This window comes from Streptomyces sp. NPDC110618 (genome assembly GCF_055657065.1).
This window is the reverse complement of sequence record NZ_JBVKBN010000019.1, coordinates 1-111482: the sequence shown is the minus strand read 5'-3', so window position 1 is coordinate 111482 and position 111482 is coordinate 1. Positions and strand designations below refer to the sequence as shown.

108 protein-coding genes, 1 rRNA gene, 1 pseudogene and 1 riboswitch (1 of these 111 running past the window's edge) are annotated in these 111482 nt (G+C 71.9%); of the genes and pseudogenes, 49 read left to right on the top strand and 61 right to left on the bottom strand.

Going from position 1 to position 111482, the window contains the following annotated elements; translation table 11 throughout:
- From ACZ7L7_RS28450 to mug, 4 genes are all read left to right on the top strand, one after another.
- On the top strand, positions 1-921 hold the 3' portion of the coding sequence (locus ACZ7L7_RS28450; protein WP_285514990.1) for a hemolysin family protein. The gene continues 93 nt to the left of window position 1, outside the view; the window shows 921 of its 1014 coding nt (coding positions 94-1014); its start codon lies off the left edge, out of view; its stop codon occupies positions 919-921.
- Positions 922-1068: 147 nt separating this feature from the next.
- The gene (locus tag ACZ7L7_RS28445) at positions 1069-1845 is read left to right on the top strand and encodes an SGNH/GDSL hydrolase family protein (RefSeq protein WP_285514991.1); all 777 of its coding nucleotides are present in this window, start codon (positions 1069-1071) and stop codon (positions 1843-1845) included.
- A gap of 734 nt (positions 1846-2579) precedes the next feature.
- A complete protein-coding gene (gene purB, locus ACZ7L7_RS28440; protein WP_453604186.1) occupies positions 2580-4022 on the top strand; it encodes an adenylosuccinate lyase in 1443 nt (480 codons plus the stop codon).
- Complete coding sequence (gene mug, locus ACZ7L7_RS28435; protein ID WP_472077600.1) at positions 4019-4558, top strand: G/U mismatch-specific DNA glycosylase; 540 nt, start codon at positions 4019-4021, stop codon at positions 4556-4558. Before purB ends, mug begins: the two co-directional genes overlap by 4 nt.
- Here the strand turns inward: mug and ACZ7L7_RS28430 are convergent.
- Genes ACZ7L7_RS28430 through ACZ7L7_RS28420 form a run of 3 tightly spaced genes read right to left on the bottom strand, consistent with a single transcriptional unit; the run spans position 4536 to position 6636 of the window.
- Positions 4536-4922 (bottom strand): hypothetical protein, encoded by a 387-nt coding sequence (locus ACZ7L7_RS28430; protein ID WP_285514993.1) that lies wholly within the window; start codon positions 4920-4922, stop codon positions 4536-4538. The two genes, mug and ACZ7L7_RS28430, sit on opposite strands and share 23 nt — an antisense overlap.
- 57 nt (positions 4923-4979) lie before the next feature.
- Positions 4980-5699: an ABC transporter permease gene (locus tag ACZ7L7_RS28425; RefSeq protein WP_453604188.1), complete on the bottom strand. Its 720-nt coding sequence runs from the start codon at positions 5697-5699 to the stop codon at positions 4980-4982.
- A gap of 1 nt (position 5700) precedes the next feature.
- Positions 5701-6636: an ABC transporter ATP-binding protein gene (locus ACZ7L7_RS28420; RefSeq protein WP_453604190.1), complete on the bottom strand. Its 936-nt coding sequence runs from the start codon at positions 6634-6636 to the stop codon at positions 5701-5703.
- Between the two features lie 108 nt (positions 6637-6744).
- On the opposite strand from ACZ7L7_RS28420, the gene ACZ7L7_RS28415 reads away from it, so the two are divergent.
- From ACZ7L7_RS28415 to ACZ7L7_RS28405, 3 genes are all read left to right on the top strand, one after another.
- Positions 6745-7902 carry a sensor histidine kinase gene (locus ACZ7L7_RS28415; RefSeq protein WP_285514996.1) on the top strand — a complete coding sequence of 386 codons (1158 nt, stop codon included), beginning with the start codon at positions 6745-6747 and terminating at the stop codon, positions 7900-7902.
- Between the two features lie 14 nt (positions 7903-7916).
- Positions 7917-8579 (top strand): response regulator transcription factor, encoded by a 663-nt coding sequence (locus ACZ7L7_RS28410; protein WP_285514997.1) that lies wholly within the window; start codon positions 7917-7919, stop codon positions 8577-8579.
- Positions 8580-8679: 100 nt separating this feature from the next.
- Positions 8680-9837: an ROK family transcriptional regulator gene (locus ACZ7L7_RS28405; protein WP_453604194.1), complete on the top strand. Its 1158-nt coding sequence runs from the start codon at positions 8680-8682 to the stop codon at positions 9835-9837.
- 96 nt (positions 9838-9933) lie between these two features.
- Here ACZ7L7_RS28405 and ACZ7L7_RS28400 read toward each other — a convergent pair whose 3' ends face one another.
- Together ACZ7L7_RS28400 and ACZ7L7_RS28395 are read right to left on the bottom strand one after the other, a co-directional pair.
- The gene (locus ACZ7L7_RS28400) at positions 9934-10701 is read right to left on the bottom strand and encodes a GntR family transcriptional regulator (protein WP_285514999.1); all 768 of its coding nucleotides are present in this window, start codon (positions 10699-10701) and stop codon (positions 9934-9936) included.
- A 234-nt stretch (positions 10702-10935) separates the two neighbouring features.
- Complete coding sequence (locus ACZ7L7_RS28395; protein ID WP_285515000.1) at positions 10936-11820, bottom strand: RNA polymerase sigma-70 factor; 885 nt, start codon at positions 11818-11820, stop codon at positions 10936-10938.
- A 203-nt stretch (positions 11821-12023) separates the two neighbouring features.
- Between ACZ7L7_RS28395 and ACZ7L7_RS28390 the strand changes: the two genes are divergently transcribed.
- Complete coding sequence (locus ACZ7L7_RS28390) at positions 12024-12857, top strand: alpha/beta fold hydrolase (protein ID WP_285515001.1); 834 nt, start codon at positions 12024-12026, stop codon at positions 12855-12857.
- Positions 12858-12933: 76 nt separating this feature from the next.
- Here the strand turns inward: ACZ7L7_RS28390 and ACZ7L7_RS28385 are convergent, their stop codons facing one another.
- Positions 12934-13890: a DMT family transporter gene (locus ACZ7L7_RS28385; RefSeq protein ID WP_285515002.1), complete on the bottom strand. Its 957-nt coding sequence runs from the start codon at positions 13888-13890 to the stop codon at positions 12934-12936.
- Positions 13891-13937: 47 nt separating this feature from the next.
- Between ACZ7L7_RS28385 and pdxR the strand changes: the two genes are divergently transcribed.
- The 4 genes from pdxR (at position 13938) to ACZ7L7_RS28365 (ending at position 21129) form a co-directional block, all read left to right on the top strand.
- Entirely contained in the window at positions 13938-15389 is a 1452-nt protein-coding gene (pdxR, locus tag ACZ7L7_RS28380) for a MocR-like pyridoxine biosynthesis transcription factor PdxR (RefSeq protein WP_471431848.1), read from the top strand.
- A 215-nt stretch (positions 15390-15604) separates the two neighbouring features.
- A complete protein-coding gene (locus ACZ7L7_RS28375) occupies positions 15605-17017 on the top strand; it encodes an SWIM zinc finger family protein (RefSeq protein WP_453603860.1) in 1413 nt (470 codons plus the stop codon).
- Positions 17014-19623, top strand: coding sequence for a DUF7824 domain-containing protein (locus ACZ7L7_RS28370; protein ID WP_472077590.1), 2610 nt, complete (start codon positions 17014-17016; stop codon positions 19621-19623). Before ACZ7L7_RS28375 ends, ACZ7L7_RS28370 begins: the two co-directional genes overlap by 4 nt.
- 111 nt (positions 19624-19734) lie before the next feature.
- Positions 19735-21129 (top strand): GNAT family N-acetyltransferase, encoded by a 1395-nt coding sequence (locus tag ACZ7L7_RS28365; protein WP_453603864.1) that lies wholly within the window; start codon positions 19735-19737, stop codon positions 21127-21129.
- Between the two features lie 24 nt (positions 21130-21153).
- Here the strand turns inward: ACZ7L7_RS28365 and ACZ7L7_RS28360 are convergent, their stop codons facing one another.
- Positions 21154-22110, bottom strand: a complete 957-nt coding sequence (locus ACZ7L7_RS28360) for a glycoside hydrolase family 6 protein (RefSeq protein ID WP_472077589.1) — start codon at positions 22108-22110, stop codon at positions 21154-21156.
- A gap of 191 nt (positions 22111-22301) precedes the next feature.
- Complete coding sequence (locus tag ACZ7L7_RS28355; RefSeq protein WP_472077588.1) at positions 22302-24521, bottom strand: glycoside hydrolase family 9 protein; 2220 nt, start codon at positions 24519-24521, stop codon at positions 22302-22304.
- 307 nt (positions 24522-24828) lie between these two features.
- On the opposite strand from ACZ7L7_RS28355, the gene ACZ7L7_RS28350 reads away from it, so the two are divergent.
- From ACZ7L7_RS28350 to ACZ7L7_RS28325, 6 genes are all read left to right on the top strand, one after another.
- Positions 24829-26109, top strand: a complete 1281-nt coding sequence (locus ACZ7L7_RS28350) for an ABC transporter substrate-binding protein (RefSeq protein ID WP_453603869.1) — start codon at positions 24829-24831, stop codon at positions 26107-26109.
- A 122-nt stretch (positions 26110-26231) separates the two neighbouring features.
- The gene (locus ACZ7L7_RS28345) at positions 26232-27197 is read left to right on the top strand and encodes a carbohydrate ABC transporter permease (RefSeq protein ID WP_285515010.1); all 966 of its coding nucleotides are present in this window, start codon (positions 26232-26234) and stop codon (positions 27195-27197) included.
- A 2-nt stretch (positions 27198-27199) separates the two neighbouring features.
- The gene (locus tag ACZ7L7_RS28340; protein WP_471592828.1) at positions 27200-28024 is read left to right on the top strand and encodes a carbohydrate ABC transporter permease; all 825 of its coding nucleotides are present in this window, start codon (positions 27200-27202) and stop codon (positions 28022-28024) included.
- Positions 28021-29385, top strand: a complete 1365-nt coding sequence (locus tag ACZ7L7_RS28335) for a GH1 family beta-glucosidase (RefSeq protein WP_285515012.1) — start codon at positions 28021-28023, stop codon at positions 29383-29385. Before ACZ7L7_RS28340 ends, ACZ7L7_RS28335 begins: the two co-directional genes overlap by 4 nt.
- 94 nt (positions 29386-29479) lie before the next feature.
- Positions 29480-30481, top strand: a complete 1002-nt coding sequence (locus tag ACZ7L7_RS28330) for a LacI family DNA-binding transcriptional regulator (RefSeq protein ID WP_471431861.1) — start codon at positions 29480-29482, stop codon at positions 30479-30481.
- Positions 30482-30877: 396 nt separating this feature from the next.
- Positions 30878-32794, top strand: a complete 1917-nt coding sequence (locus ACZ7L7_RS28325; RefSeq protein WP_285515014.1) for a DUF2264 domain-containing protein — start codon at positions 30878-30880, stop codon at positions 32792-32794.
- Here ACZ7L7_RS28325 and ACZ7L7_RS28320 read toward each other — a convergent pair.
- Positions 32791-33975, bottom strand: a complete 1185-nt coding sequence (locus ACZ7L7_RS28320; protein WP_285515015.1) for a trans-sulfuration enzyme family protein — start codon at positions 33973-33975, stop codon at positions 32791-32793. The two genes, ACZ7L7_RS28325 and ACZ7L7_RS28320, sit on opposite strands and share 4 nt — an antisense overlap.
- 60 nt (positions 33976-34035) lie before the next feature.
- Here ACZ7L7_RS28320 and ACZ7L7_RS28315 point away from each other — a divergent pair, with 60 nt between their 5' ends.
- Both ACZ7L7_RS28315 and ACZ7L7_RS28310 read left to right on the top strand, forming a co-directional pair.
- Positions 34036-34527: an Lrp/AsnC family transcriptional regulator gene (locus tag ACZ7L7_RS28315; protein WP_285515016.1), complete on the top strand. Its 492-nt coding sequence runs from the start codon at positions 34036-34038 to the stop codon at positions 34525-34527.
- Between the two features lie 32 nt (positions 34528-34559).
- The gene (locus ACZ7L7_RS28310) at positions 34560-36248 is read left to right on the top strand and encodes a DUF885 domain-containing protein (RefSeq protein WP_285515017.1); all 1689 of its coding nucleotides are present in this window, start codon (positions 34560-34562) and stop codon (positions 36246-36248) included.
- A gap of 24 nt (positions 36249-36272) precedes the next feature.
- On the opposite strand, the pseudogene ACZ7L7_RS28305 reads toward ACZ7L7_RS28310, so the two are convergent.
- Positions 36273-36416, bottom strand: a pseudogene (locus ACZ7L7_RS28305) (SDR family oxidoreductase); the annotation flags it as partial.
- 173 nt (positions 36417-36589) lie between these two features.
- The gene (locus ACZ7L7_RS28300) at positions 36590-37066 is read right to left on the bottom strand and encodes a rhodanese-like domain-containing protein (RefSeq protein WP_472077587.1); all 477 of its coding nucleotides are present in this window, start codon (positions 37064-37066) and stop codon (positions 36590-36592) included.
- A 127-nt stretch (positions 37067-37193) separates the two neighbouring features.
- Between ACZ7L7_RS28300 and ACZ7L7_RS28295 the strand changes: the two genes are divergently transcribed.
- Positions 37194-37649 (top strand): Lrp/AsnC family transcriptional regulator, encoded by a 456-nt coding sequence (locus tag ACZ7L7_RS28295; RefSeq protein ID WP_285515020.1) that lies wholly within the window; start codon positions 37194-37196, stop codon positions 37647-37649.
- A 118-nt stretch (positions 37650-37767) separates the two neighbouring features.
- Here the strand turns inward: ACZ7L7_RS28295 and ACZ7L7_RS28290 are convergent, their stop codons facing one another.
- The 5 genes from ACZ7L7_RS28290 to ACZ7L7_RS28270 form a co-directional block, all read right to left on the bottom strand.
- Positions 37768-40761: an AAA family ATPase gene (locus ACZ7L7_RS28290; RefSeq protein WP_472077586.1), complete on the bottom strand. Its 2994-nt coding sequence runs from the start codon at positions 40759-40761 to the stop codon at positions 37768-37770.
- Positions 40758-41921, bottom strand: coding sequence for an exonuclease SbcCD subunit D (locus ACZ7L7_RS28285; RefSeq protein ID WP_472077585.1), 1164 nt, complete (start codon positions 41919-41921; stop codon positions 40758-40760). Before ACZ7L7_RS28285 ends, ACZ7L7_RS28290 begins: the two co-directional genes overlap by 4 nt.
- Positions 41922-42043: 122 nt before the next feature.
- Positions 42044-42670 (bottom strand): YigZ family protein, encoded by a 627-nt coding sequence (locus ACZ7L7_RS28280; RefSeq protein WP_472077584.1) that lies wholly within the window; start codon positions 42668-42670, stop codon positions 42044-42046.
- A gap of 24 nt (positions 42671-42694) precedes the next feature.
- Complete coding sequence (locus ACZ7L7_RS28275; protein ID WP_285515024.1) at positions 42695-43237, bottom strand: SixA phosphatase family protein; 543 nt, start codon at positions 43235-43237, stop codon at positions 42695-42697.
- Entirely contained in the window at positions 43234-43950 is a 717-nt protein-coding gene (locus tag ACZ7L7_RS28270) for a hypothetical protein (protein ID WP_471431871.1), read from the bottom strand. Before ACZ7L7_RS28270 ends, ACZ7L7_RS28275 begins: the two co-directional genes overlap by 4 nt.
- 141 nt (positions 43951-44091) lie before the next feature.
- On the opposite strand from ACZ7L7_RS28270, the gene ACZ7L7_RS28265 reads away from it, so the two are divergent.
- Both ACZ7L7_RS28265 and ACZ7L7_RS28260 read left to right on the top strand, forming a co-directional pair.
- Complete coding sequence (locus ACZ7L7_RS28265; protein ID WP_471431872.1) at positions 44092-44499, top strand: CoA-binding protein; 408 nt, start codon at positions 44092-44094, stop codon at positions 44497-44499.
- A 58-nt stretch (positions 44500-44557) separates the two neighbouring features.
- Positions 44558-45772, top strand: a complete 1215-nt coding sequence (locus ACZ7L7_RS28260; protein ID WP_472077583.1) for a 4-hydroxybenzoate 3-monooxygenase — start codon at positions 44558-44560, stop codon at positions 45770-45772.
- Between the two features lie 65 nt (positions 45773-45837).
- On the opposite strand, the gene ACZ7L7_RS28255 is transcribed toward ACZ7L7_RS28260, so the two are convergent.
- Positions 45838-46197, bottom strand: coding sequence for an ArsR/SmtB family transcription factor (locus ACZ7L7_RS28255; protein ID WP_285515028.1), 360 nt, complete (start codon positions 46195-46197; stop codon positions 45838-45840).
- Between the two features lie 63 nt (positions 46198-46260).
- Here ACZ7L7_RS28255 and ACZ7L7_RS28250 point away from each other — a divergent pair, with 63 nt between their 5' ends.
- On the top strand, positions 46261-47271 hold the full coding sequence (locus ACZ7L7_RS28250; RefSeq protein ID WP_285515029.1) for a cation diffusion facilitator family transporter: 1011 nt from the start codon (positions 46261-46263) through the stop codon (positions 47269-47271).
- 380 nt (positions 47272-47651) lie between these two features.
- Here the strand turns inward: ACZ7L7_RS28250 and ACZ7L7_RS28245 are convergent, their stop codons facing one another.
- The 3 genes from ACZ7L7_RS28245 to ACZ7L7_RS28235 form a co-directional block, all read right to left on the bottom strand.
- On the bottom strand, positions 47652-48209 hold the full coding sequence (locus ACZ7L7_RS28245; RefSeq protein ID WP_285515030.1) for a YbaK/EbsC family protein: 558 nt from the start codon (positions 48207-48209) through the stop codon (positions 47652-47654).
- 31 nt (positions 48210-48240) lie between these two features.
- Positions 48241-48813, bottom strand: a complete 573-nt coding sequence (locus ACZ7L7_RS28240) for a helix-turn-helix domain-containing protein (RefSeq protein ID WP_285515031.1) — start codon at positions 48811-48813, stop codon at positions 48241-48243.
- A 107-nt stretch (positions 48814-48920) separates the two neighbouring features.
- Complete coding sequence (locus ACZ7L7_RS28235; RefSeq protein ID WP_285515032.1) at positions 48921-49685, bottom strand: acyltransferase; 765 nt, start codon at positions 49683-49685, stop codon at positions 48921-48923.
- Between the two features lie 108 nt (positions 49686-49793).
- Here ACZ7L7_RS28235 and ACZ7L7_RS28230 point away from each other — a divergent pair, with 108 nt between their 5' ends.
- Positions 49794-50309 (top strand): gamma carbonic anhydrase family protein, encoded by a 516-nt coding sequence (locus ACZ7L7_RS28230; protein WP_453603898.1) that lies wholly within the window; start codon positions 49794-49796, stop codon positions 50307-50309.
- 24 nt (positions 50310-50333) lie between these two features.
- Here ACZ7L7_RS28230 and ACZ7L7_RS28225 read toward each other — a convergent pair whose 3' ends face one another.
- The 3 genes from ACZ7L7_RS28225 to ACZ7L7_RS28215 form a co-directional block, all read right to left on the bottom strand.
- Entirely contained in the window at positions 50334-50984 is a 651-nt protein-coding gene (locus ACZ7L7_RS28225) for a DedA family protein (RefSeq protein ID WP_285515033.1), read from the bottom strand.
- Positions 50985-51085: 101 nt separating this feature from the next.
- Positions 51086-52696 (bottom strand): RICIN domain-containing protein, encoded by a 1611-nt coding sequence (locus tag ACZ7L7_RS28220; RefSeq protein ID WP_472077582.1) that lies wholly within the window; start codon positions 52694-52696, stop codon positions 51086-51088.
- 418 nt (positions 52697-53114) lie between these two features.
- Positions 53115-53552 carry a DUF4442 domain-containing protein gene (locus tag ACZ7L7_RS28215; protein ID WP_285433493.1) on the bottom strand — a complete coding sequence of 146 codons (438 nt, stop codon included), beginning with the start codon at positions 53550-53552 and terminating at the stop codon, positions 53115-53117.
- A gap of 136 nt (positions 53553-53688) precedes the next feature.
- Here ACZ7L7_RS28215 and ACZ7L7_RS28210 point away from each other — a divergent pair, with 136 nt between their 5' ends.
- Positions 53689-54705: a DUF8017 domain-containing protein gene (locus ACZ7L7_RS28210; protein ID WP_453603902.1), complete on the top strand. Its 1017-nt coding sequence runs from the start codon at positions 53689-53691 to the stop codon at positions 54703-54705.
- A gap of 73 nt (positions 54706-54778) precedes the next feature.
- A complete protein-coding gene (locus tag ACZ7L7_RS28205; protein ID WP_453603904.1) occupies positions 54779-56053 on the top strand; it encodes an MFS transporter in 1275 nt (424 codons plus the stop codon).
- A 9-nt stretch (positions 56054-56062) separates the two neighbouring features.
- Here ACZ7L7_RS28205 and ACZ7L7_RS28200 read toward each other — a convergent pair whose 3' ends face one another.
- The 3 genes from ACZ7L7_RS28200 to ACZ7L7_RS28190 form a co-directional block, all read right to left on the bottom strand.
- Positions 56063-56902 carry a spermidine synthase gene (locus tag ACZ7L7_RS28200; RefSeq protein ID WP_285515037.1) on the bottom strand — a complete coding sequence of 280 codons (840 nt, stop codon included), beginning with the start codon at positions 56900-56902 and terminating at the stop codon, positions 56063-56065.
- Positions 56903-57136: 234 nt separating this feature from the next.
- On the bottom strand, positions 57137-58306 hold the full coding sequence (tuf, locus tag ACZ7L7_RS28195) for an elongation factor Tu (RefSeq protein ID WP_093724024.1): 1170 nt from the start codon (positions 58304-58306) through the stop codon (positions 57137-57139).
- A gap of 251 nt (positions 58307-58557) precedes the next feature.
- A complete protein-coding gene (locus tag ACZ7L7_RS28190; protein WP_285515038.1) occupies positions 58558-59280 on the bottom strand; it encodes a DNA alkylation repair protein in 723 nt (240 codons plus the stop codon).
- A 49-nt stretch (positions 59281-59329) separates the two neighbouring features.
- On the opposite strand from ACZ7L7_RS28190, the gene ACZ7L7_RS28185 reads away from it, so the two are divergent.
- Complete coding sequence (locus tag ACZ7L7_RS28185; RefSeq protein ID WP_471592818.1) at positions 59330-60097, top strand: TVP38/TMEM64 family protein; 768 nt, start codon at positions 59330-59332, stop codon at positions 60095-60097.
- Between the two features lie 4 nt (positions 60098-60101).
- Here the strand turns inward: ACZ7L7_RS28185 and ACZ7L7_RS28180 are convergent, their stop codons facing one another.
- A complete protein-coding gene (locus ACZ7L7_RS28180) occupies positions 60102-61271 on the bottom strand; it encodes a thiolase family protein (protein ID WP_285515040.1) in 1170 nt (389 codons plus the stop codon).
- 149 nt (positions 61272-61420) lie between these two features.
- Between ACZ7L7_RS28180 and ACZ7L7_RS28175 the strand changes: the two genes are divergently transcribed.
- The gene (locus ACZ7L7_RS28175; RefSeq protein ID WP_285515041.1) at positions 61421-61891 is read left to right on the top strand and encodes a winged helix-turn-helix transcriptional regulator; all 471 of its coding nucleotides are present in this window, start codon (positions 61421-61423) and stop codon (positions 61889-61891) included.
- A gap of 42 nt (positions 61892-61933) precedes the next feature.
- Here ACZ7L7_RS28175 and ACZ7L7_RS28170 read toward each other — a convergent pair whose 3' ends face one another.
- The gene (locus ACZ7L7_RS28170; protein ID WP_472077581.1) at positions 61934-62728 is read right to left on the bottom strand and encodes an alpha/beta fold hydrolase; all 795 of its coding nucleotides are present in this window, start codon (positions 62726-62728) and stop codon (positions 61934-61936) included.
- Positions 62729-62894: 166 nt separating this feature from the next.
- Here ACZ7L7_RS28170 and ACZ7L7_RS28165 point away from each other — a divergent pair, with 166 nt between their 5' ends.
- The 4 genes from ACZ7L7_RS28165 (at position 62895) to lnt (ending at position 66225) form a co-directional block, all read left to right on the top strand.
- A complete protein-coding gene (locus ACZ7L7_RS28165; RefSeq protein WP_285515043.1) occupies positions 62895-63770 on the top strand; it encodes an undecaprenyl-diphosphate phosphatase in 876 nt (291 codons plus the stop codon).
- 90 nt (positions 63771-63860) lie between these two features.
- Positions 63861-64040: a hypothetical protein gene (locus ACZ7L7_RS28160; protein ID WP_093724032.1), complete on the top strand. Its 180-nt coding sequence runs from the start codon at positions 63861-63863 to the stop codon at positions 64038-64040.
- Between the two features lie 60 nt (positions 64041-64100).
- Positions 64101-64571: a nuclear transport factor 2 family protein gene (locus ACZ7L7_RS28155; protein WP_285515044.1), complete on the top strand. Its 471-nt coding sequence runs from the start codon at positions 64101-64103 to the stop codon at positions 64569-64571.
- A gap of 79 nt (positions 64572-64650) precedes the next feature.
- Complete coding sequence (gene lnt / locus ACZ7L7_RS28150) at positions 64651-66225, top strand: apolipoprotein N-acyltransferase (protein ID WP_285515045.1); 1575 nt, start codon at positions 64651-64653, stop codon at positions 66223-66225.
- Here lnt and ACZ7L7_RS28145 read toward each other — a convergent pair.
- Positions 66149-67054: a Gfo/Idh/MocA family protein gene (locus tag ACZ7L7_RS28145; protein WP_472077580.1), complete on the bottom strand. Its 906-nt coding sequence runs from the start codon at positions 67052-67054 to the stop codon at positions 66149-66151. The genes lnt and ACZ7L7_RS28145 overlap by 77 nt on opposite strands.
- Positions 67055-67063: 9 nt before the next feature.
- On the bottom strand, positions 67064-68248 hold the full coding sequence (locus ACZ7L7_RS28140) for an FAD-dependent monooxygenase (protein WP_471431887.1): 1185 nt from the start codon (positions 68246-68248) through the stop codon (positions 67064-67066).
- A 77-nt stretch (positions 68249-68325) separates the two neighbouring features.
- Here ACZ7L7_RS28140 and ACZ7L7_RS28135 point away from each other — a divergent pair, with 77 nt between their 5' ends.
- The 3 genes from ACZ7L7_RS28135 (at position 68326) to ACZ7L7_RS28125 (ending at position 70065) form a co-directional block, all read left to right on the top strand.
- A complete protein-coding gene (locus ACZ7L7_RS28135) occupies positions 68326-68919 on the top strand; it encodes a TetR/AcrR family transcriptional regulator (protein WP_472077579.1) in 594 nt (197 codons plus the stop codon).
- A 41-nt stretch (positions 68920-68960) separates the two neighbouring features.
- A complete protein-coding gene (locus ACZ7L7_RS28130; protein ID WP_285515049.1) occupies positions 68961-69470 on the top strand; it encodes a DinB family protein in 510 nt (169 codons plus the stop codon).
- Between the two features lie 112 nt (positions 69471-69582).
- Positions 69583-70065 (top strand): hypothetical protein, encoded by a 483-nt coding sequence (locus tag ACZ7L7_RS28125; RefSeq protein ID WP_285515050.1) that lies wholly within the window; start codon positions 69583-69585, stop codon positions 70063-70065.
- A gap of 72 nt (positions 70066-70137) precedes the next feature.
- Here ACZ7L7_RS28125 and ACZ7L7_RS28120 read toward each other — a convergent pair whose 3' ends face one another.
- The 5 genes from ACZ7L7_RS28120 to fabG form a co-directional block, all read right to left on the bottom strand.
- Positions 70138-70650, bottom strand: coding sequence for a hypothetical protein (locus ACZ7L7_RS28120; RefSeq protein ID WP_093724706.1), 513 nt, complete (start codon positions 70648-70650; stop codon positions 70138-70140).
- A 102-nt stretch (positions 70651-70752) separates the two neighbouring features.
- On the bottom strand, positions 70753-71436 hold the full coding sequence (ung, locus tag ACZ7L7_RS28115) for a uracil-DNA glycosylase (protein ID WP_093724688.1): 684 nt from the start codon (positions 71434-71436) through the stop codon (positions 70753-70755).
- A gap of 123 nt (positions 71437-71559) precedes the next feature.
- Entirely contained in the window at positions 71560-73143 is a 1584-nt protein-coding gene (locus ACZ7L7_RS28110) for an ABC transporter substrate-binding protein (protein ID WP_472077578.1), read from the bottom strand.
- A gap of 222 nt (positions 73144-73365) precedes the next feature.
- Positions 73366-74124, bottom strand: coding sequence for an SDR family oxidoreductase (locus ACZ7L7_RS28105; protein ID WP_285515054.1), 759 nt, complete (start codon positions 74122-74124; stop codon positions 73366-73368).
- A gap of 12 nt (positions 74125-74136) precedes the next feature.
- Positions 74137-74898, bottom strand: coding sequence for a 3-oxoacyl-ACP reductase FabG (fabG, locus tag ACZ7L7_RS28100; protein WP_471431892.1), 762 nt, complete (start codon positions 74896-74898; stop codon positions 74137-74139).
- Positions 74899-75169: 271 nt separating this feature from the next.
- Between fabG and ACZ7L7_RS28095 the strand changes: the two genes are divergently transcribed.
- The gene (locus ACZ7L7_RS28095) at positions 75170-75556 is read left to right on the top strand and encodes an excalibur calcium-binding protein (protein WP_471431893.1); all 387 of its coding nucleotides are present in this window, start codon (positions 75170-75172) and stop codon (positions 75554-75556) included.
- 202 nt (positions 75557-75758) lie between these two features.
- Here the strand turns inward: ACZ7L7_RS28095 and ACZ7L7_RS28090 are convergent, their stop codons facing one another.
- Together ACZ7L7_RS28090 and ACZ7L7_RS28085 are read right to left on the bottom strand one after the other, a co-directional pair.
- Positions 75759-76175, bottom strand: a complete 417-nt coding sequence (locus ACZ7L7_RS28090) for a DUF3037 domain-containing protein (protein WP_285515057.1) — start codon at positions 76173-76175, stop codon at positions 75759-75761.
- Positions 76172-76927, bottom strand: coding sequence for a HipA family kinase (locus ACZ7L7_RS28085; protein WP_453603928.1), 756 nt, complete (start codon positions 76925-76927; stop codon positions 76172-76174). Before ACZ7L7_RS28085 ends, ACZ7L7_RS28090 begins: the two co-directional genes overlap by 4 nt.
- Before the next feature lie 89 nt (positions 76928-77016).
- On the opposite strand from ACZ7L7_RS28085, the gene ACZ7L7_RS28080 reads away from it, so the two are divergent.
- Entirely contained in the window at positions 77017-77499 is a 483-nt protein-coding gene (locus tag ACZ7L7_RS28080; RefSeq protein ID WP_472077577.1) for a Rieske (2Fe-2S) protein, read from the top strand.
- Here the strand turns inward: ACZ7L7_RS28080 and ACZ7L7_RS28075 are convergent.
- Positions 77486-78136, bottom strand: a complete 651-nt coding sequence (locus tag ACZ7L7_RS28075; protein WP_285515060.1) for a cysteine hydrolase family protein — start codon at positions 78134-78136, stop codon at positions 77486-77488. The two genes, ACZ7L7_RS28080 and ACZ7L7_RS28075, sit on opposite strands and share 14 nt — an antisense overlap.
- 149 nt (positions 78137-78285) lie before the next feature.
- Here ACZ7L7_RS28075 and ACZ7L7_RS28070 point away from each other — a divergent pair, with 149 nt between their 5' ends.
- On the top strand, positions 78286-78759 hold the full coding sequence (locus ACZ7L7_RS28070; RefSeq protein WP_285515061.1) for a pyridoxamine 5'-phosphate oxidase family protein: 474 nt from the start codon (positions 78286-78288) through the stop codon (positions 78757-78759).
- Here the strand turns inward: ACZ7L7_RS28070 and ACZ7L7_RS28065 are convergent.
- Complete coding sequence (locus tag ACZ7L7_RS28065; protein ID WP_285515062.1) at positions 78731-79696, bottom strand: LysR family transcriptional regulator; 966 nt, start codon at positions 79694-79696, stop codon at positions 78731-78733. The genes ACZ7L7_RS28070 and ACZ7L7_RS28065 overlap by 29 nt on opposite strands.
- A 74-nt stretch (positions 79697-79770) precedes the next feature.
- On the opposite strand from ACZ7L7_RS28065, the gene ACZ7L7_RS28060 reads away from it, so the two are divergent.
- Entirely contained in the window at positions 79771-80718 is a 948-nt protein-coding gene (locus ACZ7L7_RS28060; protein WP_285515063.1) for a DMT family transporter, read from the top strand.
- Positions 80719-80724: 6 nt separating this feature from the next.
- On the opposite strand, the gene ACZ7L7_RS28055 is transcribed toward ACZ7L7_RS28060, so the two are convergent.
- Positions 80725-82053, bottom strand: coding sequence for an aminotransferase class I/II-fold pyridoxal phosphate-dependent enzyme (locus ACZ7L7_RS28055; RefSeq protein ID WP_472077576.1), 1329 nt, complete (start codon positions 82051-82053; stop codon positions 80725-80727).
- Positions 82054-82101: 48 nt separating this feature from the next.
- On the opposite strand from ACZ7L7_RS28055, the gene ACZ7L7_RS28050 reads away from it, so the two are divergent.
- Positions 82102-82779: a pyridoxamine 5'-phosphate oxidase family protein gene (locus ACZ7L7_RS28050; RefSeq protein WP_472077575.1), complete on the top strand. Its 678-nt coding sequence runs from the start codon at positions 82102-82104 to the stop codon at positions 82777-82779.
- Here the strand turns inward: ACZ7L7_RS28050 and ACZ7L7_RS28045 are convergent.
- Both ACZ7L7_RS28045 and ACZ7L7_RS28040 read right to left on the bottom strand, forming a co-directional pair.
- Entirely contained in the window at positions 82767-83771 is a 1005-nt protein-coding gene (locus ACZ7L7_RS28045) for an EamA family transporter (RefSeq protein ID WP_285515066.1), read from the bottom strand. The two genes, ACZ7L7_RS28050 and ACZ7L7_RS28045, sit on opposite strands and share 13 nt — an antisense overlap.
- A 72-nt stretch (positions 83772-83843) precedes the next feature.
- Positions 83844-84389, bottom strand: a complete 546-nt coding sequence (locus ACZ7L7_RS28040) for a Clp protease N-terminal domain-containing protein (RefSeq protein WP_471431898.1) — start codon at positions 84387-84389, stop codon at positions 83844-83846.
- A 198-nt stretch (positions 84390-84587) separates the two neighbouring features.
- On the opposite strand from ACZ7L7_RS28040, the gene ACZ7L7_RS28035 reads away from it, so the two are divergent.
- Together ACZ7L7_RS28035 and ACZ7L7_RS28030 are read left to right on the top strand one after the other, a co-directional pair.
- The gene (locus ACZ7L7_RS28035; RefSeq protein ID WP_285515068.1) at positions 84588-84776 is read left to right on the top strand and encodes a hypothetical protein; all 189 of its coding nucleotides are present in this window, start codon (positions 84588-84590) and stop codon (positions 84774-84776) included.
- A gap of 113 nt (positions 84777-84889) precedes the next feature.
- A complete protein-coding gene (locus ACZ7L7_RS28030; protein ID WP_285515069.1) occupies positions 84890-85318 on the top strand; it encodes a type II toxin-antitoxin system Rv0910 family toxin in 429 nt (142 codons plus the stop codon).
- Positions 85319-85370: 52 nt separating this feature from the next.
- Here ACZ7L7_RS28030 and ACZ7L7_RS28025 read toward each other — a convergent pair whose 3' ends face one another.
- Complete coding sequence (locus tag ACZ7L7_RS28025) at positions 85371-86003, bottom strand: PadR family transcriptional regulator (RefSeq protein WP_285515070.1); 633 nt, start codon at positions 86001-86003, stop codon at positions 85371-85373.
- A 101-nt stretch (positions 86004-86104) separates the two neighbouring features.
- On the opposite strand from ACZ7L7_RS28025, the gene ACZ7L7_RS28020 reads away from it, so the two are divergent.
- Together ACZ7L7_RS28020 and ACZ7L7_RS28015 are read left to right on the top strand one after the other, a co-directional pair.
- Complete coding sequence (locus tag ACZ7L7_RS28020) at positions 86105-86506, top strand: hypothetical protein (protein ID WP_453603935.1); 402 nt, start codon at positions 86105-86107, stop codon at positions 86504-86506.
- Between the two features lie 68 nt (positions 86507-86574).
- Positions 86575-87402: a PhzF family phenazine biosynthesis protein gene (locus ACZ7L7_RS28015; protein ID WP_285515072.1), complete on the top strand. Its 828-nt coding sequence runs from the start codon at positions 86575-86577 to the stop codon at positions 87400-87402.
- A 10-nt stretch (positions 87403-87412) separates the two neighbouring features.
- On the opposite strand, the gene ACZ7L7_RS28010 is transcribed toward ACZ7L7_RS28015, so the two are convergent.
- On the bottom strand, positions 87413-88213 hold the full coding sequence (locus tag ACZ7L7_RS28010; protein WP_285515092.1) for a CPBP family intramembrane glutamic endopeptidase: 801 nt from the start codon (positions 88211-88213) through the stop codon (positions 87413-87415).
- Positions 88214-88324: 111 nt separating this feature from the next.
- Positions 88325-89842: a glutamate-cysteine ligase family protein gene (locus tag ACZ7L7_RS28005; protein WP_285515073.1), complete on the bottom strand. Its 1518-nt coding sequence runs from the start codon at positions 89840-89842 to the stop codon at positions 88325-88327.
- Positions 89843-90397: 555 nt separating this feature from the next.
- Between ACZ7L7_RS28005 and ACZ7L7_RS28000 the strand changes: the two genes are divergently transcribed.
- The 3 genes from ACZ7L7_RS28000 (at position 90398) to ACZ7L7_RS27990 (ending at position 92777) form a co-directional block, all read left to right on the top strand.
- A complete protein-coding gene (locus ACZ7L7_RS28000) occupies positions 90398-90982 on the top strand; it encodes a hypothetical protein (protein WP_285515074.1) in 585 nt (194 codons plus the stop codon).
- Positions 90983-91331: 349 nt separating this feature from the next.
- Positions 91332-91538 (top strand): DUF5999 family protein, encoded by a 207-nt coding sequence (locus ACZ7L7_RS27995; RefSeq protein ID WP_041820347.1) that lies wholly within the window; start codon positions 91332-91334, stop codon positions 91536-91538.
- Between the two features lie 210 nt (positions 91539-91748).
- Positions 91749-92777: a LacI family DNA-binding transcriptional regulator gene (locus ACZ7L7_RS27990; RefSeq protein ID WP_472077574.1), complete on the top strand. Its 1029-nt coding sequence runs from the start codon at positions 91749-91751 to the stop codon at positions 92775-92777.
- On the opposite strand, the gene ACZ7L7_RS27985 is transcribed toward ACZ7L7_RS27990, so the two are convergent.
- The 5 genes from ACZ7L7_RS27985 to gcvP all read right to left on the bottom strand — a co-directional run bounded on the left by ACZ7L7_RS27985 (position 92770) and on the right by gcvP (position 100237).
- On the bottom strand, positions 92770-93819 hold the full coding sequence (locus ACZ7L7_RS27985; protein WP_472077573.1) for an endo-1,4-beta-xylanase: 1050 nt from the start codon (positions 93817-93819) through the stop codon (positions 92770-92772). The genes ACZ7L7_RS27990 and ACZ7L7_RS27985 overlap by 8 nt on opposite strands.
- A 55-nt stretch (positions 93820-93874) precedes the next feature.
- The gene (locus ACZ7L7_RS27980; RefSeq protein WP_453608103.1) at positions 93875-94639 is read right to left on the bottom strand and encodes a carbohydrate ABC transporter permease; all 765 of its coding nucleotides are present in this window, start codon (positions 94637-94639) and stop codon (positions 93875-93877) included.
- Between the two features lie 68 nt (positions 94640-94707).
- The gene (locus ACZ7L7_RS27975; protein ID WP_093724246.1) at positions 94708-95706 is read right to left on the bottom strand and encodes a carbohydrate ABC transporter permease; all 999 of its coding nucleotides are present in this window, start codon (positions 95704-95706) and stop codon (positions 94708-94710) included.
- 6 nt (positions 95707-95712) lie between these two features.
- Entirely contained in the window at positions 95713-97008 is a 1296-nt protein-coding gene (locus ACZ7L7_RS27970) for an extracellular solute-binding protein (protein ID WP_471592806.1), read from the bottom strand.
- 343 nt (positions 97009-97351) lie between these two features.
- On the bottom strand, positions 97352-100237 hold the full coding sequence (gcvP, locus tag ACZ7L7_RS27965; protein ID WP_471431906.1) for an aminomethyl-transferring glycine dehydrogenase: 2886 nt from the start codon (positions 100235-100237) through the stop codon (positions 97352-97354).
- Between the two features lie 175 nt (positions 100238-100412).
- A riboswitch (glycine riboswitch) is annotated at positions 100413-100508 on the bottom strand.
- Between the two features lie 114 nt (positions 100509-100622).
- Here gcvP and ACZ7L7_RS27960 point away from each other — a divergent pair.
- The gene (locus tag ACZ7L7_RS27960; protein ID WP_285515080.1) at positions 100623-101000 is read left to right on the top strand and encodes a PRC-barrel domain-containing protein; all 378 of its coding nucleotides are present in this window, start codon (positions 100623-100625) and stop codon (positions 100998-101000) included.
- Positions 101001-101176: 176 nt separating this feature from the next.
- Here ACZ7L7_RS27960 and ACZ7L7_RS27955 read toward each other — a convergent pair whose 3' ends face one another.
- The 11 genes from ACZ7L7_RS27955 to rrf form a co-directional block, all read right to left on the bottom strand.
- Positions 101177-102553: a DNA polymerase IV gene (locus ACZ7L7_RS27955; protein ID WP_285515081.1), complete on the bottom strand. Its 1377-nt coding sequence runs from the start codon at positions 102551-102553 to the stop codon at positions 101177-101179.
- 64 nt (positions 102554-102617) lie between these two features.
- Positions 102618-103301, bottom strand: a complete 684-nt coding sequence (locus tag ACZ7L7_RS27950) for a MerR family transcriptional regulator (RefSeq protein ID WP_285515082.1) — start codon at positions 103299-103301, stop codon at positions 102618-102620.
- A gap of 246 nt (positions 103302-103547) precedes the next feature.
- On the bottom strand, positions 103548-104021 hold the full coding sequence (locus tag ACZ7L7_RS27945) for a bifunctional nuclease family protein (RefSeq protein ID WP_004002801.1): 474 nt from the start codon (positions 104019-104021) through the stop codon (positions 103548-103550).
- 84 nt (positions 104022-104105) lie between these two features.
- Positions 104106-104840: a transcriptional regulator FtsR gene (ftsR, locus tag ACZ7L7_RS27940; RefSeq protein WP_285515083.1), complete on the bottom strand. Its 735-nt coding sequence runs from the start codon at positions 104838-104840 to the stop codon at positions 104106-104108.
- A gap of 20 nt (positions 104841-104860) precedes the next feature.
- The gene (locus ACZ7L7_RS27935; RefSeq protein ID WP_285515084.1) at positions 104861-105820 is read right to left on the bottom strand and encodes an FHA domain-containing protein; all 960 of its coding nucleotides are present in this window, start codon (positions 105818-105820) and stop codon (positions 104861-104863) included.
- Positions 105821-105881: 61 nt separating this feature from the next.
- Complete coding sequence (locus tag ACZ7L7_RS27930) at positions 105882-106715, bottom strand: DUF881 domain-containing protein (RefSeq protein ID WP_285515085.1); 834 nt, start codon at positions 106713-106715, stop codon at positions 105882-105884.
- 5 nt (positions 106716-106720) lie between these two features.
- Entirely contained in the window at positions 106721-107053 is a 333-nt protein-coding gene (locus ACZ7L7_RS27925) for a small basic family protein (protein WP_003988855.1), read from the bottom strand.
- Positions 107050-107961, bottom strand: coding sequence for a DUF881 domain-containing protein (locus ACZ7L7_RS27920; RefSeq protein ID WP_285515086.1), 912 nt, complete (start codon positions 107959-107961; stop codon positions 107050-107052). The genes ACZ7L7_RS27925 and ACZ7L7_RS27920 overlap by 4 nt, the downstream gene beginning before the upstream one ends.
- A 98-nt stretch (positions 107962-108059) precedes the next feature.
- Entirely contained in the window at positions 108060-110555 is a 2496-nt protein-coding gene (locus tag ACZ7L7_RS27915) for a mannose-1-phosphate guanyltransferase (protein ID WP_285515087.1), read from the bottom strand.
- A 114-nt stretch (positions 110556-110669) separates the two neighbouring features.
- The gene (locus tag ACZ7L7_RS27910; protein WP_472077572.1) at positions 110670-111278 is read right to left on the bottom strand and encodes a CDP-alcohol phosphatidyltransferase family protein; all 609 of its coding nucleotides are present in this window, start codon (positions 111276-111278) and stop codon (positions 110670-110672) included.
- Between the two features lie 109 nt (positions 111279-111387).
- Positions 111388-111482, bottom strand: a 5S ribosomal RNA gene (gene rrf, locus ACZ7L7_RS27905); the annotation flags it as partial.

The window sequence follows — 111482 nt, the reverse complement described above, 5'->3', positions numbered from 1 at the left end:
AGCCAGATCGAGCCGTACGCCGAGCAGGGCGACCGGCGCGCCAGGATGGTGCTGTGGGGTCTGGAGCACGTCTCCGCGCTGATGGCGGCGGCCCAGCTCGGCATCACCCTGTGCACCCTGATCCTGGGTGTGGTCGCCGAGCCCGCCATCGCGCATCTGCTGGAACCGGTGTTCCACGCGGTGGGCGTGCCGCAAGGCGCGGGCCACGCCGTCTCGTTCGTGATCGCGCTGTCGCTCGCGACGTATCTGCACATGCTGCTCGGCGAGATGGTGCCGAAGAACATCGCGCTGGCCGAGCCGGTGCGCAGCGCCCTGCTGCTGGGGCCGCCGCTGGTGACGTTGTCGCGGGCGCTGCGCCCGGTGATCTTCGCGATCAACGCCTTCGCCAACGCCCTGCTGCGGCTGCTGCGCGTGGAGACCAAGGACGAGGTCTCGGCGACCTTCTCGGACGCGGAGCTGGCCCGGCTGGTGCGGGACTCCGGTGAGGCGGGGCTGATCGACGAGCGGGCCCGGGAGCGGCTGCACGACGCCCTGGAGCTGGGCCGTCGGCCGGTACGGGACGTGGTGCTCCCCCTGGAGCGGGTCGTCTACGCGCGCGTGGGCGTCACTCCGGAGGAGCTGGAGGCGCTGTCGGCCGAGTCCGGGTTCTCGCGCTTCCCGGTCGTCGACGAGGGCCGCCGGATCGTGGGCTACCTCCATGTGAAGGACGCGCTGGACGCCTCGCCGCGGGACCTGCCGTTCCGGGTGCCGGACATGCGGCCCATCGCCCGGGTACGGGAGAGCACGCCGCTGGACGACGTGCTCACCGCTATGCGGGGCAGCCGGACGCACCTGGCCGCGGTACTCGGCGCCGACGGGCGGCTGTCGGGCCTGGTGACCATGGAGGACGTACTGCGGGAACTGTTCGGGCAGCGCGCCTGAGCGGGGTATCCCTCCGGGGGCCCGCGCCTGAGCGGGTTCCCGGGGGGCCGCCGACCGAAGCGGGGCTTCCCTGGGGAGCCGCCCGAAGTGAGTCTCCCCAGGGGACCGACCGAGCGGTATGCGCCTCGGGATACCATATGCCTCGCCATGGAGACGAATCCCGCACACACCAGCCTGGTCGCCGTCGGCGACTCCTTCACCGAAGGCATGTCCGACCTGCTCCCCGACGGTTCCTACCGGGGGTGGGCCGATCTGCTCGCCGCGCGGATGGCGGCCCGCACACCGGGCTTCAGGTACGCCAACCTCGCCGTGCGCGGGAAGCTCATCGGGCAGATCGTCGAGGAGCAGGTCGAGGTGGCGGCGGCCATGCAGGCCGACGTGATCACCCTGGTCGGCGGCCTCAACGACACCCTGCGGCCCAAGTGCGACATGGGCCGGGTGCGCGGGCTGCTGGAGGAGGCCGTGGAACGCCTCGCCCCGTCCTGCAAGCAGCTCGTCCTGATGCGCAGCCCCGGCCGCCAGGGCCCGGTCCTGGAACGCTTCCGCCCGCGCATGGAGGAGCTCTTCGCCTGCGTCGACGAGCTCGCCTCGCGGCACGGCGCACTGGTCGTGGACCTCTACGGCGCCCCGTCCCTCTCCGACCCGCGCATGTGGGACGTGGACCGACTGCACCTGACCGCGGAGGGCCACCGCCGGGTCGCCGAGGCGGTCTGGCAGACCCTGGGCTACGAACCGGAGGACCCGGAGTGGCGCACCCCGATGCCGCCCTCCATGCCCCCGGGCTGGCTCACCCGCCGGGTCGAGGACGTCCGCTTCGCCCGCCGCCACCTCCTCCCCTGGATCGGCCGCCGCCTCACCGGCCGCTCCTCCGGCGACGGCCTCCCGGCGAAACGGCCGGAGCTGCTTCCGTACGAGGCGCAGTGAGCCGGGGGGCACAGGCACCCCGCCCGGCCCCGGCTGCCCCAGAAGACCCACTCCCCGCGCCCGGCGACGGCACCCCGAGCTGCTTCCGTACGAGGCCGAGCGAGCCGGAGGGCACAGGCACCGCCGGACCCGGGCACACGCGGCACGCCCCGGAAGACCCGCAAGGGCCCACGCCACGTCCGCTCGGCCGGGTCTGCCGCGCCCCCGGCATCGGCCACCCGCCGAAGCACCCCGAGGTGCTGCCGTACGAGGTGCAGGCAGCCGGGGGCCACGGCACCACCCGACCCGGCTGTCGGCACACGCGGCGCGCTCCGTAAGACCCACGCCCGGCGCCCGGCGACGGCCAGCCGCCGAAGGCGCCCCGAGCTGCTTCCGTACAACGCCCAGGGGCCGGAGGACACAGGCACCGGCGAATCCGGCTGTCGGCGCCCGCCCGGACACGCGCCGGGAGACCCACAAGGGCCCACGCCGCCTCCCCCCGGCCGGGTTCCCCGCCGTCCCGCCCGCCGCTCCCCCGGCGAGGCGCCCCGGCCTGCTGCATCGGCCGGGCGAGGGCGCGGTTCCGGCCCGCGCCTGCGCACGCCGTCGGCAGACGCCTGGGCACGCGTCGGGGGTACGGGACCGCGCGCGGCGACGTCCGTTGCCGTACGGGCCGCCGTGACCCGGGTCTCGTAGCATCCGCCGAACGGGGTCGTGGCGCCGGCCTGCACGAACCGCCAGTAGAATCCGGTCACGTGACTTCTGCGCCCGCCAAGCCCCGCATCCCGAACGTCCTCGCCGGACGCTACGCCTCCACCGAGCTCGCCACGCTCTGGTCGCCCGAGCAGAAGGTGAAGCTGGAGCGTCAGCTCTGGCTCGCCGTGCTGCGGGCCCAGAAGGACCTCGGGATCGAGGTGCCGGACCAGGCGCTCGCCGACTACGAGCGTGTCCTGGACACCGTCGACCTGGCCTCCATCGCCGAGCGCGAGAAGGTCACCCGGCACGACGTGAAGGCGCGGATCGAGGAGTTCAACGACCTCGCCGGGCACGAGCACGTGCACAAGGGCATGACCTCCCGCGACCTCACCGAGAACGTCGAACAGCTGCAGATCCGGCTCTCGCTGGAGCTGATGCGCGACCGCACGGTGGCCGTGCTGGCGCGGCTCGGCAAGCTCGCCGGTGAGTACGGCGAGCTGGTCATGGCCGGCCGCTCCCACAACGTGGCCGCGCAGGCCACCACCCTCGGCAAGCGGTTCGCGACGGCCGCCGACGAACTGCTCGTCGCCTACGGCCGCGTCGAGGAGCTGCTCGGCCGCTACCCGCTGCGCGGCATCAAGGGCCCCGTCGGCACCGCGCAGGACATGCTGGACCTGCTCGGCGGCGACGCCGGCAAGCTGGCCGAGCTGGAGCAGCGGATCGCCGGGCACCTGGGCTTCTCCCAGGCGTTCACCTCGGTCGGCCAGGTCTACCCGCGCTCCCTGGACTACGAGGTCGTCACGGCGCTGGTGCAGCTGGCCGCCGCGCCCTCCTCACTGGCCAAGACGATCCGGCTGATGGCCGGGCACGAGCTGGTCACCGAGGGCTTCAAGCCCGGCCAGGTCGGCTCCTCGGCGATGCCGCACAAGATGAACACCCGCTCCTGCGAGCGCGTCAACGGCCTGATGGTCATCCTGCGCGGCTACGCGTCGATGACCGGCGAGCTGGCGGGCGACCAGTGGAACGAGGGCGACGTGTCCTGCTCGGTGGTCCGCCGGGTGGCCCTGCCGGACGCCTTCTTCGCGCTGGACGGCCTGCTGGAGACCTTCCTGACCGTGCTCGACGAGTTCGGCGCGTTCCCGGCGGTCGTGGCCCGTGAGCTGGACCGCTACCTGCCCTTCCTGGCCACCACCAAGGTGCTGATGGGCGCGGTGCGCGCGGGCGTCGGCCGCGAGGTCGCCCACGAGGCGATCAAGGAGAACGCGGTCGCCTGCGCCCTCGCCATGCGCGAGCAGGGCGCCGAGCGCAACGAGCTGCTGGACAAGCTGGCGGCGGACGAGCGGCTGCCGTTGGACCGCGCGCAGCTCGACGCGCTGATGGCCGACAAGCTGTCCTTCACGGGCGCCGCCGCCGACCAGGTGGCCACCGTTGTCGGCCGGATCGAGGAGATCGTGAAGCAGCGCCCGGAGGCCGCGGGCTACACGCCGGGAGCGATCCTCTGACGCGTTTCACCGCCGAGGAGTTGGAGGCCGCCCGCGACCGTCTCGTACCGGACGTCGTCGCGGACGGCCTCCGCGTACTGTTCTGCGGAATCAACCCCGGTCTGATGACGGCGGCGACGGGCCACCACTTCGCCCGCCCCGGGAACCGGTTCTGGCCAGTGCTGCATCTGTCCGGTTTCACCCCGAGGCAGCTGAAGCCTTCGGAGCAGGCCGAGTTGCTGTCGTACGGGCTCGGCATCACGAATGTGGTGGCGCGGGCGACGGCGCGGGCCGACGAGCTGAGCGCCGAGGAGTACCGCGAGGGCGGGCGGCTGCTGGTCGCGAAGGTCGGCAGGCTGCGGCCCAGGTGGCTGGCGGTGGTGGGCGTGACCGCCTACCGGGCGGCCTTCGGGGACCGCAAGGCCCGGGTGGGGCCGCAGGGGCGGACGATCGGGGACACCCGGGTGTGGGTGCTGCCCAATCCCAGCGGGCTGAACGCGCATTGGACGGCGGAGGAGTACGCGCGGCTGCGGGTCACGGCGGGGCCTCCCGGGTGACGACCACGTACACCTGCGGCAGTTCCTCCGAGTCCCCGTCGATGGCCGTCAGGGTGATCCATCGGTCGTCCGCCTCCCAGGTGCGCAGGTCCGTGGCCCAGGTGCTGAGCATCGCCCACGGCTCGGGTATGTGCTCGCCGCGCGCGGCGCGCTCCACGAGCGTGGTGGTGCCCCACCGCGAGGGCTCTCCCCAGCGCTCGGTCAGCCGCTCGGCCACCGCGTCCTCGTAGGCGTAGCAGTCCTGCGCGCTCTCCCAGGCGCGCAGCCCTAAGACGGCCCGGTGGTAGGGGTCCGCGCCGGGCTCCGCCGGGACGGCCCGGGTGCGGAGCCCGTCGATCAGGGCGAGGTCCTTCGCGATGTCCATGTGATCCAGTAAACCGGTCACCACTGACAATTGGCGGGGTGTCAGCCGGACCCCGGTTCAGGCGTCCCGCCGCCGTACGCTCCACGCCCCGGCCGCCAGCGCCGCCGCGGTCCACAGCGCGCACACCCCGAGTCCGGTCCAGGGGCCGAGCGTTCCGTCGTACGTCTCGTAGAGGGCCACCTGACCTGCCTTGTCGGGCAGGAAATCGGTGACGCCGCGCGCGTCGCCGATGACGAACGAGACCACCAGCACGAACGGGATCAGCAGGGAGAGCGTGGCCACGCCACTGCGCAGCAGCGCGGTGAGTCCGGCCGCGAACAGGGTCATCAGCGTGAGGTAGAGCGCGGCGCCCAGGACACCGCGGAACTGTTCGGAGGCGGTCAGACCGCTCGCCGCGTCGCCCAGTCCGGCACGGCCCACGGCGAAGGCGGTCAGGGCCGTCACCAGGGCGATGAGCAGGGCCGGTACGGCGATCGCCGTCACCTTGGCGGCGAACCACTGTCCGCGTCGCGGCACCGCGGACAGGGACAGCCGCAGGGCGCCCCCGTGGTACTCGGCCGACACGGCCAGCGCGCCGAAGGTGATCGCCGCGATCTGGCCGGGCAGTACGCCGGAGAGGGCCGTGAACAGCGGGTCCGTGTCCGCCTCGGGGGTCTCGGCACCGGAGAGGGCGGAGAAGGCGGTGGTGGCGGCGAAGAGGGCGAGCAGTGTCCCGTACAGGGAGCGCAGGGTGCGGATCTTCAGCCACTCGGCGTGGAGGGCGGGGGCGAACGCCATGTCAGGCCTCCTGCGGCTGCGGCGTGGTCGGGTGGGCGGTGAACTCGGTCTCGTCGGCGGTCAGATCGAGGTAGGCCTGCTCCAAGGTGGCCTCCTCGGCGGCCAGTTCGAGGACGGTAACGCCCGCGGCGGACAGCAGCCGTCCGATGTCCTCCACGCGTGCGTGGGGCACGCTCCAGTGGCCCTCGGGTTCCCGTACGGCGGTGTGGCCGTGCTCGGCGAGCAGGGCGCCGAGGTCGTGGGAGTCGCCGGTGCGGACGCGGACGCGGGGCTGCACGCGCGCGTGGATGAACTCCCGCATCGGGGTGTCGGCGAGGAGCCGGCCCCGGCCGAGGACCACGAGGTGGTCGGCGAAGGAGGCGGTCTCGTTCATGAGGTGGCTGGAGACCAGCACCGTGCGCCCTTCCCCGGCGAGCCGGCGGAGCAACTGGCGGATCCAGACGATGCCTTCGGGGTCCAGGCCGTTGGAGGGCTCGTCAAGCATGATCACCTCGGGGTCGCCGAGCAGCGCGGCGGCGATGCCGAGCCGCTGGCGCATGCCCAGGGAGTACGTCCTCACCCGGCGCCGGGCGACCGAGGTGAGCCCGGTCTCCGCCAGCACGTCCGCCACGCGGTCGTCCGGGATGCGGTGGGTGACGGCGAGGACGCGCAGGTGGTCGCGGCCGGTGCGGGAGCCGTGGGCGGCCTGGGCGTCGAGCAGGGCGCCCACGCGGCGCAGCGGGTCGCGGAGTTCGGCGTAGGGGCGGCCGCCGACGGTGGCGGTGCCGGAGGTCGGCCGGTCCAGGCCGAGGACGAGCCGCATGGTGGTGGACTTCCCGGCGCCGTTGGGGCCGAGGAAGCCGGTGACGCGGCCGGGGAGCACGGAGAAGGTGAGCCGGTCCACGGCCCGGCGGGTGCCGTACTCCTTGGTGAGGGCTTGGACTTCGATGCTGGTCATGGCCTCAGCGTCGCGGCGGGCGCGGTGCTCGCACCTCCCCCGCGCGTGGAGATCGTCTCCCCCGCGCGGGGGAGGTCGGCTGTCGGTGGCGGCTGGCACGATGACGCAATGGGCCGCCTCCTGAGCCCCCTGCTGCGGGGCACGACGTACACCCGCGTGCTGCATCTGTGGGTGCCCATGCTGATGGTCAGCGTGTGGATGTTCATCGACCCGTCCACGCCGTGGGTGCCGGCGCTGGCGCTGCTCCCGGTCGGTCTGATCCCGGCCGTGCGCACGGGCGAGGGCGTGCAGGCCCGGCTGATGCTGATGCCCGCCGACGAGGAGTCGGTCGTCTCGGTGAACCGCGCCGGCACCTGGCGGGACCGGCTGCGCACCGTGCTGTGGCTGGAGACGCGGATGGCGCTCGGCGCGGTGACCATGGGCGCCACGGTCTGGCTGCTCATCCTCTCCTTCGAGCTGGGGCAGCTCGCGCTCGGCGGCAGCCCCGGCGACACCCCGTTCCTGGAGGACCTGCGACCGCACTGGTCCTACGCCCTGCTGACGCCGTTTCCGCTCGTCGTGCTGTACGGCGCCCTGGTCGGCCTGGGTGAGCTGGTCACCGCCGCCGCCCGCCGCCTGCTCGGCCCGTCCGCCGCCGAGCGCCTGGCAGCCCTGGAGGAGCGCACCGAGCAGCTCCTGGAGCGCAACCGGATCGCGCGCGAGCTGCACGACTCCATCGGGCACGCGCTGACGGTCGCCGTCGTGCAGGCCGGTGCCGCGCGCGCGGCGGGTGATCCGGACTTCACCGACCGGGCGCTGGAGGCCATCGAGGAGACCGGGCGGGCCGCGCTGGAGGATCTGGAGCGGGTGCTCGCCGTCCTGCGGGAGGCGGACCGGCCGGTGAACGGCAGGCCCACGCTGGTGGACGCCGACCGGCTGCTGGAGTCCGCGCGGGCCGCCGGGGCGAAGGTCGAGGTGGAGTTCTCCGGGCCCTTGGACATCGTTCCCGGGCCGGTCTCGCGGGAGGGGTACCGCATCCTCCAGGAGGCGCTGACCAATGTGCTGCGGCACGCGGGCCCGGTCCCGGCCGCCGTGCGTCTGGACGTCACCGGCCCCTCCCTGGTGCTGGAGGTACGCAACCCGCTCCCCGCCGACCCCGGCGCGGCGCCCGGCCGCGGCAGCGGGCTGCGCGGGATACGCGAGCGCGCGGCGCTGCTCGGCGGCCGGGCGCTCACCGGTCCCGCCGACGGTGACTGGCAGGTGCGCGCGGAGCTGCCGATGCGCTGATCTACGCTGGCCGGATGCCGGTCACCGTTCTCCTCGTCGACGACGAACCGCTCGTACGCGCGGGCCTGCGGGCCGTGTTGGACGCGCAGCCGGACATCGAGGTCGTCGGCGAGGCGGCCGACGGGGCGGCGGTGATCCCGCTGGTACGGAGCCTGCGCCCGGACGTCGTCGCCATGGACGTACGCATGCCGCTGCTGGACGGGATCGAGGCCACGCGCGCGGTGCTGCGGACGGTCGACGACCCGCCGAAGATCCTCGTCGTGACGACCTTCGAGAACGACGAGTACGTGTACGAGGCGCTGCGCGCCGGCGCCGACGGCTTCCTGCTCAAGCGCGCCCGGCCCGCGGAGATCGTGCACGCCGTCCGGCTGGTCGCCGAGGGCGAGTCGCTGCTGTTCCCGGCGTCGGTACGGCAGCTCGCCGCCGAGCACGGGGAGAGCGGCGGGAATCCGGCGGCCCGCGCGGCGATGGAACGCGCGCAGCTCACCGAGCGCGAGGCGGAGGTGCTGCGCCTGATGACGCGCGGGCTGTCCAACGCCGAGATCGCGGCCCGGCTGGTGGTGGGCACGGAGACGGTGAAGTCGCATGTGAGCGCCGTACTGGCGAAGTTGGGCGCCCGTGACCGTACGCAGGCCGTGATCGCCGCGTACGAGTCGGGGTTCGTGGCACCGGGGTGATCGCCGGGTCGCCCCACGCATGTGACCGACCGGTGCTCGCCGGGGTCCGCCGGGCCGAGTACGATCCGCCCAACACGCGCACGAGCTGGGAGGACGGACGGTGGGGCGGCTGACCGGCGGGGATCCCTCGCTGCTGCGAAGGATCAATTCCGCTGTGGTGCTGCATGCGCTGCGGGCCACGGACAACGCGACACTGACCGAGATCACCCGGGTCACCGGACTGTCCCGGCCGACCGTCGAGGGCGTCGTCGAGGACCTCATCGGAGCCGGGCTGGTCGTCGAGAAGGCCGCCGACGAGGGCGCGGCGCGCCGCCAGGGGCGACCGGCCCGGCGGTTCAGGTTCCGGGCCGAGGCCGGTCATCTGCTGGGCCTGGACATCGGGCCGCACCGGGTCGCGGCGCTGCTGTCGGACCTGGACGGGCGGGTGCTCGGCTCGGTCGCCAAGGACGTGGAGGAGACCGCCACCGCCGACGAGCGGCTGGAGAAGCTGCGCACCGGTGTGGCCGAGCTGCTGCGCCGGGCCGGTGTGGCCCGCGGTTCACTGCGGGCGGTGGGCGCGGCGACGCCGGGGATCGTGGAGGCGGACGGCACGGTGCGGCTGAGCACGGCGCTGCCCCAGTGGTCGGGGCTGCGCCTCGGGGAGCGGCTGAGCCGGTCCTTCAAGTGCCCGGTGCTGGTCGAGAACGACGCCAACGCGGCGGCGGTCGCCGAGCACTGGAAGGGCGCCGCGACGGAGTCCGACGACATCGTGTTCGTCCTGGCCGGGCTGAGCCCCGGCGCGGGTTCGCTGATCGGCGGGCGGCTGCACCGCGGGTTCGGCGGGGCGGCGGGCGAGATCGGCGCGCTGCACCTGCTGGGCCGTGAGGTGACTCCGGAGACCCTGCTGTCGACCACGAGCGAGCCCCTGCACCCGCTCGACGAGCAGGCCGTCGCCGCGGTGTTCGCCAAGGCCCGCGAGGGCGACGAGGGCGCCCGCGCGGCCGTCGACCGGTTCATCCAGCGCCTCGTCCACGACGTGGCGGCCCTGGTCCTCGCTCTCGACCCCGAGCTGGTCGTCGTGGGCGGCTGGGCGGCCGGCCTGGACGGCGTACTGGAGCCGCTGGAGCGTGAGCTGGCCCGCTACTGCCTGCGCCCCCCGAAGGTCACGCTGTCCCTCCTGGGCGAGGCGGCCGTCGCGACGGGGGCGCTGCGGCTGGCGCTGGACCATGTGGAGGAGCAGCTGTTCGCGGTGGAACAGACGGTGACGGCGCGCCGCTGACGACGGCGCGCGCCCCGTTTCCGGGGCGCGGCGGTCGGATGACGCCGGGCGTGGAGCGCTACGGCGCTGGACGCGCCCGGCGCGTGGCCGTGCCGCTCAGGACGCCCGGCGTTCCGGGCCCTCGTGGATCTCCACGCCACCCGTGTCGCCAAAGGTCAGACGGCAGGTGTCGGCACGGTACGTGGCCACCGAGACCGCGGCGGTGCGGCCGCCGTCGGCGAAATAGCGGGTGGTGACGACGAGGACGGGTGCCCCGGGCAGCCGGTCCAGTTGCTTGGCGTCGTCCGCGCGGGCCGAGCCGAGCTCCACGGCCCGTTCCTGGCCCTCAAGTTCCAGCCGCTGCAGCTCGCGCAGCACCGCACGCGCGCGTGCCGCCCCGGCGGGGGCGTCGATGGCGCTGAGGTCCGGTACCGAGGAGACGGGGATGTACAGCAGCTCGGCGGCTACGGGCTGACCGTGCGTCACACGGGAGCGGCGCACCACGTGCACGGCTTCCTCGGCGCCGGTCTCCAGGGCGGCCGCGACACTCGCGGGCGGCACCTCCAGCGTGCTGTCGGCGGGCTGCCAGTCGTCCCCCGCGGCCCCCGGCCACACGTGCTGTTCGGTGGTGCCCACCGCGACCCCCACGCGCGGCGGCGCCACCGTCGTCCCGACACCTCGGCGGCGTTGGAGTCTGCCCTCCAGTTCGAGCTGTTCCAGGGCCTGGCGGAGCGTCGCCCGGGCCACGCCGAAGCGGGCCGCCAGGTCACGCTCGTTGGGCAGGATCTCCCCCACGGAGAATTCCGAATCCAGCGCCTCACTGAGCACGGTCTTGAGATGCCAGTACTTTGGTTCCGGCACCGATTCCAGTTGCGTGGTCCCCACCCTGTCCTCCGCAATCACCGTGTTCCGGCGGCGTTTCAGCGCCTTGTTTATTAAAGGTTGTTGCACTTCTCTGCGACCATAGGGCGGCCCCCACCCTTGGTCAATACCAATCCTCGGCCCCTTGCGCGGCCCGCGCCGCGGTCGCCGTGAAGCGTTCACCGGGCGTTCGCACAGGGCCGTTTTCTTGACGCTCCGGCAAAGTCCCCGTCGCGGAACGAGGGCTTCGAGCAGCCTCTAATCCAGGTTCAGGCACCGCAACTTGTCCGGGTTGCGGATGACATAGATCGACTGGATCCGGCTGTCCAGGAGTTCCAACTGGAATACGGCGTCGGGTGTGCCGCCCTCCAGGGCGAGCAGGGCGGGGCCGCCGTTGACCTCCAGGAAGCGGAACGACCGGCCCGGTACCCCCCTCGCCGCGGCGCCGACCAGGAATCGGCCCACCTTCTCGGCGCTCTCCACGACCCGCAGCGGCGCCCGGGACTTGCCGCCGCTGTCGCCGACCAGCCGGGCGTCGGGGGCGAGCAGCGACATCAGGCCGTCCATGTCGCCCTCGGAGGCGGCGGCGAGGAAGCGTTCGGTGAGGTCACGACGCTCGGCGGGGTCGACGTCGTAGCGGGGCCGCCGGTCGTCGACATGCCGTCTGGCACGCCCGGCCAGCTGGCGTACCGCCGGTTCGCCCCGGTCGAGCATCGCGGCGATGTCGGCGAAGGGATAGCCGAAAGCCTCCCTCAGCACGAACACCGCGCGCTCCAGCGGTGACAGTGACTCCAGGACGACGAGGACGGCGAGGGAGACGGTGTCCGCGAGCACGGCCCGCTCGGCGGTGTCCGGAACCGTATCGCCGAAATCGGTGACGTACGGCTCCGGGAGCCAGGGGCCGACATAGGCCTCGTTACGGGCCTTGACCTGGCGCAACCGGTCGATGGCGAGGCGGGTCGTGACGCGCACCAGGAAGCCGCGGGGGTCCCGTACGTCGGCGCGGTCGGCGCTCGTCCAGCGCAGCCAGGCCTCCTGCACGACGTCCTCCGCGTCGGTCACGCGCCCGAGCATGCGGTACGCGACTTCCAGGAGGACGGGGCGGTGCTCTTCGAAGACGTCGGTCACGGTGTCGGTGCTCACGGCACCATCCCAGCCGACGGGTCCGACGGTGTCCAGGCGAGCGGTCGCAGAAGCAAAGAACAGCGCATGGATCGCGCCGAGTTGGCCGGTCCCCGGCGGGTCGGGGGTGGGTCAAGGGTGGGTCCGGGTCGGGTCTACCCGACAGTAGCAATTGCTGACAAGCTGTCTACGGCATCGTCGACCATCACCGCCGAGGAGCACCCATGTCCGCCGCCACCGTCTCCTTCGAGGTCCCCTCCGCACAGGGCCCACGACCCGTGACCGTCTCGTACGCGCGCGTGGGCCGCGGTGAGCCGCTGCTCCTGCTGCACGGGATCGGCCACCACCGGCAGGCGTGGGACCCGGTGCTGGACATCCTGGCGACCGAGCGCGACGTCATAGCCGTCGACCTGCCCGGTTTCGGCGCGTCCCCGGCCCTGCCGGAGGGGCTGCCGCACAACCTGCCCACGGTGACCGCCACGCTGGGCGCCCTGTGCGAGGCGCTGGACGTGGACCGGCCGCATGTCGCGGGCAACTCACTGGGCGGGCTGCTCGCCCTGGAACTGGGCCGGGAGAAGCTCGTACGGTCCGTCACCGCCCTCTCCCCCGCCGGATTCTGGTCGCAGAACGAACGCCGCTACGCCTTCACGCTGCTGCTGACGATGCGGCGCATCGCGGAGCGGATGCCCGAGCCCATGGTGCACCGCCTCGCCCGGAGCACGGCCGGTCGCACGGCCCTGACGAGCACCATCTACGCCCGCCCCGGCCGTCGTTCACCCGAGGCGGTGATCGCCGAGACCCGGGCCCTCGCACACGCGCCCGCCTTCACCGAGACCCTCCGGGCCGGCGACGCGGTCCAGTTCACCGACGACGTCCCCGGCATCCCGGTCACCGTGGCCTGGGGCACCAGGGACCGGGTCCTCCTGCGTCGCCAGGGCATCCGGGCCAAGCAGATCATCCCCCGCGCCCGCCTCGTCCGGCTCCCCGGCTGCGGCCACGTCCCGATGAACGACGACCCGGCGCTGGTGGCGCGGGTGATTCTCGACGGCAGCCGGTGAGGAGCGGGGGCGGGGGTTCCGAGTCCGCGGGCGCGATTCCGGCGGACGCTGAGCCCCGGACCTCCAGGGCCCGGGCTCAGTTTCCGGGACGATGGCCGCCGCGCCCCGCCGCCATGCGTACCTCGGCCTTCTCCCGGACCTTCGCGTCCGGTGCCGGCCGGCGTCGCGACAGGGCCCCGGAGCCGAGGACCACGCCCGCCCCCACCAGCGCGCTTCCCACCGCCTGGGCAGCCCCGTACGACCCCGTGCCCACCAGAGGGGCAGTACACGCGGCCGCCACCGGGATCAGGCCGGAGAACAGCGTGGCGCGCTCGGCGCCGATGCGCTGCATGGCCATGTACCAGCACACGAAGCCGATCACGGTGACGATCACGGCCTGCCACAGGAGAGCCGCGGTCTCCGTCCCGTCCGGGCGGCGCAGCCACGCCGTGCCGTCGACGACCAGGGCCACGAGTGCGGATTCGGCCGCCGCCAGGCCGCACACCGTGGCGGAGAGCAGCCGCGGCCCCAGGGGGCGTACCACCGGCACGGCCAGCACGGCGAAGCCCACCTCACCGGCCAGGGCGCACACGGAGAAGGCGATGCCCGCCGCGTCCGTACGACCCCAGCCCTGGACGGTGAGCGCGCCCAGAGCGACGAGTGAGGCACCGTAGAGCACGACCCGTTGCGGGCGGCGCCCGTCCAGCATCGGCACCATGACCGCCACCACCACCGGCGCACACCCCACCAGCACCCCTGGAACCGCCGGTTCCGCGGAGCGCTCCGCGGCGATGACCGCGAGGTTGAAGCCCACCATGCCGACCGCGGCGAGCAGAGCCAGGCGGACCCACTGACGGGCGGTGAGCGTCCGCAGCCGTGCGGCCGCGCCCCGGCCAGCCAGGGGCACGAGCAGCAGGCAGGCCAGTCCGTAGCGCAGGAACTGGCCGCCCGCGTACGGGTAGTCGCCGAGGACGCTGTTGGCAGTGAAGGAGCCTCCGACGAGGACACAGGCGAGCGCGGCGAGCAGAGCCCCGCGCGTGGTGGTGGCGTTCATGGAACCGACGCTAGGAATCGGGGCGGTCCGGTTTAAGGTCCACTTTTGTGACTGCTTCGGAGACCAATTCGCCGGGAGCCGAGGAGCCAGGGGTCGGCGATCCGGGGGCCGGTTCGGCCGCTTGGGAACTGCTGCTGCCCGCCGCCGCGGCACCGGCACGCGCGCGTGGGCGGGCGTTGCAGGCGGCGCTGCGCGAGGCGGTGCGGTCGGGGCGGCTGGCCTCCGGGACCCGGTTGCCGTCGAGCCGCGATCTCGCCGCCGACCTGGGTGTGTCGCGGGGGCTGATCACCGAGGCGTACGAGCAGCTCACGGCGGAGGGCTATCTGCGCAGCGGCCGGGGCGCCGGTACCTGGGTGGGCGGTGCCGTACGGTCGGCGTCGCCACGCGCGCGTGACCTCGCGCCCCGCTCCCCCGGAACGCGGGCCGACTTCGTGCCCGGCACACCGGACCTGTCGCTGTTCCCGCGCGCCGCGTGGGCCACGGCGCAGCGCGGCGTACTGGCCGAACTGCCGCACGCGGACCTCGGCTACCCCGACCCGCGCGGGCTGCCCCGGCTGCGCACGGCGCTGGCCGGACTCGTCGCCCGCCGCCGGGGCGTGGTCGCGGACCCGGAGCGGCTCGTCGTCGTGTCCGGGGTGGCGCAGGCGACGACGCTGCTCGGTTTCGCGCTGCACGCGCGCGGGCTGCGCACGGTCGGCGTCGAGGACCCCGGCAGCCCCCAGCACAACGCGCTGTACGCCGCCGCGGGCGTCACCACGGTGCCCCTGCCGCTGGACGCCGAGGGCCTCGCGCTCGACCCGCTGCGCGCCTCGGACGTCCGGTCGATCGTCACGACACCCGCGCACCAGTACCCGACCGGAATCGCCTACTCCGCGCGGCGTCGCGCCGAACTCCTGGACTGGGCGCGCTCGGTGGACGGGTACGTCCTGGAGGACGACTACGACGGCGACTTCCGCTACGACCGGGCCCCGGTGGGCGCCCTCCAGGGCCTCGACCCGGAGCGGGTGGCGTACACCGGCTCGGTCAGCAAGTCGCTCGCCCCCGGTCTGCGGCTCGGCTGGCTGCTGGTCCCCCAGGCGCTCGCGGACGAGGTCGTCGAGCGCAAGCGGACGATGGATCTCGGCCACCCCACCCTCGACCAGGCGCTGTTCGCCCGGTTCGTGGAACGCGGCGACTACGACCGCCAGTTGCGCCGCTGCCAGCGCGCCTACCGGGAGCGCCGGGACGCCCTGGTCGCCGCACTGGAGGAGCACTTCCCGGGCGCCCGTGTGTCGGGCATCGCGGCCGGGCTGCACGTCATCGCCGTGCTCCCGAAGCGCTACGGCCCCGAAGCGGACTTCCAGGCACGCGTGACCGCCGCCGGGGTCGCGGTGCGGCTGCTGTCGGAGTGCGCGCACGCGCCGGGCGACCACGACGACGTACGGCTGGTGCTCGGCTACGCGCACCTGTCCCCGGTGCGCATCCGGGAGGGCGTGCGGCTCATGGCCGCGGCAGCCTGACGCACGGGATCGAATGCCGACGCGAGCCTGGTCGGCCCATATCCGGCGTAGCCTGCGGGTGTGCCGCGCACCGGCGTCATCCCCCGGCGCGCGGCACACCCGCGCCACCTGCCGGCCCGACCGGCGCGGACGTCCGGTTGGCCCGCAACTCCGCGTCGGCGAGGCCGTTTTGGCAGGTCAGGCCGATTGTCAGTGGTGGCGTCTACGGTTTTCCCATGACGCGATCACTGCAGGCAGTGGCCTATCGCCGACCCTCCGTGCTGGAATCAACCGCGGACGGCCGGCGCCTGGGTCTGGAGACCTCACGGGGCGCGACGCCGACCGGGGCCGCCGACCATCCCCGGTTCTTCGCCGGGTTCCTGACGAGTCCTCAGGCCGCCTCGGCGGGCCTTCTCGCGGTGGCGGACGTGGCGGCGGCGCGCTACTACCAGCGCCAACTGCGCGCCTCCCTGGACCCGGTGGTGACCGGAAACGGCGACCGGCTGCGCTTCGAGTCCTTCTCCGGCTGCGGCGGTGTGTACGCCCGCCTGGATGTGCTCACGGCGGGCCTCGACGGCGCCGAAGTGGGCCACGGCACGACGAACGTGGACGTCAACAACCCGCTGCGGGAGGCCCTTTCGCGGCTCGGCACGGACGATCCGCTGCACCTGCGCGTCGGCCCGGAGGAGCTGACGGTGACCACACTGGACGGGCCGGTGGTGGAGAAGAAGGTGCCGCTCCCGGACCGCTGGCTGCGCGGCTTCGCGGAGTCCCAGGTGATCGCGGCGGGCTTCGACCTGCGCGCCGAACTTCCCGCGGCCGAGGCCGTGCGGTTCCTGCGCGCGCTGCCGAAGGCCGGGGTGCGCGGCGCCGCGGGCGGCCCGCGCTGGCTGGTCGCGGCGGGGCGCGGGCTGCGCGCCACGAGCCGGGCGGTACCGGGCGCGGTCTGCCTGCCGGGCCCGGAGCGCCTGTCCGCGCTCCAGCGGGCGCTGCGGCACGCGACGGCGCTGCGGATCTACGGCCCCGTGGTCGGCGCGGGTTCGGCACCGACCGCGAGCGCCTGGGAGCTGGTCCTGCCGGGCATGCGGCTCACCCTCACCCTGTCGCCGGACGCCTCGCGCGGCTTCTCGGGCGAGGGCGGCGTCCTGGACGCGCTCGCCACCGACGAGGCCGCCGAGGACGCGGAGCTGATCTCGGTGCTCCTGGCCTGGGAGCCGCGGATCGACATCGCCGACCTGGCGGCGTCCTCGGGCCTGACCGCCGAGCGCGTCCGGGCGGCCCTGGTCCGCCTCGGAACCTCGGGCCGGGTCGGCTACGACACCGCGGAGGCGGCGTACTTCCACCGGGAACTGCCCTACGACTCCGCGCGCGTGGAGCGCCACAACCCCAGACTGCGCTCCGCGCGTGAGCTGGTGGCGGCGGGCGCGGTCGCCCTGGACGGCGTACTCGGTACGGTGACGGCCGCGGACGGCCATGTGCACCGGGTGCGGGAGGAGGCCGGTGTGCTGAGCTGCACCTGCCAGTGGTGGGCGAAGTACCGGGGCGGGCGCGGCCCCTGCAAGCACGCGCTGGCGGTACGCATGGTGCGGCGGGGCGAAGCGGCGCAGCGGGACGGACGGACCGCACGGGTCGACGGGGGTGTGCGATGAGCGGGCTGATGGACGCGGTACGGGCGGGGCGGATCACCGAGGTGGTGAACCTGCTCGACGGGATGACCGACGGCGAACGGCGGGCGTTCGTGCCCGAGTTGAAGGACCTGCGCAAGGACCTGCGTGCCGACCGCTGGAGCGACCGGGGGCGCCGGGCGCTGCCCTCCCTGCACCTGGCCGGGGCGGCGTGCCAGACCGGCGCCGCGGCCGTGGCGAACTGGCTGGCGGCCACCGACTTCATGTGGTCGCCCGCGCCGACCGAGCTGCTGATCGACATCCTCTCCGACCGGGACCTCGACTGGATCGCCGATGTCACCCACCGGCTCGCCCGGCGCCCGGTGAGCGCGCGCGTGCCGTACGAGCTGATGAACGGCCTGGTGCGGCTCGCGGCCTGTCCGGCGCCGGTCACTGATGCCTACGTGCGCGGCTGGATGACGCACATCAGCGCCGGTTGGGCGCGCGTCGGCTCGCTCGCGGACCGGCTGCGGCCGGAGCCACAGCTGCCGGATCTGGTGGCCGCGCTGTTCGAGATCGACGATCTCGGCTCGGTGTTCGGATGGCTGGCCGGTGACGGCCCCAACAGCTGGCCGACCACCCTCACCCGGCTCGCCGGGGAGGGCACCCTGGACCGGGGGAAGCTGCTGGACGGATGCGTGTCCCGGCTGCTGCGGGGCGGCCGACCGGCCGACGTACGCGCGTTCCTGCGGCTGCTCCAGGCGCTGGCACCGACGCCGGAGGAGCAGCGGGAGCGGATCGCGGACTGGACGGCGCTCGCCGCGGACGCCGCCTCACCGGTCGCCGCGTACGCCCAGTCCCTGTTGGCCGGGCTCGCCGTGTCGGGTGAACTCCCGCACCTGCGGCTGGCCGAGCTGTCGGAGGGGATGCTGTTCCGCACGGAGAAGACCTTGGTTCGGGCCCAGCTCATCCTGCTGGGCAAGGTCCTCGCCCAGGACCCGACCGGCGCCGACACGCTGCTGCCGCCCCTGGCCCAGGCCTTCGGGCACCCCGACTCCCAGCTGCAGGAGCGCGCGGTGAAGCTGGTGGAGCGGCACGCGCCGAGGACCGGCGAGCCGGATGTCCGGGACGAACTCCTCGCCGCTGCCGAGCAGTTGAGCCCGACCCTGCGGACCCGGGTGGCCGAGGCCCTGGGCGCGGTTTTGGACCGGCAGGAGGCGTACGAGGAGACCTTGCCGCCGGTTCCCGCGCCCGTACGCCTCGCCCCCGCGCCGCGGTCGCCCGCCGAACTCGCCGAAGAGGTCGGGGCGTTGCTGGCGGCAGTCGATGACGTGCAGGCCTTCGAGCGCACGCTGGACGGCCTGGTGCGCGGCGCCCACAGCGATCCGGACGCCCTGCGGGAGGCCCTGGAGCCGGTGGTGGGTCGCCTGCCGTGGATGGCGTCGGGCAGCGTCAATGTGCACTACTTCCACCAGCACCGGCACATCGAGACCGTGCTGGCCGCCCTGCTGACCAAGGGCGCGCCGGAAGCGTCCGCCGATCCGCTGTCGAACGCGGGCTGCGTGCACAGTCCGCTCGGCCGGGCCTTCAACGCCCGCGTCTGGGAGATCGCCCGGCGCATCCCCGCCGACCCGCCGCCCTTCCTGCTGTCCACGCCCACCTGGAGCACCGGCCTGATCGACCCGGAGGAGCTGGTGGACCGGCTCGCCGCCTACCGGGAGGCCGACGCCCGGGTCATGGTCACCGACTTCGCGCAGGCCCTGCTCCGAGTCCGGCGCCAGGACCGTACGGCGGCGCGGGCGGCCGCGGAGCGGGCGGCGGCGCTGGGCACGCCCGAGGGAAGACGGCTCGCCCAGTGGCTCACCGCGCCCGACCCGGCCCTGCCCCAGGTGCGGCGGCGCGCCAACGGGCCCCGGATCCTCCTGGAGGCGGCCGAACTCGACGCGCTGCAGCGGGACTTCCCGCCGGAATTCCACCCGCTGGGAAGGCCGGTCACCGTCCACGCCGACCGCTGGCACTGCTACCACTGGGACGGCGACCTGCGTCCGCACTGGGCGGCCCTGTCGCCCGAACAGCCCGAACCGGTCGTGGTCAGGCTGCTGCGGGACCTGTCGGACACCGCAGTCAACAGTGCCCGGGGGATAGCCGAGATCCTCCCCCGGCTCGCGGAGTCGGCCGGCGAGGCGGGCCCGGCCCTGCACCTCGGGCTGGCCTACGCGCTCGGCGCCCGGCACGAGGAGGACCGGCTGGCCGCCGTGGACGCCGTGCTCGTACTGGCGGCGCGGGGTCTGCTGGACGCCGGGCGGCTCGGCACGGATCTCGGGGAACTGGTGGGCACCGGGGCGGTCAAGCCGTCACGGCTGGTGGAGTCGCTACGGACAGCGGCGGCCGCCGGGGCGAACGCCACGGTGTGGGAGATACTCCGGCACGCCCTGCCCGCCCTGCTGGCGGACCAGTCCGGCGAACGGCCGGGCACCCCGCCGCGCGGGCTCGCGGATCTGCTCGCCGTGGCGGCGGACTGCGCCGAGCGCACCGGCGCACGGGGCGAGCTGCCGCATCTGGCCGGCACGGCGGACCGGCGGGGCTCCTCGCGGCTCCTGTCCCAGGCCCGTCGGCTGCGCAGCGCGCTGGCCGCGGAGGTGGCCGCGTGACGCACACAACGCAGGGACAAAACCAGCCAAAACATGACCGTTACCCGGTGGTCACAAACCGTTCGTGATCACGCAACACCGTTCCTTCACAGTGGCCGCATGAGTCGAGACATGTCTGATGTGACGCGCGCGAAGAACGGCCGTCCCGTCCACCACTGGCGGCGGGACGTCATCGAGCTCGCCGCGCTCTTCACGGCCGTCGCGGTCGCCGACGCCGTCGCCAACCTGATCGGGCACGGCCCCGACGGACCTCAGCTGCTACTGGTGTCGGCGGCCGTACTGATCGCCACGGCCGCGTTCCACGTGTGGTGGGCACGCCGCCACGGCCACGCACCGCCCGCGGACGATACCGGTGCCCGGTCCGCCGCCGAGCGGACCGGGCCGTCGGAGGTGGCCTCCGGTGAGAGCACCCTGTGGCGGATGCGCACCACGGTGAAGGACGCACCGGGCTCGCTGGCCGCGCTGTGCACGGCTCTGGCGGAGCTGCGGGTTGACATCCTGAGCCTGCAGACGCACCCGCTGGGCGACGGCACGGTCGACGAGTTCCTGCTGCGTGCCCCGGGCGAACTCGCCGCCGCCGAGATCACCCGTGCCGTCTCCCTGGCGGGCGGCACCAGCACCTGGATCGAGCGTGCCGACACCCACGACCTCGTGGACGCGCCGACCCGGGTACTGGGCCTCGCCACCCGCACCGCCCTGGACGCCGCGGAACTGCCCCTCGCGCTGCGGCAGTTGCTGGGCCGCTGCACCATCCGCCAGCTCCCCGGCGCCCCGGTCGCCGGACGGGCGCCGCAGGGCGTGCCCGTCGAGGGCGTACTGGAGGACACCGTGATGCGGCTGCGGGCACCGGAAGGCGGAGTGATCACCGTGGAGCGGCCGTACCTGCCGTTCACCCCCACCGAGTTCGCGCGGGCCCGCGCCCTGGTCGAGCTGGACGCCCGGCTGGGCCCACGCGTCCCGGCCGGTGAGGACGTACTGACCCTGCCCGAGGGCAGCGACATCACCGTGCGCCGCGCCGACCCGCGCGATGTCGAGGCGGCGAAGGCCATGCACGAGCGGTGCTCGACACGGACGCTGAGCAGGCGGTACCACGGCCCGGTCGGCGACGCGGACCGGTATCTGAACCACCTCCTCAGCCCGCGGTACGGGCGCACGCTCGCCGTGCAGACGGCGTCGGGCCGGATCGTCGGCCTCGGTCACCTGCTGTGGGACGGTGACGAGACCGAGGTGGCGCTGATCGTCGAGGACGCCTGGCAGCGCCGGGGCATCGGCGGCGAACTGCTGCGCAGGCTGGTGCGGATGGCCGAGTCGGCCGGCTGCGCGAGCGTGTACGCGGTGACGCAGGCGTCCAACACCGGGATGGTGGCGGCCATGCGGGGGCTGGGGCTTCCGCTCGACTACCAGATCGAGGAGGGCACGCTGGTGATCACCGCGCGCCTGGCCGCGCCGCCGCGGGCCGAGTTGGAAGCGGTAACACAGCACATCGGGCTGCCCCAGCGCGGCTGACCCGGAATCCGTCCGTGCGCCTGATCACGTTCCGTTGATCAGGCGCACGGCTATGTCGGGGCTGAAGACGCCCGCCGCCACGGTCGGCGCGATACCGCACTTGCCGTCGCTGTTGCCGGGCGTCTTGACCCAGAGCAGCATGTCGGCGCCGCCCCCGGTCTGCGGTGGTGTGCCGAGTTTGCGGCCGGGCGGGTTGCACCACTCGCCGTTGGAGCCGTTGCCGTTGCGGCTGGTGTCGATGACGAAGCGGGCGCCGCCGCCGAGGTCGGCCTTGACGGCGTTGGCATAGGTCAGCGAGGCGCTGGTGGAGTAGTAGTTGGACACGTTGACGGAGAATCCGCGGACGTTGGCCACGCCCGCAGCGGCCAGCCGGTCGGCCATGGTGGCGGCCGAGGTCCAGCCCGCGTTGCCGCCGTCGAGATAGGCCCAGGTGTTCGGGGCCTTCTGTTGGAACATGCGGGTCGCGTAGGTGAGCATGTCCAGGCGCTCATTGATCTTCGTCTGGGACATGCAGCCGAAGTCGCCGAGGGCGTCGGGTTCGATGACGACCACGGCGGGCCGGTCGGCGATGGCCGCGGCGAAGGTGGAGATCCACGTCTTGTACTCGGCGACACTGCCCGCGCCGCCCCCGGACTCCCCTCCGCAGGCGTCCCGGCCCGGGAGGTTGTACGCGACGACGACGGGGAGTTTGTCATGGCTGTCGGCCTGACCGATGTAGCTGGCGACGGAGCTGCCGGTGGAGCCGGTGCCGAACCAGCGGGCGATGGGCCGGGAGGCGATGTTCGACTGGATCGAGCCCGCGCGTGAGTCCGAGGGGTGGGCGGCCACCCAGGCGGCCGGGCTGGAGTTCGGGTTGACGTAGAAGCCGCTGGTGAGGGTGGTCGGGTCGGCCGCCGACGCGGAGTCGGCGGAGGTCAGGGTCCAGACGGGGACGGCTGCGAGACAGGCGAGGCCTGCCGCGACTCGGTGCAGCGTTTTCATGGGGCGATTCCGCTCCCTTCGTGGGGTGGGCTGCCGCGGGGCCCAGGCTCGGGGTGCCCACCCGGGCTCGTCCTGCGCGGGTGGGTACCTGCGGCGGTGGTGCGGTTCGCCGGCGGGGCGGCACCGGCCGCCCGGTGCGGTGGATGCGCCGGTGCGGTCGATGCGGTCGGTGCGCGCGGTCGCCGGACGGCTCAGCGGGCGGCGGCGAAGGTGGCCACCCAGGCGAGGGCGGAGTTCCAGTTCACCGCTACCTCGTTGGTCGAGAACGCGAAGATGTCGTCGATGTAGCAGGTCGCGGGCTTGCAGCCGACCAGGTTCTGCTGGGCGACGGGGTCCTGGAGGGCGGAGTTGGGGCCGCCCGCGAGGGATCCGGCCGGCGGGTTGGGCAGTGCGGGGTTGAGCTGGTGGGCCCACCAGCGACTGTGCTGGTTGTGGCTGGCCCGCTCGCCGTAGCCGGTGACGAAGGACTGGTCGAGGGCGTTGCGGCCGAGCAGATAGTCCAGGGTTTCCAGCACCGCGTCGCGGTAGGCGGGCCGGTGGGTGAGGTCGTACGCGGTGGCGAGGACCAGGGCGTTGTTGGCGGAGGCGCTGTTGGAGCCCCAGACGTACTTGCCGTCCGCCGGGAGGTAGGGGTTCGGGTAGCCCTGGGACTTCTGGTCCCGCAGGAAGGTGTCGGCGACGGAGATCACGCGTTCGCGGGCCTCGCGCACCATGCGGCCGGGGAAGCGGTGGGGCAGCCGGACGACGGTCAGATCGGTGAGGCCCTCGGTGTCCCGCCAGGAGAACCCGGTGCGGGTCAGCTCCGCGTCGATGTGCCGCAGGTATGCGCGGTCGCCGGTGGTGGCGTACAGCTCGGCGGCCGCCCAGGAGAACTCGTCCGTGACACGGGTGTCGTCGTAGGCGCCGCCGCCGATCTCGTCGCTGTCCGGGGCGTAGCGGTCGGGGTGGGCGAGGGCTGCCCGCCACGCGGCCTTGGCCGCGCTCAGGCAGCGGGCGGCGAAGGCCTTGTCGTAGGGCTTCCACACCCGGGCGCTCTGTGCGGCCGCGGCGGCGAGGTTCAGGGTCGCGGCAGTGCTCGGCGCGTGCAGGTAGCGGGGCTGGGCGTCCTGGTGGGGCAGGGTGGGCAGGGCCGTCCACGCGGCGTCGTGGATCTTGTGGTGGGCCATGCCGGCCAGCGGCTGCCCCTCGGGGACCTGCATCCGGAGCAGGAACTCGGTCTCCCAGCGGGCCTCGTCGAGCACGTCGGGCACGCCGTTGTCGTTCTCGGGGATGTTCAGCAGCCCGTCGCCCACGGCCGCTCGGTCGTGCCGGTCGCGGGCGCGCTCATAGGTGTCCATCAGCTGCCAGGCCGCGAGGGCGCCGTTGACCACGTACTTTCCGTGGTCGCCCGCGTCGTACCAGCCGCCCCGGACGTCCAGCGAGTAGTCGCAGGTGCCGGGCTGGCAGGGGACGTCGGTGTCGCCCTTGTTCGGTGCGACGCCGAGGTGTCCGGCCGGGCGGGCGTAGGCCTCTCCGGCGTGGGCGGCCTCGATCTCGATGCCGCTGCGGGCCGGGTAGAAGTAGGAGAGGGCGTCGGTGCGCAGGGCGGCGTAGGGGTTGGCCGAGATGTCGAAGGGCGCGCTGGAACGGTCGCCCACCAGCAGACTGTAACCGCTCCCAGTCTTCTGGTACGAGCTGAAGTCGGCGATGTGCACATGGTCGCCCGAGCCCGGGTCGTCACCGACGACCTTGGTACGACCCTGGCGTACGACGGTGCCGGAGGAGTCGACCAGCCGCCACGGCACCGGCCCGGTCGAGGGGTCGGCGATGGATGCCTTCTTGGGGCCGGAGGTCTCGTAGCCGTACTGGTTGACCCGCACCGGGGAGCCGAAGTCACGGCCGCCGCCCGGCGGCAGGACCCCACCGGTGAGCGAGATGTCGTCGAGGCACAGGGTGAACGGCTTCGCGGCGCCGCCCTGCTGGAAGGAGAGCTGTCCGTGCAGGTCGGAGGCCTTCGACAGGCCCGAGACGGTGAAGGTCTGCGGGGTGGAGGTGAGGTTGATCGTCTTGTTGAACGTGGTCGTGCGCGGGGGCAGCCCCAGTTGCAGCACCGCACGGACGCCGGTGTCGACGGTGGCCGACGCGGTGAAGCGCAGGGTGTAGGTCTGGTCCGCCTCCAGGGGGATGTTGTCCTGGGCGATCATCGAGTCCCACACATTGGTGGTGCCGGCCGGGACATCGGCGCACAGTCTGCCGTCCACCACCCGTGACGGGGTGCTTCCGCTGCTCCACCACGGGGATTTTCCGCTGCTGAACGTGCCGTTGAGGATCCGCTCGTAGGCGGTGGTCTCGGCGGGTGCCTCGGCCGCGACCAGTCCCACGACGAGGACGGCGGGCAGGCCGACAGCGCAGAGCCTTGTTCTGAGTGACATTCCGGGTCCTTGTTCCGTTTCGACCCGGCCTGCTGTGGCGTCAGTGGCCGATCGTGGGGGCCCCGCGAGGAGCGTGTCAACGGGTCGTACACGTCGAAATAATTCGACGACACCCTTCCCAGCGCCTGGACGATGACCTAATCTCCTCGCTGTTACCGCTTCCAGTCTCTGCACAGAAGCGAACGCCAACACCGGCTGCAGCTGTGGCGTCACCCCAGGTGCATGGTGGTCCCGTGCTTGAAAACCCTTCCCCATCGGACTGTTACCGCTCCCGGCAATCGCCTGGCGCGAGGAGAGGAACCGTGCAATGAGACGACTCACGCGAACCTTGGCGGCGTTGACGGCCGCGGCGTCGCTGACCGCAGTGGCGGCCTGCGGGGGCGACGACGGCGACAGCGCGTCCGGGAAGACCACGCTGGTGATCAAGACGTTCGCCCAGTTCGGCTACGAGGACCTCTACAAGGAGTACGAGGCCGCGCACCCGAACATCGAGATCAAGGAAGAGAACATCGCCAAGCTCGGCGACTACGCGCCCAAGCTGCAGCAATGGATCGCCACCGGGAGCGGGGCCGGCGACATCGTGGCGATAGAGGAGGGCAACCTCAGCCAGTACATGACGACACCCGATCAGTTCGTCAACCTGCTGGATCACGGCGCCGGGTCGCTGAAGGGCGAGTACCTGGACTGGAAGTGGGACCAGGCGCTGACCCAGGACGGCAAGCACCTGGTCGGCCTGGGCACGGACGTCGGCGCCCAGGGCATGTGCTACCGCACCGACCTGTTCGAGAAGGCCGGGCTGCCCACCGACCGGGACGAGGTCGGCGCCCTGTGGCCGACCTGGGACGACTACCTGGCCACCGGCAAGAAGTTCACCCGGGCCAAGACCGGCGCCCACTTCTTCGACTCGGCCGGCAGCGTCTACCAGAACATCCTGATGCAGCAGGGCGACCACACCTACTACGACACCGACAACGAGCTGGTCATCGACTCCAACCCGGCGGTCAAGGCCGCGTGGGACAAGACCACCGAGCTGGTCGACGCGGGCCTGTCGGGCAACATCACGCCGTGGAGCCCTCAGTGGAACGCGGGCTTCAAGAAGGGCACGTTCGCCACGATTCCCTGCCCGTCCTGGATGCTCGGCATGATCGAGCAGCAGTCCGGCGAGGAGAACGCCGGCAAGTGGGACGTGGCGAAGGTTCCCGGCAACGGCGCGGTGCGCGGCGGTTCCTTCCTGGCCGTTCCCCAGCAGAGCGACCATCCCGAAGAGGCCGCGGACCTGGTGAAGTTCCTGACCAGCGCCAAGGGGCAGACCACCGCGTTCAAGGCGAAGGGCAACTTCCCCTCCGCGCTCAAGGCCATCGACAGCCCCGAGGTGAAGGAGTACAGCGCGCCGTACTTCTCCGACGCCCCGGTCGGCAAGATCTTCGGTGAGAGCGTCAAGGCGCTCAAGCCGGTCTACCTCGGACCGCAGAACATCGCGATCAACGACGCCGTGGTCGCCGCGCTGACCGCCGTGGAGCAGGGCAAGCTCTCGCCCGACAAGGCATGGGACAAGGCGGTCGCGGACGCCGAGCGCCTCGTTCGATAACCCCTGTGCCGCCGGGTGCGGCGGCTCTCCCACCCAGGCCGTACCGCAGTGGCTCTCCTGACCGGCTCACGCGTACAGCCCCCGCCGCCGCGCCCGGCCCCTCGACCTCCGAAGGAACCACCTTGGCCACCCAACTCCGGCCGCGCCCCTCGGTCCGCGACGAGGCGCACGCCGACCCGCCACCCGAGAAGAACCGCGCACGCCTGCTGTCCCGGCTGGACAGGAACGGCTCGCCCTACCTCTTCATCGCCCCCTTCTTCGTGCTGTTCGCCGTCTTCGGCCTGTACCCGCTCGGCTATACCGCCTGGGTCTCCCTGCACGACTGGCAGATGGGCGGCAAGGGGGACTTCGTCGGGCTCGACAACTACGCGGACCTCTTCAACGACCCCGACTTCTGGAACGCCACCGTCAACACGCTGGGCATGCTCGTCCTGGCCACCGTGCCCCAGCTGCTGATGGCACTGGTCATCGCGAATCTGCTCAACCAGAAGCTGCGCCACATGACGCTGCTGCGGCTGGGCATCCTGCTGCCGATCGTCACCTCGGTCGCCGCGGTGGGCATCGTCTTCAGCCAGATCTTCGACCGCGACGCCGGCATGGTGAACGGTCTGCTGGACCTGCTGGGCATCGGCCCGGTGGACTGGCGCGCCGACAAGTGGTCGTCGTGGCTTGCCATTTCGGTGATGGTCGACTGGCGGTGGACCGGCTACAACGCGCTGATCTACCTCGCCGCCATGCAGTCCATCCCGCGCGAGCTGTACGAGGCGGCGGACCTGGACGGCGCGAGCCGGCGTCGGCAGCTGTGGAGCATCACCGTCCCGATGATCCGCCCGGCGGTGATCTTCACGGTGATCTCCTCCACCATCCACGGCCTGCAACTGTTCACCGAGCCCCTCATCTTCGGCCAGGGCGGCGACGCGATCACCGGCGGCAGCCTGCGGCAGTTCCAGACCATGTCGATGTTCATGTTCGAGAAGGCGTTCAAGAACTTCGACTACGGATACGGCTCCGCCGTCGCCTGGATGATGTTCCTCATCATCCTGCTGCTGACGGTCGTCAACTACCTGCTCGTGCGAAGGATGAAGTGACCGTGCGCAAGTCCTCCTCACCCCTGGTCCATGTGACCCTGCTGGCCGCCATCGCACTGTCCGCCTTCCCGCTGTACTGGCTGTTCGTCGTCGCCAGCCGCTCCAACGACGTGGTCGGTGACTGGCCGCCGCCGCTGGTGCCGGGCAGCAACCTGTTCGACAACATGAACCGGCTCTTCGAGGCCGAGAACGCCCACTTCCTCAAGGGCATGGTGAACTCCGCGATCGCCTCGCTGACCATCACCGTCTCGGTGGTGTTCTTCAGCACCCTGGCCGGGTTCGCCTTCGCCAAACTGCGCTTCCGGGGCAAGAACTTCCTGCTCATCGCGATCCTGGGCACGATGATGGTCCCGGTGCAGATGGGCATCATCCCGCTGTACATGATCATGGTGGAGTTCGGCTGGACCAACCAGCTCCAGGCCGTCATCGTGCCGTTCCTGGTCTCCGCCTTCGGCGTCTTCCTGATGCGCCAGTACGCCGAGCGTGCCGTGCCCGACGAACTCATCGAGGCCGCCCGCGTGGACGGCTGCTCCACCTTCCGCATCTACTGGACGGTCGTCCTGCCCGCGCTGCGCCCCGGCGCCGGCGTGCTCGCGCTGTTCACGTTCATGGGCGCGTGGAACGAGTTCCTCTGGCCGCTCGCGGTCCTCGAACAGGACAACCCCACCGTCCAGTTCGCCCTCAACCAGCTGTCCACCGGCTACTACACCGACTACACCCTGATGTTCTCCGGAGCCCTGGTCGCGACCCTGCCGCTGCTCGTGGTCTTCGTCATCTCCGGCCGCCAGATCATCGGCGGCATCATGGAAGGAGCCGTGAAGGCGTGAGCACCGCCACCGAGCCCGGCCTGTCCCAGACCCGGTTGTTCCCCGAGCACTTCGTGTGGGGCGCGGCCACCTCCAGCTACCAGATCGAGGGCGCCGTCACCGAGGACGGGCGCGGCCCCTCCATCTGGGACACCTTCTCGGCGACCCCGGGCGCCGTGGACGGCGGCGACTCCGGCGCCGTCGCCACCGACCACTACCACCGCTACCGCGACGACGTCGCCCTGATGGCCGGGATGGGCCTGGGCGCCTACCGGTTCTCGATCGCCTGGCCCCGCATCCAGCCGGACGGCACGGGCCCGGTCAACCAGCGCGGACTGGACTTCTACCGCAGACTCACGGACACGCTGCTGGAGCACGGCATCGAACCGTGGCCGACGCTGTACCACTGGGACCTGCCGCAGCCGCTGGAGGACGCCGGCGGCTGGCCCGTACGCGACACCGCCCTGCGCTTCGCCGACTACGCCTGTGCCGTCCATGACGCGCTCAGCGACCGGATCGGGAACTGGACCACCCTCAACGAGCCGTGGTGCTCGGCCTTCCTCGGCTACGCCACCGGCCGCCACGCCCCCGGCCGACGCGAACCGGCGTCCGCGCTGCGAGCCGTCCACCACCTGCTGCTCGGGCACGGTCTCGCGCTCCAGACCATGCCGGAGGCGCAGGCCGGCATCACCCTGAACCTCACCGACGTACGCGCCCTCAGCACCCGGATCGAGGACGTGGACGCGGCCCGGCGCATCGACGGCATGCAGAACCGCCTCTTCCTCGACCCACTCCTGCGCGGCGCCTACCCGGAGGACGTCCTGGACGACACACGCGCGCTGGGCGAGCGGGACTACGTACGCGACGGCGACCTGGCCGCGATCTCCACCCCGCTGGACTTCCTGGGCGTCAACTACTACTCGCCCATGCTGGTGGCGGCGTCCGACACCGCCCAGAGCCACGCCTACCCGGGCTCGCCGTACGTGCGGACGGTCGACGGCGGGCGCCCCAAGACCGCGATGGGCTGGGAGATCGACGCGGACGGACTGCTCACGCTGCTGACCCGCCTGCACACCGAGCATCCGTCGCTGCCGCTGTACGTCACCGAGAACGGCGCCGCCGTCGACGAGGGGCTGCGGGACACCACACGTGTCTCCTACCTCGACAGCCACATCGGGGCCTGCGCCCGCGCCCTGGCGGCCGGTGTAGACCTGCGCGGCTACTTCGTCTGGTCGCTGCTGGACAACTTCGAGTGGTCCTTCGGCTACCGTCACCGCTTCGGGCTGGTCCACGTCGACTATGCCACCCAGGAGCGCACTTTGAAGGAGAGCGCCCACTGGTACGCGCGTCTCATTCGCGACGCCCGTGGCGGGGCGGGGTGAGCGACGGTGTACGGCGGCAGGTGCGGTCCCGCTATGTTGGGAGCGCTAACAGTGCAGGTGGTTTCGTGAATCAGGGGATCGAGGGCGGTAAGAGATGAGCAGTCGGCAGCCCACGCTCGACGAGGTGGCCGAGCGTGCCGGTGTGTCACGCGGGACGGTGTCCCGGGTGCTCAACAACCACCCGCACGTCAGCAAGAAGGCCCTGGAAGCGGTCCGTACCGCGATCGACGAACTTGGCTACGTCCCCAGCGCCGCCGCCCGTTCCCTGGCCACCCAGCGGCGCGGCGCGGTCGTCCTGGCGATCTCCAGCGACGATCCGGCGCTGTTCGCGAACCAGTTCTTCGCCGAGGTGATCGCGGGGGTGAACGCCGTCATCGAGGAGTCCGACCTGGAGCTCCTGCTGGTCATGGCCGCCACCGAGCGCGGCCGTGACCGCCTCACCCGCATCCTGCAGTCCCGTGGCGCGGACGGGGTGATGCTGCTGGCCCTGCGGGAGAACGACCCCCTGGCCAAGGTCGCCGAGGGCGGCGGCATCCCGGTCGTCTACGGCGGACGGCCGCTGGAGCGGGCGCCGCAGCACTATGTCGACGCCGACAACCGGGGCGGCGCCCGGGAGGCCGCGGAATACCTCATCGCCAGCGGCCGCCGGGCCATCGCCACCATCACCGGTCCGCAGGACATGCACGTCGGTGTCTCCCGGTACCTGGGGTTCCGTGAGGCGCTGGCGCTGGCCGGCCTCCCGGCCCACCGGGTGGTGCACGCGGACTTCAGCGAGGCGGGCGGGGCCGCGGCGATGGAGCGGCTGCTCGACGAACATCCGGATCTGGACGCGGTGTTCGTCGCCTCGGACGCGATGGCGGCCTCGGCCCTGCGCGTGCTGCGCGAGCGCGGTCGCCGGGTGCCGGAGGACGTCGCCGTGGTCGGCTTCAACGACATCGTGACCGCCCAGCACACGCATCCCGCCCTGACCACGGTCCGCCAGCCCATCGAGGCCCTCGGCCGCGAGATGACCCGCATGCTCCTGCGCCTCATCAACGACGAGAAGCCCACGCCGCTGATCCTCCCGACCCACTTGGTGATCAGGGAATCGGCCTGAGCGGTGGCGGGCTCGGCCGGTCCCCGTCGGCCACGCCGCGCGCGCCCGGTCCGGGGCCGGGCTCCCGGTCCACCCGTGTCGGCCGGGCTCGTCGTCCATCCGCGCCGAACCCGGCTCGTACGGTCCCACCGAGCCACGCCGGCCCCGCCCGGTCCGGAGGCCGACCTCCCGGTCCACTCACGCAGGCCGGACTCGCCGTCCATCCGCGCCGAACCCGGCTCGTACGGTCCCACCGAGCCACGCCGGCCCCGCCCGGTCCGTGCGGGCCGGGTGGGTCCTGTCCGCAGGGGGACCGAGCCGGGCCCGTCCGGTCCACCCCGGCCCAAAGGGGCCGCGCCCGGCCTACCCGGTCCCCGCCCCGCGGCCCACACCCCTTCCGACCCCCACGGAGAGTCCATGGCACCGTCCCTCCGGCATGCCCTGATACCGCCCGACCCCGACCCGGCACTCAGCCCGTACACCGGCTTCACCCGCGCGCACTGGCAGGTCGTGGCCGACGGGCTGCTGGCCGCCGCCTGGCACTGGGCCACTCCGGGCGGTGCCCTGCTCGACCTGCCGGGACGCCCTTCGGCGTCGGGCACCCGGTCCGACGGGCTGGAGGGATACGCGCGGACGTTCCTGGCCGCCGCCTTCCGCGTCGCCGGGGCCGACGGCGCCGACCCGCACGGCTGGCTGCGCCGGTACGCGGACGGGCTGGCCGTCGGCACCCGGACGCCCGGACGCGACGACGAGGAGTCCTGGCCGCTCATCCGCGACATTCACATCCAGGGCCAGCCCATGGTCGAGTCCGCGTCCGTGGCACTCGGACTGCAGCTGACCCGCCCCTGGCTCTGGGACCACTTGGACCCGGAGGTCCAGGACAGCGCCGAGCGCTGGCTGCGCGACGCGCTGCGCCACACCCCCTCCCCCAACAACTGGTACCTGTTCCCCTTCACCGTCGCCTCCTTCCTGGAGGCGGTCGGCCGGGGCGACAAGGAGACCGAACGCGCCCGCGCGCGCGGACTGGAGCTGCTGGAGGGCTGGTACCAGGGCGAGGGCTGGTACTCCGACGGCGACGGCCGCGCCTACGACCACTACAACGGCTGGGCCCTGCACCTGTACCCGATGCTCCAGGCGCACCTGACCCAGGACACCGAACTCCTGAACACCTACGGCCCCCGCCTGCGCGCCCACCTGGAGAGCCTCGCCCTGCTCTTCGCCGCCGACGGCGCGCCGGTCCACTTCGGCCGGTCCCTCGCGTACCGCTTCGCCACCGCCTCCGCCGTCGCCCTCGGCGCCGTGACCGGCCACACGCCGCTGGCGCCGGGCGCCTCACGCCACCTCACGAGCGCGTGCCTGAGGTACTTCCTCGACCGTGGCGCCGTGGACTCCCGGGGCCTGCTGACCCTGGGCTGGCACGGCCCGCACGCCCCCACCGTGCAGCCCTACTCGGGCCCCGCCTCCCCGTACTGGGCGTCGAAGGCGTTCGTGGCACTGCTCGCCGACGAGGACCACCCCCTGTGGACGGCCCGGGAGGCACCCCTGCCCGTACAGGAGCGCGACCAGGTGCGCGCCCTGGCCGGTCCCGGTCTGCTGATCCACGGCACGGCATCCGACGGCATCGTCCGCCTGCACAATCACGGCAGCGATCACGTCCGCCCCGAGGAAGGGGAGTCGGCCGCCGCCGAGGACCCCTTGTACGCCCGCTTCGCCTACTCGACCCACACCGGCCCCACATCGCGCGACAACGCGGGTGACAACCACCTGGCCCTCGTTCTGGACGGCGGAACCGGGCGCAGCGTCCGCCGCCGCATCCGTCCGCTGGGAGCGGGAGGGGAGGGCACCTGGGGCTGGGCCGCCTCCCGTCATCTGCCCGTCTTCCCCGACGGCCCGCCGCTCGTGCCCGGACTGCGCGTGGAGAGCGTCACCGTCGTACGCGGCCCGTACGAACTGCGGGTCCACCGGGTCCTCGGCGGTCCGCCCAACGCCCGTGCGGAACAGACCGGCTGGGCCACCGGACCGGACGGCACCCCGGTATCGGAGCTGCACCCGCTCCTCGGCTGGGACCGTCAGGACACGGTCCGCGCACCGCAGGGCACCGCGTACACCGTGTGGGCGACCATGCCGCGCCTGAGCGGCGAGGCGAGCGGCACCCGCGTCTACGCGGCCGTCGCCACCCTCACTGCCGAACCACCCGCCGTACGCGCGGCGGCGGCCGTCACCGAAGTGACGACCGCCGCCGATGAACTCCACGTGACCTGGTACGACGACACGGTGACCCGCGTCGCGTTCACGCCGAGCATCCAGGTGACGTGGTCCGGGAGGCCGGACTAGACCCGGCCCACCGCGGCGGGTTCGCCACGCACGGCGGTACCCGCTTCGCCGAGCGCCGCGTCCAGGTCCGCCCACAGGTCCTCGACGTCCTCCAGGCCGACCGACATCCGCAGCAGCCGGTCGCTGACCCCGGCGTTGCGCCGGTCCCCCGCCTCCACGATGCGGTGGCTGATGGACGCCGGGTGCTGGATGAGGGTGTCGACGCTGCCGAGGCTGACCGCCGGGGTGATCAGGCGGACCGAGGAGATGACCTCGTGCGGGTCGCCGGCCACCTCGAAGGCGACCATCGCACCGCCGATGCTCGGGTAGTGGACGCGGGTCACGCGCGGGTCGGCGGCCAGCCGCCGCGTCAGTTCGGCGGCGGTCGCCGACGCCGCGCGGACCCGTACCGGCAGGGTCGACAGACCCCGCAGCAGGAGGTACCCGGCGAGCGGGTGCAGAACGCCGCCGGTGGCGAACCGGATCTGGCGCAGCCGTCCGGCCAGCTCCTCGTCGCAGGCCACGACGCCCGCGAGCACGTCGCCGTGGCCGCCGAGGTACTTGGTGGCGCTGTGCAGCACCAGCCGCGCGCCCTGTTCGGCGGGCCGCTGGAGGACGGGGGTGGCGAAGGTGTTGTCGACCAGGAGCGGCACCGAGCCGCAGGCGTGGGCGACCGCGCGCAGGTCGATCTCGGCCAGGGTCGGGTTGGCCGGGGACTCCACCATCACCAGACCGGTGTCGGGGCGCAGGGCATCCTCGATCCCGGCCGGATCGGTCCAGGTCACCTCGGTGCCGAGCAGTCCGGCGGTGAGCAGGTGGTCGCTGCACCCGTACAGGGGGCGGACGGCGACGACGTGGCGCAGGCCCGTCGCGGAGCGGGCCAGCAGGACCGCGCTCAGCGCCGCCATGCCACTGGCGAAGGCGACGGCCGACTCGGTGCCCTCAAGGCGGGCGAGGGCGGTCTCGAAGCGGGCGACGGTGGGGTTGCCGAGCCGACCGTAGATCGGGGGTCCGTCCAGGGTCGGCTCGGCGCCGGTCTCGGCGAAGGCGTCGATCCGGGCGGCCTCGGCGCGGCTGTCGTGGGAGGGGTAGGTCGTGGACAGGTCGATCGGCGCGGCGTGCAGGCCGAGGGCGGCGAGGTCTTCGCGGCCGGCGTGCACGGCTTCGGTTGCCAGGGCTCTCGATCGCACAGGGGTCTCCATGCGCGGAAGAGTGAACGCCGACCGGGCCTCAGGCGTCGAACACCGTGCTACGTTCGGCCAGTGGCCGAAACTGTCGTACTGGATCCGGTGGATCTCCATCTGCTGCGGCTGTTGCAGAACGACGCCCGGATGACCTACCGGGATCTCGCCGCTCAGGTCGGGGTCGCGCCGTCGACCTGCCTGGACCGGGTGACCCGGCTGCGGCGGGCCGGGGTGATTCTCGGCCATCAGTTGCGGCTGGATCCGGCGAAGCTCGGGCGCGGTCTGCAGGCGCTGCTGTCGGTGCAGGTCAGACCGCATCGGCGGGAGCTGGTGGGGCCGTTCGTGGAGCGGATCAGGGCGCTGCCGGAGTCGCTGACCGTCTTCCACCTCACCGGCCCGGACGACTATCTGGTGCATGTCGCGGTCAAGGACATGACGGATCTGCAGCGCCTGGTGCTGGACGAGTTCACGGCGCACCGGGAAGTGGCGCGCGTCGAGACCCGGCTGATCTTCCAGAAGTGGGACTGCGGGCCCCTGCTGCCGCCTTCGCCCACGGCTCAATCCGGGTGACGTCCAAAGGCCGTCGTACGAGGATGGTCGCCATGTCAGAGACGAAGAGCCCGCTGCCCCGTGAGGTCGCCGACGCCTATGTCGACGAGCTCATCGCCCTCGATCCCGTCACCGGTACCTACCTCGGCAACAAGGAGAGTTCGAGCAGACTGCCCGACCTCTCCCCCGCGGGCCAGGAGGCGCTCGCGGACCTGGCGCGGGCGACGCTGGCCCAGCTCGACGAGGCCGAGCGGCGGCCCGGCGCGGACAGCGCGATCGAGCGCCGGTGTGCCCGGCTGCTGCGCGAGCGGCTGACCGCCGAACTCGCCGTGCACGAGGCCGACGAGGGCCTGCGCGCGGTCGGCAACCTGGGCACACCCGCCCACTCCGTGCGCGAGGTCTTCACCCTCACACCGGCCGAGACCGAGGAGGACTGGGCGGCCATCGCCGAGCGGCTGCGCGCGGTGCCCGGGGCGCTGGCCGGCTACCGCGAGTCCCTCGCGCTCGGCCTCGAACGCAAGCTGTACGCGGGACCGCGTCCCACGGCCGTCTTCCTGGAGCAGCTCGGCGAGTGGGCGGACACCGGGGAGGGCCGGGGCTGGTTCGAGGACTTCGCCTCGGCGGGCCCGGAGCCGCTGCGGGGCGAGCTGGACAAGGCGGCCCGTACCGCCACCGCGGCCGTGGTGGAGCTGCGAATCTGGATGCGGGACGTGTACGCCCCGGCTGTCGAGGGCGCCCCGAACACGGTGGGCCGGGAGCGCTACGCCCGGCTGGTCCGCTACTTCAACGGCGCCGACCTGGACCTGGACGAGGCGTACGCGTACGGCTGGTCGGAGTTCCACCGGCTGCTCGGCGAGATGCGGCAGGAGGCGGAGAAGGTCCTGCCCGGAGCCGAGACCCCGTGGGTGGCGCTGGCCCACCTCGACGAGCACGGCAGGGCGATCGAGGGCGTCGACGAGGTCCAGGCCTGGCTGCAGGGCCTGATGGACGAGGCGATCGAGGCGCTGGACGGCACCCACTTCGAACTCGCCGAGCAGGTGCGCAAGGTGGAGTCGCGGATCGCGCCGCCCGGCGGCGCGGCGGCCCCCTACTACACCAGCCCCTCCGAGGACTTCTCCCGTCCCGGCCGCACCTGGCTGCCGACCATGGGACTGACCCGCTTCCCGGTCTACGACCTGGTCTCCACCTGGTACCACGAGGGCGTCCCCGGCCATCACCTGCAGCTCGCGCAGTGGGTGTACGTCAAAGACAACCTGTCCCGCTACCAGGCGACCGTCGGCCATGTCAGCGCCAACTGCGAGGGCTGGGCGCTGTACGCGGAGCGGCTGATGGACGAGCTGGGCTTCCTGAAGGACGCGGAGGAGCGCCTCGGCTACCTGGACGCGCAGATGATGCGCGCGGCCCGCGTCATCGTGGACATCGGCATGCACCTGGAGCTGGAGATCCCGGCGGACTCGCCCTTCCATCCCGGTGAGCGCTGGACGCCCGAGCTGGCCGAGGAGTTCTTCGGCGCGCACAGCAGCCGTCCGCGGGACTTCGTGTCGAGCGAGCTGACCCGGTATCTGACGATCCCCGGCCAGGCCATCGGCTACAAGCTGGGCGAGCGGGCCTGGCTGTTGGGCCGGGACCGGGCGCGCGAGCGGCACGGCGACGCGTTCGACCTCAAGGCCTGGCACATGGCGGCCCTCTCACAGGGCTCCCTGGGCCTGGACGACCTGGTCGACGAGCTGTCCCAGCTGTAGGTCCGCGAGCTGTCCCCGCCGCGGTCAGCGCCGGAACCCGCCCTCGGAGTCGATGACCTGACCGGTGATCCACCCGGCCTCGTCCGTCGCCAGCCAGGCGATGAGACGGGCCGGGTCGTCGGGCATCCCCCAGCGTCCGGCGAGGAACCGCGCGGCGACCGCGTCGCCGTCGGCGCCCGCCCCGAACGGCGGCACCGTCTCCGGGACCGCTCTGAGCGGCCCGCCGCCCGACTCCACCCATCGCACTCTGTCTCGCGCCGTGGCGCGCCAACCTACACGCCTGTCCGGCAAGGGAGTTCGGTGTCCCGGACACCTGACTCGCCAAGAGCGAACGGTGGTTGTCAGCAGCCGCAGTCGTCGCTGTCGATCGGCGCGGTCAGCGGGTCGGCGGCGCGGCGGGCGGGGCCCTCCCAGGTCTCGTAGACGAAGCCTTCCCGCGCCCAGTACTCGAAGCCGCCGAGCATCTCCTTGACCTGGTAGCCGAGTTCGGCGAGGGCCAGGGCGGCGCGGGTGGCGCCGTTGCAGCCGGGGCCCCAGCAGTAGGTGACGACCGGCACGCTCTTGTCCAGGAGCCGTTCGGCCTGCTCGGGGATGAGCGCGGTGGGCAGGTGGACCGCGCCGGGGAGATGGCCCTGGTCCCAGGCAGCGGTGGAGCGGGAGTCCACCACGACGAACCCGGGCTCGCCCTCGCCGGTGAGCGCGGCGGCGACATCGGCGACGTCCGCGTGGAAGGCCAGGCTGGCGCGGAAGTAGGCGGCGGCCGTCGCGGGGTCCGCGGGGGCCACGCGCAGGACGGGGTTGGCGGTGGTGGCGGTCATGATCCACCCTCTCTCCGGTCGGTGTCTCCTTCTGTCCGGAAATCTACGTTGCGAAGATCAACTCCCTGAAGGGGAGATCCCCGGCACCCCCCTTGATCGGCCGGTGAATCCCCGGTTAGCTCTGCGCATGACCACGTTTTCCCCGGACGCCACGGACTGGCGCATACTCGACGTCCTCCAGCGCGAGGGCCGCGCCAGCTTCGCCGAGCTGGCCCGCGCCGTCTCGATGTCCCCGAGCGCGGTGACCGAACGGGTGCGGCGGCTGGAGGAGGCGGGGGTGATCCAGGGCTATGCGGCGGTGGTCTCCCCGGAACGGCTCGGCATGCCGATCCTGGCCTTCGTCCGCCTGCGCTACCCGAACGGCAACTACAAGCCGTTCCACGACCTGGTGGCCGTGACCCCGGAGATCCTTGAGGCCCACCACGTCACCGGCGACGACTGCTTCGTCATCAAGGTCGCCGCCCGCTCGATGCGCCACCTGGAAGAGGTCTCGGGCAAGATCGGAGCCCTGGGTTCGGTCACGACGTCGGTCGTGTACTCGTCCCCCCTACCGCACCGCCCACTGGGCCAGTCCGGCCCGTAAGGGCCGTCTCAGCCTGTCCGGCGTTTGAGGACGAGGCCCGTCCAGGGCCGATGGGGGGTCTGGGGGCGAAGTCCCCAGGGACGGGAATGGGAAGGGGCGGCGGGGGCGAACAACCGCTTCACCCAACCCCCCGCTGCCGCACCACCGACCCCGACCGCCCCTTCACCACCTCCAACTGCGCATGAATCCGCCGCCGCAGATCGGCGACATGACTCACGATCCCCACACTCCGGTCCCGCTCCCGCAGCGAGTCCAGCACATCAAGCACCTCGTCGAGTGTCTGATCATCAAGACTCCCGAACCCCTCGTCGATGAAGAGCGTGTCCAGCCGCACCCCACCCGCCTCGTCGGTCACGACATCCGCGAGCCCCAGCGCCAACGCGAGCGAGGCGAAGAAGGTCTCCCCACCGGACAGCGTGGCGGTATCCCGCTCCCGCCCGGTCCACGCGTCCACCACATGCAGCCCGAGCCCACTGCGCCCCCGCCCGGCACGGTCGTCGGAATGGACCAGCGTGTACCGGCCTGAGGACATCCGCCGCAGCCGCACGGTCGCGGCGGCGGCGACCTGTTCCAGGCGGGCGGCGAGGACGTAGGACTCCAGGCGCATCTTGCGCTCGTTCTCCGCGGAGGTGCCGGCGGTCAGGGCCGCCAGCCGGGCCACGCGGTCGTACTGGGTGCGCAGCGGGGCGATCCGCCGTACGCCCTGCGCCGCGCGGGCGGACAGGCGGTCGAGTTCGGCGCAGCGCCGGGCGGCGGCGTCCCGCGCGGAGGCGGCGTCGCGCAGGCGCCGGCCCGCCTCGGCGGCGGCCTGTTCCGCCGCTTCCGGGTCGGCGGGCGGAAGCTGGGCGGCGGCCGCCGCGTCGGCCTCGGCGAGCATGGCGCGTACGGCCGCCTCCTCGGACTGCCAGGCGTCCAGGCGCCGTTGGAGTTCCCGGTGCTCGGCGTCGTCGAGCAGGGCGTCGGCGGCGGCCCGCGGGGTCTCGAACCCGGCGCGGAAGGCGGCGTCGGCCAGCCGCGCGTCGGCGTCCTTGAGCCGCCGCGCGCTGTCCTCGGCGGCGCGGGCGCTGTCGGCGGCGTCGCTGAGCAGCGCCACCTGGCGCTCCAGCTGGGCGGCACGGGCGGCCACACTCTCCAGTGCGCCGCGCGCCTCGGCCAACTCCCCTTCCAGAGCGGCCCGTTCCTGCTCAAGACGCTCGCGGTGGCCGACCCGTTCGGCGACGGAAACCTCAGCCCGTCTACGGGCTGTGGCGCGCCGCTCGTGCTCCTGCTCGGCTCGGCGCAACTCCTCGCGCGCGGAGTGCAGCACGGAGGCGTCCCGGCGGGCCTCGGCGAACTGCCGCTCCAACTCGGCCATTTCGTCGGCCAGTTGCGCGGTGGGCGTGTCTCCGGCCTCGGCGGTGGCGGCGGCCAGCGCCTCGCGTACGGCGCCAAGACCGCGTTCCTGCTCGGCCTGGCGGGCCTCCGCCCGCTGGAAGGCGGTGTGTGCCCGTTCCTCGGCCTCCCGGCCGACGTGCCCGGCGTCCTTGCGCGCGGGCGCCGGATGCTCGGTGGCGCCGCACACCGCGCACGGCTCGCCGGCGGTCAACTGGGCGGCCAGTTCGGCCGCGATGCCGTTGAGACGGCGCTCCTTGACCTCCAGCCAGTGCTCCTTGGCCGCGAGCGTCTCTTCCATCGCGCGGCGGACCTGGTCGGCGGCCGAGGCCAGCTCCTCGGTCAGCCGGTCCCGTGTCCGGGCCGCCTTGAGCCGCCGTTCCGCGGGTTCCCGCCGCACCGAGAGCTGCTCGGCGCGGGTGGCGGCCTCCTGGGCGCTGTCGATCCGCCGCTGCAGCTCCGCGCGGGTGGTTTCCCAGCCGCCGAGCCAGGCCTCGGCCTCCTGCAGGATCTCCTCGTCGGCGCGCTCCTGGCGGTCCAGTACGTCGCGCTCCTCGGCGAGTTCGGCCAGCCTCTGTTCGGCGCGGCGGGCCGACTCCAGGCCGCCCAGTTCCTCGGCGGCCCGGCGCGCGGCGGCGGCGAGTCCGGCGGCACCGGCGTCGGCGTAGGTGTCCGGCAGCAGCGCCAGCGCGCGTGCCCGGGCGGAGGAGGCCCGCCGGTGCTCGGCGTCGGCGGCGTCCCGCAGCTCGAGGGCGGGGGCCACCGCCTCGGCCTTGCGGGCCCGCTCCATGCGCGCCTGCGCCTCCCGGTGGGTGTCCGCCCGTTCCTGGAGCAGCGCCGCCCGCTCGCGCGCGTCGGCGAACCGGCGCTGCAGGCGGGCGGTTTCGCGTACGTCGGCCAGGGCACGCTCGGCGGCGGCCTGGCCGGACTCGGCGGCGGCGAGGCGGCACTGGGCGACGGTCAGTTCCTCGCGCAGGGTGCTGCGGGCGACGGCGGCGGCGCTCAGGACGGCCTCGGCGACACCGGGCTCGCCGGGTGTCAGCTCGGGCAGCTCCATGGCGCCGCCCGCGGCCTGCTGCATCCGGTGGGCGTCGGCGAGCAGGGCCGCGTCACCGTCGCGCACCTCGGCCTCGGCCGCGCGGCGCCGCTCGGCGAGCCGCTTCTCCACCTCGGCGAAGCGCTGGGTGTCGAAGAGCCGTCCCAGCAGCCGCCCGCGCGCCTCGGCGTCGGCGCGCAGGAAGCGCGCGAAGTCGCCCTGGGGCAACAGGACGACCTGGCAGAACTGCTCCCGGCTCATCCCGATCAGCTGGGTGATCTCCTCGCCGATCTCCTGATGGGAGCGGCTGAGGTCCTTCCAGGCACCGGTGCCGGCGTCGTACTCGCGCAGCCAGCTCTGCGCCTTGTCCACCGTGGTGCCGGAGCCGCGCAGCTTGGCCCGCTCCCAGGGCGGCTGCCGGGTGATCTCCAGCCGCCGTCCGGCGACGGTGAGTTCAAGCCGGACCTCGGTGCGCGTGCGGGGGTCGGCGTGGTCGCTGCGCAGCGCCAAGCCCTGGCCGCTCTGGCGGGCGCCGGGCACCGCGCCGTACAGGGCGTAGCAGACGGCGTCGAGGACGGAGGTCTTGCCGGCGCCGGTGGGTCCGTGCAGCAGGAACAGTCCGGCCGCGGACAGTTCGTCGAAGTCGACGCTCTGGGCGCCGCCGAAGGGGCCGAAGGCGGTGATGTCGAGTCGGTGCAGCCTCACCGGGCCACCTCCCGTACCGCCGCGTCCGCGCGGACCGCGTCGAAGGCGTCCCGCAGGACGCTCCGCTCGTCCTCGTCCGGTCCGGCGCCGCGTACATGGGCGACGAAGTCCTCGGCGATCTGCTGGTCGTCGCGCCCGGCCAGTCGGCGGGCGTAGGAGACGTCCGGGTCGTCGGGGGCCCGGTCGGGGTCGAAGACCAGGCTGAGGGTGTGCGGGAAGCGCTCGGTGAGGCGGGCCATGGGTTCGGCGGGGCGCACCGGGTCGGTGAGGGTGGCCTCGACCCAGGACTCCTGGTGCCGGGCGAGGTCGGGGTCGGCGAGCAGGTCCTCCAGTGGGCCGCGGATGCGGGCGAGCGGGCGCGGGACGGGGCAGTCGACGCGCTCGGCGGTGACGGCGCCGTGGGCGTCGAGGTCGACCAGCCACATGCTCTTGCGGTGGTCGGCCTCGGAGAAGGAGTACGGCAGCGGGGAGCCCGAGTAGCGCACCCGGTCGGTGATCGTCTGGCTGCCGTGCAGATGCCCGAGGGCCACGTAGTCGACGCCGTCGAAGACCCCGGCCGGCACCGAGGCGACCCCGCCGACGGTGATGTCCCGCTCACTGTCGCTGGCCTCGCCGCCGGTGACGAAGGCGTGGGCGAGGACGACGGAACGGGTCCCCGGCGCACGGGCGGCGAGGTCGGCGCGCACCCGCTCCATGGCCGCCGCCAGCACCGCCTCGTGCCCGGCCTTCTCCACCCCGAACTCGTCCTTCACCAGGGCCGGTTCGAGATACGGCAGCCCGTAGAAGGCCACGTCGCCGTGGGCGTCGGCCAGCACGACCGGGGTGCTGCACGCCGAGGGCTCGGTGCGCAGATGGATGCCCGCGCGGTCGATCAGCCCGGCGCCGACGCCGAGCCTCCGCGCGGAGTCGTGGTTGCCGGAGATCATCACGGTGGGCACGCCGAGGTCGGCGAGCCGGTGCAGGGCGTCGTCGAAGAGTTCGACGGCGGCGAGCGGCGGCACCGCCCGGTCGTACACGTCTCCCGCCACGACCACGGCCTCCACCTCACGCTCGCGCACGGTCGTGACGAGGTGGCCGATGAACTCGGCCTGGGCGTCGAGCATGTTCACGCGGTGGAACGCCCGGCCCAGATGCCAGTCGGAAGTGTGCAGGAGCCTCATGATCCCCGAAGACTAACGGCCGGGTCTGACATCACGGGTGGTTACTCCCGTATCGACCCGGCATGACCACATCGAGGATCGCCCGTTATGCACCAATAAGCAGGGAGTTGGCTGGCTTCGCGTCAGGCGTCGCCGTACGCCTCCCCGCCCAGGGTGAGTTCGGCGGTCCCGGCCGTGGCGTCGGCGAGCCAGTCGCGGAAGGCCTCGACGTCGGCGTCGGGGAGCCCGATCTCGATGGTGACGGCCTCGCCGTAGTGCACGTCGCGCACCTCGCGTCCGGTGGCGCGCAGATCGTTCTGGATCTTCCCGGCGCGCTGGTGGTCGACGGTGACGGTGGCCAGGCGGAAGCGTCGGCGGGTGATGGTGCCCTGGTTGTCGAGGGCCTCGCCGACGGCTCCGCCGTACGCGCGGATGAGGCCGCCCGCGCCGAGCTTGACGCCGCCGAAGTACCGGGTGACGACGGCGACGACGTAGCGCACGTCGCGGCGCAGCAGCATCTGGAGCATGGGGACTCCGGCGGTGCCGCCGGGTTCGCCGTCGTCGCTGGCCTTCTGGATCGAGGCGTCCGCGCCGATGACGTAGGCCCAGCAGTTGTGGGTGGCGTCCGCGTGCTCCTTGCGGACGGCGGCGATGAAGTCCTGGGCCTCCTGCTCGGTGGCCGCCGGGGCGAGGCTGCACAGGAAACGGGAGCGGTTCACTTCGGTCTCGTGCACGCCCGCGCGGGCCACTGTGCGGTACTCGTCCTGCATTCCGCCAGCCTATGCCAGGCCCGGTCAGCGCTTCCTGCCCCGGGGCACGGTGAACCAGGTGAGCAGCGCGGCGCCGGGGGCGAGGTGTTTCCAGGCGGTACCGCGCCAGGTGAGGACGGCGACCGCGGCGGTGGGGAACTTCTCCCTGAGCCGGTCGAGGGCGTCGTCGAGGGCGTCCCCGGCGAGGTGGACCACCAGTTCTTCGAGCCCGGGGTTGTGTCCGATCAGCAGCAGGTTCTCCACCTCGGAGGAGGTCCCGTGCACGGCGTCGAGCAGGTCGGCGACCGAGGCCGCGTAGAGCTGCGGGAGGTAGCGCACGGGGGGTGGGCTGCCCCATTCGGCGGAGGCCAGCTCCCAGGTCTGGCGGGCGCGTACGGCGGTGGAGCACAGCGCGAGGTCGGGCAACAGGTCGGCCTCGGCGAGCGCGCGTCCGGCCGCCGGTGCGTCGCGCCGCCCGCGCGGGGCGAGCGGGCGGCGGTGGTCGGCGACCCCTTCGGGCCAGGCGGACTTGGCGTGCCGCAGCACGACCAGGCGGCGCTGCGGGCCCGTCCCCGCGCGGGCGATCACTCCGGGGATCCCAGGTCGCGGGTGAGTTCGAGGCCGAGCAGCCGGTCGGCGTAGGCGCAGGTCTCGAAGCGGGCGCCGTCCGGCACGCCGGACGCCTGCTCCACCCGCTCCAGCAGGCGCAGTACCCGCGGTACGTCCAGGTCGTCCTCCCAGGCCTCGCGCAGTTCCGCGCGCAGGTCGTCGGGGATGGGCCGGGAGGGGTGCCGGGCCCAGGCGGCGACCTCGCGGCGCAGGCGGACCAGGGTGTCGTGGGCCTCGGTGAGGGCGTCCGTGTCGAGCCGGACCAGAGTGTCCCGGCGCGGGGTGAGCAGGGCCAGGCGCAGGGCGACGGGGTCGGCGCCGGACAGGGGCGCCGGCGACTCGGTGTGCACAGGGGCGACGGCGACCCGGACGCCGTCCGGCGCGGACCCGCCCTCGGTCACGACATGGATGACCTGTACCGCGCCGAGCTCCTCGCCGCCCTCCTCCAGGGGGCGGATGCCGAGGGCGGCGGCCCCGGCGCGCAGCTCGGGCCGGTCGCGCTCGCCGCGCAGGACGGCCCAGACGGGTGTGCCGCCCAGTTCCAGGGCGCGGACGAGGAGATCGGTGTGGAGCAGTACGCGCAGGGCGCCGGTGTCGAAGGCGGGCGCGTGGGCCTCGACGCGGGTCAGCCCGCGCCGGGCGGGCGCGGCGTCCACGAGCTTGCCCGTCCGGGCGTCGGTGATGCGCAGCACTCCCCGAGCCTAGGCGGGTGAGGGCCGGAGCGCAGCACACGGCGCGGTTTCCGGACAGTCGGGCGCGCCGGTTACGGGAATCTCCGCCGGCTCCCGGCCGTTGTGGGGAGCAGAGGCGAGTCATGAGGTCGAGGAGGCCCGGTGTACGGCGACGAAGCGACGATCCGCAAGATCCTCACCGAGCTCGGGGACACCTGGGCGGTGGTCGGACTGTCGTCGAACCAGCGGCGCGCGGCGTACGGCGTGGCCCGGGTGCTCCAGCGCTACGGCAAGCGTGTGGTCCCGGTGCACCCGAAGGCCGAGACGGTGCACGGCGAGAAGGGTTACGCCTCCCTCGCGGACATTCCCTTCGACGTGGACGTCGTCGATGTCTTCGTCAACAGCGACCTGGCGGGCCAGGTGGCCGACGAGGCCGTGGCCAAGGGTGCCAAGGGGGTGTGGTTCCAGCTCGGCGTGATCGACGAGGAGGCCTACGAGAGGACCAAGGCCGCGGGCCTCGACATGGTGATGGACCGCTGCCCGGCGATCGAGATACCGCTGCTGCGGTGACGCACTACGGCGTGTTCGGCGGGGTTCCCGTGCGGGCCGAACGTCTCATAATGCTCGGGTGACTTCGACCTCCCCCCACCACAACTCCCTTGCCCCGCAACGCTTTCCGGTGGTGATCGTCGGCGCCGGACCGGCCGGGCTCACCCTCGGCAACATCCTGCGGGCGGCGTCCGTCGACTGTCTGGTCCTGGAGACCGAGAGCCGCGCGTTCATCGAGCAGCGGCCCCGCGCGGGAGTCCTGGAGGAGTGGGCCGTGCGCGGGCTCGAACAGCGCGGCCTCGCGGAGAACCTCCTGGCGCGCGGCCAGGTGCACAACGAGTGCGAGTTCCGTTTCGCCGGGCAGCGCCACCGCTTCGAGTACGCGTCGCTGACGGGTCGGCACCACTTCATCTATCCGCAGCAGTTCCTGGTGACGGACCTGGTGCGGGAGTACGCGGATGTGCGGGGCGGCGCGATCCGGTTCGGGGTGCGGGACGTGGAGCTGCACGGCCTGGACTCCGACCGGCCCTCGGTGTCGTACACCGACCCCGAGTCGGGACTGCGGCAGGTGGTGCGCGCCGATGTCGTCGCGGGCTGCGACGGGGCGCGCGGGGTGTCCCGGGCCGCGCTGCCGCCCGGATACGTCCGGATCTCGCGGTTCGACTGCGGCATCGGCTGGCTGGCGCTGCTGGCCGAGGCGCCGCCGTCCAACGACTGCGTGGTGTTCGGTATGCACCCGCGCGGATTCGCCGGGCACATGGCGCGCAGCCCCGAGGTCACCCGGTACTACCTGGAGTGCCCGCCCGGCGACGACCCGGAGAACTGGTCGCAGGACAGGGTCTGGGCGGAGCTCCAGGAACGGCTCGGCGCGGCCGGCGCGCCCCGGCTGACCGAGGGGCGGCTGATCGAGAAGCGTGTGCTGGACATGCACAGTTACGTGGTGGAACCCATGTCCTACGGGCGGCTCTTCCTCGCCGGTGACGCCGCCCATCTCACCGCGCCGATCGCGGCCAAGGGCATGAACCTGGCCCTGCACGACGCCTTCCTGCTCGGCGATGCCCTCGTCGCGTTCCTCACCAAGGGCGACTCCACCGGTCTGGACAGCTACTCGGAGACCTCGCTGACCCGGGTCTGGGACTACCAGGAGTTCTCGCAGTGGCTGTCGGAGGTGTACCACGGCGTCTCCTCGGGCGATCCGCACCGCGCGGGCACGACGCGGGCCCGGCTGCACCGCCTGTTCACCTCCCCCGCGGCGGCGCGGGCCTTCGCGGAGTCGTACCTGGGCAGGGCGTAGGTCGAGTCCACAGGGTCGCGTCGCACGTCCGGAGAGCGGGTCGAACCTCGTCCGGTGCGTGCCCGTCAGTCGTGCGGGGGCCGGTCGCTGAGCCGGTGGTCGGCCACGTTCAGCGCCTCGTCCAGCAGCCGCCGCAGATGCCCGTCGCGCAGGGAGTAGATCACCCGGCGGCCCTCCTTCCGCGTACTGACCAGCCCGGCCAGCCGCAGCCGCGCCAGGTGCTGGCTGACCGCGGGCCGGGCCGCCCCGCACACCTCCGTGAGCGTGCTGACGTCCGCCTCCTGCCCGGTCAGCGCGTGCAGCAGGGTGAGCCGGGTGCGGTCGCCGAGGAGCGCGAGGAGTTCGGCGGCGAGGGCGAACTGTTCGTCGCCGGGGGTGCGCGGGTGCGCATCATGTGCAGCTGATAGGTGCATGCGTGCGCTCATACGCACATAATGGCTCCGTGGGCGGGGTAAGTCCACCTCGCCACCGAAAGGGGGACCGGACCCGTGAGCCACCCGCACCACCACCGCCCCTCACTCGGCCATCGCCTCTCCCATCTCCTCAAACCCCACTCCCACGACACCGCCGACAAGGTCGACCCGGCCCTGGAGTCCTCGGCCCGGGGCATGCGCGCGCTGTGGGTCTCGCTGGCGGTGCTCGGCGCGACCGCGCTCCTGCAGGCGGTCGTCGTGGTCGTGTCCGGCTCGGTGGCGCTGCTCGGGGACACGGCGCACAACACCGCCGACGCGCTGACCGCCGTCCCCCTCGGCATCGCCTTCGTCCTCGGCCGCCGAGCGGCGAACCGGCGCTTCACCTACGGCTACGGACGCGCGGAGGACCTGGCGGGACTGGTGATCGTCCTGACCATCGCGGTCTCGGCGGTCCTTGCGGGCTGGGTGGCGGTGGACCGCCTCCTGGACCCGCGCCCGGTGGAGCACGTGCCGGCGGTGGCGGTGGCCGCGCTGGTGGGTTTCGCGGGCAACGAGTGGGTGGCCCGCTACCGGATCAGGATCGGCCGGGAGATCGGCTCGGCCGCGCTGGTCGCCGACGGACTGCACGCCCGCACCGACGGCTTCACGTCCCTGGCCGTCCTGCTGGGCGCGGGCGGCGCGGCACTCGGCTGGGAACTCGCCGACCCGGTCGTGGGGCTGGCGATCACCGCGGCGATCCTCCTGGTCCTGCGGGACGCGGCACGCGAGGTGTTCCGCCGGGTCCTGGACGCCGTGGACCCGGCCCTGGTGGACCGGGCCGAACAGGCGCTGCTGGCGGTGCCCGGGGTACGCGGCGTGGGCGAACTGCGCCTGCGCTGGATCGGCCACCGCCTGCGCGCGGAGGTGGCGGTGGTGGTGGACGGCGATACGACGGTGCGCCGGGCCCACGCGGTGGCCGTGGCCGCCGAACACGCCCTGCTCCACGCGGTCCCCCGCCTCACCGCGGCCCTGGTCCACGCGGACCCGGCCCCGGCCCCCGGCGAGGCGGACCCGCACGAGGCATTGGCCCACCACATGGCGACGTGACGCGGGCCACCCCGCGCCACGGACACCGACCGCAACGGCACCAGCGGCCTGCACCCGCCGGGAACGGGGTGCCTGCCCACGACGGGCGCACCCCGCCACACAGCAACGCCACACAGGCCAACCCGCACAACACCGCCGACGCCGACCGCGACCGGCACCAGCGGCCTACCGCGCCCCGGCACCCGGCGCAGCCGCCGGACACGAGGCACCTGCCCACGACAGGCGCACCCCGCCACACAGCAACGCCACACAGGCCAACCCGCACAACACCGCCGACGCCACCCGCGACCTACCGCGCCCCGGCACCCACCAAATCCGCCACGCACCGGGCGCCCCGATGGGCGCCCACGACGAGCGCCCCCGCCACACGGCGACCTGGCTCAGGCCACCCCGAGCCCCTCCAGCACCACGGCCCCCGGCAGTTCCGCGAACGCCTTCCCCGGCACCAGCAGCTTCCCCCGCCTGCGACCGCTCCCGACCAGCACGTACGGCAGATCGACGACCGCGGAGTCCACCAGCACCGGCCATCCCGCGGGCAGCCCGATCGGGGTGATGCCCCCGTACTCCATCCCCGTCTCTCCCGTCGCCACGTCCATCGCCGCGAACGACGCCTTGCGGGACCCGAGTTGGCGGCGGACGACCCCGTTGACATCGACGCGGGTCGTGGACAGCACGACGCATGCCGCGAGCGTGGTCTCGCCACCGCGCTTGCCGGCGACGACCACGCAGTTGGCGGAGGTGTCGAGCAGGTCCTGACCGTAGTGCTGGACGAAGACGGCGGTGTCGGCCCACTGGGGGTCGGTCTCGACGTAGATGATCTGGTCGGCGGGGACGGTGCCGGTCCAGTCGCGGATGGCGTCGGCTACCGGGGCGGTCAGCTCGTCGAGGCAGTCGGGGGCGGGGATGGCCTGGTCGAAGTCTCCGATGGGTGCGCGCATGGCCGCACCGTAGCAAGCGCGTGCGGCGCGCTCAGCGCACGGGTGGTACCGAGACGACCAGCACCAACTCCACCGGTTCGGAGCCGTCGTTGCCGTACCCGTGGGACGCGCCCGCCTCGAAGTAGGCGCTCGCACCCGCCGGGACGCGGTGCTCGACACCGTCGACGGTCAGCGTCAGCTCACCGGCCGTGACGTGCAGCAGCTCGACCGTGCCGGCGGGGTGCGGGTCGGAGGCGCTGGACTCGCCCGGCATGAGCCGCCAGTTCCACATCTCCAGCGGCCCCGGCGCCTCCGTGCCGACGAGGAGCCGGCTGTAGCTGCCGGAGTCGGTGTGCCACATCCGCACCACCTGGTCGGCCGGGACCACCCGCACCTTCGGCCCCTGCTCGTAGTCGAGCAGCGTGGTGATGCTGACACCCAGCGCGTCCCCGATCTTCACGACCGTGCCGAGGCTGGGATTGGTGCGGGCCTGCTCGATCTGGATCAGCATGCCGCGGCTGACCCCGGCGCGGGCGGCGAGCGCGTCCAGTGTGAAACCGCGCTCGGTGCGCCAGCGCTTGACGTTGCGCGCCAGTGACTGGGTCAGCAGGTCGAGGTCCGACACGGTTCACCTCGGTCCGGGGTCCAGCATTCTGAATTCAAGGGTCCAACAATCCGCACTGCTCTGGGTTGCACATGATCGTGCACCAGACTGTACTGCGCGGACCGCCCTCAGCCCTCCGCGTCCAGCTGCGCCAGCCGCGCCGCCGACTCCTCGTCCAGCTCCGCGAGCGCCGCGAGCTGCTGCGAGGTGACCCCGTCCGGTATCGGCACCGGCGCGGGCGTCCGCAGCGGCGGCTGCCAGCCGTCGGCGGGCGTCCAGCGGCGTACGACCCGGGCGGGCGCCCCGGCCACCACGGAGTGGTCGGGCACCGTGCCACGGACCACCGCACCGGCCGCGACGACCACGTTCCGCCCGATGCGCGCGCCCGGCAGGATGACCGCGCCGGTGCCGATCCAGCAGCCGGGGCCGATCTCCACCGGCTCCATCCGCGGCCACTGCTTGCCGATCGGCTCGTGCGGGTCGTCGTAGGAGTGGTTGGTGGAGGTGACGTAGACGTACGGGCCGAAGTAGCAGTCGCTGCCGATGGTCACCGTGGTGTCGGCGATGACATGGCTGCCGCGGCCGAGGACGACGCCGTCGCCGATCCGTAGGATCGGGTCGGGGCCGAGGTCCAGGTCGGGCATGAGCCCCGCGGTCAGGGTGACCTGCTCGCCGACGATGCAGTGGGAGCCCAGATGGATCCACGGCTCACCGAAGACGGTGCCCAGCGGGAACGCCAGCCGGGTGTGCTCCCCAATCGCGCCGAAGCGGAACCGGCCGGGGCGCTCGGCGGTCACCGAACCGGTGCGCTGCACCCAGGCCCAGCCCGCGTGGACAGCGCGCTGCGCCACCCGGCGACCCCAGGACGAGAACGTGTTCTTACTCTTCGGCACTAAGTCACCGTACTGAGCCCACGCCGCCCCCACGGTCTCCCGGGCCTGTGATCTTCGGCTCAACGCGTGGCGTACGGTGCCCTGTATCACGTGATCGGGAGGCGAAGGATGATCAAGGGCATTGGCGGGCGGGAGCCGAAGGTCGACGAGGACGTGTTCGTCGCGCCCACGGCCTCGGTGATCGGCGACGTGACCCTGCGGACGGGCGCGAGCGTCTGGTACGGAGCCGTGCTGCGGGGCGACGTCGAGCGCATCACCGTCGGCGCGAGCAGCAACGTCCAGGACAACTGCACCCTGCACGCCGACCCCGGCTTCCCGGTCACCGTGGGAGAACGTGTTTCCATCGGCCACAACGCCGTCGTGCACGGCGCGACCGTCGAGGACGACTGCCTGATCGGCATGGGCGCCACCGTGCTGAACGGCGCGGTCATCGGCGCGGGCTCCCTGGTCGCCGCCCAGGCACTGGTCCCGCAGGGCATGGTCGTCCCGCCCGGCTCACTCGTCGCGGGCGTCCCGGCAAAGGTACGGCGGGAACTCTCGGAGGAGGAACGCGAGGGCCTCACCCTGAACGGCACGCTCTACGCGGACCTGGCCCAGGCCCACCGGGAGGTGCACGGCGCCTGAGCACCGCACTTTCTCAAGCGGGTGTCACTCCCCCGCACTCACCAGTTCCGTCTCTGACGGCTGCGCCTCGGCCTGGGCCTTCTTCGCCTTGCGCTTGAGGACCAGGAACGACGTCAGGCCGATGAGTACCGCGGCCACCAGGCCCAGCCAGGAGAAGCGCTTGAGCCAGGACTCGGCGACGACGCCGACGTAGTAGATGACGGCGGTCGTGCCGCCTGCCCAGAGGATGCCGCCGAGGACGTTGGCGGTGAGGAACTTCCAGTACGGCATGCGCAGGACGCCCGCGAGGGGGCCGGCGAAGATGCGCAGGAGGGCGACGAAGCGGCCGAAGAAGACGGCCCACATGCCCCACTTCTGGAAGGAGCGCTCGGCGGTCGCGATGTGCGCCTCGCTGAAGTGGCGCGGGAACTTCCCGCCCAGCCAGGCCAGCAGGGGCCGGCCGCCCTTGCGGCCGATGGCGTAGCCGATCGAGTCGCCGATGATGGCGCCCGCGGTGGCGCAGGCGCCCAGGATCACGGGGTTGATGTCACCGTGCTGCGAGGCCAGCAGCGCCGAGGAGACCAGGATGATCTCGCCGGGCAGCGGGATGCCCAGGCTCTCCAGTCCGATGACCAGGCCCACCAGCAGATAGATGGCGAGCGGGGGCACCGTTTCGAGCCATTCCTGGACGTGCAACGCCGTTCCTCTCCCTGTGCCGAGCCGTTCCCGGGCGCGCACTCGCGGACGAGCGCGTGCCCGGGAAGCCTACCGGCACGGTGATCCCCGGCCCGCAGCGGCTAGGACAGCAAGGGGGCGAGCGATGCCGTGACCGTGGTCGCCGCCTCCAGGACCCGGGTCACCGGGCCGGGCGGGGCCGCCGGTTCGGAACGGGGCTCGGTGTCGGTGCGGGCCATCCGGGTCTCGTACGGGTCCTGTCGCTCCTCGGGCTCGGGCGTCCGGGCCGGCTCCCGGTCGGTGCCGCCGTCGCCGAGCTGCCAGCGCTGGCTGTCGGAGCCGTCCCGTTCGGTAACCGTCGGTTTCCCGTCCCGGCCGGGGGCCACGGCCCGCTCGCCGTCGTCGCGGAGCAGGAGTTCGCCGTGGACGGTGAGGTCGTAGCGCGACGCGCCGGGGTGGAGGAGGCAGTCGGCCAGTACGACCGTGCCCTCATCGGCGTGGGACGCGTGGGAGTCCAGGCAGAGCCCGGGGTCGGCGCCGCTTCGGAGCTGCCCGTCCTTCCGGTACGACCACTGCTGCGACCCGGCGGCCGAGCACCCCGCGAGCACGGTCGCCGCACCGGGCCGGGGTGCACCGCTCTGGAGGTCGAGGCAGAGCCCGGTGCCGAGGTTGCGGAGCGGGCCGTGGGCCAGTTCGGGGGCGCGGCCGGTGGCGGCCGAGGCGGGGTCGGTGGCGGTCCGGCCGGTGACGGCGCTCGGGGCGCCCCAGGTGGCGTGCGGGTCGGGGACACCGTTGTCATCGGACCAGCCGCGGCTCACCAGGACGGTCGCGAGCAGCGCGAGGGCGGTCAGACCGACACCGACGACGACCCTGCTTGGGCCCTGGGGCAGCACCGTCGGCCGCTGCCGGGCGGGTCGGTGGCGTCCGCCGCGCGCCGGCAGGAGCCGCTCGGGGTGGTCGCCGGCCCGGCCGGGGCGGGAGTCCAAGTAGCGGCGGGCGCCCCAGCCGAGGACGGTCTCGGCGAGCAGTTCTCCGAGGCCGCCCTCGAAGTGGCTGAGCTGTTCGGCGGCGTGCCGGCAGTAGCGGCACCCGGCCAGGTGGCGTTCGACATCGGGGAGAAGGGTGCCGCCCCGGCGGATCGGGACATCGAGCAGCCGGTTGTGGAAACCGCATTCCCGGGTCGGCGCGAGTTCCCGGTGGGCGCGGACGCAGGCGGCGCGGAATTGTTCGCGGGCCTGGTCGAGCGCTGCGTGCGCGGTGCCCGGATCGACGCCCAGCAGACCAGCGGGTATGGAAATCGGTTCCGCCTCGACCTCGGTATGCCACAACAGGCATTGCGAGGCGGCCGGAAGGGAACCGAAGGCCCGCTCGGCCAGGCGCCTCCTTTCCGGTGTCATCGACCTCGCCGCACGCATCCCGCGCGCCCCGGTCGTTTTGCGGAGTTCCGGGAGTACGGCGGACACCTTGTCGTCCGCCGCCCACTCCCTGACGGTGTCCCGTACTGCGGTGAGGAGCTGGGGGCGCAGCGCCTCGCCGGACGGGTTGCCGAGCACGCGGTGGAAGGCGGCAGCGGTCACCATCTGGGCCGCGCTCCCGGCCGTGGCCAGGCAGATCACGGCGTACTCGTGGGCGGCCCGCCAGTGCCGGGCCATCAACAGCGGGACGCTCTCGGTGCCGGTTCCGGGCGGGCCGAGGCGGGCGACGAGGTCGCGGTCGGAGTCGGTGGGGGTCACTCCGGGACGGGGCGGGTACGGAGGGCGTGGGGGGTAGGGGGGTTGCACTGAACCATTTCCTTCCAAGCCGCTGGACGACAGTCGGAATGGCCGTCAGAGGGGCGCTCACTTTCGCACAACCGCCCGACGGGCAACAAGGAGTTCGAACGTCCCCATTTCAAGTGGAGGGGAATTCCTTTTAGTTACCGGCGGTATCCGCACCGGCTTTCGAGCCTGCGGTATGAACCATTCCCCAAGTTGTGCGCATCGCGCGGTGATTGACTCACCGAATCTCCAGATCCCACCGAATCTCCAGACCCAACCCGACCTCCAGACCCCACCCGACCTCCAGACCTCACCGAATCTCCAGACCCAGGAAAACGCGAAGGGCCCCCTCGACAGGGGGCCCTTCGCGTCGTTCGGCCGTTCGGCCTGTTGTTCAGCTGTTGGGGCGCAGCGTCCACACGACGGTCATCTCGGTGGTGACCGCTCCGTCCTCGCGCTGGATGGCGACGCTCACCGGGAACTCGGGGCGCTTGCCGGAGTCCAGCTCGGCGACGACCTCGTCGATCGGCCGGCCCAGCGTCGCGGTGGCGGTGACCGGGCCGAGGGCGATCTTCTTGAACGCGATTTCCGCGGTCACCGGCAGCGGCACCGCCCGGGACAGCTGGTCGCCGAAGGCCGCGAGCACGATGGCGCCGCTGGCCGACTCGCCCAGGGTGAACATCGCCCCGGCGTGCGGGCCACCGACGTGGTTGCGGTACTCGGTCTGGTCCGGGAGCACCAGCACCGCCTTCTCCGGGGTGGTCTCGCGGTACTCCAGGTTCAGCGTCCGAACCATCGGCACGGTGGCGGCGAGCAACTCGCCGATCGACATCTGATCTGCGCTCATGACGGCATGTTACCCACGAGTAGCCTCGGCTGGCCAGACACGTGTCGCGATCGTGATTGCTACGTCCCTGACAAGGGCCGGTGACCGAATCGTGTCCCGGGCGCCGCTAGGGTGGCTGCCCATGTGGCCAGGACAGCAGCCGCCCGGGGGCGAGCAGAACCCGCAGCAGCAGAACAATCCGTACCAGCAGCCGGGGTACCAGCAGCCGAATCCGTACCAGCAGCCGGGCTACCAGCAGCCCAACCCCTATGCGCAGCAGCCGGGGTGGGGGGCGCCGACCCAGCCCACGACGGTCACCACGCCGGGCGGAGGCGGCGGCGGTGGCGGTGGCGGTGGCAACCGGACCAAGCTGGTCGCGATCGTGGCGGCCACGGCCGTGGTCGTGGCCGCCGGTGTCACCGGGGCCCTGGTGCTGACCGGTGACAAGGACGACAAGGCGGACGGCAAGGCATCGCCGAGCCCGACCGTCACCAAGTCCTCCGAGCCCAGCGAGTCCTCCTCGACCGGGGAGTCGCGCGGCGACGAAGAACTGGAGCCGACCGTCAAGGGCTGGAAGGTCGTCGTCAACACGCGCTTCGGCACGATGTTCGACGTGCCCGCGGACTGGGAGATCGACCGGCAGGACACCAGCGTGGGCTTCGAGTGGAAGGACAAGGACGGCAAGCTGGACCGCACCACCGTCACCGCTCCCGCCTACCTCAAGTCCAAGTGGTGCACGGTCGACTCCGACAAGGACGGCCGCACCGAGGACACCGCCCTGGCGACCGCCGGTACCCGTGGCGAGAACGGCGCCAAGGACCTGGACGAGGCCGCCGAGACGCGGGTGCCGTGGTGGATCTTCGGCGGGTACACCCAGCCGGACCGCAAGAGTGTGAAGTACGACAAGCCCGAGCCCTACACCACGGCCTCCGGCATCAAGGGCAGCCTCGCCACCGCCCACTCGGAGAACACGCCGCAGAAGGGCAAGTGCGACAGCGAGGGCAAGGCGTGGACGTTCGCCTTCGAGAACGGCGCCGGTGACTACGTGACCTGGAACCTCTACGGCGCCAAGGGCGTGCCGGACGAGATCTCCGAGGAGACGGCCAAGAAGATCCTCAGCACCGTACGCCTCACGGAGACGATGCCGACCGACACGTAGCCGCAGGTGCGGGGCCGGTACAGGACAGGAATTCGACTTGGCAAGTCGGCCCCGCCGCGGTGATAGTCGCGAGGTGAAACCCACCGCCTCGCTCCGCCGCCCGTCCTGGGCGGGCCGCAACTACTCGCTGCTGACCGCCGCAGCCGTCGTGACCAACCTAGGCAGTCACGGCGCGCTCATCGCCGCCGCGTTCGCGGTGCTGGAGACGGGCGGCGACGGCGGCGACGTGGGTCTGGTGGCGGCGGCACGGACGCTTCCGCTGGTGCTGTTCCTGCTGATCGGCGGCGCGGTCGCGGACCGGCTGCCCCGGCACCGGGTGATGGTCGCCGCCAACGCGCTGAACTGTGTCTCGCAGGCCGCCTTCGCGCTGCTGGTGCTCGCCGGGGAGCCCCAACTGTGGCAGATGATGCTGCTCACCGCGCTGGGTGGAACCGGCCACGCGTTCTTCTCCCCCGCCGCCGAGGGCATGCTGCTGTCGTCGGTCAGCGGTGAGCAGGCGAGCCGCGCGTTCGCCGTGTTCCGGATGGCCATGCAGGGCGCCGCGGTGGGCGGTGCCGCGCTCGGTGGCGCGATGGTCGCCGCGATCGGTCCCGGCTGGGTGCTGGCGGCGGACGCCGTCGCCTTCGCGGTGGCCGGGTCGCTGCGCGCCTTCCTCGACGTGAGCCATGTCGCGCCGCGCGCCCCGGGCGGCGGGCTGCTGTCCGACCTGCGCGAGGGCTGGCGGGAGTTCACCGGCCGGACCTGGCTGTGGGCCGTGGTCGTGCAGTTCTCCCTCGCGAACGCGGTGGTCGGCGCGGCGGACGCGGTCTACGGCCCCCTGGTCGCCCGGGACCATCTGGGCGGCGCCGGACCGTGGGGCCTGGCCCTCGGCTTCTTCGGCGCGGGCACGGTCGCGGGCGCCCTGCTGATGACCCGTTGGAAGCCGCGCCGGCTGCTGCTCGCGGGCACGCTGTGCGTCTTCCCGCTCGCCCTGCCGTCCGCGGCGCTCGCGATCCCCACCTCGGCCGGGGTCCTGTGCGCCGTGATGTTCCTGACCGGCGTGACCCTGGAGGTCTTCGGCGTCAGCTGGATGACCGCCCTCCACCAGGAGATCCCCGAGGACAAGCTCTCCCGCGTGGCCGCCTACGACTGGTTCGGCTCGGTGGCCCTGCTCCCCCTCGCCACCGCCCTGGCGGGCCCGGCGGAGTCGGCCTTCGGCCGCACCCCGGCCCTGTGGGGCTGCGCGGTCCTGATCGTCGTGGTCACAGCGGCGGTCCTGTGCGTCCCGGACGTACGCAACCTGCGCCGCCGTACGAAGCACGTGACGACGGCACCGGCACAGCCGCACCCGGTGGAGGAGCGCGCCTGACCACCGGCGTCACCCGATGCTGAACGCCCCGTCCGGCGGCTCCGGCGACGGCACGGCGTCCTCGTCCCGCACCGGGCGGGCGCCGCCGATGAACGCCGTCAGCTCCGGCCCGCACTCCACTCTCGCCGGGAAGGCGTCCGAGGCCGTACGCCGAGTCAGGCCCGCCAGGTCGACCGGCTGGTGGGAAGCCACCATGACCGCGTTGCCGAAGCGCCGGCCCCGCAGCACCGCCGGTTCGGCGATCAACGCCAGCTCCGGGAACACCGCGGCGAACGTGGCCAGTTGGGAGCGGAGGAAGTCGAAGGGCGTGGCGTCGGCGAGGTTGGCGAGGTAGACGCCGGTCGGGCGGACCACGCGCTCGGCCTGACGGGCGTAGCTGAGGGTCGTCAGGTGTGCCGGGACCCGGGAACCGCCGAAGACGTCGGCGACGAGGACGTCGGCCGAGTCGTCGGGGGCCTTTTCCAGCCAGGCGCGCGCGTCCCCGGCGTGGAGGCGGACGCCTTCGGGCACCGGCAGATGCTCGACCACCATGTCCAGCAGCCCGCGGTCCGCCTCGACCACGTCCTGCCGTGAACCCGGCCGGGTCGCGTGCACGTACCGCGGCAGCGTCAGCGCGCCGCCGCCGAGGTGCAGCACGTCCAGCGGCGCCCCCGGCTCCGCGAGGACGTCCAGCACGTGCCCGAGCCGTCGCGCGTACTCGAACTCCAAGTGGGCGGGGTCGTCCAGGTCGACGTAGGACTGCGGCGCCCCGTCGACGGTCAGCAGCCAGGCCCGCTCCCGGTCGACATCGGGCATGAGCTTGGCGGTGCCGTGGTCGACGGGACGGCTGACGGGGATGGGTTCGGTCACCGGTCAATTGTCGGTGACGCGGAAACCGGGCGGAGCCGCAGGGAACCACAGGACCACGACGCTCCGCCCAGCACACGCGAAACCACCGGGGGCAGGGACACCGCAGGCACACGGAGAACCACCCGGCGACCGCGGCAACGGGGAGCCGCGCACCGGCCGCCACCGGTCCACGGCTCCCCACTGGAACAACCCGCCACCGGTCCGCGGCTCCCCGCTCGAACAGCCCGCGGGGGCTCACACCACGGCTGTCACCGTCCCCGCCCCGACAGTCCGGCCGCCCTCGCGGATGGCGAACCCGAGCCCGGGCTCCAGCGGCACCTCACGCCCCAGCTCGACGGTCATCGTGACCGTCTCCCCGGGCCGCACCACGGCCGCCTCCCCCAGATCGATGTCCCCCACCACATCCGCCGTACGGATGTAGAACTGGGGCCGGTAGCCGGTCGTGACAGGAGTCGTACGGCCGCCCTCGCGCGCCGACAGCACATAGACCTGCGCCGTGAACCGCCGTCGCGGCTCCACGCTCCCCGGCGCCGCGACCACATGCCCGCGCCGGACGGCGTCCCGGGCAACGCCCCGCAGCAGCAGCGCGACGTTGTCGCCGGCCTGGGCCTCCTCCATCGGCTTGCCGAAGGTCTCGACCCCGGTGACGACGGTCTCCAGGCCCGCGCCGAGCACGTCGACCCGGTCGCCGACGCGTACGGTGCCGCGCTCCACGGCGCCCGTGACGACCGTGCCCCGGCCGGTGATGGTCAGCACGTTCTCGACCGGCAGCAAGAACGGCGCGTCGACGTACCGCTCCGGCATCGGGACGTAGGTGTCCACGGCGTCGAGCAGCGCCTCGACGGAGGCCGTCCACTTCGGGTCCCCTTCGAGGGCCTTGAGCCCCGAGACCCGTACGACGGGCGCGGTGTCACCGCCGTACCCGTGCGCGCTGAGCAGGTCGCGGACCTCCAGCTCGACGAGCTCGATCAGCTCCTCGTCCGCCGCGTCCGCCTTGTTGAGGGCGACGACCACGTGGTCGACGCCCACTTGGCGGGCGAGCAGCACGTGTTCGGCGGTCTGCGGCATGATCCCGTCGAGCGCGGAGACGACGAGGATCGCCCCGTCGAGCTGCGCTGCCCCGGTGACCATGTTCTTGACGTAGTCGGCGTGGCCCGGCATGTCGACGTGCGCGTAGTGCCGGGTGTCGGTCTCGTACTCGACGTGCGCGATGTTGATGGTGATGCCGCGCGCGGCCTCCTCCGGCGCCCGGTCGATGCGGTCGAACGGCACGAACGTGCCGGCGCCGCGCTCGGCGAGCACCTTGGTGATGGCGGCGGTCAGCGTGGTCTTGCCGTGGTCGACATGGCCCATGGTGCCGATGTTGAGATGCGGTTTGGTGCGGACGTAGGCCGTCTTGGACATGGCGGTACCTCGAAGCGTCGTGGTGTGGTGGGGACCCCGGGGACCGGCCGACCCTCCCCCTGCGGGGTCCGCCGGACGATCCGGAGAGGGTCAGCTTCGGGCGCCGTCGACAGCGGCCAGGAAGACGGGGACGGCAGCCTTCGGGGCATCCGCGACCGCGGATGCTGCGAGGTGGAAGGCGTACCGGAACATGACGTCGATCATCGTCGACGGGGTGTCCGGCGTCGAATGGTTTTTGCCGGTACGGCAGTTCAGGCGCCGACGTTCTTCAGTGCCTCCCGCACCGACAGCGGCGCGAAGCGTCCCTGCTCGCGCGCGAGGAAGTCCCGTACCGCGTCCGGGTCGGTCTTGGCATACTCGCGCAGGGCCCAGCCGATCGCCTTGCGGACGAAGAAGTCGGGGTGGGCGGACTGGCGCAGGCAGTAGGTGAACAGGCGCTCGGTGTCGGTGCGTTCCTTGTAGCGCAGTTGGTGGAGCAGTGCGGTGCGCACGATCCACAGGTCGTCGTCGGCGCTCCAGGCGTCCATGTCGGCGGTGAGCTTGGGATCGGCGGCGACGAGCGCCCCGACGACGTGCGCGGCGAGCAGGTCGACGGTGTCCCACCAGGGCACCGTGGACACGAGGTGCCGGGTCACGGGCAGGAAGGCGGAGGAACAGCGTCCGGCGTACCGGCGCAGGTAGTCGACCGCGAAGTACTGGTACTCCCGCTCGGGCAGCCGCCAGCAGCGCAGCGCGAGGGCCGTGCAGTCGGCCTCGTCCGGCTTCGGTGTGCCCTGGAGGACCTCGCGGGACAGGGCACGGCGGACCGGGGTGCTCAGCCCCAGGAAGGGGGCCACGTCCTTCATGTACGCCCGCATGGGCACGGCCCGCTCCGGGTCCGCCGCGGCGCCGAACACGGTGGTGAGGCGGTCCAGCAGGGTGTCGGCGAGGGCGCTGTCGGGGACGGCCGGGGTGCTCGCGACTGTCACGCTCATGAGACGAACGATACGGCGATCACATGCCTGTGTCGGTTAGTGTCACCGGATGCTCGATGCCACCACCCGCTCTGGGGGCACCGCTTTGGCCTCTCCCCGGGCCGTCACCACGGATCTCGCCGTCGCCGCCGTACCCGTGGGCTTCGCCGCGCGCCTTTCGAGAGCGCTGCTCTCACCCTGGTCCCGGCTGTCCCTGCTGGTCGCCCTGCTCGCCTCGGCCGCGGTCGCCGTGCTGCTGTTCGAGCCGCAGCGGCTGCTGGCGGACGGCTGGCCGCCCCAGCTGAGCGGTGCCGCGGCGACGGTGGTGTTCGCCGCGGCGTACGGGCTGTGCACGGTGGCGTTCGTGCCCCGGCCGCTGCTCAATCTCGCGGCGGGCGCGCTCTTCGGCTCCCAGTTGGGCCTCGGCGCCGCCGTCGCGGGCACCGTCCTCGGGGCCGGGCTCGCCTTCGGGCTGGGCCGGATCCTCGGGCAGGAGGCGCTGCGCCCGCTGCTGAGGGGCCGCTGGCTGAAGGCGGCGGACGGGCAGCTCTCGCGGCACGGTTTCCGCTCCATGCTGGCGGTGCGGCTGTTCCCCGGGGTGCCGTTCTCGGCGGCGAACTACTGCGCCGCGGTCTCCCGCATGGGGTACGCGCCGTTCCTGCTCGCGACGGCGCTCGGTTCGATCCCCAACACCGCCGCCTACGTGGTGGCCGGCTCCCGCGCCTCGGCACCGACCTCCCCGGCCTTCCTGATCGCGCTGGCCTGTATCGCGGTGCCCGCGCTGGCGGGCGTGGTGGTGGCCTGGCGCAAGCGCCACCACCTGCGCGGACGCGGATAGACCGTTACACCGACTCCAGGATCATCGCGTTGGCCAGCCCGCCCGCCTCGCACATCGTCTGCAGGCCGTAGCGGGCGCCGCGCTCGCGCATCGCGTGGACCAGCGTGGTCGTCAGGCGCGTGCCGCTGGCCCCGAGCGGATGCCCGAGCGCGATGGCACCGCCGTTGACGTTGACCTTGGCCAGGTCGGCGCCGGTCTCCTGCTGCCAGGCCAGGACGACGCTGGAGAAGGCCTCGTTGACCTCGAACAGGTCGATGTCGTCGAGGGTGAGCGACGCCCGGCGCAGCACCTTCTCGGTGGCCGGGATGACCCCGGTGAGCATGAGCAGCGGATCGGAGCCGGTCACGGCGAAGCTGTGCAGCCGGGCCAGCGGGCGCAGGCCGAGCCGGGCCGCCGTCTCGCCGGAGGTGATGAGGACGGCGGAGGCTCCGTCGTTGACGGGGCTGGCGTTGCCCGCGGTGACGTTCCACTCGATCTGCGGGAAGCGCTCGGCGAAGCCGGGGTCGTAGTACGCGGGCTTCAGTCCCGCCAGCACCTCGGCGCCGGTGTCCGGCCGTACGCACTCGTCCCGCGCGACCCCGTCCAGGGGCGCCACCTCGGGGTCCAGGCGCCCGGCGGACCAGGCCTCGGCCGCCTTGCGGTGGGAGGAGACGGCGAAGGCGTCCATCCGCTCGCGGGTGAGGGACCACTTGGCGGCGATGAGTTCGGCGCTAATGCCCTGCGGGACCAGGCCGTCCGGGTAGCGCTCGGCCACGCCGGGGCCGAAGGGGTCCTTGCCGGGCGGCACGTTCGACCACATCGGCACCCGGCTCATGGACTCCACCCCGCACGCCACGACGAGGTCGTAGGCGCCCGCCATCACGCCCTGGGCGGCGAAGTGCACGGCCTGCTGGGAGGAGCCGCACTGGCGGTCCACGGTGGTCGCGGGCACCGACTCGGGGAACCCGGCGGACAGGGCGGCGTAGCGGGTGGTGTTCATGGCCTGCTCGCCGACCTGGTCGACGGTGCCGCCGATGACGTCGTCGACCAGAGCCGGGTCGACGCCGGAGCGCTCGACGAGGCTGCGCAGGGTGTGGGCGAGGAGCTCGACGGGGTGAATGTGGGCGAGGGCGCCGCCGGGCTTTCCCTTGCCTATAGGAGTGCGTACAGCTTCGACGATCACTGCGTCACGCATGGTGCGGCCTCCGCGGATGCCGGTGGGTGGCTGCCGGTTCCTTGCCTGCCGGTTCTCGGTCACCGGCTCCGACTACCAGTCAGTAGGAAATTCCAACTCACCATAGCTCTGCGAATTGGAAAATCAAACCCTCCCCTAGACTTGGTTCCATGCCCGCCGCCCCCAAGGACCCGCGCCCCTGTTCCATCGCCGACGCCCTGGCCCTGGTCGGTGAGAAGTACTCGCTGCTCGTCCTGCGCGAGGTCTGCCTCGGCAACAGCCGCTTCGACCAGCTGGTGCGCAACATCGGCGCCCCGCGCGACATCCTGGCCACCCGGCTGCGCCGCCTGGTGGACGCGGGGATCCTGACCAAGCGGGCCTACAGCGAGCGTCCCCAGCGCTTCGAGTACCGGCCCACCCAGGCGGGCCTGGAGCTGGAGCCGGTCCTACTCACCCTGATGGCGTGGGGCGACCGGCACCTGCGCCCGGACGACGACCGCCCCATGGTCATCGAGCACATCTGCGGCCATGAGCTGCAGCCCGTGGTCACCTGCGCGGTCTGCGGCGAGCGGGCCCGGCACGAGGACCTGACCCCGCACCCGCAGGCCGAGGGCTGGACGGTGGCGGGCCCCCGCGCCTGAGGCCTGCCGTCGCGGCGTCACGCCCCTGGCACGCCGAAGGCCCTAACCGTGCGCGCGGCAGAACTCCCGCAGCGCCCCCGTGACCCCCTCCGGGTCCTCCAGATTGCTCATGTGCCCCACGCCGGGCAGGACCACCAGTTCGGCGTGCGGGATGGCCGCCGCGAAGTCCCGGGCCACACCCAGCGGCGACCGTACGTCCTTCTCGCCCCACAGCAGCAGGGTCGGTACGTCGATCCGCGGCAGTACGCCGGTCAGGTCGGCCTCGGCCATCAGGGCGAGCTGCGCCGCCGTCGTCCTCGGCCGCACCTCGCGCTGCATCGCGTCGAGCAGGGCCGTGTACTCCTCGGGCGGTCCGTCCCCGGCGAACAGTCCGGGCAGGGTCGGGTCGAACCGCTCCGGTGCCGCGAGCAGACGTTCGACGCCTATGACCCGTACGGCCACCTCCTCGGGCGGCAGCGAGCCCTTCCAGCCCGCGTAGGTGTCGACGAGGACCAACGTCCGTACCAGATCGGGGCGTAGCCGGTAGAGCTCCAGCACGACGGTGCCGCCCCAGGAGAGCCCGGTGACGTGGGCGGGGCCGCGCTCCAGGGACTCGACGAGGGCGGCGAGGGCGCGCGCGTAGTCGGCGAGGTCGAACCCCTCGGGCACGTCGGACGAGCGGCCGGCACCCGGCTCGTCCCAGGCGACGACGGTGAACTCCGCTGCCAGCGCCGCCAGCTGCGGCTGCCACATCCGCCCGTCGAGACCTGCGCCGTGCACGAGGACCAGCGGCGGCCCCGGCGCGTCGCCCGCCCGCGCGTAGGCGACCTCGACCCCACTGACCCGCACGGTTGCCATGAATCCAGGCTAGCCACGGGCCCGATGGGGCGCTCGCCGCGAAACCCCTGTGCCCTAGCCGTCATCCAGGGACGCTACGCTGCCCCTCGACCACTGTGATCACCGCGCCGTCGGCACGGTGTACCCGTTCGCGCCTACCACGCTCAGCACTTGGACGTCTCACTTCATGTCTTGGTTTGAATCCCTCGTCCTCGGACTCGTCCAGGGGCTGACCGAGTTCCTCCCCGTGTCCTCCAGCGCGCACCTGCGGCTGACCGCCGCCTTCTCCGGCTGGGAGGACCCCGGCGCGGCCTTCACCGCGATCACCCAGATCGGCACGGAGGCCGCCGTGCTGATCTACTTCCGCAAGGACATCGGGCGGATCATCCTGGCGTGGACGAAGTCGCTCACCAACAAGGAGATGCGCCGCGACCACGACGCCCAGATGGGCTGGCTGGTGATCGTGGGCTCGATCCCGATCGGTGTGCTCGGACTGACGCTCAAGGACCAGATCGAGGGCCCGTTCCGCGATCTGCGCATCACCGCGACCATGCTGATCGTGGTCGGCGTCGTCATCGGCATCGCCGACCGGCTGGCGGCCCGCGACGAGACCGGCGGCCGGCACCGCGCGGCCAAGCAGCGCAAGGAACTGCAGAGCCTCAACGTCCGGGACGGTCTGATCTTCGGCCTGTGCCAGTCCGCGGCCCTGATCCCGGGCGTCTCCCGCTCCGGCGCCACCATCAGCGGCGGCCTGTTCATGGGCTACACCCGCGAGGCGGCGGCCCGCTACTCCTTCCTGCTGGCCATCCCCGCGGTGCTCGCCTCCGGCCTGTTCGAGCTGAAGGACGCGATGGAGGCCGGGGGGACCGACTGGGGTCCGACGATCTTCGCGACCATCGTCGCTTTTGTCACTGGATATGCGGTAATCGCCTGGTTCATGAAGTTCATCTCCACCAAGAGCTTCATGCCGTTCGTCTGGTACCGCATCGCCCTCGGCATCGTGATCATCGTCCTGGTCGCCACCGGCGCCCTGAGCCCGGACGCCGGCGAGCCCGCGCACTAGCGGAAGGCGGAAATTTCCGTGACCCATCGCATACGGGTTGCGTAGCCGTTCGGTAGCGGAGTGTCAGACCCAGCCCCTAGGCTGGTCCGCATGTCCCCCGAGTCCGAAGCCCGTGGTTCCGTGCGCTCTGCCGCAGAGGTGAACGAGCAGATCCGCGCCCTGTGGGTCAGAGCAGGCGGCACCCTGTCCCCGCAGGAGCGCGCGGAGTACGAGCTGTTGGTGGTGGAGTGGGCGGCCGCGATCCGCGCCGATGTGATCGAGGCCGCGTAGATCCACAAAAGTGCCCGCACGCCTCTTGGCCCTGCCGGTCCCATGCCCAACACTGAGCCGATGACGCAGCGTGTGGAGCTCGCGACGGTGATGGACCGGCTGGCCGTCGACAGCCTGATCACCGAGTACGCGGTCGCCGTCGACGACGGCGACTGGGCCGCCTACCGCGCACTGTTCGCCCCGGACGGGCGCGCGGACTACCGCTCGGCGGGCGGTATCCAGGGCGACGCCCGGCAGGTGGCCGACTGGCTGGCGGAGAGTTTGCGGCTGTTCCCGATGCGCCAGCACCTCATCGTCAACCGCCGGCTGCGCTTCGGGATCCTGGAACAGGACACCGGCGACACGGCCCACGTCCAGGCCGACTACATCAACCCCATGCGTCTCGACGGCGCCGCCTCGGCCGCCCCCGACTTCGTCTGCGGCGGCCGCTACACCTTCGGCCTGACCCGTACCCACGACGGCTGGCGGATCGGCGAGGTCGTCGTACGGGAGAAGTGGCGGCGGCTGCCCGAACCGGCCACGACACGGTGATCGATTGACCCGGTGCGCTCTGTTCCGGGGGCGATCTCGACGCGCACACTGGTAGCACCACGGGGCAGGGAGGCGCGGTATGGAGAGGTTCGGCGACTGGTTCACTTCCCCGTGGCGGCGCTCGTCACTGGCCGCACTGGCCGGCATGCTGCCGGTCCTCGCTTTCCCGGCCCCGTCGCTGTGGTGGTTCGCCTACGTCGCCCTGGTCCCCTGGATCCTGCTGCTGCGCATCGCCCCCACCCCCCGCCGGGCGCTGTACGACGGCTGGTGCGGGGGCGCCGGGTTCATGCTGGCCATGCACCACTGGCTGCTGCCGAACCTGCATGTCTTCACCTTCGTCATCGCCGCGCTGCTCGGCGCCCTGTGGGCCCCCTGGGGCTGGCTGGTGCGCCGCTTCCTCGCCGGGACACCGGGGCCCGGCCGGATCGCGGGCGCCCTCGTCGTCGTGCCGTCGGGCTGGCTGACGGTGGAACTGGTCCGCTCCTGGGAGGCGCTCGGCGGGCCCTGGGGGGTGCTGGGCGCCTCCCAGTGGCAGGTGGAGCCGGCGCTGCGGCTCGCCTCGGTGGGCGGGGTCTGGCTGCTGAGCTTCCTGCTGGTGGCGCTCAATGTGGCCGTCGCCGTACTGGTGTCGACGCGCGCCGCCCGGGTCCCGGCCGTGGCGGGCCTGGTCGCCACCGCCACGGTCACCTCGGCGGCCTGGGCCTGGGCCCCCCGCCCGGAGGCCGACGGGCGGACCCGGATCGCGGTGGTGCAGCCGGGCGTCGTCGAGGGCACGGACAGCGGCGACCAGCGCTTCGCGGTGGAGGAGCGGCTCACGCGCGAACTCGTCGGCCAGGACGTGGATCTGATCGTGTGGGGCGAGAGCAGCGTCGGCTTCGACCTGGCCCGGCGCCCCGACCTGGCGGACCGGCTCACGGACCTGTCCCGCGGGACGGGGGCGCCGATCCTGGTCAACGTGGACGCGCAACGTTCCGACAAGCCCGGCATCTACAAGAGTTCGGTGCTGGTCGGACCCGAGGGGCCGACCGGCGACCGGTACGACAAGATGCGGCTCGTGCCGTTCGGCGAGTACATCCCGGCACGCTCCCTGCTCGGCTGGGCGACCTCGGTCGGCGAGGCGGCGGGCGAGGACCGGCGGCGCGGCACGGAGCAGACCGTGATGGACACCGGGGACGGGCTCAGGGTCGGCCCCATGGTGTGCTTCGAGTCGGCGTTCCCCGACATGAGCCGCCACCTCGTCGACGACGGCGCCCAGGTGCTCGTCGCGCAGTCCGCGACCTCCACCTTCCAGCAGAGCTGGGCCCCCGACCAGCACGCCTCGCTGGCCGCGCTGCGCGCCGCCGAGTCCGGCCGCCCCATGGTGCACGCGACCCTGACCGGGGTCTCCGCGGTGTACGACGCGAGCGGCACGCGCGTGGGCGACTGGGTCGGGACCGACGCGCGCACGGCCCGGGTGTTCGACGTACCGCTGGCCCAGGGCACCACGGCCTACGTCCGGTTCGGCGACTGGCCACTGCGGGCGGCGCTGCTGGTCCTGGCCGCCTGGTGCCTGGGCGAGAGCGTACGGACCCTGCGGATCAGGCGGCCCGTTCCTGGATGGCGCGTACCACCCGCTCGCACAGCTCATGAGTCGCCAGCGCGTCCCGGGCGCTGAGCACCTTGCCCGCGCGCACCGCGTCCAGGAACGCCAGCACCGCCTGCTCGATGCCGCGCTGCCGGGCCACCGGCACCCAGTCACCGCGCCGGCGCACGGTGGGCTGGCCCTTGTGGTCGACGACCTCGGCGAGGTTGAGCACCTGACGCTTGGTGTCCTGCCCGGACACCTCCAGGATCTCCTCGTTGGAGCCGCTGAGCCTGTTCATCACGCCGAGCGCGGTGAAGCCGTCCCCGGCGAGCTGGAGCACCACGTGGTGCAGCAGCCCGCCCTCGGTGCGGGCCCGCACGGTCACGTCGTCGACCGGCCCCGGCACCAGGAACCGCAGGGTGTCCACGACATGGATGAAGTCGTCCAGGATCATCGCGCGCGGCTCCTCCGGGAGCCCGACCCGGTTCTTCTGCATGAGGATCAGCTCGCGCGGATGGTCGGCGCACTGCGCGTACCCGGGCGCGAACCGCCGGTTGAAGCCGACGGCGAGGCTGGTACCGCGCTGCTCCGCCAGCTCCACCAGCCGCTCGGAGTCGGCGAGTTCGTACGCCAGCGGCTTGTCGACGTAGGTCGGCACCCCGGCCTGGAGCAGTCGTGCCACGATCTCCGGGTGGACGGCGGTGGGGGCGTGCACGAAGGCCGCGTCGAGGCCTTGGGCGAGCAGCGCGTCGAGGTCGGTGTGGCGCTGCCCGGCGGGCAGGTGGAGGGTGTCGCCGACCCGGTGCAGGGTGGCGGGGGTGCGGGTCTGCAGGTGCAGTTCGATGCCTGGCTGCGTGCCCAGCACGGGCAGGTAGGCCTTCTGCGCGATGTCGCCGAGTCCGATGCAGCCGACCTTCACTGGTGCTCCCTAGCGTGTCCCTGGGTGTGACACGACCGAAGCATACGGCGGCCCCGGTGGCCGCCAGTCGGCGATGCCGTCGAAGCCGCGCAGCAGCAGCGCTGGCCCGGCCTTGGAAACCCCGGCGATCAGTGCGTTGCGCACGGCGATCCCGGCTCGGTTGCGGATCAGGTTGAGCCGGGCGATCCGTACCGACTTGCGGGCAATGGCCGTCGTACGGGGCAGCCGGGCCGCCGTGTACGCGGCGAGGTCGGCGGCGTGGTGGGCGAGCACGATCGCGTCCTCGATGGCCTGGTTGCCGCCCTGGCCCAGCATCGGCGGCATGGCGTGGGCCGCGTCCCCGACGAGGGCCACCCGGCCGCGGTGGAGGGCGGGCAGGGGGCGGGCGACGTGATGGACGTCGTGGCGCAGGACGTCCTCGGGCCGGGCGGCGGCCAGGATCGCCGGGACCGGGTGGTGCCAGTCGCCGTACAAGCGCAGCAGTTCGGCCCTCTCGTCGTCGGGAGCGCGCTGTCCGGCGGGCGCGGTGGCGGCGGCGTAGGCGTAGACCCGGCCGTCCTTGAGCGGGTGCGAGCCCCACAGGCGGCCCCGGCCCCAGGTCTCGTGGGAGGCGAAGCGCGCGTCGGGCAGCGGGATCACGACCCGCCAGGTGGTGAAGCCGCTGTAGACGGCTCCGGGATGGTCCGGGAACAGCGCCTTGCGTACGGCGGAGTGGATGCCGTCGGCGGCGACCACGAGATCGGCGTCGATCTCGCCGTCCGGGGTGCTGACCCGGGCCGGGCGGTCGGCGGTGCCGGGGTCGGCGACGGTCGCGGTGACGCCGGTGCGAATGGCGCCGGGCGGGAGGCAGGCGGCCAGGCTGGTGACGAGGGTGGCCCGGTGCAGCAGAACCAGGGGGCCGCCGAAGCGTGCGGCGGCTGCTGCCGCGTCGGTGCGCGAGAGACGGCGCCCGGAGGGCGTGCACAGGACTCCGTCGCCCTGCCAGGCGGCCAGGTCGCGGATCTCGTCGCCGAGGTCGATGACGTCCAGTGCGCGCAGGGAGTTGGGCGCGAGCGAGATGGCCGCCCCGACCGGTTCCAGCGAGGGCGCCCGTTCCAGCACGGTGACCTCCAGGCCGCGCCGGTGCAGTGCCGCCGCCGCGGTCAGACCGCCGATCCCGCCGCCGATCACGACGGCCCGCTTCGGCTGTGTCATGACTTCCTCCCATGCAACTACAGGTGTAGTAATCCAGACGGTACTACAGCTGTAGTGAGACCGGTAGGTTGATCTCCATGTCCGTACGCACCGCCCGCGCCGCGCGCGCCGACCTCGTCGCCGACACCGCCCTGGCCCTGCTCGCCGAGCGCGGGATGCGCGGGCTGACCCACCGCGCGGTCGACGAGGCCGCCGCCCTCCCCCAGGGCTCCACCTCCAACGTGGCCCGCACCCGGCAGGCCCTGCTGGAGCTGGCGGTACGACGGCTGGCCGAGCGCGAGGCGCGGGTGCTGTCCCTGGAGGAGATGCCGGACCCGCGCGGCGGCCGGGACTCGCTGGTGGACGGCCTGGCCCTGGCCACCCACCGCTCCCTGACCCGCAACCGCGAACTGACGCTGGCCCGCTACGAACTGGCCCTGGAGGCCACCCGCCGCCCCGAGCTGCGCGCCTACTTCGACGCGACCGGCGCCCGCTTCCGCGACCAGCTCGGCGCGTTGGTCACCGCGATGGGCTCCACCGCCCCGGAGCGCCATGTGCTGTCGCTGGTGGCGTGGGCGGACGGGCTGATGTTCGCCTGTGTGGCGGGCTCCTTCAACGCCGAGCCGCCGGGCCTGGAGGAGGTACGCGCCGGGCTGAGCGAACTGCTCGACGGCATGTTCGGCCCCGCCTGAATTCGCTGGCCGGGCGAGGCCGGTTGGGCAAGGATGCCGCCATGACCGTAGAACGCCATGAACCCGCCACCACCGCCGACGAGCGCTCCATGCTGGAGGGCTGGCTGGACTACCACCGGCAGACCCTCGCCTGGAAGTGCGAGGGCCTGACCGAGGCCCAACTGCGCACCGCCTCCGTGGAGCCCTCCGAGCTGACCCTGATGGGGCTGGTGCGGCACATGGCCGAGGTGGAGCGGTACTGGTTCCACGAGATCCTGCTCGACGAGGACCTCGGGGTGCTCTACTCCTCCGAGCAGGACCCGGACGGCGAGTTCCACTTCACCGAGCGGGACACCTGGCAGGAGGCGCTCACCACCTGGCAGGCCGAGATCGCCCGGGCCCGGAGCAACGCGGCCCCGCTCGGCCTGGACGATCTCGCCAAGGGCACGAGCCGGTCCGGCGAACCCTTCAACCTCCGCTGGATCTACACCCACATGATCGAGGAGTACGCCCGCCACAACGGCCACGCCGACCTGGTGCGCGAGCGGGTGGACGGGGCCACCGGCGACTGACGTCACCCTCGGTGGGCGGGCGGCCTCCGTACGGGGCGGGAGATCACCCGTGCGGGGCATCCTGCGCCTGTCCGCTGTCCCGACCCGGGCCCGAGCCAGCAGAGTTGCGCAGGTGCATCGAACGACGACCACCGCCACGCTCCTGGTCACCGTGGCCGTCTCGGCCCTGTCGGGCTGTGTGACGGTCCAGCGCCCGCCCGCCTCCACGCCGGTCCGGGCGCCCGCCCAGCCGGCCGTGCCCCCACCGGCGGGCATTACGGAGCCGCAGATCGTGCAGGCACCGGCCCTGGAGGCGCTGGAACTCATCGGCCCGCCGCGCAGCCCGAAGCCCCGGCCGTCGGCTCCACCGCGCACCGCCCCGGCCGCCCCGCGACCGGCGGCCCCGCCCGCCCCGGCACCCGAACCGCCCCGTCCCGCCCGCCCGGCGCACCCCCGCCCCGAACGCCCCGCCGCGCCGCACCCCCGCATCGACCTCCCGGAGATCGAGGAGTCGGTACGGAAGAACACCGACGTCTGCGCCCTGGGCCGCAAGTACGGCGGCTGGCGCGCGGACAGCCCGGAGGCACGGATCTGCGAGCAGGCGTACGGGCGCTAGGAAACGGGACGGGCGTCAAAGGACCAGGCAGGGATCACGGATCCGGGCAGAGATCACGGATCCGGGCAGGGATCAGGCCCGTCGGCCTCCGGGCGGCCCCCATCCGGTGTCGCCCTCCCCGAGCCGCAGCTCCAGCCGGCTGATCGCCGCCCGTACGCCGTCGCCGTAGCTGTCCTCGGCCAGCGCGTCCGCCGCCGAGCGGGCCCGGCGCAGGTGGCTGCGGGCGGGGTCCGGGCGGCCGAGTTTGACGTAGTCGGCGGCGAGGTTCAAGTGCAGGGAGGGATACAGGGCCCGTACCGCGAGGGCTCCCTCGTGCTCGGCGAGGCGGTCGTCGGTGAGTTCCTCGGCGGCCGTGAGCGCCCGCAGGTCCCAGGCGAGTTCGTCGGCGGGTTCGTCCTGGGTGTCGGCCATGTAGTGGGCGAGGGTGCAGCGGTGCAGCGGGTCGCCGTCCTCGCCGATCTCGGCCCACAGGTCCAGGAAGCGGTGCCGGGCCTCCTCGCGGTCCCCCGCGTGATGCAGCATCACGACCTGCCCGATCCGTGTCATCACGGCATCCGGCGCCGTCCGCTCCTGTCGCTCCGTCACCGCGTCCTCCACACCTCACCGGTACTGGAGGCCGACGCTAGCCGCAGCCACCGACAATCCCGGCGAGGCGGGGCCGACCCATCAGATCGGCCCCGCTCCAGGTCAGCCCAGGTTCGGAATGCGCCAGTCGATGGGCTCGTGGCCCTGCGCCGCGACTGCCTCGTTGATCTGCGTGAAGGGGCGGGAGCCGAAGAACTTCTTGGCCGACAGCGGCGAGGGGTGCGCGCCCTTGACCACCACGTGCCGGGTCTCGTCGATCAGCGGGAGCTTCTTCTGCGCGTAGTTGCCCCACAGCACGAACACCGCCGGGTCGGGCCGTCCGGCCACCGCGCGGATGACCGCGTCGGTGAACTTCTCCCAGCCCTTGCCCTTGTGGGAGTTGGCCTCACCGGCGCGCACGGTGAGGACCGCGTTGAGCAGCAGCACGCCCTGCTGGGCCCACGGCATCAGATAGCCGTTGTCCGGCACCGGATGGCCCAGCTCCTCCTGCATCTCCTTGTAGATGTTGCGCAGGGAGGGCGGGGTCTTCACACCGGGCCGCACCGAGAAGCACAGGCCGTGGCCCTGCCCCTCGCCGTGGTACGGGTCCTGGCCGAGGATCAGGACCTTCACCTGGTCGAAGGGCGTGGCCTCCAGCGCCGCGAAGACCTCCTCGCGCGGGGGGTAGACGGGACCCTTGGCCCGCTCCTCCTCGACGAACTCCGTCAGCTCCTTGAAGTAGGGCTGCTGAAGTTCGTCGCCCAGAACCCCGCGCCAGGACTCGGGCAGCATGGCGATGTCGGTCACGTCAACTTCCTTCGGTGTGCGGTCACTACGACGTGCGCCGACACTCGGCGCACGTCGCTTCCTGACCACAGAACCTACCGGCGACCACTGACAACGCGCCCCGCCTGCTGCCCTTTTGGGCCGCTACCAGCTGGTCTTGCGGTAGAGGGTGCCCACCGTCATGATCGTCGACGGGTCGAGCGCCCGCTCCGCGCCGGCGATGTCGTTGTTGGCGGCCACGTACTGCCGGCCCTGCCACAGCGGGATCAGCCGGGCGTCCTCGACGAGGATCTTCTGGGCCTCCTCGAACTCCTTCTCCACGTTGGCCCGGTCGCTCTCCTGGCGCGAGCGCGGCAGCAGCTTGCCGGTGATCTCCGGCGCCGGGTAGGGCGTGCCGAGCGCGTTCTTGTCACCGACGAAGGGGGCGATGAAGTTGTCGGCGTCGGGGAAGTCGGGGGACCAGCCTCGGCCGAACACCGGGTACTCGCCCTCCAGGTAGCCCTGGACGTAGGTCTTCCACGGACGGCTCTTCAGGGTGACCTTGAACAGTCCGGAGCCCTCCAGCTGCTTCTTGATCTCCTCGAACTCCGCCTTGGTCTCGGAGCCGTAGCGGTCGGTGGTGAACCAGAGCGTCAGCGGCACCGTTTCGGTGATGCCGTCGTCGGCGAGGATCTGCTTGGCCTTGGAGTTGCTGGGCTGGCCGAAGTCGTCGAAGAAGCCCGTGGTGTGGCCGGTCAGGCCCTTGGGGACCATGGAGTACAGCGGCTCCACGGTGTCCTGGTAGACCTTGTGCGCGATGGCCGGGCGGTCCAGGACCTGGGCCACGGCCTTGCGGACGGCGGGCTTGGCGGCCCACGGGTCCTTGGGGTTGAAGACCAGGTAGCTGATCTGGGTGCTGGCGCTCTCGACGACCTGGAACTCCTTCTGCGACTCCCGCGTCTGGAGGGCGAGGATGTCGTCGGCGGTGATACCGCGGAAGGCGACGTCGAGCTCGTGCTCACGCAGCGAGCTGACCATTTCGCCGGAGTCCTGGAAGTAGCGGATGGTCACGGCGCTGCTCTTGCGCTCCGCGTACCCGTTGTAGTTGTCGTTGCGGACCAGCTCGGCCTTCTTGCCGTCCTCGTACGACTGGAGCGCGTACGGGCCGGAGCCGAGCACCTTGCCGTCCTCGCGCACCTTGTCGGCCGGGTAGCTGTCCGGGTCGACGATGGACATCGCGGGCGTGGCCAGCACGAACGGGAACGTGGCGTCCGGCTTGTTGAGGTGGAAGACGATCTCCCGGTCGTTCAGCGCCTGGACCCGGTCGAGGCTGCCCAGCAGACCGGCGGGACCGCCCTCGACGTCGATGTCCCGGATCCGGTCGATCGAGTACTTGACCGCCTTGGCGTCCAGCGAGTCGCCGTTGGAGAACTTCAGGCCCTCGCGCAGCTCGCAGCGGTACGTCTTGTTCGAGCTGTCGGTGAACTCGCAGCTCTCGGCGGCGTCCGGCTCCGGCGTGGAAGCGCCGTAGGGGTAACTGAGCAGCGTTTGGTAAATATTGCGGAACAGTTCCCAGGAGCTGTCCCATGACGCGGCCGGATCCAGCGTGCTGGGCGCGCTGGTGGTCCCCACGACGATCGGTCCCTCGTCCTCCGAAGAGTCCGACGAGAGGATTCCACATCCGGTCATCAGGGACGTTATGGACGCGATGGCCGCCACCTGCCGCAGGCATCGGTTCCGGTTGAACACGCGCACGCTCCTCGATCTGCCATACCAAGGGTCGGCAGACCATACCGCAGAGCCTGGCGAAATGAACCCGGTGTCTCACGCAGTTCTTGATCGATAAACCTGTGACTACGTTGTCAACACCGTTCAATATCTTCCGCTTGGACATCACGGCCCGCTCTGTACCGTTCCGGCGGCACGAATTCGGGCCCGCACCCCCGCCGGGAGGCACGGGCCCGGAGCGTGTCAGCCGACGCCGGCGTTGAGGAAGATCCCGCCGTCGACGACGAGGGTCTGACCGGTGACCCAGTCGGACTGCTCGGAGGTGAGGAAGGCGGCGGCGCCCCCGATGTCGGAGGGCACGCCGAGCCGCCCCAGCGGGTAGGCGGCGGCCGCCTCCGCCTCGCGGCCCTCGTACAGCGCCTGGGCGAACTTGGTCTTGACCACTGCCGGGGCGATGGCGTTGACCCGCACCTTGGGCGCGAACTCGTGCGCGAGCTGCTGGGTGAGGTTGATCAGCGCGGCCTTGCTGACGCCGTAGGCGGCGATGAAGGGCGAGGGCGCGATGCCCGCGACGGAGGCGATGTTGACGATCGCGCCGCCGTTTTCCTTCTGCCAGGCGTGCCAGGTCTTCTGCGCGAAGCCGAGGGCCGAGATGACATTGGTCTCGAACACCTTGCGGGCGACGCCCAGGTCCAGGTCGGCGATGGGGCCGAACACCGGGTTGGTCCCGGCGTTGTTGACCAGGAAGTCGACGCGGCCGAAGGCCTCCATGGTGCGCTCCACGGCGGCGGCCTGGTGGGCCTCGTCGTGGGCCTTGCCCGGGATGCAGATCGCGCGGTCCGAGCCGAGCTGCTCGACGGCCTCCTTGAGGGCGTCCTCGTTGCGGCCGGTGATGGCCACGCGGTCGCCGCGTGCGACGAGGGCCTCGGCCACGCCGTATCCGATACCGCGGCTGGCGCCCGTGATCAGGGCGACCTTGCCGCTCAGTTCCACCGAAGTCATGTGCCTGGTCCTTTAGTCGAGCGGTCCGCCGGCCACGTACAGCACCTGTCCGGAGACGAAGCCGGCCGCCTCGCCGGTGAAGAAGGCGATGGCGTTGGCGACGTCCTCGGGGCACCCGACGCGCTGGACGGGGATCTGGGTGGCGGCGGCGGCCTTGAAGTCCTCGAAGCCCATGCCGACGCGCTCGGCGGTGGCCGCCGTCATGTCGGTGGCGATGAAACCGGGGGCGACGGCGTTGGCGGTGATGCCGAACTTGCCGAGCTCGATGGCGAGGGTCTTGGTGAAGCCCTGCATACCGGCCTTGGCGGCGGAGTAGTTGGCCTGGCCGCGATTGCCGAGCGCGGACGACGAGGAGAGGTTGACGATCCGGCCGAACTTGGCGTCCACCATGTGCTTCTGACAGGCCTTCGACATCAGGAAGGCACCGCGCAGGTGGACGTTCAGGACGGTGTCCCAGTCGGACGCGCTCATCTTGAACAGCAGGTTGTCGCGCAGCACGCCCGCGTTGTTGACCAGGATCACCGGGGCGCCCAGCTCCTCGGCGATACGCGCGACGGCCGCCTCGACCTGCGTCTCGTCGGAGACGTCGCATCCCACCGCGAGCGCCTTGCCGCCCGCCGCGGTGATCTTCTCCACGGTGTCCTTGCAGGCGCCCTCGTCGAGGTCGATCACGGCGACGGCGTGGCCCTCGGCGGCCAGGCGTACGGCGGTGGCGGCGCCGATACCGCGCGCTGCGCCGGTGACGACGGCGACCCGCTGGTCAGTGCTGGACATTGGCTGCTTCTCCTCGCCCTTGGGGGTGCGGCTCCGCGGCCCGCCCATCTGGTGAGCGACCGCTTAGTACCTTCAGCAGACGTGACGCTAGAAGCCCTGGCACGCGGTGTCAACGGCACACCCTCACGTGTGATCCATTACCTGACCCCGCCCGGCCATGCTCCCGCAGCCGCCTGCCCGGAGCACCCGATCGGCCCCACTCGGCGCGTCCCCGCCCGGACCGGCGCCGTAGCGTCGACCGAGGCCTTCGAGGCCGGAGAGGAGGCGCGCCATGCGCCGTCGCACCGGGGCCGTCGGCACGCTGATCGCCATAGCCGCGATCGTGCCGCTGGCCGACATCGCCCACGCGCAGGACCTGGACTGCGCCGACTTCACGTACCAGGAGGACGCGCAGGCCGCGTACGACCGCGCCCCGGGCGACCCCCACCGACTCGACGAGGACAGTGGCCCGGACGACGGCATCGCCTGCGAGGTCCTGCCCCGACGCGGGACGGCCGCAGCCACCCCCGCCGCCCTCACCCCGACGCTCGGCGTCCGCGGCGGCCTGGGCGGCACGGCGGGCTCAGGCCTCGGCGGCTGGGAGACAGCAGCGGGCCTCGCCCTCGTCGCCGGGGGCGTCGGAGCGGCCGGCTACGCCGTCAGGCGCCGCCGCGCCTGACGCGGCGGAGTTCGGTACCCGGGTCCGCTGCCCAGCTCTCCCGCCACACCCGACGCGGACCGGCTCCCGCGCGGGAGCTGCGGTTGACCCGCGCTCCAGCGCCGCCCGGCGCGAACCGCTCCCGGGGCGCCCCGGCCTCGGGACGGCCCCCCTTACGAGCTGAAACGCCGCCCGCGCACCTGAGGCGTCGGATTCACCCGCCTCACCTGACCAGCAGCTGCAACAACCGTTCCGTCTCCGCCCCCGGGTCCGTCGTGAGGCCCGTGTGGACCGGGCCCGGCTGGACGATCGTGGAGCGGGGGGCGATGAGCCAGCGGAAGCGGCGGCCGGGGTCGTCCACGGCCGCCTGGCCCGCCGCGGGGCCGCCGGTGCACACGCGCTCCACCGCCGACAGGGCCGCGCGGATGCCCGGGACGTCCGCCTCGGGGTCCAGGGCGAGGAGGCGGGACTCGTCGAGGTGGGTGCGGGCGCCGACGTAGGACTTGGCCCGGCAGTAGACCAGTACCCCGGCGTTGATGCACTCGCCGCGCTCCACGCGGGGCACGACGCGCAGCAGGGCGTACTCGAAGACCTCGCGCTCGCCCGGGCCCCCCTTGATGAAGTGGCGGTCGTCGGTCACCGGGTTCCCTCGATTCGCTCGTGGATGACGGCACAGCGGGCCAGCAGGGGCCGCGCGTAGGCGCGCCGCAGCTCGTCCGGGGCGTCGAAGCCGGGCTCGTCGGCCAGCCAGGCGTCCGGGATCTCGGCCATGACCTCGGCGAGCAGGTCCTCGGTGACGCGGGGCGCCAACTCGGCGGCGGCGCCCGCCACATCGGGACCGAAGGACACCAGCGCGTGGTCGGAGGCGTCGTACGCGCGCGCCGCCGACGCCTCGGCGCCCCGCCAGTTGTGCTGCCAGATCATCGTCGCGCCGTGGTCGATCAGCCACAACTCCCCCTGCCACATGAGCAGATTGGGGTTGCGCCAGGACCGGTCGACGTTGTTGACCAGCGCGTCGAACCACACGATCCGCCCGGCCTCCTCGGGACTCACCGGGAACGCCAGCGGGTCGAAGCCGAGCGCGCCGGACAGGAAATCCATGCCCAGGTTCTCGCCACCGCTCCCCCGCAGCAGATCCTGCACCTGCTGCTCGGGCTCCCCCAGCCCCAGCACGGGATCGACGTCCACGGTCACCAGCCGCGGCACCCGGAACCCCAGCCGCCGCGCCAGCTCCCCGCACACCACCTCGGCGACCAGCGTCTTGCGTCCCTGACCGGCGCCCCGGAACTTCAGCACGTACGTGCCGAGATCGTCGGCCTCGACGAGCCCCGGTAGCGAGCCGCCCTCCCGCAGAGGCGTGATGAACCGGGTCGCGATGACTTCCTTGAGCATCGCCCCAGGTTATAGGCGTCGTGAACACGGAACCCGCGCCGCCCGTACCTGAGGGCGCAAGGCGTACCTCCGTGGAAGGGAAGACCTGCATGACCAGCGAACCGCTCCACCCCGTCACGCCCCCGAGCCGCCGTACCGTGGTGGCGGCCGTCGGCGCCGTGGGTTTCTCCCTCGCGCTGAACGCGTGCGGGTCGGAGGACCAGAACTCGTCGGGGTCCTCCGGAGCGGCCGGGGCCGCCGAGGCACCTGAAACCACCGAAGCCGCCGAAGCCGCCGAAGCCGCCGGGACGGTCGTGGCGAAGACCTCGGACATCCCGGAGGGCGGCGGCAAGATCCTCAAGGAGCACAAGGTCGTGGTCACCCAGCCGGCCGCGGGCACCTTCAAGGCGTTCTCCTTCGAGTGCACCCACCAGGGCTGCCCGGTGACCGGCATCGCGGACGGCGCCATCACCTGCCCGTGCCACAACAGCCGGTTCTCCATCGAGGACGGCAGTGTGCAGAAGGGCCCGGCCACCCAGCCCCTGCCCGCCCGCGAGGTCTCGGTCTCCGGCGACTCGATCACACTGACCTGAGCCGCCGGTCCTGCCGCAGCGCCGCCAGTACCTCGTCGGTGGTCGTCAGCGTGGCGACCAGCGCGAGGGTGTGCCGGATCATCGCGGGCGTGTACTCGGCGGGCACCCCGGCGATCGCGTCGGTGGGCACCACGGCGGTGTAGCCGCGGTTGACGGCGTCGAACACGGCGTTGGGGATCGCCACGTTGGCCGAGACCCCGGTCACGACCAGCGTGCGGCAGCCGAGGTTGCGCAGCAGGGCGTCGACATCGGTGCCCTGGACCGGCGACAGTCCGTGCAGCCGTCGTACGACGAAGTCCTCCTCGGTGACCTCGATGGGGGCGGCGACGCGCACCGCGGTGGTGCCGGACAACTGCTGGACGGGGAGCCGTTCGGCCGCCCGGAACAGGCGGGCGTTGCGGTTGGCGCCGCGCCCGTCGGGACGCCGCTCGGCGATCGCGTGGATCACCTGGAGCCCGCATTCGTGCGCACCGGACACCAGCCGGGCCACGTTGGCGAGGGCCCCGGAGGACCGGGCCTCCTTGGCGAGTTCGGGCAGCGCGCTGTCCGGTCCGACGACCCCCTGCTGGCACTCGACGGTGAGCAGCACGGTGTGCGCGGGGTCGAGGAGTTCGCTGAGCTGGTCGTACGACGGCATGGTGCCCCCTGGTCGCCGACGGGCTGGAGCGGGCGAGACTAACCACCATTGCGTGCGGACGGAAGACGGCCCATTCTTGAGCCCATCCTTTTCTGACGTGATGTCAGAGGATCTCCTCTGGCACGACGTGGGAGAAAGAGGGGGGACGCATGACCGTCACTCAGCGCCGGGGCCGGAAGATCATGATGACTCCGGGGGAACTGGACGAGTTCCTGTACACCCAGCGCACCTGCCGGGTCGCCACGGTGTCCGCCGACGGCGCCCCGCACGTCAGCACGCTCTGGTTCGCCTGGGACGGCACCTCGATCTGGCTGTACTCGGTGGTGCGCAGCAAGCGCTGGACCCAGCTGCGCCGCGACCCGCGGGTCGCCGTCGTGGTCGACACGGGTGAGGAGTACGACGAGCTGCGGGGTGTGGAGCTGTCCGGGACGGTGGAGTTCGTGGGCGAGATCCCGCGCACCGGCGAGCTGTGCGCCGAACTCGACGCGATCGAGACGCTGTTCGCGCGGAAGAACTTCCGTCTGGAGGAGATGCCGCACGACGGCCGCCACGCGTGGATGCGCCTGACCCCGGAGAAGATCGTGTCCTGGGACTTCAGGAAGCTGGGCCAGAACCGGAGTTAGCGCCGGAGTTGGCACCGGAGTCAGAACCGGAGTTGGCCCGGACCCGCTCCCCCGCCGCCCGCAGCGCGTCCACCGCCGCGCGGATCGACGGCCGCCGGTCGGCGTCGGCCCTCCAGACGACGTACACATGCCGCCGCACCCGCTGCTTCAGCGGTACGGCGACCACTCCGGGCGGCATCGGGTCGCGGCCCAGCAGCGGGACGACGCACACGCCGAGCCCCGCCGAGACGAGCCCGAGCTGGGTGTGGGTCTCGGCCGCGCGGTGGCCGACGATCGGCTCGATGCCCTTGGAGCGCAGGGTGAACATCAGCCACTCGTGGCAGAACTCGCCCTGCCCCCAGGTGATCCACTCGTCCTCGGCGAAGTCGGCGAGGTCCACCTCGGCGCGGTCCGCGAAGCGGTGGCCGACCGGCATCGCCACGTCGGCCGGGTCGTCCAGGATCGGCGCCTTGACCAGGCCGTCGGGGAGCGGCATCGGCTTGTTGTACCAGTCGAGGACCACGGCCAGATCGAGGTCGCCGCGGACCACTCCGGCGACGCCGTTCTCCGGTTCCAGCTCGCAGGAGCGCAGCCGCAGTGCCGGGTGCTCGGCGCGCAGGGCGGCCAGTGCGGCCGGGAACAGTCCGCGGGCGGCGGTCGGGAACGCGGCGATCCGCAGCTCGCCCGCGACCTGGCCGCGCTGGGCCTCCAGGTCGGCCTGGGCCAGCTCGACCTGGGACAGGATCCGCGCCGCGTGCTCGGCGAGCAGCCGTCCGGCGTCGGTGAGCCGGACGCCCCGGCCGTTCTTGGCGAGCAGCTGCTGGCCGACCTCGCGCTCCAGCTTGGACATCTGCTGGGAGACGGCGGAGGTGGTGATGTGCAGGCCCTCGGCGGCGCCGCTGACCGAGCCGTGCCGGGCGAGGGCGTCGAGGGTGCGCAGGCGCTCCAGATTCAACATGTAAGCAATGCTACGAGATATGGCTCGCGAATTCTCGCTTGTGCTACGAGGTGTGGATATCGCACCCTGATCGCATGACCCGCTCCCGTGCGCTGCTCGACTGGCGTCTGCGTTTCGCCGCCCTCTCCCTGATCTGGGGTTTCAGCTTCCTGCTCATCAAGGTGGGCACCGACGGCTACGCCCCCTTCCAGGTCACCTTCGGACGGCTGCTGTTCGGCGCCGCGGTGCTGGTGGTGGCGATGGTGATACGCCGGGACGGCCTCCCGCGCGGGGCGCGCACGTGGGGTCATCTGACGGTGGCGGCCCTCCTGCTGAACGCGGCGCCGTTCTCCCTCTTCGCCTACGCGGAGCTGACAATCCCGTCCACCCTCGCGGGCATCTGCAACGCCACCTCGCCCCTGTGGGGCATGGCCCTGTCCCTGGTGGCCCTTTCCGAGGACCGCCCCACCCGCCTGCGCGTGGCGGGCCTCGGCCTCGGCTTCCTGGGCGTCCTCACGGTCCTCGGCGCCTGGCAGGGCTTCGAGGGCATGGACGCCCGCGGCACGGCGATGGCCCTGCTGGCCTCGCTCTGCTACCCCATCGGCTGGATCTACGTCCGCCGCACCCTGGCAGGTTCGAGCCACTCGAACCTCTCCCTGACGGGCGCCCAGCTGCTCCTGGCCACCCTGCAACTGGCCGTCGTCACCCCCCTGTTCACCACGGCCCCCTCCGGCTTCCCGCTCCTCCCCCTCCTCGCGATCGCCGCCCTGGGCGCCCTCGGCACCGGCTTCGCGGTCCTCCTCCAGTACGGCCTGGTGACCGAGGTCGGCCCGACGACGGCCCAGATGGTCACGTACTTCATCCCGGTCATCGCCACGGCGGCGGGCGTCACGCTGCTGGACGAACCGCTGACCTGGTCGACCCCGGTGGGCGCCCTGATCGTGCTGGCGGGCGCCGCGCTGACCCAGGTACGTCCGCGGCGGCAGGCGCCCGTCGAGCCCGAGCCCGCGTCGACGCGCGAGCGCGCCGAAGCGGTGTCGTAGTACCCCCTAGACCCCGCTGCCCGCCGCGGGCCGCACGGCCAGGGCGATGGCATCGGCCAAGGGCCGGACCTCGTCGTCCCTCAGCGTCGAGACCGTCACGCGCATTCCGGGACCGGAGGTGAGGCGGAAGCGCGCCCCCGGGGCGACGGCCCACCCCGCGTGGAGGAGGCGGGAGACGGCACCCGTCTCGTCGGGGACCGGGATCCAGACGTTCATGCCGGTGCGTCCCCGCGCGGGGACGCCGCGTTCGGCGAGGGCGTTGATGAGCATGCGGCGGCGGGTGCCGTACGCGGACGCCACCGCCTTCGTGTCGACCGCGCCGTCCGTCCAGAGCCGCACCACGGCCCGCTGGACGGTCAGGCTCACCCACCCGGGACCGAGGCGCTGGCGGCCGCGTACGCGGTCGACGGTGACCTCGTCGCCGGCGAGCACCGCGAGCCGCAGATCCGGGCCGTACGCCTTCGCCGTGGACCGCAGGAAGGCCCAGTGGCGGGTGGCTCCGGCGAGCGGATGGAGGGGGAGCTCGACATTCGCGTAGCCGTGGTCGTCCTCGATCAGCAGGGTCCCCGGATGCTCCCGGAGCACAGACCGCAGCGCACGCGCGCGTGCCGCGCTCACCGCGGCGCCGGTCGGGTTCTGGGCCCGGTCGGTGACGATCAGGGCGCGCGCCCCGGCGCCGAGCACGCGCCGTACGTCGTCGGGGAGCGGCCCCTCGTCGTCGACGCCCACGGGTGCCGTGCGCAGTCCGAGCGCCGGGACGAGGTCGAGGGCGCTGCGCCACCCGGGGTCCTCGACGGCGACGGTGTCCCCCGGCCGCACATGGGCGGCGAGGACCCGCTCGATGGCGTCCAGGGAGCCGGAGGTGACGGCCACGGGCCCCTCGGGCACCCCGTCGGCGTCCAGTTCGGCCCGCGCGATGCGCACCAGCTCGGGGTCCAGGGGCTCGTCGCCGTACAGGACCGGCGCCCGGTCGCCCTGTTCCGCCGCCGCCGCGAAGGCGGGAGCCAGCGGGGGCAGCAGCGCCGGGTCGGGGTTGCCGTCGGCCAGGTCGCGCACTCCGGCGGGGACGTCCGTACGGACGTACTCACGGGCCGTGGTGGCCGGTTTCGGCCGCACCCTGCTGCCCCGGCGCCCGGCGGTCTCGATGACCCCGCGCTCGCGCAGGATGCGATAGGCGGCCGCGACCGTATTGGGATTCACGCCCAGCTCGACCGCCAACTCCCGCATGGGCGGCAGCGGTTGTCCCGGCTCCAGCGCGCCGGAGCCGACCGCGCCCTCGATGTCGGCCGCAATCTCGGCTGCGCGCCGACCTGTGATCCGATATTCTCCTAGCACAAACTAGATTATGCACTAGTGCAATACTCACGGCAAGGGGAGACCGCCATGCAGGGCACGCAGCCGCAGATATCCGAGCCCACCGCCTACGAGCCCACCGAGCGCACGGTCCCCACCCGCTCCGCCGACCGGGCGTCGTACGACAGTGAACTGGTGCACTCGATACTCGACGAGGCGTACGTCTGCCATCTCGGCTTCGTCCGCGACGGCGCCCCGGTGGTGCTGCCTACGCTCTTCGGCCGGGTCGGCGACCGGTTGTACGTGCACGGCTCGACCGGCTCGCGCCCGCTGCGGATGGCGGGGCAGGCGGACCCGGGCCTGGCGGTGTGCCTGACGGTCACGCACGTGGACGCGCTGATCCTGGCCCGGTCGGCCTTCCACCACTCGATCAACTACCGGTCCGTGGTGGTGCACGGCATCGCCCACGACGTGACGGACCCGGAGGAGAAGCGGCTCGCCCTCGACGCCCTGGTCGACCATGTCGTACCGGGCCGCTCGGCGGACTCCCGGCCCGCCAACAAGAAGGAGCTGGCCGCCACCGCCGTCATCCGCCTCGACCTCAACGAGGTCTCCGCCAAGCTCCGCACCGGCGGCGTCAACGACGAGCCCGAGGACCTCGCCCTGCCGTACTGGGCCGGCGTGGTCCCGCTGCGCAAGGGCTACGAGACCCCGATCGACGACTCGGCTCTCGCGCCGGGCACCGAGGTCCCCGTCTACCTCAGGTGACCCTCGGCCGCCGGTTCCCGCTCGGCGCCACCGCTCGCCACCGGTTCGACGGACCCCTTGCTCGGGGCCGAGGACTGGGCGATGAAGGCGCCGAGCAGGACCACCGCACCGCCGATGATCTGCGGGGCGGACAGGTGCTCGCCGAGCAGCACCCAGGCCAGTACGGTCGCGATGACCGCTTCCAGACAGGCGACGACACCCGCGACCTGCGGGGAGAGCCGCCGCACCGAGACCACGCCGGTGACATAGGCGAGGACGGTGGCGATCAGCACGATCCAGGACAGCAGCAGCGCCGCCGCGACCGGGGTTCCGTTCATCTGGGCGCTGTCCCCGAGCACGGACCACTCCATCGACCAGGGGCGGGCGATCACGGTGAGCACGGCGGCGCCGACGAGCAGGCCGTAGGCGATGACCCCGAGCGGGTCGGGGGCGTCGTCGGCCGAGTCGGCGCCCTGGTCGGACAGGACGAAGTAGCCGACCTGGCAGCAGGCCGCACCGAGCGCGAGCAGCAGGCCGAGCACGTCGAAGCTGAGGCCCGCCCACACCTCGACGACACAGGCGAGGCCGCCCACCGCGAGGACGACACCGAGGGCCGCGGCCCGCGTCACCGGACGCCGCTGCACGAACCGCACCCAGCCCAGCACCAGGGCGGGCGCGAGGTACTCCACGAGCAGCGCGACGCCGACCGGGATACGGGAGATGGAGGCGAAGTAGAAGGCCTGTACACCGGCCACGCCGAGCAGGCCGAACCCGGCCAGCAGCGCGGGGCGGCGGCGCACCAGGTCCCGGTGCCGCACGGCGAGCGGCAGCATCACCAGGGCCGCCCCGGCCACCCGGAGCCACACCACGTGCAGGGGGTCGAGCCCCGCTTCGATCAGCGGCTTGGCCGCGACACCGGATCCCCCGAAGGCGAGCGCGGACACCAGGGCGAGGCCGAGCCCCATTCCCCTGCCGCTGCGGCCGTGGCTGCTTTCAGACGTACGCACCGGCACATGATGACAGGCGTTGACATGAGCGTCACCCCCAATGACACCTGTCTCAATGTGCGGACGGTCACGGCCCGCTCAGCAGCCGCCGTCGTGGGCGTAGTTCTCGGGGCGGCTCTCGATCCGGGCGTAGAGTTCGCGCGCGTCGACCCCGGCGCGGTCGAGCACCTCGACGGCCCGCGCGTCCTTGTCGACGCAGATCGCGGCGAGCAGGTCGACACCGCGCGCGGGTTCGCCGCCGCGGCTCGCGGCGCGGGCGCAGGCGTACTCCAGCGCGCCCGCGGCCAGCGGTGAGAACCCGTCGGCCTCGCTCACCACGGGGACGGACCCGGAGTCCTCGACGCTGCCCTGCCAGCGCAGGCCGTAGCCGATGCTGCGCTGGACGAGATAGCCGAGCAGCCGGGCGATCCGGGGCCCGCCGTCGAACACGGACCGCACCTCGGGGTCGTGCTCCAGCAGGGAGTGCAGCAGATGGGCGGTGTCGGCCTGGCGGTCGCCGTCGCGCACCGCGCGGCGGCGGGCGGCGGCGATCACCGCTGCCAGTTCGGCGCTGAGCCGGGCATCGTCGTCCGTGAGCCCTCCGGCCTGGTGGGTGTCCGGCCGGCGGGGGAAGCGGGGTTGCACATCCTCACCCCATCAGCCCCGGCACTCGGGGTCATCCGCGGTGCGATGCATTTCGGCGTCCCACACAGAGTGGACTCGGGCAGCCGGAATCTCCTCCTTGGGGATGACATCACGCCCGGACCACCCCTACCGGCGCGCGCCGCCTTGCCTCGCGCCCGGGGCGCAACCATGGCGCCTTCCCGCACGTCCAACTGGTGCATGGAGAGCAGGTGCTGGCTGGTCGCGCTGCCGGCCGTCGACGGCAGACAGTACGTCTACCGGGTCTACGCCCCGGAGGACGCGCTGCCCGCCGACCTGTTCTGGGACGCCTGGCACTGCCACGACGAGAGTGCCCACCCGCGCGCGTGGGACGTGTTCGACGCGGCTCTCATACGCCTCGTCGGCTGAAACCCGCCATGGCCCACGGCCTCCACACTTCCTGACGGTTCATCAGTATTGAATGTTCCGGGCCCTGCGGCTACGTTCCGCGACACCGTAGCCCGAGTCGAAGGGGTGGTCGCATGGCCGAGATCAGCGCGGAGGCACGGATCGGGGCACCGGCCGACAAGGTGTGGGCGCAACTCGTCGACTGGCCCGCGTACGGCGAGTGGAACGCGACCCACACCAGCTTCCCGGGCGGCGGTCCGACGGCGCTCGAAGTGGGCGGGACCTTCCAGGAGAACATGAAGCTGATGGGCTTCCCGGCCGAGGTCGAGTGGACGATCGAGCAGCTCGAACCGTCCCGGGTCCTGGGCCTGCGCGGCAAGGGACCGATGGCGGTGAGCGTGGCCACCCGCTACACCCTGGTGCCGGACGGGGACGCGACGACCGTCCGTATCGACGGCGAGTTCACCGGCGCCGCGGTGTCATTGATGGCGGGCCGCCTGAAGGACTCGGGGACGGCGGCGCTGAACGAGTCGCTGCGCAAGCTGGCGGGGCTGGTGACGTGACGCGTGAGGGCGCCCCCGCGCGGGGGCGCCCTCAACTGCGGCGGGAAGGCCGTCAGTCGTCCTCGTCAGCGAGGATCAGGTACAGCTTCTTGCGCGCTTCGTTGATCACCGTGATCGCCTTCTCGCGCTGTTCCTTGCTGCCGGTCTTCCAGACCTGCCCGAAGGCCTCCATCAGCCCGAACCCGGCCTGCCGAATGTCGTTCACGGCCTCCCAGTCGACCCCGCGGGAGGCCTCCTCCCAGGGCGCCTCGGACCCCTCGTCGGCGGCGCTGCGGCCGGCCTCGGTGAGGGAGAACAGCTTCTTGCCGCCCTCGCTCTCACTGACGATCAGCCCCTCGTCCTCCAGCAACTGGAGGGTCGGGTACACCGAGCCGGGGCTGGGCTTCCACGCGCCGCCGCTGCGCTCGGCGATCTCCTGGATCATCTCGTAGCCGTGCATGGGCCGTTCCTTGAGCAGGGCCAGGATCGAGGCCCGCACATCACCGCGCCGCGCCCTCCCCCGGGGTCCACCCCGCCCCCTGGGCCCCCAAGGTCCAGGTCCGGGCCCACCGCCGAAGCCGGGCGGCCCACCGAAACCGGGACCACCCGGCCCGAACGGCCCGAAGGCGGCCCGCAGCCCCTCGAAACCACCACGGCCGCGACGACCGGCACCACCGCATCCACGCTCGTATCCATGGGCATGCATCACGATCACTCCATTCCATCGTTGATCTGTCGCGATGCGTCAACGATATATCGGAAACTCTCTTACGACAAGCCCCTGCCCCGCCGCGTAGTCTCGGCCGGGTGCCTCGCCGTGCCAAGAACCCCCGCCGACTGGTCGCCGACGGACGCGTCTACCTGTGGACGACGCGCCACAGCCACCGAAGGGACGAGGAGGGCCGACCTGTCGGCTGCCGCCAGATCCTCACCCTGACCCCGCAGCCGTCCGGCACCGGCGGCCCCCTGCGCATCGTCTTCGCCGACGGCCCCGGCCGGTACGTCCCGGGCGGGGCACCCCTGGGATCCGGGGACGTGGGCCTCACCCAGGGCGCCCACCTGAACCTGCACGAGCCGGGCGCCGTCCGCGTCCTGCTCGACGCGGCGCTGGCCCGGGGATGGCAACCGGAGCAGCGGTGGGCGGTGGAGCTCGACGGCTGGCCCCTGCTGGAGGCGGCGGCCACCGGAAGTGCCGCCGACGGCGGCTGACGGAAATCGGTCCAGCACCCCCGGATTGGCCTTGGCGGGCGGCTTCAGTGGCCCCCTACGGTCGGATCATGCGCATCCGAATCGTCGACACCTTCACCGACCGCCCCTTCTCCGGGAACCCCGCCGGGGTCCTGCTCCTCGACTCCTTCCCCGCCGACGACTGGCTGCAGAAGGTCGCCATGGAGGTCAACCACGCCGAGACGGCGTTCGCCCACCCGCTGTCGGACGACCCGGAGGCGGACTGGGCGCTGCGCTGGTTCACGCCCGCCGCGGAGGTCGCGATGTGCGGGCACGCCACGCTCGCCACGGCCCATGTGCTGCACTCGACCGGGGTGCACGAGGGCCCGGTGCGGTTCGCCACCCGCAGCGGCGTACTGATCACGACGCCCCGCGAGGACGGCTCCTTCACCCTGGACTTCCCGACCGCCCCGCTCACGGCGGCCGAGGTCCCGGACGGGGTCGCCGGCGCCCTGGGCGCCCGGCCGCTGTGCGCCTTCGACACCGGTCCGAACGTGGGCGACCTGCTCGTGGAGCTCGCCGACGAAAAGACCGTCCGCGCCCTGACCCCCGACCACCGGGCGCTGGGCGCCTTCTCCGCGCGGGGCATCATCGCCACCGCTCGTGCGGAGGACCCCGCGCGGGGCTACGACTTCGTCTCCCGCTGCTTCTTCCCGAACGTGGGCATCGACGAGGACCCGGTCACCGGCAGCGCCCACACCGCCCTGGCCCCGTTCTGGTCCGACCGCCTCGGCCGCCCGGTCCTCACCGGCCTCCAGGCCTCCCCGCGCTCCGGCCTGGTACGCACGGAGATCCGGGCCGACCGCACCCTGCTCGGCGGCCGCGCGGTGACGGTGATCGACGGAGAGCTGCTGGCCGGAGCCCCCTCGGACCGCTGACCGGCAGGGCTCAGGCCGTGGGCAGCCAGTCCACCTTCCCCGCCAGCAGCGCGTACCCCACGAACGCCCCGATGTCGAGCAGCGAGTGCGCCACGACCAGGGGTCCGACGCGGCCCCAGCGGCGGTAGAGGAGGACGAAGACGACGCCCATCACCATGTTGCCGATGAAGCCGCCGATGCCCTGGTAGAGGTGGTACGAGCCGCGCAGCACGGAGCTGGCCATCAGGGCGCTCCCCGGCGACCAGCCCAACTGCTGGAGGCGGCGCAGCAGATAGCCGACCACGATGACCTCTTCGAGGATCGCGTTCTGCAGCGCCGACAGGATGAGCACCGGGTACTTCCACCACACCTCCGGCAGCGCCTCCGGCACCACGGTGAGGTTGAAGCCGAGGCCTCGGGCGGCGAGGTAGAAGGCGATGCCGCTGCTGCCGATCACCGCGGCGATGGCGGCACCGCGGCCCAGGTCCGGCCAGGGCCGGGTGCGGTCGAAGCCGAGGTCGCGCAGCCCGCTGCCCTCGCGGATCAGGAAGTGCGCGACGAGCAGCACCGGCACCAGGGACGTGGAGATCCCGAAGAGCTGCCAGGCGAGGTCGAGCCAGGGCCGTCCCGGCGCCGCGGATGCGTTGAGGGTGGCCGCCTGGTCCTTCAGCCCGCCCGGTTTGGTGACCGAGCCGATGAAGCTGATCAGCGCGGAGACCCCGCTCGCCCCGAGGGAGAGCGCCAGTACCAGCAGCGTCTCGTCCCGCAGGATCCGCCGCGAGGGCCCTTGCTCCGGGAATGAACCCGCCACCGGGCCCGCCTCCGCCTGCACTCTGCCTCCCAGGGGCACCACCGTCATACGACGTCACAGCTTGCCCGACCAGTATGGGACGGAGTGCGGCGCCCCCCGGCCAGGCGCCCTCGGGCCCCGACCGTGCGCCCCTCAGGCCAGCGGCACCGCCTCCGGCAGCCCCACCGGCCAGCTGTGCACGGGCTCGCCCACATGCATGAGCTGGCAGTAGCGCTTGGTCGTGGCGGCCAGGGCGGCGTCCCGGGGCAGGCCCTGCTCCAGGGCCCGGTGGAAGGTTGCGGACTGCCAGGAGGCGCCGTTGGCGCGGCGCCGGCAGCGCTCCTCGATGACCCCGAGGTACAGGTCCCGGTCGGCGGGGGCCACGCCCCAGGCGTTCAGCCCGGCCTCCGCGAGCGGCAGCAGCTCGTCGCGGACCAGGACGGCCGCGTCGACCTCCGTGACACCGCCGTACCGGCCGCGCCGGGGCCACTTCAGGCGGGCGTCGATGCCGTGTCGGCACGCGGCGTCGAAGTTGGCGGCGGCCGCTTCGAACGGCAGCCGGGTCCACACCGGGCGCGGTTCCTCGGCGAGGGCGCGGATGACGCCGTAGTAGAAGGCCGCGTTGGCGATCACGTCGGTGACCGTGGGTCCGGCGGGCAGGACGCGGTTCTCGACCCGCAGGTGCGGTACGCCGTCGGCGATGCCGTAGACGGGGCGGTTCCAGCGGTAGACGGTGCCGTTGTGCAGGACCAGCTCGGCCAGTGAGGGGACGCCGCCCTCGTCGAGCACCCGCAGGGGGTCCTCGTCGTCGCAGATGGGCAGGAGGGCGGGGAAGTAGCGCAGGTTCTCCTCGAACAGGTCGTAGGCGGAGGTGATCCAGCGTTCCCCGAACCAGGTGCGCGGGCGTACTCCCTGGGCCTGGAGCTCGGGCGGTCGGGTGTCGGTGGACTGCTGGAACAGCGGGGGCCGGGACTCGCTCCACAGCTCGCGGCCGAACAGGAACGGCGAGTTGGCGCCGACCGCGACCTGCGCGGCAGCGACGGCCTGCGCGGCGTTCCATACGGCGGCGAAGCGGCCCGGGGTGACCTGGAGGTGCAGTTGGACGGAGGTGCAGGCGGCCTCGGGCGCTATGGACTTGGAGGTGCAGTTGAGGTGTTCCACGCCCTCGATGTCGAGCACGAAGTCCTCGCCGCGCGCGGCCACGATCTGGTCGTTGAGCAGCGTGTAGCGGTCCACCGCGGACAGGTTGGAGGAGACCAGGTCGTCCCGGTCGAGGGTCGGCAGAATGCCGATCATCACGATTCCGGCGGACAGCTCACCGGCTTTTCGGTGGGCATATGCCAGCGAGGTGCGGAGTTCCTCCGCGAGCTGGTCGAATACCGGCCCGCCGAGCCGGTGTGGGGCTATGTTGATCTCCAGGTTGAACATGGCGAGTTCTGTTTGAAAATCGCGGCTCGCGATCCGCTCAAGAACCTGCGCATTCAACATTCTCGGCATGCCGTCGGTTCCAGCGAGATTCAATTCGATCTCAAGTCCCATGAGGTTCTTAGGGCGATCGAACCGCTTCTCCGCCAGAAGCCGCTCCAGGCCCGCCAGACACTTCCGGAGCTTGTCGCGGTAGTGCTGGCGGTCGGACAGATCGAACCGACCTGCCACGACCTTCTCCCCCATCGAAGCGTCCCTTCCTCGAATGGGCGGGCCGAGGATCCGGCCGCCGGTGTCCCGGGTCAGGTTGGATGATGCCCAGCCGAAGCGATCGATAACGTCCCCGGACGGGCCGGTGGGCCGCTAGCCTGTCGGACGTGACCGGTGGCACATTCTCCGGGCATGAGTCACGGTGCGGTTCCGGGTGGCGCGGCGAACTCGTGAAAAACGCCGACGAGAATTAGCCTACCGCTTCTCATGCATTCTTCGAGGTCACCGAGGAGCGTCCCTCTCCGAATCGGGATGATTACCGCGGATCGCCGTCCGAATGCACCCTTGCCGAGTGCACCGGAAACGGCTAGATGAAACACTCACTGAACACTTGTCGTATAAACTCCGCGTAGTAGGCGGAGAGTTGGCGCCCGGTCGGAGGGACCTGCCGTAGGGATCGAGGTACGGCGGGCCCTCACGCACACCCACGCACCCGGACCACGGCCCCGCCTCCCCGCCCCCTCGCGAGCTGACAGCGCCGTCCGCCCCGCCCTCGCGCCACCGTGCCTTTTGAATGAGAGGCGACCCACCATGCCGCTGCATGTCCCCCCGGCTCCCGCGCCCGCGCTCCGCTCCGTCCTCGCCGCACTGGGGTCCCCCACCGCGGTCCGCGAGGCCCGAACGCCGTCCCTGCGCGCCGCCCAGGGGCCCGCCACCCCGGAACTGCCGTTGCCCGTGCACGTCCTGGACGGCATCACCGCGGGCGGCCCGACCACCACCCGGCTCGCCGGGTGGCGCTTCCTGATCCGCTGCTCGGACCGGGCCGTGGCCGCCGCGGAGACCCGGCTCACGCCCGACGGATGGGCCTTCTCGCACTTCTTCGAGGGCCCCTACATCACCTCCACCGAGCAGGCTCTGCGCCAGGCCGAGACCATGACCCAGCCCTACCAGCCCCGGCTGCTGTCCGTACCCGGCCTGTACATGCTGACCCTGTGGCTGCACGGCGACCCCGCCGCCGACGCCACCGTCGGCCACCCGGAGCCCACCGACCTCCTGGTGCCGCTGGCGCCCGCACCGCCCGGTATCGCGGCCCACCGGCCGCACCGGGCCGCCGATCTGCTCCCGGTCCTCACCCATCGCGTGACCCCGGCGCCGCTGCTCGGCTCACCCGCCTGACCCGCCGCCGCACTCCCCCCGTGCCCCGCCACCGGAACGCCGGTCGCGGGGTACGGCGCGTGTGCGGCGGCGAGGTACCGCGCGCATGCGGCGGCGGTGCGCTCGTACGAGCGGGGAATCGCTCTACAGAGCCTCTGACCTGCATGGACTAGTCCGCTCCGGCCATTGCGAACCACCTAAAAGGACAGTGCGGTCGAGGTGAACCATCCGCGCGAGCGGCGCGTCATCAACCTGTGAGAAGCGGTGCACCGAAATCCCTGCGGATTCACGCCCGTGGGGCAACACTGGGTTCGAACCACTTGTCGCAACGGGGGCGGCCATGAACACCACAGAGCGAAAGATCCCACCCATGTGCCAGCACCAGCCACCGTGTCCTTCCGCAGACTCCGCCGACCGGGAGTCGGCGCGCCTCGTGGCGCACCACCCGGAACAGGGCTGGAGCCTGCTCTGCAACGGCGTTCTGCTCTTCGAGGACACCGGTGAGCTCCTGCCCGACGGCCAGATCATCGCCCCGCACCGCCCGCTGGGTGCCGACCAGGTGATGACCGCGGCCTGAACGCGGCCGGACGGCCACGAAACCGTCCGGAGACCTTGGGGGCCGGCCGCAGACATGTTCTGCGCACCGGCCCCGACGCGTGTCCGGGGGCGATCACTGACCGTAGCCCCGCGTGTGTGCTGCGGTCCCGACCCAGTTCTCCCTTCCACGGGCCCCGGTTTTCCGGAAGACTTCTGGAAGTTTCGACAACAGGTCGACGGAGGTGGGCAGTTGGCGCGGGAGCACACCGAGGGCCGGGTCACCATCACGGAGATCGCCCGGCGGGCCGGGGTCTCGGTGCCCACCGTGTCCCGGGTCGTCAACGGCCGGTCCGACGTCTCCCCGCGCACCCGCGCCCGGGTGGAGGACCTGCTGCGCGCGCACGGCTACCGCAAGCGGGTCTCGGCGGCCCCCGCCACCCTCGTCGACCTGGTCTTCAATGACCTCGACAGCCCGTGGGCGGTGGAGATCATCCGCGGGGTGGAGGAGGTCGCGCACGCGGCCGGGGTCGGCACGGTGGTGTCGGCGATCCACGGCCGCTCGGGCGACGCCCGGGAGTGGATGCGCAATCTGCGCGCCCGCGCCTCCGACGGCGTCGTGCTGGTCACCTCGGCCCTGGAGCCGGTGCTGCACGAGGAGTTGCGGGCCCTCGGGGTGCCGCTGGTGGTGGTCGACCCGGCGGGCTCCCCCGTGCCGGACGTGCCCACCATCGGCGCCGCCAACTGGTCGGGCGGGCTCGCCGCCACCGGGCATCTGCTGACCCTCGGCCACCGCCGGATCGGCCTGATCGCGGGCCCGCCGCGACTGCTGTGCTCCCGCGCCCGCTTCGACGGCTACCGCGCGGCCCTGGAGGGCGCCGGGCTCGCCGTGGACGCATCCCTGGTCGTCCAGGGCGACTTCCGCCCCGAGTCCGGCTGTACGGGCTGTACGGCGCTGCTGGACCTGCCCGAGCCGCCGACCGCGGTGTTCGCGGCGAGCGACCAGATGGCGCTCGGCGCGATCGAGGCACTGCGCCGCCGGGGCCTGAGAGTGCCGGAGGACATCAGCGTGGTCGGCTTCGACGATCTGCCGGAGGTCCGCTGGTCGGCGCCGCCGCTGACCACGGTGCGCCAACCGCTCGCCGACATGGGCAAGCTGGCGGTGCGCACCGTGCTGCGGCTGGCCGGGGGCGAGCAGCCGGACTCCCCCCGGGTGGAGCTGGACACGGAACTGGTGGTGCGGTCCAGCACCGCACCACCGTCCGCGCGCAGGATCAGCTGAGCGCCTTCCGGATCGCGTAGTAGGCGGGCTTGGGCCGCAGCTCCTCGTCCCACGGCAGGGCCGCGCCCTCGCCGTCGAAGAAGGCCGGGATCCAGGAGTACTTGTCGGTGTAGTCCCAGATGGTGATGCCGACGCACCGGCGGACCGCCAGGCACGCCTTCGTCAGGTCCGCGTACCACTGGGCCTGCGTGGCCAGCTTCTCCTCGTCGGCAGGCACGTACATGCGGATGTCGACCTCGGTGAGCGCGGTGTCCAGGCCGAGCCGGGCGAAGCGGCGCAGGTTGTCCTCCAGCGTGGCCGGATAGCCGTACTGGAGCGCCAGGTGCGCCTGGAGGCCGATGCCGTGCAACGGGACGCCCTGCGCCCGCAGTTGCCTGGCGAGGTTGTAGTAGGCGTCGCTCTTCGGGCCGACGGACTCGATGTTGTAGTCGTTGAGGTAGAGCTTGACGCGCGGGTCGGCCTCGTGGGCCCAGCGCAGGGCGTCGGCGATGTAACCGGGGCCGAGGGTCTTGTAGAAGACGGTCTCCCGGTACGTACCGTCCTCGTTGAAGGCCTCGTTGACGACGTCCCAGGCGAACACCTTGCCGCGGTAGTGCCGTACCTCGGTCTGGATGTGCTTCTTCAGCACGGCCCGCAGCTCGGGCGCCGTCCACTCGCGGCCGGTCAGCCAGTCGGGCAGCTGGCTGTGCCAGACCAGGGTGTGGCCGCGCACCTTCTGGTGGTGGGCGCGGGCGAGGTCGACGATCTCGTCGCCCTGGGAGAAGTCGAAGACGCCCTGCTCGGGTTCGGTGGCGTACCACTTCATGCCGTTGCCGGGGGTGATCTGGTCGAACTCGGTGCCGAGGATCTTCGTGTACGGCTCGTCCACCAGCTCGGGGTTGTCGGTGGCGCTGCCGAAGTAGCGGCCGTGCCGCTGGGCGAGGTCGGCGAGGGTCTGCGGTTTGTGGGGGCGGTGGTCGGCAAGGCCCTGGGCGGACGGGGCGGTGACGGCGACGAGGACGGCGGTCAGGGCGCCGACGAGTCTGAGACGGTTCTTGGGCATGGTGCGACTCCTCACGGAACAGGGGTGTGGGTGAGCCGTACGGTCGCGGGCGCTGTCATCCCTTGGTGGCGCCGGCGGTGAGGCCGCCGACGAGCTGGCGCTCGGCGACGGAGTAGAAGGCCAGGGCGGGGACCATGGCGAGCACGAGATAGGCGAAGACCCGGGCCACGTCCTGCGAGTACTGGCCCTGGAACTGCTGCACGCCGATCGGGATGGTCCACCAGGTGGGCTCGTTGAAGACGAGCAGCGGCAGGAAGAAGTTATTCCAGCTGGTGACCACCGCGAGCACGGAGACGGTGCCGAGCGCGGGCCGTGCCATGGGCAGCAGCACCCGCCAGAAGAAGCCCAGCGGTCCGCAGCCGTCGAGGGTGGCAGCCTCCTCCAGTTCGCCGGGGATCTGCCGGAAGAAGCCGCGCAGGATGATGATGGTCATCGGCAGGCCGAACGCGGCCTGGGGCAGGATCACGCCGAGGGGGTTGTCCAGCAGGTCCATCGAGCGCAGCAGCAGGAACAGCGGCAGCGCCGCCACCGCGAAGGGGAACATCAGCCCCATCGTGAACAGGGTGAACAGCACTTCGCGGCCCCGGAAGGCGAACCGCGCGAAGGAGAACGCGGCGAGCGCCGAGGCGGCGACCACGAGGACCGTGGTGGCGACCGCGATGAGCGTGCTGTTGCCGACCATCCGCCAGAAGTCGCCGGAGGCGAGGATGTCGGTGTAGTTCCCGGTCACCCACGGGTCGGGCAGCCCGATCGGGTTGCGGGAGAGCTGGTCGGTGGACTTGAAGCCGGAGATGACCGCGTAGAGCAGGGGGATGCCCATCAGGGCGCCGACCCCGATCAGCAGGAGGTGCAGGGGCAGGGTGCGGCCCCGGGTCTTGCGCTGGACGGTCACTGCTTGCCTCCCCGCATGGTCGTGGTCGCGCCCTCCAGGTCCCGGCGGAGCACGAACCGCTGGTAGGCGAGGGCGAACACGAGGCTGATGCCGAACATGACCACGCTGATGGCGCTGGCATAGCCGACCTGGTAGCGCTTGAAGCCGAACTGGAACATGGTCACGGCCATGGTTTCGGAGTGGTGGTCGGGGCCACCGGCGGTGACCACCCAGACGAGGTCGAAGAGCTGGATGGCGCCGATGACGGACAGGAAGACGCTGATGCGCAGGGTGGGCGCGAGCAGCGGCAGGGTGACGTTGCGGAACCGCTGCCAGGGACCGGCACCGTCGATGAGGGCGGCCTCGTGCAACTCCTTGGGGATGGACTGGAGTCCGGCCAGGTAGAGCATCATGTGGAAGCCGAAGTACTTCCAGGTCATGACCAGGAACAGGGTGGCCATCACCATGTCCGGGTCGGCGAACCACTCACCGCCCAGGCCCTCCAGGCCGATGCCGTCGAGGACATGGTCGGCGAGCCCTTCGCCGGGCGCGAAGATCATCGCGAACAGCACACCGGTGATGGCCTCGGACAGCACGTACGGCGCGAAGAAGAGCATCCGGTAGACGGCCCGGCCGCGCACCTTCTGGTTGAGCGCGACGGCCATGGCGAGCGCGAACGGCAGCTGCAGCGCCAGCGAGAGCAGCACCAGCAGCAGACAGCGCCACAGGTCGCCGATGAAGACCGGGTCGTCGAAGAGCCGGGTGAAGTTCTCGACGCCGATGTAGTCCTCGGGCATCCCGAAGCCGCCCCAGCGGAAGAAGGCGGCGTACAGGGCGAACATGATGGGCAGCAGGACCAGGACACCGAACAGTACGAGGGCGGGTACCTGGAAGGAGACCGCGGTCAGCCAGTTCATGGCGCGCCGGCGGGCCCGCCCCCGGGCCGCGTCGGCGGCCGGGGGCGGCAGGTCCGTGTCGGGACCGGTCCGTTTCTCCGGAAGGAAGGTGGACGTCATCGGTTGTTACTGCTCTTCCTTCGCGACCTGGGTGATCGAGTCGGTGACCTGCTCCGGGGACTTGGATCCGGCGATCAGACCGGCGACGCTCTCGTTGACCTCCTGACCGAGGGCCGGCGCGTACGCCTGGTCCAGGTAGAGCTGGAAGCCGGTGGCGGCCGTCAACTGCTGCTGTACGGCCTTGACGTTGGGGTCGGTGATGGCACGCTCGGCGGCCGGGACGACGGGCAGGACGCCGGTCTTCTTGACCAGCTCCACGTCGGTCGCCTCGGAGGCGAAGAACTTCAGGAAGTCCACCGCCGCCTGCGGGGCGCCGGCGCGCAGCGCGTGGCCGCCGCCTCCGCCGAACACCTCGGTGATCGCGCCCTGTCCGCCCTCGACCGCGGGGAACGGGAAGAAGCCGAGGTCGTCCCCGAGCCCCTTGCCCGCGTCGGCCTGGACGATGGGCGCCCACTGGCCCATCAGCTCCATGGCCGCCTTGCCGTTGCCGACGGTGGCCGCCTGGCCGGTGGGCCCGGAGTAGGAGGCGCCGAGGAAGCCCTTCTGGAACGGCTTCAACTCGACCAGTTCCTTGAGGTGTTCACCGGCCTGGACCAGGCCGGGGGAGGTGAAGTCCTTGTCCTGGTTTGCCTTCTCCAGGGCGTCGACACCCGCGGTGCGCATCGCGAGGTAGGCCCAGTAGTACATACCGGTCCACGCCTCCTTGCCCGCGAGGGCGAGCGGGGTGACACCGGCGGACTTGAGCTTGTCGACCGCGTCCAGGAAGGCGCTCCAGGTGGCCGGGGGCTCGCTGATACCCGCCTTCTTGAACAGCGCCTTGTTGTACCAGAAGCCGATCATGCCGATGTCGAACGGTATGCCGTAGACCTTGTCGTCTATGAGGTACGGCTCCTTCGAGACCGGGACGAGCTTGTCGCCCCAGCCCTTGGTGCGGTCGGTGAGGTCCTCGACCAGTCCCGCCTCGACCTGCTGCTTGAGCACGCCGCCGCCCCAGGTGTGGAAGATGTCCGGGAGCTTCCCGGACGCGGTCAGCGCCGTCATCTTCGACTTGTAGGCGTCGTTCTCCAGCTGGACGATCTTGACCTTGACCTTGGGGTTCTGCGCCTCGAACTTCTTGGCGAGGGCGGCCCACACGTCCTTGGTGGGCTGGGTCGTGGAGATGTTCCACCACTCGATGGTGGTCGTACCGTCGGACGACCCCCCGTCCGAGTCGCCGCCGCAGCCGCTGAGTGCCGTCATGCTCAGACCCGCGGCGGCGGAGACCGCCAGGAATCTGCGGCGGGAGAGTGCCGGGTCGCCCATCATGCGCTCCTTTTCGACATATTGCCCTTCGAAAGTTTCGGTCTCACGACAGAAAGCTTCGCTGCAGCCGCACCCTAGAGACACGCGCTGACGGGTGGCAACCCTTGTGCACAGGGAATCCGAGTCCGGTCCGCCCACGATCGAAAGGGAGTTGGGCCTACGACACGTTCCGGGCACCCCCAACCGAAACATTCGGATCAGCTGACGAACATTACGGAGCGGACTGTAGGAGAGGTCGCGAGGTCCGGCAAGAGTGCCTGCGCGGGCACACGAAAGCGGGCACGAAAAGGGGCTCCGCCCGAGCCGTAGCCCGGGCGGAGCCCCTTGAGGTCAGTGCCCTCGGTCAGTCCTCGTACGCGTCCAGCGGCGGGCACGAGCAGACCAGGTTGCGGTCACCGTAGGCCTGGTCGATGCGGCGCACCGGCGGCCAGTACTTGTCCGCGGCCGAGACCCCGCTCGGGAAGACGGCCTCCTCGCGGCTGTAGCCGTGCTCCCACTCCCCGCTCAGCGCGGCGGCGGTGTGCGGCGCGTTGCGCAGCGGGTTGTCGTCCGCGGCCCACTCGCCGGAACCGACCTTCTCGATCTCCGCGCGAATGGCGATCATCGCGTCGCAGAACCGGTCCAGCTCGATGAGGTCCTCGGACTCGGTCGGCTCGATCATCAGCGTGCCGGCGACCGGGAAGGACATCGTCGGCGCGTGGAAGCCGTAGTCGATGAGCCGCTTGGCCACGTCGTCCACGGTCACACCGGTCGCCTTGGTCAGCGGACGCAGGTCGATGATGCACTCGTGCGCGACCAGCCCGCCGGGACCGGTGTAGAGCACCGGGTAGTGCGGCTCCAGCCGCTTGGCGATGTAGTTGGCGCTGAGTACCGCGACCTGCGTGGCCCGCTTGAGCCCCTCGCCGCCCATGAGACGGACGTACGACCAGGAGATCGGCAGGATCCCCGCGGAGCCCCAGGGGGCCGCCGAGATGGGTCCGACACCGGCCTCGGGCCCGGCGGCCGGCTGCATCGGGTGGTTCGGCAGGTACGGCGCCAGGTGCGCGCGGACACCGACCGGGCCGACGCCCGGACCGCCGCCGCCGTGCGGGATGCAGAAGGTCTTGTGCAGGTTCAGGTGGGAGACGTCGCCGCCGAAGTGGCCCGGCTTGGCCAGCCCCACCAGGGCGTTGAGGTTGGCGCCGTCGACGTAGACCTGCCCGCCGGCCTCGTGGACCCGGGCGCAGATGTCGGCGACGTGCTCCTCGAACACACCGTGCGTCGAGGGGTACGTGATCATCAGCACCGCGAGCTCGTCGCGGTACTGCTCGATCTTCGCCCGCAGGTCCTCGACGTCGATCTCGCCGTCCTCGGCGGTCTTGACGACGACGACCTTCATACCGGCCATCGCGGCGCTGGCGGCGTTGGTGCCGTGCGCGGAGGACGGGATGAGGCAGACGGTGCGCTGCTCGTCGCCGTTGGCCCGGTGGTAGCCGCGCACGGCGAGCAGTCCGGCCAGCTCGCCCTGCGAACCGGCGTTGGGCTGGAGGCTGACCTTGTCGTACCCGGTGACCTCGGCGAGACGTTCCTCCAGCTCACGGATGAGCGTGAGGTAGCCCTCGGCCTGCTCCTCGGGCACGAAGGGGTGCAGCTGCCCGAACTCGGGCCAGGTCACCGGCTCCATCTCGGTCGTGGCGTTCAGCTTCATCGTGCAGGAGCCGAGCGGGATCATGCCGCGGTCCAGCGCGTAGTCACGGTCCGCCAGGCGGCGCAGGTAGCGCAGCATCGCGGTCTCGGAGCGGTACTGGTGGAAGACGGGGTGGGTCAGGAACTCGTCCTGGCGCAGCAGCCCCTGCGGCAACGCGTCCTCGGTCTTCGCGTCCAGGGGCTCGATGTCGGCCTCGACGCCGAAGGCGCCCCACACGGCGGTCAGCTGGGCGCGGCCGGTGGTCTCGTCGCAGGCGATCGAGACGTGGTCGGCGTCGACGAGGTGCAGGTTCACCCCGGCCTCGCGGGCGGCGGCGACGACCTCGGCGGCCCGTCCGGCCACCCGCACGGTGAGGGTGTCGAAGTAGTTCGCGTGCACGATCTCGGCGCCGCCCGCGGCGAGCCCGGCGGCGAGGATCGCGGTGTAGCGGTGCACGCGCCGCGCGATGCCCTTCAGCCCCTCGGGGCCGTGGTAGACGGCGTACATGCCGGCCATGACGGCGAGCAGCACCTGCGCGGTACAGATGTTGCTGGTCGCCTTCTCGCGGCGGATGTGCTGCTCACGGGTCTGCAGCGCGAGGCGGTACGCCTTGTTGCCGTCCGCGTCCACGGAGACGCCGACGAGCCGTCCGGGCAGGGAGCGCGCGAACTTATCGTGCACGGCCATGTAGCCGGCGTGCGGACCGCCGAAGCCCATCGGGACACCGAACCGCTGGGTCGTACCGACCGCGATGTCGGCACCCAGCTCACCGGGCGAGGTCAGCAGCGTCAGCGCGAGCAGGTCGGCGGCGACGGTGACCAGCGCGCCCAGTTCGTGCGCCTGCTCGATGACGGGCTTGAGGTCCCGCACGGCACCGGAGGCACCCGGGTACTGCAGGAGCACACCGTTGATCTCACGCTCGGCGATCTCGGCCGGGATACCGTCGCTGAGGTCGGCGACGACCACCTCGACGCCGGTCGGCTCGGCACGCGTCTCGATCACGGCGATGGTCTGCGGAAGGGCGTCCGCGTCGACCAGGAAGAGGCCCTTCTTGTTCTTGCCCATGCGCCGGGACAGCGCCATGGCCTCGGCCGCGGCGGTGCCCTCGTCCAGCAGCGAGGCGCCGGAGGTGGGCAGGCCGGTGAGGTCGGCGACCATGGTCTGGAAGTTGAGCAGCGCCTCCAGGCGGCCCTGCGAGATCTCCGGCTGGTAGGGCGTGTACGCCGTGTACCAGGCCGGGTTCTCCATGACGTTGCGCAGGATGACCGGCGGGGTGAAGGTGCCGTAGTAGCCGAGCCCGATCATGGAGTCGAGCACCTGGTTGCGGTCGGCGAGCGAACGCAGCTCGGCGAGCACCTCGGCCTCGGACCGCGCGCCCGGCAGCGCGAGCGAGTCGGCGTTCTTGATCACATCCGGTACCGCGGCGGCGGTCAGCTCGTCCAGCGAGCCGTAGCCGACCTGGGCGAGCATCTTGGCCCGGGCTTCCTGGTCGGGCCCGATGTGACGCTGCTCGAAGGGGATCCCCGTTTCGAGCTCGGAGAGCGGAATGCGATGGGCGGTCATTGCGGAGGCCTCCTGGTCAGACACGACCTTCGAGGGGCACCACGGCGCGGGTGCCCGGACGGCCTCCCCCTCTGTCATCTCAACCTGAGAGCTTCACCGGAGGCACCAGGGCGTCCGGCTTTCACCGTCGGTGAGAGCGGAAGCCGTCGACACCCGCCCTGCTTTCCAGAGTGACCTCGTCCGTGCGGTACGTGAGCCTGAGAGATTCCGGGGAGGATTTGCTCCTTCGGCGCCTCCGGTGGTCTCCGGAGGACTCTCCCGCACGGGGTCAGCAGCCGTCTGCAAGCCTACCAGCGAGGTCAACGCCAGGTCGTTCGAGTGGCCGAGCACCCGATTGTGCTCTTTCGTAGTGCTTACGGATGATTTGCGACCTAGTGGAGGTCCCGTGCAGACCGACATCGATCCGCGCAACCTGATCGGCCGCAAGGCGTTCGACCGCAACGGCACGAAGATCGGCACGATTGACGAGGTCTACCTCGACGACGCGACCGGTGTCCCGGAGTGGGCGGCCATACGGACCGGCCTGTTCAGCAGGGACGCCTTCGTCCCGCTGGAGCCGAGCGAACTGGTCGAGGGCACCTTGCACGTCCCCTTCGACCGCACCCTGATCAAGGACGCCCCGGACTTCGGCGTCGGCCGCCACCTCTCCCCCGAACAAGAACTCCAGCTCTACCACCACTACGGCCTCGACACCGCCTCCACCCCACCCCCTCCCGACCACGACTTCGGCAACTTGGCAGGCACCGAGGACGCAGAGATGTAACCAAGCCAGCCGCCAGAGCCACAGGCAGTCGAAACCCACCCAGCCGCGGGCAGTCGTGCCGCTGGGGCGGCACGGGTGGGCGCGGCGGCACCCCGTGAGCGCCGGGCTGCGCGACCCACCCCCACGGGCACCCCCACCCTGGGCACAACCGTGAGGTCCGTACCCCCAGGGCACGATCAAGCAGAGGCCCCGTCCACCACGGCGGCCCCCGGCCCACGCGGCACCAACGGCAACGGCTCGGTCGGCGACAGCGAAGGATCATCAACCGCGAACGTCCGCACCCGCCCCACCCCCGAGTCCGGCGTCTCGAACCGCACCGTCACCCGCCCCAGCCCACTCCCCTGCACCCACCCATGCCCGAACTCGGCATGCACCACGTCATGCCCAGCCACCCACCGCCGCTCAAGCGGCACCTCGACCGCAGCGTCCTGCGCGGCCTCCACAACACCGTCCTCCCCCGTGTCCTCGGCCCCCTTGTCCCCCGCCGCCTGCGCGAACAAATCCTCCTGCGTGAAGTCCGCCAGCCCACTGACCCCCACCCCGAGCAGCCGCACCCCACCCGTGGTGTCCACCGACTCCAGCAGCCGCGCGGCAGACTCCCGCACCACAGCCGGGTCATCCGTCGGCCCCCGCAACGTCTCGGACCGAGTCAGCGTGGAGAAGTCGTACCGCCGCACCTTCAGCACAATCGTCCGCCCCGACAGCCCGGCCCCCCGCAACCGCCGCACGCACCGGTCCGCCAGCCGCTGCACCTCCAGCCCGACCCGCACCCGGTCATGGATGTCGACGTCATAGGTGTCCTCGACCGACACCGACTTCGTCTCCCGCTCGGCCACCACGGGCCGCTCGTCCCTCGCCAGCGCCATCGCGTACAGCGCGTGCCCGAGCGACTTCCCCAGCAGCCGTACGAGCTCGTCCTCCCCGGCCTCGGCCAGCTCCTCGACCGTGTGGATCCCGGCCCGCCGCAGATGGTCCCCGGTGGCCGGCCCCACACCCGGCAGCGTCCGTACCGACATCGGCCCGAGCAGCGCCCGCTCCGTCCCCGGTTCGATCAGCACCAGCCCGTCCGGCTTGGCCTGCTCCGAGGCGATCTTCGCCAGCATCTTGGACGCCGCGAGCCCGACGGACCCCGTCAGGCCCGTGACGGCCCGTATGTCGGCGCGCAGCTTCACCGCGGCCAGCCGGGCCGACTCCGCGTCCCAGGCCCTCCCCCCGGCCTCCAGATCCACGAACGCCTCGTCCAGGCTGAGCGGTTCCACGAGCGGCGACAGGGCGCGCAGCAACGCCATGACCTGCTCGCTGATGGACCGGTAGAACGCGAAACGCGGTACGAGATACGCGGCGTTCGGCGCCAACCGCCGCGCCTGCGCCATGGGCATCGCCGAATGCACCCCGAGCACCCGGGCCTCGTACGACGCGGTCGCCACCACACCGCGCGGCCCGAGCCCGCCCACGATCACGGCCTTGCCGCGCAGACTCGGCTTGGACGCCTGCTCCGCCGAGGCGAAGAAGGCATCCATGTCGAGGTGCAGGATCGTGGGCGCGCTTCTCACATGTCCGATGCTGCCTTACACCACTGACAATGCCCCGGCACGGCCACGAGACCTGACCGGGACGTCAGACCGCCCGGTTGCGCCGCCGCGCCAGCTCGTCCGCCGGATTGTGCCCGACGAGCGTCTCACCGGTGTCGATGCGCTCCCCGTGCAGCTGCGACAGCGCGCTCTCGACGTCCCGCCACACCACGCCGACGGCGATCCCGAAGATGCCCTGTCCGCCCTGGAGCAGCGCGTGGACCTCGTCGGGCGAGGTGCACTCGTAGACCGTGGCACCGTCGCTCATCAGCGTCATCCGCTCCAGGTCGCTGAAGCCCCGCTCCCGCAGGTGCTGAACGGCGGTGCGGATGTTCTGCAGGGACACCCCGGTGTCCAGGAACCGTTTGACGATCTTGAGGACGACAACGTCCCGGAAGCTGTACAGCCGCTGGGTTCCCGACCCGTACGCGGGCCGCACACTGGGCTCGACCAGCCCGGTACGGGCCCAGTAGTCCAGTTGCCGGTAGGTGATCCCGGCGGCGGCGCAGGCCGTGGGGCCGCGGTAGCCGATCTGCTCGGTCGTCATGGGTGCCGTCCCTGTCCCGGCCGGGACGGCCGTCGGTCGCTGCGGAGCGCGTTCGGCGGCACCACCCGGCTGGGGACACCCCCCGTTCGAGCGGAGCCGTGAGCCCGGGGGAGGGTACGGACCGCTCTCCCCGAGACCGCGTCCGGGGGCACCCCCAGCCGTACCGTCGCCGCTGCTTCTCACGCCGACCTCCGTCCTTGACCTGCCTTCTCGACGGTAGGCAGTCACCAGGGGTGCGTCAACGATCGCCACACTCGGCACGCCGAGTGATAATCACCCTAGGAGTGGTTTCCCGTACCCAACCGCGGGGAAAGGCTAGCCGAATGCGCTCGGCCAGAGCCGTAGGACGCTCTCACTGCCGCTGGCATGTGCCGCCGCCCGAGGGCGCCCCCTGTCTACTCATGAGTACGCAAGGACGCCCCGCAGGACTCACTGACTGCTGGTGCCGAAGTCCTCGGGCGAGATCTGGTCGAGGAACTCGCGGAACTTCTCCACTTCGTCCTCCTGCTCGTCCGGAATGGCGATGCCCGCGTCGTCGAGCACACCGTCACTGCCGTAGATGGGCGTGCCGGTGCGCAGGGCAAGCGCTATGGCGTCGGACGGACGGGCGCTCACCTCGACCCCGCTGGCGAAGACCAGCTCGGCGTAGAAGACGCCTTCACGCAGATCCGTGATGCGCACTTCGGTGAGCTCCTGGCCGACCGCCTCCAGCACGTCCTTGAAAAGGTCGTGGGTCAGCGGTCGCGCGGGGGCCATGCCCTGCTGGGCGAAGGCGATCGCCGTCGCCTCCCCGGGCCCGATCCAGATGGGGAGGTAGCGGTCGCCTCCCACTTCGCGCAGGAGCACGATCGGTTGGTTGGAGGGCATTTCGACCCGGACACCTACGACATCGAGCTCGTTCACACAGCAACCCTAGGCCGTGCCCGGGACGTTTGGGTAGTCGGGCCGGAAACGTGCGGTCGATCCGGACTCCCCACGAGCCCCGGCTCAGGGCAACCGCACCCCGAGCGCGGTCTTCACCAGCGCCGCGTGCAGCTTGACGGTGAGCCCCGCCAGCTCCTTCGTACGGGCCTCCGCATGGGCCCTGGTCTGCGGGTTGCGGTGGCGCCTGAGCGGTGCCACCACCTGGTCCACGAGCCCCGCCTCCCGGTCGGCGGCGGCCTTCATCACCCGCAGATGCCTCGGCTCGATCCCGAAGCGCCCCAGCTCGGCGACGAGCGTGGCCACGGTGACCGCCTCGGCGTCGTACGCCCCGTCCGGCAGCGGCGCGATCAGTCCGTAGGACTCCCACTCCTGGAGCTCCTGCTCGCCGATCTCGGCGGCGGCCAGCAGCTCGGCCCGTCCGATCCGCGCCGCGGTCGGTGTCTCCGGCGCCTCGGGCACGGCCTCGCCGTCGCGCTGACGGCCGACGAGGGGCAGCGAGACGGCCTCGCCGCGCGCCATGGCGTCCAGGTGCTCGCGGATCACCTTGAGCGGCAGATAGTGGTCCCGCTGCATCCGCAGGACATGCCCGAGCCGCTCGACGTCCTCCGCGCTGAACTTGCGGTAGCCGGAGGGCGTCCGCCGCGGCTCCACCAGGCCCTCGGACTCCAGGAACCTGATCTTGGAGATCGTGACTTCGGGAAACTCGTCACGCAGCACGTTCAGCACCGTGCCGATGCTCATCAGCCTGTCCGTGGCGGCGGCGCCGTGTCCGGCACCGCCGCTCGGTGTTTGAAGCATGGACCTTCTCCGGGGGAGGGTCAGTAGCCTCGCTGGCTCGCGTAGAAGACCAGCCGGTACTTGCCGATCTGGACCTCGTCACCATTCGACAGAGCGACCTGGTCGATCCGCTCACGGTTGACGTACGTGCCGTTCAGGCTGCCCACGTCGGCGACCGTGAACGAACCGTCCGGGCTCCGGCGGAACTCCACGTGCCGGCGCGAGACGGTGACGTCGTCCAGGAAGATGTCGCTCTGCGGGTGACGGCCGGCCGTGGTCAGGTCGCTGTCCAGCAGGAAGCGGCTGCCCGAGTTCGGCCCACGGCGCACCACCAGGAGCGCGGAGCCGAGCGGCAGCGCGTCCACGGCGGCCTGCGCCTCGGGGGACAGCGCCGGCATCTGCGTCTGGCCGGTGGCCTCGGCGTCGTACGCCTCAAGACCGGAGATCGAGATCGTGGACGTGGTCTCCGACGGACGCTCGGGCACCGCGCCCGGCCGCAGGGGAGCACCGCAGTTGGAGCAGAAGCGGCTGTTCTCCGCGTTGCGGTTACCGCACCTCGTGCACACCAGGGCCGACATGGACGGATCCTCCTGCCGCGGCTGCCCCGCCGGGGCATTGGACGCGTACGGGTCGGCGGCGAACCCTCCACCCGTACCTGAGGTTGACGGTTGCCCGAAACCTATGCCTCCGGACTGCGCAGGGTCAACCGACGGCGCGCCCTGACCTCCCGGAATGTCACCACCCGGACCACCGACCTGGTCCCGGAACAACGGCCGCTGGCCCTCTGCGTCAGGCTGTGCGCGATGCCGGGCAGTGGCGTTGTCATTGCCCTCTCGCGCGCTCTTGCCGAACAACTTCGCAAACAACTTCACGGGCGATTCCCCTTGACTGAAACAGACCCGCCCGTGGGGCAGGACGAACCCTGACTGCACACTCCGGCCGACCCGGACATCCTCACAACGTCCGTATCCACCAGACAGTTTCCACCACGCACCACCCATTCGGTGCGCCGACCCCCCGCAACCTCATGCCCTGGCCGGACGTCCGCCATGCACCCCCGATTCACCGCGAGGACGACCGAGCGTAGTCAGGCCGCTCCGCGGCTCGCAAGGCGTCCACAATGATCTTGTCCGACCGCTCGACCGTCACGGTGGCCTGCTCCTTCTCCAGCGTCTGCACCACGCCTCCAGGGATGTTGAGGGCCGGTTCGAGGTCCTGCGGCTTGCCGATGACCTTGAAACGATAGGGCGCGTTGATCTTGTTCCCGTCGACGCTGACGGAGTTCCCCGAATTCGTCAGATAGGTACTGGCCACCACGCGCACCCCGTTCACCTGGATCGCCTCCGCACCTGCCGCGCGCAGCTCCTGGATGGCGTCGAGCAGCATGTGCGCCTCAACAGTCCCCTTAGTGTCGTCGATGGTCATCGTGATGCCGGGCCCCTGGGCAGCGACCGTGCCCGCCAGAATGCCGAGCTGTCTCTCCTTCTCGACGGTCTGCTTGCGTGCCTCCTCGGCCTGGTTCGAGCTGTTCTCCAGCTCGTCCCGCTGCTCTTCGAGGCCCTGCTTCTCGTCCTCAAGACGCTCTGTGCGGTCATCAAGTTCATCGAGGATCCGGACGAGATCCTCCTGGCGTGCTCCGCGCAGGGCGTCGTCACCGTCACTGTTGGAGGCGACCTGCACCGCCAGACCGAAGCCGAGGCCGAACAGCAGCAGGGCGACGATCAGTTGGGCCCGGGTGACCCTCGGCGGCCACAGGCCCTTGACGAGCCGCTGCCGACCGGTCAGCCCGGACGGGGCCTGCGGGGCCTCGGGCTCGGCCTCGGCGGGCGCGGGAGGCACTTCCTCCGGCAGCTCCTTGCGCAGGGGGTTCTCGGGCGCCGCGTCGTTGTCGCTCATCGGCCTCACGCCCGGAACACGTGCCGGCGGATCGCCGCGGCGTTGGAGAAGATCCGGATACCGAGCACCACGACCACACCGGTGGACAGCTGTGCCCCCACACCCAGCTTGTCGCCCAGGAACACGATCAACGCGGCGACGACCACGTTCGACAGGAACGACACCACGAAGACCTTGTCGTCGAAGATCCCGTCGAGCATGGCCCGCAGACCGCCGAACACGGCGTCCAGCGCCGCCACGACGGCGATCGGCAGATAAGGCTCGACGACCGCCGGAACCTCAGGCCGGACCAACAGGCCGGCCACGACTCCCACGACGAGGCCCAGTACGGCGATCACGATGTGCCCTTCTCGGTGTTCTCGGTGTTCGGCTGTGCGGTGCGTACGGTCACACTGGGTGCGGCGGGCAGCTTGAGCTCCCCCTCTACGGAGAGGGTGGTACGGATGCCGAAGTTCTCCTTCAGAGCATCCAGGTACAGGCCGTCGGCACTGGCCTGGAACCTGCGGCTCAGCCCCTCCCCGTCCCCCACCGCGAGCACCGTGTACGGCGGCACCAGCGGCTTGTTGTCGACCAGTATCGCGTCACCCGCGGCCCTGATCGCGGACAGGGCCGTCAGCCGCTGCCCGTTGATGGAGATGGCCTCGGCCCCCGACTCCCACAGCCCGTTGACCACACGCTGCATGTCCCGGTCGCGGACCCGGCCGGTGTCCGAGAACCCGGACGACTGACGGGGGTCGCCTTCACCGCCCGAACCGGACGCCTTGGCGTCGTTCACCACCAGTTTCACGCCCGGGCCGTGCACCTCGACCGCACCGGCGAGGACCCCCACGAGCTCGCCGCGCTCATTGCCGCCGCTCGCCTTGAGCGCCTCGCGCTGCCGCGCGCTCACGTCGTCGCGCAGCTCGTCGACAGTGTCCTCCAGCCGGTCGGCGGCCGCGGTCTCCTCGTTGATCCGGTCGATCAGCTCCTCGCGCTCCTTGGCGACGACGGGAGCCTCGACCCGTGCCTGGGCCGCACCGACGGTGACGACGAGGGCGGCCAGCACCAGTCCGGCCGCGAGACCGAGCTTCGCCCGGAGCGTCTTGGGCAGACCACCGTCCGCCGCCTGCTTGCGGGCCGCCGCCTCCGCGTAACCGTCGTCGAGGCTGTGATCCATGACGTTGTTGAGCAGCGACATGGAGGCGTCCGGGCGCGGGGGGCGCGTAGGTGTGCTCCGAACGGGGGGGTGCTGCGGCATGCCGCACATCGTCGCACGTCGCGCCGAGTACCTCCGAATGGCCCCACCGGCGTGCCGGACAGGCCCCCTTGGGGACACTTGTCCGGCACGCGCGCGTACCGCCCGTTTCAGCGCCCGGCGCTGTCCACCACGGCCGACCACTCGTCGAGCAGGGCCTGCGCGGAGGCGTCGTCCGGGCCCTCCGCCCACAGGTGGGTGACGGCTTCCGCCGGGTCCGGCAGCACCATCACCCAGCGGCCGTCGGTCTCGACGACCCGCACACCGTCCGTGGTGTCCACGAACCGCTCTCCGGCGGCTTCCACGACCCGCCGCATGACGAGCCCCTTCACCGCCCACGGCGTGGCCAGATCCCGCTTGAGGACATGCGCCCGCGGGATCCGCGCGTCGATCTGGCTGAGCGTGAGCTGAGTGCGGGCCACCAGCCCGATCAGCCGCACGAACGCCGCGGTGCCGTCGAAGACGCCGCTGAACTCCGGGACGATGAATCCACCCTTGCCGTCACCGCCGAAGATCGTGGTGTCGTCGCGTCCGACCCGCGTGAGGTCGTCGGGCGAGGTCGTCGTCCACTCCACCTGGGTGCCGTGGTACGCCGCCACCTGCTCGGCGATCCGGGTGGTGGTCACCGGCAGTGCCACCCGCCCACTGCGCCGCTCCGCGGCGACCAGGTCGAGCATCACCAGCAGCGCACGGTCGTCCTCGACGATCCGGCCCTTCTCGTCGACCAGGGAGAGCCGCTCGCCGACGGGGTCGAACCGCACACCGAACGCGGCCCGAGCGGAGGCGACGATCTCGCCCAGCCGCACCAGCCCGGAACGCCTGGCGTCCGCCGTCTCCGTAGGCCTGGACTCATCGAGACCGGGGTTGATGGTCAGCGAGTCCACACCGAGCTTGCCGAGCAGGCTGGGCAGCACCAGGCCCGCACTGCCGTTGGAGGCGTCCACGACGACCTTGAGCCCGGATTCGGCTATCCCGGTCGTGTCGACATTGCGCAACAGCGATCCGGTGTACGAGTCGAAGACGCTGGCCGGGAAGTGCAGGTCCCCGATCTCTCCGGGGAAGGCCCGGCGGTACTCCTGCCGGGCGAACACCCGGTCCAGCTTCCGCTGGCTCGCCTGCGAGAGGTCGGCGCCCTGGCCGTCGAAGAACATGATGTCCACGGAGTCCGGCACCCCGGGCGTGGTCCGGATCATGATCCCGCCGGCACTGCCGCGCGCGGTCTGCTGCCGCGCCACCGGCAGCGGGACGTTCTCCAGGTCCCGTACATCGATCGCGCTCGCCTGGAGCGCGGAGATCACCGCACGCTTGAGAGCGCGGGCACCACGGGAGTGGTCCCGGGCCGTGGTGACGGTCGACCCCTTCTTCAGGGTCGTCGCATAGGCGCCGGCCAGCCGTACGGCCAGCTCCGGAGTGATCTCCACGTTCAGGATTCCGGACACCCCTCGGGCGCCGAAGAGCTGTGCCTGGCCCCTGGACTCCCAGATCACCGAGGTGTTGACGAAGGCGCCGGCCTCAATGATCTTGAAGGGGTAGACCCGCACATTCCCCTGAATGATCGATTCTTCCCCGATCAGGCACTCGTCGCCGATGACGGCGCCGTCCTCGATCCGGGCGGCCCGCATGATGTCGGTGTTCTTGCCGACGACGCAACCGCGGAGATTGCTCTGCTGCCCGATGTACACGTTGTCGTGCACGACGGCCTTGTGCAGAAAGGCGCCGCTCTTCACGACCACGTTCGATCCGACGACGGTGTGCTCCCGGATTTCCGCCCCGGCCTCGACCTTCGCGTAGTCCCCGATATACAGGGGCCCGCGCAGCACGGCATCGGGATGCACCTCGGCGCCTTCCGCCACCCATACGCCGGGCGAGATCTCGAACCCGTCGAGTTCGACGTCGACCTTGCCCTCCAGGACGTCGGCCTGCGCCTTCACATAGCTCTCGTGAGTACCGACGTCCTCCCAATAGCCCTCCGCGACATAGCCGTAGATCGGCTTGCCCTCCTTCATCAACTGAGGGAAGACATCACCGGACCAGTCGACGGGAACATCGGCCTCCACATAGTCGAAGACCTCGGGCTCCATGACGTAAATACCGGTGTTCACGGTGTCCGAGAAGACCTGGCCCCAGGTCGGCTTCTCAAGGAAGCGTTCGACCTTGCCCTCTTCGTCGACGATGGTGATCCCGAATTCCAAGGGATTCGGCACTCTCGTCAAACAAACGGTGACGAGCGCGCCCTTCTCCTTGTGGAAACGGATCAGGTCACTGAGGTCGAAGTCAGTCAGGGCATCGCCGGAGATCACGAGGAAGGCGTCGTCCTTCAACGCCTCCTCGGCGTTCTTGACGCTTCCGGCGGTACCGAGTGGCTTCTCCTCGTTGGCATAGCTGAGCTCCATTCCGAGCTCCTCGCCGTCACCGAAGTAGTTCTTGACCAAGGAGGCCAGGAACTGGACAGTTACGACGGTCTCGTTGAGCCCATGCCTTTTGAGCAGCCGCAGAACGTGCTCCATGATCGGCCGGTTGGCCACCGGCAGGAGCGGCTTGGGCATGCTTGAGGTCATTGGGCGAAGGCGCGTGCCTTCGCCTCCGGCCATCACGACGGCCTTCATGTCGGAAGCGTCCTCCTCGAAGAGACGACGGTACAGCCGACTTCACCCGTCCAGATTGTCCCGCACTTTTCCGCCGCGGGCCATCGAGCCGCTGGCTGGCATCACGGGGCGGGGTCAATCGGCCATGGCGTCCGCACGTACCAGGCGGCGGACCTGTACCACGTAGAGGACTCCTGCCCACCAATAGAGCGTTGTACCCCATCCGGCGAACGCCCATCCGAAAATGGCAGCAAGTGACGGTAGCCAGCCGCTTCCATCACTGAGCAGGAGCAACGGGAAGGCATACATCAGGTTGAAAGTCGCCGCCTTCCCCAGAAAGTTGACCTGGGGCGGCGGATAGCCATGACGCCTGAGGATGCCCACCATCACCAGCAGAACCAGTTCGCGCGCCAGAAGCACCGCGGTCAACCAGAGCGGCAGAATCTCTCGCCAGGTCAGTCCGACCAAAGTCGAGAGAATGTACAACCGGTCGGCTGCCGGGTCCAGGAGCCGGCCGAGGCTGCTGATCTGGTTCCAGCGCCTCGCGAGTTTGCCGTCCAGGTAGTCGCTGATCCCACTCAGCATCAGCACCAGCAGCGCCCAGCCATCGCTCTCGGGGCCGCCGAACTCCGGCCGGAGGATCAGCCACAGGAAGATGGGCACACCAACGAGCCGAGCCATGCTGAGGATGTTGGGGATGGTGAGCACCCTGTCCGTCTGGACTCGGGTCTCCTGGACCTCCACCCGGGGGCCTCCTGAGGGAAACGTGCGAACGATGCTCCCTGACCTTACCTCAACGCAAAAAAGCTCTGGCTCCTGGGCGGTGTGCCCAAGAGCCAGAGCTGTAAAAGGAGTTCGGCGGCGTCCTACTCTCCCACAGGGTCCCCCCTGCAGTACCATCGGCGCTGTGAGGCTTAGCTTCCGGGTTCGGAATGTAACCGGGCGTTT

Bases quoted from the DNA above. Each gene is read 5' to 3' on its own strand.
- ACZ7L7_RS28365 (WP_453603864.1), top strand. From the start codon at position 19,735: ATGTCTGATGTGACGCGCGCGAAGAACGGCCGTCCCGTCCACCACTGG.
- ACZ7L7_RS28070 (WP_285515061.1), top strand. From the start codon at position 78,286: ATGACCGTCACTCAGCGCCGGGGCCGGAAGATCATGATGACTCCGGGG.
- ACZ7L7_RS28095 (WP_471431893.1), top strand. From the start codon at position 75,170: ATGCGCCGTCGCACCGGGGCCGTCGGCACGCTGATCGCCATAGCCGCG.
- ACZ7L7_RS28245 (WP_285515030.1), bottom strand. From the start codon at position 48,209: ATGCGCGCACCCATCGGAGACTTCGACCAGGCCATCCCCGCCCCCGAC.
- ACZ7L7_RS28445 (WP_285514991.1), top strand. From the start codon at position 1,069: ATGGAGACGAATCCCGCACACACCAGCCTGGTCGCCGTCGGCGACTCC.
- ACZ7L7_RS27915 (WP_285515087.1), bottom strand. From the start codon at position 110,555: ATGAAGGCCGTCGTGATGGCCGGAGGCGAAGGCACGCGCCTTCGCCCA.
- ACZ7L7_RS28415 (WP_285514996.1), top strand. From the start codon at position 6,745: ATGGGCCGCCTCCTGAGCCCCCTGCTGCGGGGCACGACGTACACCCGC.
- ACZ7L7_RS28325 (WP_285515014.1), top strand. From the start codon at position 30,878: ATGGCACCGTCCCTCCGGCATGCCCTGATACCGCCCGACCCCGACCCG.
- ACZ7L7_RS28160 (WP_093724032.1), top strand. From the start codon at position 63,861: ATGTCCCCCGAGTCCGAAGCCCGTGGTTCCGTGCGCTCTGCCGCAGAG.
- ACZ7L7_RS28300 (WP_472077587.1), bottom strand. From the start codon at position 37,066: ATGACCGCCACCACCGCCAACCCCGTCCTGCGCGTGGCCCCCGCGGAC.
- ACZ7L7_RS28190 (WP_285515038.1), bottom strand. From the start codon at position 59,280: ATGAGCGTGACAGTCGCGAGCACCCCGGCCGTCCCCGACAGCGCCCTC.
- ACZ7L7_RS28410 (WP_285514997.1), top strand. From the start codon at position 7,917: ATGCCGGTCACCGTTCTCCTCGTCGACGACGAACCGCTCGTACGCGCG.
- ACZ7L7_RS28185 (WP_471592818.1), top strand. From the start codon at position 59,330: ATGCTCGATGCCACCACCCGCTCTGGGGGCACCGCTTTGGCCTCTCCC.
- ACZ7L7_RS28255 (WP_285515028.1), bottom strand. From the start codon at position 46,197: ATGAGCGCACGCATGCACCTATCAGCTGCACATGATGCGCACCCGCGC.
- gcvP (WP_471431906.1), bottom strand. From the start codon at position 100,237: ATGACCGCCCATCGCATTCCGCTCTCCGAGCTCGAAACGGGGATCCCC.
- ACZ7L7_RS28015 (WP_285515072.1), top strand. From the start codon at position 86,575: ATGCGCATCCGAATCGTCGACACCTTCACCGACCGCCCCTTCTCCGGG.
- ACZ7L7_RS28030 (WP_285515069.1), top strand. From the start codon at position 84,890: ATGGCCGAGATCAGCGCGGAGGCACGGATCGGGGCACCGGCCGACAAG.
- ACZ7L7_RS28035 (WP_285515068.1), top strand. From the start codon at position 84,588: ATGGAGAGCAGGTGCTGGCTGGTCGCGCTGCCGGCCGTCGACGGCAGA.
- ACZ7L7_RS27930 (WP_285515085.1), bottom strand. From the start codon at position 106,715: ATGAGCGACAACGACGCGGCGCCCGAGAACCCCCTGCGCAAGGAGCTG.
- ACZ7L7_RS28080 (WP_472077577.1), top strand. From the start codon at position 77,017: ATGACCAGCGAACCGCTCCACCCCGTCACGCCCCCGAGCCGCCGTACC.
- ACZ7L7_RS28050 (WP_472077575.1), top strand. From the start codon at position 82,102: ATGCAGGGCACGCAGCCGCAGATATCCGAGCCCACCGCCTACGAGCCC.
- ACZ7L7_RS28215 (WP_285433493.1), bottom strand. From the start codon at position 53,552: ATGTCGATCGGCGAGTTGCTCGCCGCCACCGTGCCGATGGTTCGGACG.
- ACZ7L7_RS28370 (WP_472077590.1), top strand. From the start codon at position 17,014: ATGAGCGGGCTGATGGACGCGGTACGGGCGGGGCGGATCACCGAGGTG.
- ACZ7L7_RS27935 (WP_285515084.1), bottom strand. From the start codon at position 105,820: ATGGGTGGTGCGTGGTGGAAACTGTCTGGTGGATACGGACGTTGTGAG.
- ACZ7L7_RS28280 (WP_472077584.1), bottom strand. From the start codon at position 42,670: ATGCAGGACGAGTACCGCACAGTGGCCCGCGCGGGCGTGCACGAGACC.
- ACZ7L7_RS28430 (WP_285514993.1), bottom strand. From the start codon at position 4,922: ATGGACATCGCGAAGGACCTCGCCCTGATCGACGGGCTCCGCACCCGG.
- ACZ7L7_RS28025 (WP_285515070.1), bottom strand. From the start codon at position 86,003: ATGCATGCCCATGGATACGAGCGTGGATGCGGTGGTGCCGGTCGTCGC.
- ACZ7L7_RS28350 (WP_453603869.1), top strand. From the start codon at position 24,829: ATGAGACGACTCACGCGAACCTTGGCGGCGTTGACGGCCGCGGCGTCG.
- ACZ7L7_RS28155 (WP_285515044.1), top strand. From the start codon at position 64,101: ATGACGCAGCGTGTGGAGCTCGCGACGGTGATGGACCGGCTGGCCGTC.
- ACZ7L7_RS28060 (WP_285515063.1), top strand. From the start codon at position 79,771: ATGACCCGCTCCCGTGCGCTGCTCGACTGGCGTCTGCGTTTCGCCGCC.
- ACZ7L7_RS27985 (WP_472077573.1), bottom strand. From the start codon at position 93,819: ATGCCCAAGAACCGTCTCAGACTCGTCGGCGCCCTGACCGCCGTCCTC.
- ACZ7L7_RS28165 (WP_285515043.1), top strand. From the start codon at position 62,895: ATGTCTTGGTTTGAATCCCTCGTCCTCGGACTCGTCCAGGGGCTGACC.
- ftsR (WP_285515083.1), bottom strand. From the start codon at position 104,840: ATGCTTCAAACACCGAGCGGCGGTGCCGGACACGGCGCCGCCGCCACG.
- ACZ7L7_RS28175 (WP_285515041.1), top strand. From the start codon at position 61,421: ATGCCCGCCGCCCCCAAGGACCCGCGCCCCTGTTCCATCGCCGACGCC.
- ACZ7L7_RS28105 (WP_285515054.1), bottom strand. From the start codon at position 74,124: ATGACTTCGGTGGAACTGAGCGGCAAGGTCGCCCTGATCACGGGCGCC.
- ACZ7L7_RS28385 (WP_285515002.1), bottom strand. From the start codon at position 13,890: ATGAACGCCACCACCACGCGCGGGGCTCTGCTCGCCGCGCTCGCCTGT.
- ACZ7L7_RS28425 (WP_453604188.1), bottom strand. From the start codon at position 5,699: ATGGCGTTCGCCCCCGCCCTCCACGCCGAGTGGCTGAAGATCCGCACC.
- ACZ7L7_RS28330 (WP_471431861.1), top strand. From the start codon at position 29,480: ATGAGCAGTCGGCAGCCCACGCTCGACGAGGTGGCCGAGCGTGCCGGT.
- ACZ7L7_RS28135 (WP_472077579.1), top strand. From the start codon at position 68,326: ATGTCCGTACGCACCGCCCGCGCCGCGCGCGCCGACCTCGTCGCCGAC.
- ACZ7L7_RS28230 (WP_453603898.1), top strand. From the start codon at position 49,794: ATGATCAAGGGCATTGGCGGGCGGGAGCCGAAGGTCGACGAGGACGTG.
- ACZ7L7_RS27970 (WP_471592806.1), bottom strand. From the start codon at position 97,008: ATGGGCGACCCGGCACTCTCCCGCCGCAGATTCCTGGCGGTCTCCGCC.
- ACZ7L7_RS27980 (WP_453608103.1), bottom strand. From the start codon at position 94,639: ATGGGCATCCCCCTGCTCTACGCGGTCATCTCCGGCTTCAAGTCCACC.
- ACZ7L7_RS28390 (WP_285515001.1), top strand. From the start codon at position 12,024: ATGTCCGCCGCCACCGTCTCCTTCGAGGTCCCCTCCGCACAGGGCCCA.
- fabG (WP_471431892.1), bottom strand. From the start codon at position 74,898: ATGTCCAGCACTGACCAGCGGGTCGCCGTCGTCACCGGCGCAGCGCGC.
- ACZ7L7_RS28000 (WP_285515074.1), top strand. From the start codon at position 90,398: ATGCCGCTGCATGTCCCCCCGGCTCCCGCGCCCGCGCTCCGCTCCGTC.
- ACZ7L7_RS28065 (WP_285515062.1), bottom strand. From the start codon at position 79,696: ATGTTGAATCTGGAGCGCCTGCGCACCCTCGACGCCCTCGCCCGGCAC.
- ACZ7L7_RS28210 (WP_453603902.1), top strand. From the start codon at position 53,689: ATGTGGCCAGGACAGCAGCCGCCCGGGGGCGAGCAGAACCCGCAGCAG.
- tuf (WP_093724024.1), bottom strand. From the start codon at position 58,306: ATGTCCAAGACGGCCTACGTCCGCACCAAACCGCATCTCAACATCGGC.
- ACZ7L7_RS28180 (WP_285515040.1), bottom strand. From the start codon at position 61,271: ATGCGTGACGCAGTGATCGTCGAAGCTGTACGCACTCCTATAGGCAAG.
- ACZ7L7_RS27975 (WP_093724246.1), bottom strand. From the start codon at position 95,706: ATGACGTCCACCTTCCTTCCGGAGAAACGGACCGGTCCCGACACGGAC.
- ACZ7L7_RS28320 (WP_285515015.1), bottom strand. From the start codon at position 33,975: ATGGAGACCCCTGTGCGATCGAGAGCCCTGGCAACCGAAGCCGTGCAC.
- ACZ7L7_RS28295 (WP_285515020.1), top strand. From the start codon at position 37,194: ATGACCACGTTTTCCCCGGACGCCACGGACTGGCGCATACTCGACGTC.
- ACZ7L7_RS28360 (WP_472077589.1), bottom strand. From the start codon at position 22,110: ATGAAAACGCTGCACCGAGTCGCGGCAGGCCTCGCCTGTCTCGCAGCC.
- ACZ7L7_RS28375 (WP_453603860.1), top strand. From the start codon at position 15,605: ATGACGCGATCACTGCAGGCAGTGGCCTATCGCCGACCCTCCGTGCTG.
- ACZ7L7_RS28085 (WP_453603928.1), bottom strand. From the start codon at position 76,927: ATGCTCAAGGAAGTCATCGCGACCCGGTTCATCACGCCTCTGCGGGAG.
- ACZ7L7_RS28420 (WP_453604190.1), bottom strand. From the start codon at position 6,636: ATGACCAGCATCGAAGTCCAAGCCCTCACCAAGGAGTACGGCACCCGC.
- ACZ7L7_RS27995 (WP_041820347.1), top strand. From the start codon at position 91,332: ATGTGCCAGCACCAGCCACCGTGTCCTTCCGCAGACTCCGCCGACCGG.
- ACZ7L7_RS28130 (WP_285515049.1), top strand. From the start codon at position 68,961: ATGACCGTAGAACGCCATGAACCCGCCACCACCGCCGACGAGCGCTCC.
- ACZ7L7_RS28285 (WP_472077585.1), bottom strand. From the start codon at position 41,921: ATGAGGCTCCTGCACACTTCCGACTGGCATCTGGGCCGGGCGTTCCAC.
- lnt (WP_285515045.1), top strand. From the start codon at position 64,651: ATGGAGAGGTTCGGCGACTGGTTCACTTCCCCGTGGCGGCGCTCGTCA.
- ACZ7L7_RS28355 (WP_472077588.1), bottom strand. From the start codon at position 24,521: ATGTCACTCAGAACAAGGCTCTGCGCTGTCGGCCTGCCCGCCGTCCTC.
- ACZ7L7_RS28075 (WP_285515060.1), bottom strand. From the start codon at position 78,136: ATGCCGTCGTACGACCAGCTCAGCGAACTCCTCGACCCCGCGCACACC.
- ACZ7L7_RS28170 (WP_472077581.1), bottom strand. From the start codon at position 62,728: ATGGCAACCGTGCGGGTCAGTGGGGTCGAGGTCGCCTACGCGCGGGCG.
- ACZ7L7_RS28310 (WP_285515017.1), top strand. From the start codon at position 34,560: ATGTCAGAGACGAAGAGCCCGCTGCCCCGTGAGGTCGCCGACGCCTAT.
- ACZ7L7_RS28140 (WP_471431887.1), bottom strand. From the start codon at position 68,248: ATGACACAGCCGAAGCGGGCCGTCGTGATCGGCGGCGGGATCGGCGGT.
- ACZ7L7_RS28005 (WP_285515073.1), bottom strand. From the start codon at position 89,842: ATGGGGGAGAAGGTCGTGGCAGGTCGGTTCGATCTGTCCGACCGCCAG.
- ACZ7L7_RS27920 (WP_285515086.1), bottom strand. From the start codon at position 107,961: ATGTGCGGCATGCCGCAGCACCCCCCCGTTCGGAGCACACCTACGCGC.